The following is a 115,343-nucleotide window of genomic DNA, read 5'->3' as shown; positions in this document are numbered from 1 at the left end:
CGCCAGCAACCTGCTCCTCTTCATGTCGGGCAACAACGGCTCGTTCGCGACGATGGCCCTTGGCAACTGTCATTCCTCTCAGCGGGGTCGGTCCCCTGGAATCTGAAGGCCCCGTGCTAGTCTCACGCTCGCCGTGAGAAGGCACACCGCGCGACGCGATGGGGCGTTCAAGGTGTGGGTGAAGCCATCGGCCCCCGTACGCTTGAACAGCGGCGCGCAAGCTCACTGGAGGGCGTGCGAGTGCACATTGGGATGCGTCGGAAGAACGCCCCGGTCGCTCGCGGTGTTGTGGGAGTACCAGATGCGCGACTACATCGAAGAGGCCCGCCAGGCCGACACCGTGGCCGATCTGATCGAAGCCTTCGAGAAGGCCGTTCAGTGCCTCGACTATCAGCTCTATTCCTTCAGTTGCTGGGATGCCAGGACCAGCGCGACGGCGAATGCTGCCAGGGACCATCGCATCGTTGCGGTGAACTATCCCGCCCAGTGGGTCCACCGCTACCGGGAGCAGGACTACTTCAGCAAGGATCCCGTCATCCGCCATGCGCGCAGCACGATCGCGCCCTACCAATGGAACGATCTGCCTGTGCAGAACGGGCGCGAGCAGCTCGTCCTGCAGGAGGCCAACGAGGCCGGGCTGAACCGCGGCCTTGCCATTCCGATCCATGAACCCTGGGGCCGGGTCTTTCTCGCCACCCTGGCGACCGACGGCAGCGCGTGCGCCACCTCCGCCTCGCATGAACTCGCCCAGGCGCAGGCGCATGCCATGGTGGTGATCTTCCATGCCCGCTACAGCGCACTCAGCGGCGCCGTGCGCAAAGGCCCTTGGGTGGACCTCACGCCACGGGAAAGCGAGTGCCTGGAATGGGTGGCGCAGGGGAAGTCGTCGTGGGACATCGGCCAGTTGATGGCCGTTTCAGAGCACACGGTCAACTTCCATCTCAAGAACGCGATGCGGAAGTTCGACACCGCGAGCCGTGTGACCGCGGCCGTGCGCGCCGTGAGCCTCGGCCTGATCCACCTGCCCTGATCCTGACCTTGATCCCGGGCCCTGGCTCCAGCGCCGCGGACGGGGCCACTCAGGCAGGGGCCATCGCGGACCGCATCGCCAGCGGCATCGCGTGCGCTGGCGAACGTCCTCACGCTTGCACCGCACGAGCGGATGGACGCGGACTTCAGGCGTCACTTGCCCGTCGAGAGAACTTCCGCCCGCCCGCTTGATCCAGCTGCTTGCCTGAGTAGGTGCGGGCTTCGAACCCCTTTTCTAGCATGCCTCGCACCACCTTAGGAGTCCAACCATGATTGACGTTGTCCGCGACTTGCGCGCCGGCTCGAGCCTGGCGCAGGAGCTCTACCGATTCCGGTACCGAGTGTTTGTCGAGCACGCCGGCTGGCAGCTGCCCACGCAGCAACGCCTGGAGTTCGATCAGTTCGACACGCCGCAGGCCGTTCATCTGGTCAACCGCGCGTCTGATGGCGGCATTGCGGGACTGCTGCGCCTGCTCCCGACCACGGCGCCCTACATGATCGAGCGCCTGTGGCCCGACCTGCTGGCCTATGCACCGCAACCGCGATCCCCGCGGATCTGGGAGGTGACGCGCCTGGGCACCGATCCCGATCTCCGACCGCACGAGCGGGGCCAGGCCGTCGCCGAGCTGGTGACCGCCTGCCTGGAGTATGGGATCGACCACGGCATCAGCGACATGCTGGCCGTCATGACCGAGGAGCACGCCCGCAAGGTCGTCGTCGGCCTGGGATGGGGCTTCGAGCGATGCGGCCCGGCGCGTGTCGTCGGTGCCTCGGAGGTCATCGCGCTGCGCCTGCGCGTGAGCCCGTCCGCCCTGGCGAACGTCCGGGAACGTACCCGCCTTCCCCATCGTCTGTGCCGGGAGTCGCGTGCCCCGCAAGACGCCTGTGCCCACACCCTGCCAGCGTGAAAGGACGCCTTCATGAATCTCAATACCCACATGCAGTTGGAGATGCTGCGCCAACGCCTCGACGCCATCGGCCTGCCGCTGGAAGGGCTCTGCCGCGCCATGCGCGATCATGCCGCCGACGTCGACGCCACCGGCAATGTGCCCGAGAGCTTCTGGCAGCAGGTCCATGTGCGTGCACTCAATCTCAACCTCGTGCCCCCGGCCCACGGCGGTGACGAAGGCCTGTGGCCCTTGATGCAGCGCGTGCTGCTCATGGAGCAGCTCGGCCATGCCGATCCGGCGCTGGCCCTCGCCCTGCCGGGCCCCGGACTGTCGACGCCGCCGCTGCTGGCGCTGGCGTCGCAGGACCAGCAGCGCGCCCTGTTCGCCCGATTCCAGAGCGACGTGCCCGTGTGGGGCGGATTCGCGATCACCGAGCCCGACCGAGGGTCCGATGCCACGGCCCTGCGAACGCGGGCGCGGCCCTGTGCAGAAGGCTATGTGCTGAGTGGCAGCAAGTGCTTCATCACGAACGGTGCGCGCGCCGACTTCGTGGTGACCTTTGCCACCCTCGATCCCAGTCGGGGCAGATTCGGCGTGCGGGCCTTTGCGGTGGACCGCCGCACACCCGGCTTCGAGGTCGTGCGGCTCGAGAAGATGCTGGGCCTGCGCGGCAGCCAGCTGGCCGTGCTGTCCTACGGCGACTGCATCGTGCCCCGGGAGGCCCTGCTGCAGCGGGGAGACGAGGGCAGACTGCACGACGCGTTCTCGGGCGCCCAAAGCTCCTGGGACTACTTCCGCCCGGTGCTGGCCTCGGTCATCGTCGGGAGCTGCGCGCGCGTGCTGGACGAGCTCACGGAGTACATCGAGCACCACGCGCCCAAGCCGATGCATTGGCGGCGTGCGCACGTCAAGGAACTCCTCAGCAGCATCAGCGGGCGGATCTCCGCCGCGCGCTTCCTGTGCCACAAGGCGGCCTGGCGCCACGAGCAGGGCCTGCCGGTCTCCAAGGACTCCTCGATGGCCAAGGCCTACGCTTCCCGCATCGCGATGGAGATCGGCGAGAGCGTGCTGCAGGCGGTGGGATTGGAAGGGCTGCACGCACGCCCGGTCTTCGAGCGCTTCTACCGCGATGCCAAGGCCTATGACATCCTCGAGGGCACGGGCGACATGCAGCGGCTGATGATCACCCGCCTGCATCAGCGGGACGGCCGCAGCGACACCCTGCTGGCTTGAGCGTCCGGCCGCTCAGCGCTTGGGCTGGCGGCGGGGCGGCTTCACCGGCCCCAGGGACGCCGGCAGTCCCGCTCCGAGACGCAACTCGGAATCCAGCACCAGCCGGCTGCGCAGGCCGGCCTGCAGCAGATCCAGGTGACGCTGGTTCTCGACGATGTGCGCGTGCATGAGCTTGCGCACCTCATCGGCATCCGCCTTGCGGGCCGCGACAAGAATCTTCTTGTGCGCCCGCCAGGCGGCCTCGCCCAGGCTCTGGTGCTCGTCCATGGTGGCATGCAAGGAGGACTCCACCATGGTTTCCAGCATGCGATTGATCATCCGGCACTGGAAGCGCAGGAAGGGATTGGGGCAGGCCTCGGCGAAGATGTCGTGGAAGCGCAGGTCCTCGATCCGCTGCATCACGGCCGGGTGGACGTTGTCCTCGCTCGGATCGGAGATCTCGATGCTCCGGGCGAGCGCCTCCAGGTCGCCATCCGTGAGATGCGGCACCGCCATGGCTGCCATCTCGGGTTCCAGCATGCGACGCAGGGCGTAGATGTCCCCGATGGTGATGTCCTGGAAGAACAGGTAGTTCTGCAGGAACTGGAACGTGCGGTCCAGCGTCACCCGCTCGATGGTCGCGCCACCGGCAGGGCCCGTGCTCAGGCGAATGAGGCCCTGCACTTCCAGGGCCTTGAGCGCCTCGCGCATCGTCCCACGGCTCACGCCGAACATCTCTTGCAGCTCAGCTTCCTTCGGGAGCTTCTCGCCGGGAGTCAAGTTGCGATCCGTGATCCACCGCTTGATCTCCTCAACGACCAAATCCCCTCTTTTGAGGCCGCGTGGCGCAACCTGTTTCTTTGTCACCGCCGCTCCCGGCTGTCCTGGCTGCGGGCGATGATACCGTAGGGCCCCGCGAGCCCATGAGGACGGATACCCTGCTCATCCGGGTTGCGGCTGCACGCGAGCCAGCGGGCGCCCGCCCTCGGTCAGCGCCAGCACGATCACGATCTCGCGCGGATGCGGCGCATCGGCAATCGAGAAGCTGACGGCGTCGAAGTGGTCAAAGCTCCAGGGATCCAGGACGTTGTGAACCGGCACGTCGAGCGTTGCTCCCGGCGCCGCCCGCTTCACAGTGGACGGCATGATGGAGAGGGCCTGCATCAAGCGCGATCGGACGGCCTTACCGAACAGCGGGTGCAGCAGGGCTGCCGCGTGCTCGAGCTCGCCCGAGGTGCCCACTAGCGCCCCCTTCCCGTAGGCCTCCACCAATGCACTCTCGCCGCCCAGGAGCTGCAGCGCCGAGGCGGTCAGCTGATGCCCGAGGTCCCGTCCCAGTTCGTAGAGCGATGACAGGTCCTCCTGCCAACGGCCCGCGTACTCGTTTTCCAGCACGGCGGCCGTGACCACACGCCGAACCGGCCGCCCGACGGGCCGCCCCTGTTCGGTCTGCACATCCTCCAGCTGACTGAAGTACTTCCTGATCCTCATGAAGCCTCCTCGTGGTGACGCACCAGGGGCGGCGCCGGGAACGCGCCACGTGCGCGCTCGTAGGCGCGGCAGACCCGCAGGACCATGCCGTCGTGATGACGAGGCCCGATCACCTGCAGCCCGATGGGCAGGCCGTCCTCGCTCAATCCGCATGGCACGCTGGCCGCCGGCTGCTGCGTCTGGTTGCACCAGGATGTCAGCGGCGGCGCCGTTCGCATGTCCGGAGGCAAGCCCGGTGCCGCTGGCGGGAAGCGATGGAACGTGGGACACACCAGCACGTCGTACGAGTCGAAGAAGGCGTGCATGGCCCCGGCCAGTTCCATGCGCGCCTTCATCGCATCCATGAGACGGGATGCCGGCAGGCGACGACCACACTCCGCGAGGTCGAGGATCTCGGGATCCATCAGGGACCGCAGGGGTTCCGGCGTCTGGCGGACCAACTGTTCGGATCGGGCCATCCATTGAATGCTGTGCATCTCGCTCTGCAGGTAGCCCTGCAGCGGCTCGACGGCTTCAAGCCAGGTCATGCGCGCGCCCTGCTGCTCCAGGAGAAGCCCGGCGTCGAGCGTGGCCCGGGCGATCTGCGGGTCAACGGCGACGATCCCCAGGTTCACGCTGAAGGCCACCCGCAGGCCTTCGACCCCGCGGTTCAGACCTCGGCAGAAGTCCTCTACCGGCCCCCCGAACGACTGCCAGTCGCGAGGCCAGGGGCGAGCCATCACGTTGAGCATCAGGGCCAGGTCCTGCACCGTGCGCGCCATCGGGCCCACGTTGGACAGCTCGCCCACGTTGTGGGGCTCCATGGTGGGCACGCGCTTGAATGAGGGCTTCAGCCCGCACACGCCGTTCCAGGCTGCGGGAACACGGATGGAGCCTCCGCCGTCCGTCCCCACAGCCAGTGGCCCCATGCGCGCGGCAAGCGCCGCCCCCGCGCCGCTGCTGCTGCCCCCGGATGTCTTCGTCAGGTCCCAGGGATTGCAGGTGACGCCCGTCAGGGGACTGTCGCTGACGATCTTGTTGCCGAACTCGGTCGTGGTCGTCTTGCCGAAGATCACCGCACCGGCGCGTCGCAGCAGTTCGACACTCGGGGCATCCACGTCGACCAGATAGTCGGACGGCACGGTGCGCGAACCGAAGCGCGTGGACATGCCACGCGTTGCGATCATGTCCTTGACGGACACCGGCACCCCGTCAAGCTGGCCACAGGGCATCCCCTGCCGCCATCGCTGTTCCGACGCGCGAGCGTCACGCAGGGCGCCCTCCGCGTCCACCTCCCGGAACGCCTGGATTCGATCATCCAGACGGCCCACCTGGTCGAGGACAGCATGCAGGACGGCAACGGGCGACAGCGCACCCTCACGGTAGGCGAGCATCAAGTCGCTCGCAGACATGTCAAGCACGTCTTCCATCATCCCGCCATGCAGCGAACAGGAACCGTCTGGGTGGTGTCCAGCAACTGGAACGTCCCGTCGGCCCGGGCGCGCGCCACCAAGGCCACGCCATCGAGATGCGAGCCGCCCGGGCCGAGCACCACACGACCGCGAGGTGCGTTGATGACCACGCCCGAGACCGCGGCCTTGACCGACGAGGCATCCGCCCGCCCCGTCTTGGCCACAGCGGCGGCGAACAGCTTCATCCCGGTGTAGGTGCTCTCGCCATGCGGCAGCATCACCACGTGCCCACCGACGCGCAGCGGCGTCGACTCCGAGAACTGCCGCGTGTAGGCGTCCAGGAAGCGCTGGTTCTCGGGGGTTTGCACGGCCATGAAATAGGGTGACACGCCCACGGTCCCTGCCGACGCGCCTTCCGTCGCCATCGCCAGGGACTCGTGCGTGATGTCGGTGATGAGCTGGGGCTTCATGCCGAAGCTGTGGTACTGCTTCACAAAGCTCACCGGATCGTCGCCGATGCTGTGCCAGACCACGTCAGGGGCCAGGCCCTGGATCTGCTGCAGCACCGGGCCATAGTCCCGGGTCCCGAAGGGGAAGTAGCGCGTGCCGATCAGCTTGCCCCCCTCGCGTTCGATGGCGGCCTGGATCTGCGGGACGAGCACGCTCCGGTTGCTGCCGATATCGGAGACCAGCACGAAGTAGGACTTGCCCCCGTTCTTGGCCGCCCAGTCCACCAGCGGGTCGACCCGCTGGTTGGGGGACAGCCCCGTGGTGACCAGCAGGGGATGACAGCGCCCTTCGTCAAAATTGGGAAACACCACCAGACGCTGGACGCGCCCCGCCACCTGCAGGGCCGCCTCGCGCTCGAAGGGCAGCACCATCCCGGTGATCATGGAGACGCCATCGCCGATCAGCAGCTTGCGTGCCTTGTCGAGCGCCACCTTGGCGGACATCTGGGTGTCCTCAGCCACGATCTTCAAGGGCTGACCCAGCAGCCCCCCCGCTGCGTTGACTTCGTCCACTGCCAGCTTCAGGCAGTTGCGGTTCGTCTCAGCCACGCGGGCCAGCGGGCCGCTGAAGGGCGCCAGGACACCAATCTTCATCGGCTCCGCGGCACGGACGATCGCTGGCGCCATGCTGCAGGCCATGCCCGCAACGGCACCTCGCAGCAGGGCACGACGCTGAATCTCTGCATGTTTCATGAAGGAATCCTTTCCTTGCATCAAGGAAGTTGGAGGGACGGGACGGGGAAACAGTCAAGGGCAGGTCATGCGGTCAAACGCCCAGCAGGCCTTCCAGCGCATGAAGCTCATCGGCGCCGGTCTGCCGGCCTTCGTGGACGATGCGCCCGCGCTCCAGGACCAGCCAGCGCTGCGCCGCGTTCATCACGAGGTCCAGGTTCTGTTCGACCAGGACCGCCGAGATCTCGAGTTCCTTGCAGAGGCTCGGGATCAGCTCGCCCAGCATCTGGACAATGTTGGGCTGCACGCCGTCGGACGGTTCGTCCAGCAGCAGCACCTTCGGGCGCGCGCACATCGCGCGGGCAATGGCCAGCATCTGCTGCTCGCCGCCGGACATCGTGCCGCCCATCTGACGCAGCCGGTGCCGGAGCACCGGGAAGTAGGTGAAGATGACGTCTGGCGGGTCCTGCCCCACCGGGCAGGCGGCCTCGAGGTTCTGCTGGACGGACAGCTTGGGAAAGATCCATCGCCCTTGCGGCACCAGGCTGACACCGATGCGCCCGATACGGTACGTCGGAAGGCCCAGCAGCTGCTGCCCGCGGAACTCGATGCTGCCGCGCGTCTCGGGCAGCATGCCCATCACGGCCTTGACCAGCGTGGACTTCCCCGCGCCATTGCGTCCGAGGATGCCCAGCACCTCGCCCTTTGCCAGGTGGAAGTGCACCCGATCCAGGATCTGCGCCCCGCCGTAGCCGGCGCACAGTTCACGCACGTCGAGCATCTCGCCCCCCTTTTCCTCGTCCGAGGTAGATGTGGCGCACCTCCTCGTCCTTTTCGATCGTGACAAAGCTGCCCTGCCGGATCACCTCGCCCTGATGGAGCACCATCGTCCGGCATCGCAGCTGACGCACGAAGTCGATGTCGTGCTCAATGACCACCACCGCCATGTCCCGGGACAGGCGCCGTAGCAGATCTGCCATCCGGCGAACCCCTTCGACGCTCATGCCGGCCGCCGGTTCGTCAAGCAGCAGCAGGCGCGGCCGGCACATCAAGGCCATGCCGATCTCCAGCCATTGACGCTCACCGTGTGGCAGGCATTCGGCGATATCGGAGCTCCGGTGTCGCAAGCCGATCAAGGACAGCATCTCGTCGAGGTCCGGCGCTGGACCTTCGCGGTCGGCAGACACCCCTTGCCCGGCCACGATGAGGTTGTCTCGCACCGAGAGCCACTGAAAGAGGTTGGTCCCCTGGAACTTCCGGATCACGCCGCGCCTGGCGAACTCGTGAGGCGGCTCCCGGGTCAGGTCCCGGCCTTCGAAGAGCAGACGACCACTGCTCGGACGCAGGGTTCCCGACAGCAGGCTCAGCAAGGTGCTCTTGCCCGCACCGTTGGGCCCGATGACGCACAGCAGGTCCTGGAAACCCACGTCCAGATGCACGTCCTTCACGGCCTGGATGCCGCCAAAGGAGACGTTCATCTTCACCGCCTGCAACAGTGACGATGCCGCGCTCATGGCTCACCTCCCGCACCTGCGACGGCGTCCTTGGTGACCGGCGCCTCGCCTTTCGAGGATCGCATCCGGTGGAAGAGTCCGACGATGCCTTGCGGCAGGGTCAGGACACAGACCAGGAACAGCACGCCAAGCATCAGCGGCCAGAGGTCGGTGCTGTAGCTGCTCACCTCCTGCTGGACGCGGGTGAAGAAGATGGCGGCGATCAGCGGGCCGACGAGCGTCCCGCGCCCACCCACAGCGACCCAGAGAATCACCTCCGTGGACATCAGGATCGAGAACAGGTCCGGCGCCACGACGCCCGCGGTGCCCGCATACAGCGCCCCGCTGAAGGCAGCCAGGCCGGCGGAGATGACAAACACCAGCACCAGGTGCCACGAGGTGTCGAACCCGCAGTGCTTGGCGCGAAACTCATTCATGCCGATGGCGGCCAGGACGAGTCCATAGCGTGTGCGAACCAGGCGCCAGGCCAGCACGGTGGACAGCACCAGGGCAGCCAGGGCCAGAAGGTAGGACGAGCGCTCGTCCGACAGGTCCGCATCCCAGCCGAGCAGACTCAGGTGGATGCCCGGAATGCCCAGGATGCCCACGTCTCCCCCGGTCACCGACTGCCAGCTCGTTGCCAGCTGTCGCGTGATGAGCAGGATGGCCATGGTGATCACCGCGAAGAAGTGCAGCCGCACGCCCGCATAGAGCAGGAAGTAGCCGACGGCGCCAGCGATGACCATGGCGGCCCCCATTCCGAGAATGAGCCCCTGCAGCCAACTCCATTGCAGCTGCGTCGTGGCGATCGCCACGCCATAGGCCCCCACACCGAAGAAGACGGCGTGGCCGAGCGTCAGCACCATGCCCCTCCCCCATAGCAGGTCATAGCTCAGGGCGAAGATCCCGAGGATCAGGGCATCCCGCATGGCCGTCGTCGCATAGGAGGACGAGAACCAGGGCACGGCAGCCAGGCACACCACGGCCAGGCCGCCCAAGCAGAGAACGCGCCGCTCACTGCTCGACAGCGCGGGCTGGCGCATGAGCGCTTTCAGTGCAATCAGGCGATGTCGCATGGCTCACCCCTTGCCCAGCAGTTGGTGGGCCGCGCTGAATCCAGGGACCAGCCCCTGAGGTTTCAGCCGGATGAGCACGATGGCCATCAGGAGCACCAGGGCCGAGGCCATGGAGGGATCCACTCGGTAGTTCATGAGGGTCTCGGCACCGCCAATCAAGGCACTGCCCGCGACCGCGCCGAGGATCGAGCCGATGCCACCGACCACGATCACGAAGAAGGCCTTGCTCAGGTAGGTCAGGCCGAGATGACTCTCCACGGAGACCAGGGGAGCGATGAGCACCCCTGCGAATGCCGCGAGCGAGGCCCCGAACGCGAAGGCGACGCGGTTCATGCGACGCGTGTTGATGCCCAGCCCCTCCGCCATCAGGGGGTTCTGGATCACGGCACGCAGGTGGATGCCGAAGCGTGTGCGCGTGAACACCAGGGCTGACACGGCGATGACCACCAGGCTGGTGACGATCACGAACAGGCGATACGCGGGGTACTCCGCCTGGCCGATGGACAACGCCCCTTGCAAGGGGGTCTGGACCAGCTGGGGATGCTTGCCGAAGCCCAGCTCCAGCAGCTTCTGGACGATCAGGCTGACGGCGTAGGTCGCGAGGAGGGTGTCCAGCGTCCGCCGGTACAGCAGCCGGATGACCGTGACTTCGAGAAGCCAGCCGGCTGCGGCGCCCACCAGGGGCGCCACCACCAGTGCCAGCCAGAACGCCTGCGTTCCTCCGGCGTGCTGCATGGCAGCGAGCGTGAAGGCCCCCAGGGTGACGAACTCGCCATGCGCCAGGTTGACGATGTCCATCATGCCGAAAACGATCGCCAGACCCAGCGCGATCAACGCCAGAACGCTGACCTGACTCAGCACATTGAGCAACAGCAGCAGGGCGTCAGTCATCGCACACCTCGCCTGCAGCCCCTGACGCCGCACCGGAGAACGCAGGGCCTTCACCCCACCACACCGGCACCTGGGAACACGTGGCACCAGGATGCGCCACCGTCCACCTCGATCCCCACTCTGCAATTTCTGTCATCTTGGCTCCTTGTTTATTTATGATCATAATAGACCTGCGTCACACAAGTGAAAGATAGGTGCTTACCCTCTATGGGACTGCCATCATCCTCCGTTTGACTCGATGAACAATGGATGTGATCGTCAATGAAGTGGATGAAGACGCTCATTACTTCTTCTTTCCTTGCGCTGAGTGCCTTTGATTTATTAGCATGATTCACACTCAAGGAGCAACGATGTCACGAATACACCAGCTGAGCGCCACCGAGCTTGTCGGTCTCTATGCCACCAAGAGCCTGTCGCCCGTCGAGACCACGCAGGCGCTGCTGGCCCGACATGAGCAACTGGCCCCGGATCTCAACGCCTTCTGCGCCATGAATCCGGAAAGCGCCCTGGAGCAGGCACGCGCCTCGGAGGCCCGCTGGCGCGCCGGCAAGGCCCTGGGCTCGCTGGATGGCATCCCCGTCTCCATCAAGGACAACCTGGGCACTGGCGACATGCCGACACGCTTCGGCTCGCTGGCCATCGGCGATGAGCGCGCCCAGATTCCCGACAGCCCCGCCGTGCAGCGCCTCCGGGAGGCCGGCGCCGTCATCTTCGGCAAGACCACCCTGCCCGACTTCGCCCACAAGATCACGAGCGACAGCCCCCTGACGGGCGTCACCCGCAATCCCTGGAACCTGCTGCACACCCCCGGCGGCTCAAGCAGCGGCGCCGCAGCCGCGGTCGCCGCGGGCCTCGCGCCGCTGGCCCTCGGCACGGACGGCGGCGGCTCGATCCGGATTCCTGCCGCCTTCACGGGCATCTACGGCCTCAAGCCAAGCTTCGGGCGCGTCCCTCATCACCCGCGAGGCGCGTTCGCCCTGCTGAGCCACGTCGGACCCATGGCTCGCACGACCGAGGATGCCGCCGCCCTGATGAACATCATCGCGAGACCCGACCCGCGCGACTGGTACGCACTGCCCTATGACCCCATCGACTATCGATCCACCCTGAGAGCCCCACTTCCACGCCTGCGAATCGCCGTCAGCCCCTCGCTGGGACTGGACCGCCTGCCGGACCCGGAGATCCTGGCAACGCTCAAGCGAAGCGCCACGTTGCTGGAGTCGCTCGGAGCCGTCGTCGAACTGGCCGACCCGCCCGCCATCCTTCAATGCCTGCAAATTCACGGCGTGCTGTGGAGCGCCTTTGCCGCAAGACTCGCCGACTCCCTCGGCGACGCCGCACGCTCGCTGGATCCCTCACTGAAGGCCTTGATCGACGCCGGGCGAGAGCTCCCTCCCCACAGCATCCTGGAGGCCCTGACACGGCGTGGCGACTGCGGGCGGGAAGTGAACGAGTTCTTCACTCAGCATGACCTCATCCTGTGCCCGACCCACCCCACCGTGGCCCCTGCCATCAGCGCCGACCTGCACCGCGATCCCCCCTACCCGCTCTACACCCCCTGGTGCAATCAGCTGGGTCTGCCAGCAGCCACCGTCCACGCCGGCATCGGCAGCGAGGGCCTGCCCATCGGTCTTCAGCTCATCGGCCGTCAGTACGACGATCTCACGGTCCTGCGCGCCAGCCATGCCTTCCAGCAGGCCTTCGGCACGTCACCGGTGATCGACACCCCCGGCTCCGGCCTCACCAGCACCACCGGACGTCACCCGTCGGAACTTCACCCCGCCTGAACCCGCCTCCCAGCCCAGCGCGACCTGTCTCATTCTCGCGGAAACATGGGGTTTTCACCCATCATCTATTCATCATCATAAATATCATTCAAATCCGGCAAGCGATGATGGATCGAATGCCGATCAGTTCAATACACAAAGGAACACACCGTGATGAGATCATCTGCACTCTTGGCCACATCCATGCTATTTATCACCATGAACGCCGCAATGGCGCAGAGCAGCGTCAAGCTGTACGGCCTTGTCAATGCTGGCGTCGGGTCCTACCAGCTGGCAGGCGCCAACCGCATCAAGGCCGTGAACTCAGGGGACATGAGCACCAGCTTCTGGGGTGTCAGCGGCACAGAAGACCTGGGCACCGGCCTCAAGGCGCAATTCGCCCTGGAGAGCTTCATCGGCATGGACACCGGCGCCGCCGGCCGCTTCTCCGGCGATGCCATGTTCGCGAAGAACGCCTACGTCGGCCTCAGTGGCGATTTCGGTCAGGTCCGTGTGGGCCGGAACACCAGTCAGATGTTCGTGTCCCTGCTGCTGTTCAACAGCTTCGGTGACTCGTTCGGCTTCTCCCCCACCCTGCTGCACTACTACCTGGATGGCCGGGACATCCCGATCAGCAAGACGGCCCGTCTGCAGAATGACACCGCCTGGCGGAACTCGGTGAGCTACCTCAGTCCCATGATGTCGGGCATGCGGGTGAACCTGCAGGCCGCCGTCGGCGAAGGCGTGGGCAAGTCGAGCTACGCCGCCACCGTGGTCTACTTCGGCGACCCCTTCAGCGCGACGCTGGCCTACCAGTCTGTCGGCACGGATGCCGCCGCTCCCACCAACGGCCGACGCGAGAAGACCTTCAACGTCGGCGCCGCCTACGACTTCAGGGCCGTCAAGCTCTACGCCCAGGTCGGGCAGATCGACGACGACTCCTACGGGAGCAAGCTGCGCCTCTATGACATCAGCGCTGAAGTGCCCATCAATGGAAACGGCAAGCTGCTGGCAGCGTGGGGGCACTCGAAAGTGCGGACCGGCACGTTCGCCGGCATCATTCCGCTGTTCGGCGGCAGCACGCACAAGACCCTGAGCCTGGGCTATGACCACTCGCTGTCCAAGCGCACCGATCTCTACGCCGTCTACATGAACGACAAGGTGGACGGCCTGCATGACGGCAACACCCTGTCGCTCGGCCTGCGCCACAGCTTCTAAGCGCGACCCGAACGCGCACCAGCCGCCTCCGCCTGGCAGCACCTGCCGAGCCGGAGCGAATGAGAGCACCCGCTGCCCACGAGGCGGGCCGACAGGCACCCGGGCGGATCTCACCCTCCTTGGACCACTGAGGCATCAACGACACCCGGCCTCGTGCCATGACACCCCTCCCCTCGCGGCTCGGACGGCCCTCGCTCGTCGGAGCGAGTCACCTCGGGCCGGCGACCGGCCGGTCGGAAGGCAGAGGCCCTGGCGGCGCGAGCCAGGACCGACCCAGGCTCTCCCGGCCCCGGCCGCCACCGCTGGCGGCGCGCTGCCGTTCGCCAGACCTTGGACACCCGCCAGATGCTGGGGGCCTGCGGACCGGCCCCTGCCCGGACTTCAGGCCTGCGTTCCGAGTGAGCGACAATCCAGGGATGGAATACCCGGGCAATCTTTTCGTCGTGGCCGCCCCGAGCGGCGCAGGCAAATCCAGCTTGGTCAAGGCCCTGCTGGAGCTGGACGCCAAGCTGGCAGTCTCGATTTCGCACACCTCCCGTGCCCCGCGTGGGCAGGAGCAGCATGGCCGCGAGTACTGGTTCATTTCGCCGGAAGAGTTCCGCTCCAAGGTGGAGCGGGGCGAGTTCTTCGAGTGGGCCGAGGTGCACGGCAACCTCTATGGCACCTCCCGTGCGTCGATCGAGGAGCGCATGAAGCAGGGGGAGGACGTCGTGCTGGAGATCGACTTCCAAGGCGCTCTGCAGATCAAGCAACTGTTCCCGTATGCCGTGCTGGTGTTCATCCTGCCCCCCAGCTGGGACGAGCTGCGCCAGCGCCTGACCCGGCGCGGGGATACGGCCGAGGAGGTCATCGAACGCCGCATGGCCAATGCGCGAATCGAGGTGGCCCAGGCCCACCGGTTCGATTTTGTCGTGGTGAACGCCGTTTTCGAGACCGCTCTTTTCGATCTGAAGGCCATCGTGCACGCGCAGCGGTTAAAATACGCCTCTCAGCGTCGCAGCAAGTCCACCGTCTTCAAGGCGCTGGACCTGCCCTGAAGCGCCTTCCACCTCTGGTGGACGGCGTTTCAAGACCCTCCGAACAACATCACTGGAACCCGCCCATGGCCCGCATCACCGTTGAAGATTGCCTGACCAAGATCCCCAACCGCTTCCAGCTGGTGCTCGCGGCCACCTATCGCGCTCGCATGCTCAGCCAGGGCCACAGCGCCAAGATCGAGAGCAAGAACAAGCCGGGCGTGACCGCCCTGCGCGAGATCGCTGCCGGCGAAGTGGGCATCGAGATGCTGCGCAAGGTGCCGGTCTAAGCCACGCACCGCTGCTGAAAAGGCGCCTTCGGGGCGCCTTTTTTCATGCGCTGGCCCCGATCGACGGCGGCATCCGTCGTCAACGCGTCGCAATTTGTCCCGGCCACGGCGACCAGCCCCGCCCTTGTGTTACTTTCTCTCCATGGGTCTTCGCTCCTTCGCCGCTTCGCTGCCCGCCGCCTTGATGCCGGGCCTGCACAAGACCGCCCCAGAGCCGACGCAGGCCGAGGCGGCCTCCTTCGACGCGCTGCTGCACCGGCTGACGTACCTGCCCAAGGGCGACATCAAGCGGATCCGCGAGGCCTACAAGTTCGCTGACGAAGCCCATCTGGGGCAATTCCGGGCCAGCGGCGAGCCCTACATCACCCATCCGATCGCCGTCGCTGGCATCTGCGCCGATTGGCGCCTGGATGCCCAGGCGATCATGGCCGCGCTCATGCACGACGCGATGGAGGACTGCGGGGTCACCAAGACCGAGCTGATCGAGCGCTTCGAGGCCCCGACGGCCGAGCTGGTGGACGGCCTGACCAAGCTGGACAAGCTGCAGTTCTCGACCAAGGAGGAATCCCAGGCCGAGTCCTTCCGGAAGATGCTGCTGGCAATGGCCCGCGATGTGCGGGTCATCCTGATCAAGCTGGCCGACCGCCTGCACAACATGCGGACGATGGGGCACATGGCGTTCGAGAAGCGCCGGCGCATCGCCCGCGAGACGCTCGACATCTACGCCCCCATCGCCCACCGTCTGGGCCTCAACGAGATCTACCGGGAGCTGCAGGAGCTGTCCTTCCAGTACATCCATCCCTGGCGGCACGGCGCGCTCTCGAAGGCCATCGGCAAGGCGCGCGGCAACCGGCGGGACCTCGTGTCCCGCATCGAGCGTGACGTCGTCAAGGCCTTCGCCGATGCCGGTCTGAAGGTCGAGATCCAGGGGCGGGAGAAGACCCTGTTCTCCATCTACAAGAAGATGCGCGAGAAGCACCTGAGCTTTGCCCAGGTCAGCGACATCTTCGGCTTCCGGGTGGTGGTGGACGAGCTGCCTCAGTGCTATCTGGCGCTGGGCGTGCTGCATCAGCTCTACAAGCCCCAGCCCGGCCGCTTCAAGGACTACATCGCCATTCCCAAGCCCAACGGCTACCAGAGCCTGCACACCACGCTGGTCAGCCCGCTGGGCACGCCCGTCGAATTCCAGATGCGCACCGAGACCATGCACATGGTGGCGGAAAAGGGCGTGGCGGCGCACTGGCTCTACAAGGCCAAGGGCAACGCGCAGGCGGTGCAGCAGCTGGGATCGCGCTGGCTGCAATCGCTGATCGACATCCAGGACGAGACCCGCGACGCCAGCGAATTCCTGGAGCACGTCAAGATCGACCTGTTCCCGGACGCGGTCTACGTCTTCACGCCCAAGAGCAAGATCATGGCCCTGCCCCGGGGTGCGACGCCGGTGGACTACGCCTACGCCATCCACTCCGACGTCGGCGATCACTGCGTCGCCGCCAAGGTCAACGGCGAGCCCGTGCCGCTGCGGGCCGAGCTTCGCAGCGGCGACGTGGTCGAGATCATCACCGCCACGGGCGCGCGTCCGAATCCGGCCTGGCTCAGCTTTGTCCGGACCGGCCGCGCCCGCTCCAAGATCCGTCACTTCCTGAAGAATCTGGAGCAGGAGGAATCGCAGGAACTCGGTCAGAAGATGCTGGCGCAGGCCCTGCGCGCCGAGGGTCTGGCGCTCCCGAGTCTCGATGCCGAGGACCCGGAGGCCCACGCCCTCTGGCTGGACCTTGCCCGGTGGGCGGGCAACCGCAACGTGCACGAGCTCCTGGTGGAAGTCGGCCTCGGCCGCAAGATCGCCACCATCGTGGCCAAGAAGATGGCCCGGATGCTCGCAGCGCAGGGCCAGCGCCCGGACGCCGTCACGCTCACGCTCGGCCGTTTCGGCACCGACGACCAGACGACCCAGGGCCAGATCACGCTGGATGGCAGCGAGGGCGCGACCGTGCGTCTGGCCAGCTGCTGCCGCCCCGTGCCGGGCGACGACATCAAGGGCTACCTGGGCCGCGGTGAAGGCCTCATCGTGCACACCGCCGAGTGCCAGGTGGGCCGCCGGCTGTTCCAGCGCGACAGCGAGCACTGGATCGCCGTCGCCTGGGCCGATGAGATGACCCGCAGCTTCGAGGCCGCCATCGGCGTGCTGATGAAGAACGGCAAGGGCGTGCTGGCCCAGATCGCCACGGCCGTCAGCACCGCGGAGGCCGACATCACGCACATCTCGATGAGCGACGAGTCACAGGCCCGGGAAACCGCCGAGATGCAACTGCTGATCTCGGTCCGGGATCGCCTGCACGTCGCCGAAGTGCTGCGCATGCTCAAGCGCTCGCCCGCGGTGCTGCGCGTCTGGCGCATCAAGCCCTGAGCGGCCCGGTCGCGGGCCTGATGCCCTCCTGGGGCAGCTGACCCCGCCCGCGGTCGATCAGCGGCTCTGCGCCCCCGGGGCGGGGTAGCGGACCTCGATCACTTCCAGCTGCTCCAGCCCGCCAGGCGTCATCAGCTGCACCTCGTCACCCTCGCGGGCCTTCAGGAGCGCACGGGCGATCGGGGACACCCAACTCACCTCGCCCTGCAGGCTGTCGGCCTCGTCGATGCCCATGATGGTGATGGTGCGCTCCTCCCCCTTGCTGTTCGCGTAGGTCACGGTCGCACCGAAGAAGATCTGGTCGCTGCCATGGTGAACGGCCGGGTCGGCGACTTCGGCGATGTCCAGGCGCTTCGTCAGGAAGCGCAGGCGCCGGTCGATCTCCCGCAGCCGCTTCTTGCCGTAGAGATAGTCGCCGTTCTCGGAACGATCGCCGTTCTTGGCGGCCCAGGACACGATCTCGACGATCTTGGGGCGCTCGACATCCAGCAGCTCCATGAACTCCGACCTCAGTCGGGCATAGCCCTGCGGGGTGATGTAGTTGCGCGTGCCGGCGGGCAACGGCGGCAGACCGGGGGCGTCATCGTCATCGTCCCCGTCGCTTTCCTTGGTGAAGGCCTTGCTCATCCGTGTATTGTCTCGCCAGACGACTACACCTCGGAAGGAACAGCATGGCGACGGGTCCCTTGGCTGGCGTTCGCATCATCGAGCTGGCGGGCATCGGCCCCTGCCCCTTTGCCGGCATGATGCTGGCCGACATGGGCGCGGACGTGATCGTGGTCGAGCGCCCTGCCGCGCAGCGCAGTCTGGGGGGCGGGGGCGCCATGAACCGGGGCAAGCGGTCACTGGTCCTGGATCTGAAGAAACCCGAGGCCCTCGAGGCCCTGCGGCAGCTGATCCTGACGGCAGACGGCCTGATCGAGGGCTATCGCCCGGGCGTGATGGAACGCCTGGGCCTGGGGCCGACGGCGCTCGAAGCGCAGCACCCGCGTCTGGTGTTCGGGCGCGTGACCGGCTGGGGCCAGACCGGCCCGCTGGCCCAGGCGGCCGGCCACGACCTCAACTACGTCGCGCTGAGCGGCCTGCTGAATCTCAGCCAGCGGCCGGGCCAGGCCCCCACGCTGCCGGCGACCGTCGTCGGCGACATGGCCAGCGGCGGCCTGCTGCTGGCCTTCGGCATGGTCTGTGCCCTGCTGGAGGCCCAGCGCTCGGGGCGCGGGCAGGTCATCGACGCCGCGATGCTGGACGGTGCCAACCTGCTGGGCAGTCTCGTCCGAAGCCTGGCCGGGCAAGGGCATTGGCCCGAATCGCCCGCTCAGAACTTCTTCCTGCACAGCAGCCCCTTCTATGACAGCTTTGAATGCTCGGATGGCCGGTTCCTGAGCCTGGGCGCCATCGAGCCGGCCTTCTATCGCGAGCTGCTGCAGCGACTGGATCTGGCAGACGAGGACCCCGCCCAGCAGATGGACACCCGCCAGTGGCCGCGGCTGCGGGAGCGCGTGGCGGCACGCCTGCGGGAGAAGCCCCGCCACGCCTGGATGGCGCTGCTCGAAGGCACGGACGCCTGCGTGGCGGGCGTCCTGAGCCTGGATGAGGCGCCCTTGCATCCGCACCAGCAGGCGCGGCAGGCCTACACGCAGGTGCAGGGCCAGTGGCAGGCGAATCCCGCGCCCCGCTTCTCGCGCAGTCAGACGCGCGCACCCGGCGCGCCACCGGCCGCGGGGGCGCACGGGGCCGACATCCTCGCCTCCCTGCAGCTGGCGCCGGGAACGGTGGAAGCGCTGCTGCTGGATGCCGTCACCACCGAGGGCCCCCGAACTGGAGCTGCTGCGCTCGAAGCCGTCCAGGGGGGCCAGTGATCCGCGCGTGCCCCGGCCTGCCGCGCCGGCCCTGCCGTCGGTTGGCGCACCCCTGTCCCGCCTGCTCCTTGTCCGCAGCCCCGGCACATGCGCCAGAAGGGAGGCGGCGATGACCACGGACCCGCTGTCCTGGGTGAGCTGCGACGGCGGTCCGCATGTGCTGCTGCCTGCCAAGGCCTGCAGCGCATGGTCTGGCACCCAGGCATCCCGTGACCCACGGCGGGGCAGCACCTCGTTCCGATGGTCGGGAGATCCGTCGGCACCCGCCTCGGACTACGACGCCGCTTGTGATGTCGCGGGACTCGCCGGTCTGGTGCACACCAGCGCCGGTGCGGCGCTCGTGCTGGGCGATGAGGTTCCAATGAGCACCTGGGTGCCCCACGACGGCTTCTGTGGCGGTGTGCTCGTGGTGCCCATGACGTGGCCGGACGCCCGGCATGATGGCCCGACCTTGCGGAGCGCTGTGGCGTCCGTCGCGCCGGACGAGTTCCTGCCGACCGGCCTCGTCCTGCCTAACTCCGGCGGCCGCTTTCTGCTGTGCGCCGCGGCCGATGCGGGCCCGGACTGGTACTACCCGACCCTGACCATCGCCGTGCCACCCGCCGTGTACGAGGTCGTGTCGGCCGAGGTCCATATCCAGGGCTTCTGGCTCCGGCTTCATGCCCTGCGTTCAGCCAGGCAAGCGGAGTAAGTCGGATATGCCGAGTAAGTCAAGTAAGTCGAGTAAGTCGAGTAAGTCGGATCAGAAAGCCAAGCGGCCTGAGGGACCGCTGACGTAGCCTGACGAATCTCGAGGCGTCCCGACCCCTCTCGAGCATCCGGGGCCCAAAACAAAAAAGGCCTGTGATTTCTCACAGACCTTTTCATTTCTTCTTGTTTTGGCGCGGCTGGCAGGATTCGAACCCACGACCCCTTGGTTCGTAGCCAAGTACTCTATCCAACTGAGCTACAGCCGCTTAGTAAGCCTTAGATTATAGCGCGATTTTCGATTGAATCGCAAGCCAAGGCTCACATTTATTTTTTCGGATTGTCTCGATACTTTTCAATATCAAGACGCACACCTCAAATCAACTATCTTGCTGATCCCAGGACAGCAGCTGGATAAAGCAGCTGCCTGAGGACTTGCATTTGAATTTTGGCGCGGCTGGCAGGATTCGAACCCACGACCCCTTGGTTCGTAGCCAAGTACTCTATCCAACTGAGCTACAGCCGCCGAAGCCTTGAACTATAGCATGGGTTTTTCCAGCTGCGCAAGTATGTTCGACATTTTTCTCCTCTGACCCCGGACCGCCATCGGCCGGAGACCATCCGCACCCGGCGCCCTGCCCCCGCCCACCCGGCGCACGGAATCCCGAAGGTAGGACGGGCCGGCATGCAGCCAGCACTCGGTCACGCCGATGCCAGACGCGCGGCGAGGCAGGAGCGCCGGGCGGCGCCCGAGGTCGATCAGGCCAGCGTCGCGGCGGCCTCGAAGCAGCGAGCGCGGCGCTCGGCGTCGCCGTCGTGCTCGGCCAGGTCCGCCAGCTTCAGCCAGCACTTGCGGCGTGCCGCCACACCCAGCTGCCGGTCCTCGGCGGCCTGCTCCAGCATGAGGCGGGCCTTGCCCCACAGCTGACGCTCCGCCAGGGCATGACCGAGGGCGTAGGCCAGCCCGGGATCGCGGGCATGGCGCTGCAGAAGACCTTCCAGGCGCTGCAGCCAGTCCTGGCCCAGGCCCGGGAGGCACTGCACCAGGGACTCTGCCAGCGCTGCACGCTCGTCGGCCGGCAGGTCGGCGTAGTCGTCCCAGGACGGGCGCAGCCAGCCGCGGCCGTCGTCCGGGGCGCCCAGGCCCGCGGCACATTGCGCGGCACGGGCGGCCACGAAGACGTCGCGCCGGTCCGCCGCATCCAGCTGCTGCCAGGCCGTGCGCAGCTGATCGACATCCCGCGCCGCCTCCAGCGCCTCGACAGCCAGCGAGCGCAGCAGCCCCTGGGCCGCCGCCTTGGAGAAGCCCTGATGCTTGGCAAGCATGCGCGCGGTGCGCAGGGCCTCCAGCGGCTGGCGCGCCAGGCGGGCCGCCTGCATCTTGAGCCGCAGCGCCTGCGTGCGCCGCGCGACGCCCGGCGTCAGCTCCGCGAGGATCTGCGCGGCACGTGTCGCGTCACGGTCGTCCAGGGCCCATTCGGCCGCCAGCAGCCGGGCGCCCTCTTCCTGGGCCTTGGCCTGCGACGACTGCTGCGCGAACTGCAGCGCCAGCTGGAGCTGCTCGTCCCGGCGACGTTTGTCCTGCAGGCGATGCGCGCTTTGGGCCGCCAGCAGGTGGCTCAGCGCCATGAAGGCGTGGTCCTGCGCGAGGTCGGGCGTCTGCGACTGAATGCTCAAGGCCCGCTGCACCGCCTTCTGGGCGCGGCCGTAGCGGGCGCCGAAGAACTCGGCCAGCGCCTCGCGCAGCGCGAGCTGGGCGCTGCGCTCCCGCTGAGACATCCGCCACTCGCGGGCCCGCCTCGGCAGGGACACGAGCGAATTGAGCGTCTGGATCAGCGTCACCAACGCGAAACACCCGGCCACCAGCGCGAGCAGGAACAGGTTCAGCGAGACATCCAGCCGCCAGCCATTCCAGTAGAAGCTCGCCAGGCCGTCATTGCTGCCGAGCGTCAGGGCCGCCACCACCGCGGCGGCAAACACCAGCACGAGCCAGATCACGATGCGCATGACCCGCCTCCCTCAGCGCCCAGCCGCGGCCAGGGCCGCCAGGCTGTCGTCAGGACGCGGCACCGCCACCTGGCGCGCCTGGCCCTGGACCTGGCGCAACAGTTCGGCGGCGGACTGCGCCTTGCGTGAACGCATGTCGAAATAGCGGTCCAGCAGGGCCAGCACCTCACGCAAGTCAGCCTGTGCCGTGTCGTACTGGCGGCTCAGCAGCGCCAGACGGGCGTTGAGCAGGCGCAGCTTGAGGTTCTCCCGCAAGAAGTAGCCCTGCTCGGGGGTGATCAGCGCGGCTTCCGGATGACTGATGCGCGTCACGCGGACCAGCGATTTCGTTTCCTGCCAGACCTGGGTGCTGAAGTCCTTCCAGCGGTCCTGCGCCAGGCCCCACCAGGCATCCCAGCCTTCGGCGGCCGAGGCGGGCTTGGCCGGTGCCGGGCTCGTCTTGCGGGCCTTGGCATCGAGGCGCGCGTCAGGGCGCATGTCCGGGCGCATCTCCGGCCGGGGCTCGCCCTCGGCCATCGCGGCGCGCTCCGGCACCGACAGCAGCGGCAGCTCGTCCGCCAGGCGCGCCACCTCGTCCAGCTTGATGCCCAGGCTGGCCACGTCGACCACGCTCACCGCCTTCACGCGGTCGAGGTCACGGATGACGGCACGACGCACGCCCTCCAGGCGGGGCTGCTTGTAGCGCTGCAGGCGTTCGTCCGCCTGCTTGAGCGCCGACACCAGGGGCTCCGCGCTCCCGGTGATGCTGGTCTGCTGCAGGGCCACGCGCAGCGACGCCTCGATGTCACCCAGCACGTTCTCGTCCCGAGAGCGGGACATGGACTGGATCAGCTCCTCGAGCTGCCCGCGCTGCAAGGCGACTTCGGCGAGGCGCGCATCGAGCAGCGTGAGCTTGGCGGCGGTTTCCTGGGCAACGTCCTGGGCGCGGGTGGCCATGACGCGGGCGTCCGTGGCCTGCGTCTGGCTCTGGTCCTGGCGGCGCACCAGCTCCTGCTCCAGCTGCCGGACACGGCTGTGGCCCTGCCACGCCAGCGCGAGCGCGCCGAGCGACAGCACGCCCAGCGACATGAGGACCAGGGTCAGCGAACCCGGCGTGCCGGCACGGGCCGGCACTTTCTCGGGCAGCACGGAGGCGCTCTCGGGCTCGGAAGCCGGGGCGCTGCGGGGGATGTCTTGCTCGCTCACAGTGCCGCGGATTGTAGGGTTCAGTCCCAAGGCCCCTGCAGGGCCGCGGCGACAGCGTCGGCGTCCGGTCGCGTCAAAACCACATGCCCGACGCCCAGCTGCTGCGCGCGCTGCGCAATGCGCTCATGCGTGGCGATGGCGCAGGCCCGGGACCAGTCCACCGGGCGCCCGGCCAGTGCGGGCAGGTGGTCGATGGCCTCGGCGCTGCTGAAGAGCCAGACATGGGACTGGGGCGCGTCCAGGGCCCGGTCGAGCACGCCCCGCTCCGGCGGTGTGAGCTGCGGCGCGGCGCGCCGGTAGACGCTGATCGCGTCCACGATCGCGCCCGCCTCCCGGAGGCGATCGGCCAGCCATTCCCGGCCCCCATCACCGCGCACCATGAGCGCCTGGCGCCCCTGCCAGTCATTCGAGGCCAGGACGGGCCACAAGTGCTCGGAATCCAGGCTGCTCGCGTCGGCCGGCGGCTGTCGCAGGAGGGCGGCCGGCACGCCCTGCTGCAGGAGGGCCTGTGCGCTGCCGGGCCCGACCGTGGCGGCCAGCGTGCCCGCCGGCCAGGGCACGCCGGGAGGGCGTGCCGCAAAAAAGTGCTCGACCGCGTTGGGGCTGACGAACATCAGCAGCGACTGCGCCGGCAGCCGCCGCCAGGCCTCGCGGGCAGGCGCCGGATCCAGCGGGGCGATGTCCAGCAGCGGCAGGACGTCGCAGGGCACGCCCAGGCGGGCCATGCGTTGCACCCACTCCTGGGCCTGCGCGCGCGGCCGGGTCAGGATGAGACGCCGCGGCGGCGGCAGGCCTGCCGGCCCGTCGCCCGCCGGCGTGGCGGGATCAGGCACAGCGGAGGTAGTCCTCGGCGCCCTGGACTCGCAGGGCCTCGGCGGCCTGCAGGCCCAGCGCTCGCGCACGGCCTTCATCGGCCGGCTGGCCCTGCACGCGCGCCTTCAGCAGCGGGCGCTCGGGCTGCTCGGGATGGCCCAGGGCCACATCCAGCACCAGCACACCGTCCTGCCAGCGGGCGTGGGCCGCCAGCGGCATGGAACAGCTGCCGCCGAGGCTGCGCGAGACCGCGCGCTCGGCCTGCGTGGCCAGCCAGGTGGGAGCGTCTGTCAAGGTGGACAGGGCCTGGGTCAGCGCGGTGGCGTCCGCGCGCACCTCCAGGCCCAGCGCGCCCTGGCCGGCGCAGGGAATCATCTCGTCCAGGGCGAAGCACGAGCGGATGCGCTCGCCAAGGCCGAGGCGCTTCAGGCCCGCGGCCGCCAGCACGATGGCGTCGTAGCCGCCCTCGTCCAGCTTGCGCAGGCGCGTGTCGAGGTTCCCGCGCAGGGGCTCGATGCGCAGGTCGGGACGCAGGTTCTTCAGCTGCACCACGCGGCGCAGGCTGGAGGTTCCGACCAGCGCGCCCGGCGGCAGCTCGGCCAGGTTCGCGTACTTGCCGGACACGAAGGCATCGCGGGGGTCTTCGCGCTCGAGGATCGCCACCAGCGCAAAGCCCTCGGGCAGGTCCATGGGCACGTCCTTGAGCGAATGCACCGCGAGCTGCGCACGGTCTTCCTCCAGGGCCGTCTCCAGCTCCTTGACGAACAGGCCCTTGCCACCCACCTTGGACAGCGTGCGGTCCAGGATCTGGTCACCGCGGGTGGTCATGCCCAGGAGTTCCACGGTGGCCCCCAGGCGCTGCTCCAGCAAGGCCTTCACGTGTTCGGCCTGCCAGAGGGCGAGCCTGCTTTCGCGCGTCGCGATCACTATCTTTTCCATCATGGTGGGATGCTAGCGCAGCGCCGTGGTCCGCCCGCCACGATGCGGTCAAAGAAACTGATAAAGTCAAATGAACGTAACTTGGTTACATTGCTGAAATGGGGCTGAACAGCGCCCAGCAAGGCAACCGGGCTACGCTTCCTGACCCCCAAGCCCCGCGTTCCGGCCTCGCTGCCGGGGCGCCAACCCGCGAGCCGCCATGCCTGCCCGACCCGCCCGTCCCGACGCCTCCGCACGAGCCCCCCGTTCCGCCGCCAGCCACAAGACCGGCAAGACGGCGACGCCCCGGACCCCCACCCGTCGCGAGGCCGAGGACAAGAACCAGCCGCTGATGGACGACATCCGCCTGCTGGGCCGCATCCTCGGCGAGGTCATCCGCGAGCAGGAAGGGCGCGAGGCCTATGAACTCGTCGAGCGCGTGCGCCAGCTCTCCGTGGCCTTCCGCCACAAGCGGGATGCCCAGGCCGGCAAGAGTTTCGACAAGCTGCTCAAGAGCCTCTCGGGCGAGCAGACGGTCAGCGTGATCCGCGCCTTCAGCTACTTCTCGCACCTGGCCAACATCGCCGAGGACCGCCACCACGTGCGCCGCCGGGAGATCCACGAGCGCGCCGGCAGCCTGCAGGCCGGCTCGCTGGCCTACTGCATGGAGCGACTGCACGAGGCCGGCGTTCGGCCCAACGAGGTGGCCAAGACGCTGCAGCACGGCTTCATCTCGCCCGTGCTGACCGCCCACCCGACGGAAGTGCAGCGCAAGAGCATCCTGGATGCTGAACGGGCCATCGCCGAGCTCGTCGAGCAGCGCGACCGCCTGCAGACCGAGCGCGAGAAGCGCGACAACGAAGGCCTCATCCGGGCCCGCATCACCCAGCTGTGGCAGACGCGCATGCTGCGCTACTCCAAGCTCACCGTGGCGGACGAGATCGAGAACGCCCTCTCCTATTACCACGCCACCTTCCTGCGCCAGATCCCCAAGCTCTACGGCGAGCTCGAGGAGGCCCTGCCCGGCCACGAGCTGAACAGCTTCCTGCGCATGGGCCACTGGATCGGCGGCGACCGCGACGGCAACCCCAATGTCACGGCCGCCACGCTGCGCCACGCCCTCAAGCGCCAGAGCGAGGTGGCCCTGCGCCACTACCTGACCGAGCTGCACGAGCTGGGCGCGGAGCTGTCCATCTCGGCCCGGCTGGCCCAGGTCAGCCCGGCGATGCAGGCGCTGGCCGAGCGCAGCCCGGACCGCAACGAGCACCGCATGGACGAGCCCTACCGGCGCGCCCTGACCGGCATGTACGCCCGCATGGCGGCCACGCTGCACGCGCTGACGGGCACCGAGGCGCTGCGCCACGCGGTCGCGCCGCAGGACCCCTACCTCACGCCCGAGGAACTGCTGACGGATCTGCGCGTGATCGCGGATTCGCTCAAGACGCACCACGCCGAGGCCCTGATCGCGCCGCGCCTGAAGCCCCTGATCCGCGCCGTGCAGGTCTTCGGCTTCCATCTGGCCACGCTGGACCTGCGCCAGAGTTCGGACCAGCACGAGCTGGTGATCGCCGAGCTGCTGGCCACCGCGCGCGTCTGCCCGGACTACGCCGCGCTCGACGAAGCGGCCCGCCGCCAGCTCCTGCTGGGCCTGCTGAACGACGCCCGGCCGCTGCGCGTGGTCGGTGCCGAGTACAGCGAGCGCTGCCAGGGTGAGCTGGCCATCTTCGAGGCGGCCCGCGAGGCCCTGCAGCGCTTCGGCCGCGAGGCCATCCGCCACTACATCATCAGCCACACCGAGACCGTGAGCGACCTGCTCGAGGTCCAGCTGCTCTTCAAGGAAGTGGGCCTGCTGCGCGGCGTCCTGGACGGCGAGGCGGTGAGCGACCTCATCGTGGTGCCGCTGTTCGAGACCATCGGCGACCTGCGCGAGGCGCCGCAGATCATGGGCGACTTCTATGCCCTGCCCGGCGAAGCCGCGCTCGTGAAGCGTTCCGGCGCCGAGCAGGACGTGATGCTGGGCTACTCCGACTCCAACAAGGACGGCGGCGTCTTCACCAGCAACTGGGAGCTCTACCGCGCCGAGATCGCGCTGGTGGGCCTCTTCGACCAGCTCAAGACGCGCCATGGCATCACGCTGCGCCTGTTCCACGGCCGCGGCGGCACGGTGGGCCGCGGCGGCGGCCCGAGCTACCAGGCCATCCTGGCCCAGCCGCCCGGCACGGTGAACGGGCAGATCCGCCTGACCGAGCAGGGCGAGGTGATCGCCTCCAAGTACGCCAACCCCGACATCGGCCGGCGCAACCTCGAGACGCTGGTCGCCGCCACGCTGGAGGCCACGCTGCTGCACCCGACCAAGAGCGCGCCCAAGTCCTTCCTCGACGCGGCCCAGCAGCTCTCGGACACCAGCTTCGCGGCCTACCGCGGCCTCGTCTACGAGACGAACGGCTTCGCCGACTACTTCTTCTCCTCGACGCCCATCCGCGAGATTGCCGAGCTGAACATCGGCTCGCGACCGGCGTCACGCAAGGCCACCCGCGCCATCGAGGACCTGCGTGCCATCCCCTGGGGCTTCAGCTGGGGCCAGTCCCGCGTGGCCCTGCCCGGCTGGTGCGGCTTCGGCTCCGGCGTGGCGGCCTTCCTGGACGCCGACCCCGCCCAGCGCGACGCGCGCCTGGCCCTGCTCAAGCGCATGCACAAACAGTGGCCCTTCTTCCGCACCCTGCTGTCCAACCTCGACATGGTGCTGGCCAAGACCGATCTGGGCCTCGCGCAGCGCTACGTGGACCTCGTCGAGGACCGCAAGCTGGGCAAGCGCATCTTCGCGGCCATCGAGGCGGAGTTCCGTCGCACGCAGGAGGCCGTCGCGCTCATCACCGGCGAGAAGCACAACCTGGCCAGCAACCCGGCGCTGGCCCGCTCCATCGCGCACCGCTTCCCCTACATCGACCCGCTGCACCATCTGCAAGTGGAGCTGATGCGCCGCTACCGGGCGATCCCGGTCGAGAAGCGGACCGAGGACCCGAGCATGGAGCGCGTGCAGCGCGGCATTCATCTGTCCATCAACGGGATCGCCGCCGGCCTGCGCAACACGGGCTGACGCGCGGCGCCCCGGCCGCGGGAGCCGCTCAGCCGGCGGCCAGGGCCTCGCGCACGGCCGCCACCTGCCGGCGCGAGACCGACAGCCAGTCGTCCACCGGCGCCACGCGCACCGCCCAACCCTCGCTGGCGTCGGCATCGGCATCCGGGGCCAGCGAGGCCGGCGGCCGCCCCAGCTCGCGCAGGGCCCGACGCGCCACCAGGGCATTGCGGTGGATGCGCAGGAAGCGCGGGCCCAGGCGCTGCTCCAGCTCCGAGAGCGAGCCCTCCATCAGGTGGCTCTGCCCGGCCGTGCGCACCGTGAGGTACTTCAGCTCGGCCTTGAAATACAGCACCTCGGCCAGCGGCACGCGGATCAGACGGCCTCGCTCGGTGATGGTCAGGAACTCGCCGTCCGGCAGGGCCTCGGCCTCGGCCTGCGCGCTTTGCCAGGTGGCGGCGGCATGGCGCTCCAGCAGGCGGCCCCGTGCACGCTCCACCGCCGCCTGCAGCCGCTCGCGGCGCACCGGCTTGGTCAGGTAGTCCAGGGCCTCGATCTCGAAGGCCCGCAGCGCGTGCTCGGCATGCGCCGTCACGAAGACCACGATGGGCCGATGCGGCACGGCCTCCAGCGCCTGCGCCAGCTGCAGGCCGTCGGGGCCCGGCATCTGGATGTCGAGGAAGACGAGATCGCAGACATGCTCCTTCAGCCAGGACAGCGCCTGCCCGGCGGAACCCGCCTCGCCCAGCACCCGCACCGGCAGCCCGGGCAGGCCCTCCAGCAGGCCGCGCAGGCGCAGTCGGGCCAGGGGCTCGTCGTCGACGATCAGGGTCCGCAGGGGCGTGTCACCGGTCGAGGTCATCGCAGGGCAGTGTCAGGATTGCAGGGGCAGCAGGATCTTCACCACATAGCGCCCGGGCTCGGCATGGAGCTCGAACTGGGCGGCCACATCATGCATCAGCAGCAGGCGCTCGCGGACGTTGTCCAGGGCCAGCCCGTGCCCGGGACGCGAGGGCCCGGGACCGACGCTGTTGCTCACCCGCAGCTCGACCTGCCCGCCGCGGCGGCGCGTCAGCACCTCGATCTCGCCGCCGTCGTCATTGGGCTCGACGCCATGCCGCACGGCGTTCTCCACGAGCGGTTGCAGCAGCAGCGGCGGCACGCGGGCGCCATCGGCCTCGGGGTCCAGCCGCCAGTGCACGCGCAGGCGCTCGCCGAAGCGGATCTGCTCGATCTCCAGGTAGCGGCGCGCCAGCTCGATCTCCTCGGCCAGGCTCACGGCGGCGCCGTTCTCGCTGAGGGCCACGCGGAACAGCTCGGCGAGGTCCTCCAGCACCTTCTCGGCGCGCTGCGGGTCCAGCTGCACCAGCACGATGGCGGAGTTGAGCGTGTTGAACAGGAAATGCGGCCGGATGCGCGACTGCAGCTCCACCAGCTGCGCCAGCGCCGCGGCGGGACGCTGCCAGCGCTGGCGGCTGTGCAGCCACATCCACAGCGCCGACGCCACGCCCGCGCCGGTGAGGGCCACGGCGCCGAAGCGGAACAGGCTGCCGGATTCGCCCGAGGCCTCGTTGAGCAGGCGCCAGGCGGCGGTGGCGCACAGGGCACCGAGGCCCGCCAGCACCAGCCACTGGCCCGCACTGCCCAGCCGCGCCAGCAGGTGCTTGCCGGCGCACACGAGCACCAGCCAGGCCAGCACGGCCGTCATCGACACGAAGCTCGCACTCGCCAGCTGCAGCAGCCACTGCTCAGCGTCAGGCGCCTGCAGCGCGATGCCCGCCGAGAGCACCAGCTGCACGCCCAGCACGGCGCGCAGGGCCAGGCCCATGTGGCAGACGTCGAAGAGCTGCGCCCGCCGCGCGGCGTCCTCGATCCGCAGGGCCGCGGGGGCCGACGCCGGCAGCACCGGCGGCAGCAGGGTCGTGCCGGGATCGAGCGAGGACGGAGGCGGCTGCTTCATGAGCTTCGAAGGCTGGGCGGATCGCAGTCTTTAGAATCGACGGCCATTCTCCCCCAGCCCAGGGGCCGCTTCGCCCGGAGCCCGCCCGTCGCCTTGCAACAAACCATGTCCGACAACCAACTCGCCAACAAGTCCCAAGCCTGGTCCGCGCTGTTTTCCGAACCGATGAGCGAGCTGGTCAAGCGCTACACCGCCAGCGTCTTCTTCGACAAGCGGCTCTGGAAGGCGGACATCGAGGGCAGCCTGGCCCATGCCGAGATGCTGGCCGCCCAGGGCATCCTCAGCGCCGAGGACCACGCCGCCATCCAGCGCGGCATGGCGCAGATCCGCGAGGAGATCGAGGCCGGCCGCTTCGAATGGAAGCTCGATCTCGAGGACGTGCACCTCAACATCGAGGCCCGCCTGACCGAACTCGTGGGTCTGGCCGGCAAGCGCCTGCACACCGGCCGCAGCCGCAATGACCAGGTCGCCACCGACGTGCGCCTGTGGCTGCGCAGCGAGATCGACGAGATCGCCGTGCTGCTGAACGCCCTGCAGCTGGCCCTGGTCGACGTGGCGGAGAAGAACGCCGAGACCATCCTCCCGGGCTTCACCCACCTGCAGGTCGCCCAGCCCGTGGCCTTCGGTCACCACCTGCTGGCCTATGTGGAGATGTTCGCCCGCGACGCCGAGCGCATGGCCGACGTCCGCCGCCGCGTGAACCGCCTGCCCCTGGGCGCCGCCGCCCTGGCCGGCACCAGCTACCCGCTGGACCGCGAGCGCGTGGCCCGCACGCTGGGCATGGAGGCCGTGTGCCAGAACAGCCTGGACGCCGTCTCCGATCGCGACTTCGCCATCGAGTTCAGTGCCGCCGCGGCGCTGGTGATGGTGCACGTCTCGCGCCTGTCCGAGGAGCTGATCCTGTGGATGAGCCAGAGCTTCGGCTTCATCGACCTCGCCGACCGCTTCTGCACGGGCTCGTCCATCATGCCGCAGAAGAAGAACCCCGACGTGCCCGAGCTGGCCCGCGGCAAGAGCGGCCGCGTGGTGGGCCACCTGATGGGCCTGATCACGCTGATGAAGGGCCAGCCCCTGGCCTACAACAAGGACAACCAGGAAGACAAGGAGCCGCTGTTCGACACCGTCGACACGCTCAAGGACACCCTGCGCATCTTCGCCGAGATGGCCGCCGGCATCACGGTGAAGCCCGAGGCCATGGAGCGCGCCGCCATGCGCGGCTACGCCACGGCCACGGACCTCGCCGACTACCTCGTCAAGAAGGGCCTGCCCTTCCGCGATGCGCACGAAGTCGTGGCCCACGCGGTCAAGACTGCCATCACGCAGGCCCGCGACCTCTCGGCCCTGAGCCTGGAGGAGCTGCAGGCGTTCGATGCGCGCATCGAGGCCGACGTCTTCGAGGTGCTCTCGCTGCGCGGCTCGCTCAATGCCCGCAACATCCTGGGCGGCACGGCACCGGACCAGGTGCGTGCCCAGGTGGTTCGCCACCGGGCACGCCTGGCCTGAGGCCCGTTCAGGCCTGACGGCGGCGGCGCAGCGGCAGCAGCGCCAGCGCCAGGCCGGTCAGCGCCAGGCTGCCAGGCTCCGGCACCTGGGCCACGGTGGGCGCAAAGGTGCTGAACAGGCTGGAGATGTGGGTGTGGTTCATGTCGGCCACGTCCATCAGGCCCGAGAAGTCGTAGGTGGTGGCGTCGGTGTCCAGGAACATGAAGAACGAGGACTTGTCAGCGCCCAGGCCCACCATCGCGCCGAGGTCGTTCAAGTGCTGGAAGTTGAAGTTGAAGGCGGCGCTCTGGGTCCCGGTGAAGCGATGGGCATTGACCGGCGCGACGTCGCCCGAGCCGTCGTTGCGCCAGTTGACGAGGTACACGCTCGTGAAGAGATTGCCCAGGCGGAAGCTGCCGATGTCGTCCGCCGAGCGGGCGTCGCTGAAGACGCGCCAGTAGAAGTCCACCGTGCCGTCGATGGACCGCACCACGCGGGACTGCAGGCTGCCGCTCACCGTGCCGTTCGTGCTGGAGAAGCTGAAGGCATCGGTGCGGTCCTCGATGATGGTGCCGGCCAGCTGCGGCTCGGCTGCGCTGCTGGTGCCCGCGACCAGGGCCACGGTCGCGCCTTCCAGCAGCACATCGGCGTGAGAGAGGCTCGGCACCGCCGCCGCCGCCGCCGCGAGGGCCAGGGCGCCGCCAAGGTGCTTGAACAGGGGCTTGTGAGCCTTCAGAACTTGATCGGTCATGGAAACCTCCTGGGGTTGGGAACTTGTGTGGCTCGAACCTTAGGACCGATCGGCCCGCAGGCGTCCCCCTAGCTTCACAAGCTGCCCCGCAATCAGGGGGCATCGGCGTCGTCGCCGGCCGAGGGGGCGGACGGCGCTCCGGATCCTTGATCGACCGCAAGATTCCCGCGAGCCGGCGGCCTGTGACGCGGCGCGCGATGCGGCGCTGTCAGGTGGCTCAGGTATCGTTCGGGCCATGAGCCTGATCACCTGGACCCCCGAGCTCGCGCTGCAGCACGCCGAGCTGGACGACACCCACGAGGAATTCGTGGGTCTGCTGAACGACTTCTCCACGGCCCTCGCCAGTGGCGGTGACCCCATGCCCGCCTTCGAGGCCCTGCTGGCCCACACCGAGGCGCATTTCGCCATGGAGGAGCGCTGGATGGCGGCCACGGGATTTGCCCCTGAGAACTGCCACAGCAAGCAGCACCAGATGGTGCTGGACACCCTGCGTGAGGTGCGCCGCTACGCTCTGGAGCTCCAGGACCTCGAGCCCATGCGCATCATCGGCCCGGAGCTGGCGCAGTGGTTCCCGGCGCACGCCGAGATGATGGACGCCGCCCTGGTGTTCCACATGCAGCAGGTCGGCTACGACAGCGCCACGGGCGCGCTCACCAAGCCCGAGGCGAGCGAGGCCACGGCCCTCCAGGCGGCGCAGGCCGCCCAGCCCATCACCTCCTGCGGCAGCAGCAGCTGCGGGCATTGAACGAGCACTGAGCGGGTACTGAGCGGGCACTAGAGCCGACACGGACCGGGGCCCGGTTCGCGCGCGGAAGGCCCTCCGCAGCGGACGTCGTGGCATAACGCCCGCTCCTGACACCCGCTGTCAGCGCCGGGCGCGACAATGCGGTGCATGCAGGACTCCGAGCGCCTCACGGACGCCAGCGCGCCCCCTCGGCGCTGGATCGCCCATCTCGACATGGATGCGTTCTACGCGTCCGTGGAGCTGCTGCGCTACCCGGAGCTCAAGGGCCAGCCGGTGGTGATCGGCGGGCGCCGCATGCACGCGCCGCGCACACGGGAGGACGGCAGTCGCGAGTACGCCCGGCTGCGGGACTACACCGGCCGTGGCGTCATCACCACCTCCACCTACGCTGCCCGCGCGCTGGGCGTGCACTCGGGCATGGGGCTGATGAAGGCCGGCCTGCTGGCGCCCGACGCCATCCTGCTGCCGACCGACTTCGACGCCTACCGCCACTACTCGCGCGTCTTCAAGGCCGCCGTGGCCCAGATCGCCCCCGTGATCGAGGACCGCGGCATCGATGAGATCTACATCGACCTGAGCGCCGTGCCGGGCGTGCACGAGGCCGTGGGGCACGACCCGCTCGGCGGCGTGCGCGCCGTCGCCCGCGAGATCAAGAACAGCGTCACGCGGGCCACCGGGCTGAGCTGCTCCATCGGCATCACGCCGAACAAGCTGCTGTCCAAGATCGCGTCCGACCTCGACAAGCCCGACGGCCTGACCGTGCTGACGATGGAAGACCTCCCCGACCGCATCTGGCCGCTGCCGGTGCGGCGCGTCAACGGCATCGGCCCCAAGGCGGCGGCCAAGCTGGAGACGCTGGGCATCGAAACCATCGCGCAGCTCGCGGCGGCGGCCCCCGCGCTGCTGCTGGAGCGATTCGGGCGCAGCTACGGCGCCTGGCTCCACGAGGCCGCGCACGGGCGCGACGAGCGGCCCGTGGTGACGCACAGCGAGCCGGTGTCCATCAGCCGCGAGACCACCTTCGAGCGCGACCTGCACGCCCGCCATGACCGCGAGCAACTGGGCCGCATCTTCACGCAGCTGTGCGAGCAGCTCGCCGCCGACCTCCAGCGCAAGGGCTATCTCGGCCGCACCGTCGGCATCAAGCTGCGCTTCGAGGGCTTCCGCACCGTCACGCGCGACCAGACCCTGCCGCTGCCCATCCAGGACGCCGCCGCCATCCGCCAGGCGGCCGGCCAGTGCCTCAAGCGCGTGGACCTGAGCCAGCGCCTGCGCCTGCTGGGCGTGCGCATGGCCTCGCTGAGCCGGCCCGGCGACGCCCTGCCGCCCCCGGCCAGGAATCCACGCCCGAGTCAAGCGAAGCCGGAGAACCTGTCGCTGTTCTGACCCCCCGGGCTTGCCGGCTGGTCGCGGCCGCGGCGGCTCGCTATCCTGCCGGCTGGACCCCGATCGCCCCGGCTGCCAGCGGCAGGGCGACCCGGAGCAGCAAGGATCGGCATGCAGCAGTCCCCCGCCTCGCCCCTTCCCCCCGCCGCCAGCCGCCCGCTGGTCTGCGACGACGCCCAGGCCGCGGCGCTGATGCACCGCCTCGCCAGCGCTGGCATGCGCCATCCGCGCCTGAGCATCCCCTGCTACGACCACGCCCTCGCCCGCGGCGAGGGCCTGCCCACGCTGCGGCGCCTGCAGCTGCTGCAGGGCCTGTTCTTCGCCCGTGAGCGCCTGGGCAGCGGCGCCCTGCTGCGACCGGCGCTGCAGCAGGCGCTGGCCCAGGCGCAGGCCGAGGGGCTGATCCGCCAGGTGACGCGGCTGAACGAGGCGCTCGGGCGGCTCAGCTACCAGGCGGCCGAGTACCAGCAGGCCAGCGCCTACTGGTCGGAGGCCCTGGACCTCGCCGCGCTGCAGCCGGGCAGCCTGGAGGGCGTCGCCCCTTGCATCGGCCTGGCCCAGCTGCACTTCGCGCTCGGCGACTGGCAGACGGGCCAGCACCTGCTCCTGGATGCGCAGAACCAGCTGCGCAGCGGCGCCTCCCGGCTCGCGGCCCGCTACCTGCAGGCCAAGCTCCTGCTGAATCTCGGCGTGGCGCAGTTCAATCGCGGCGACTACGCAGCGGCTCGCGCCAGCTTCGAGCAGGGCCAGGCGTGGGCCCGGAGCATCGGGCATCGGGATTACGTCGCCGAGAGTCTGTGGCATCTGGCCCGCTGCGCCCAGGCGGCTGGCGAGGACGACGAGGCCCGCGCGCTGTGCGAGCAAGCCCAGCAGGCGGCGCGCCGCTGCGGCTACGTGTGGCTGGAGACCATGGTCAGCGCCACCCTCACCGAGCTGGCCATGGAGGGTGAGGACTGGGAGCACGCCATCCGCAGCGGCGAGCAGGCCCTCGGGCTGGCCCGCAGCCTCGGCGCGAGACGGCAGCAGAGCAGCGCCCACAAGGCCCTGGCCCAGCTCTACCAGCGGGCCGGACGGCTGTCCGACGCGCTGGACCAGCTCTGGCAGCATCAGGCGCTGGAGGCCGAGCTCTACCAGCTGAGCCTGCCCGAGCGCCTCAGTGCGCTGGTGCGCTTCGACCACCTGCGGCAAGGGCCCGAGGAACGGATGCTGAGCCTCTCCAGCCAGCACTTCAACATCGAGACGCCCGAGGACCTGCGGCTGGCCCTGCTGCAGATGCGGGAGCAGGTGCTGGCCATCCTGGGGCTGGACCACTGGACCGTCTGGTGGGACGAGAACGGGCAGCAGCACTTCGCCAGCATCGCGCAGGCGGGCAAGCCGGACGACGCGGGCCTCAGCCCGGCCCAGTGCGGCGCCTACCTGACGCTGCTGGACGAGTCTCACGAGCCGCTGGTCATCCGCGACATGCGCCTGCACCCCCACGCCAGCGCGCTGGCCGCCCTGCCCTCGGCGCAGGCCCAGGGCGGGCGCATCGAGGTGCCGCTGCGCCTGCAGCAGCAGCTGCGCGGCATCCTGTGGCTGCAGCGCGCCGGCACCGAGCGCGCCTGGACGCGCGACGACCTCCTCAGCGCGAGCCATCTGGCCAAGATCTGCGAGCGGCTGATGCTGTCGCTGGACCTGAGCCGTGCCAAGGCCGCGCGCCAGGAGCTCGAGCAGGAGAAGTTCGCCTCGCTCGGCCGCATGGTGGCCAGCATCGCCCATGACGTGAACACCCCCATCGGCGTCGCCATCACCGCGGCGTCCGGCGTCGCCGACCACGCGCGCCGCCTCACCCGCGTCGCGGACGGCACCGAGAAGCTCACCCGGGCCGAGCTGCAGGGGCTGGCCCAGCAGCTGGCCAATGCCGCGGACCTCGTGGACCGCAATCTGCAGCGCGCTGCCACGCTCATGGGCGACTTCAAGCGCATCGCCGTCGACCAGAACGCCGAGGCCCCGCAGCGCCTGGCGCTGAAGGACTACCTGCAGAGCGTGGTCACCGTGCACAGCCCGGCCCTGCGCCGGGCGCGGGTCGAGTGCCGGCTCGAGGTGGAGGACGGCCTGCAGATCGAGACCGTGCCCGGCCTGCTGAGCCAGATCCTCTCCAACCTCATCATGAACAGCCTCACCCACGCCTTCCCCAAGGGCGAGGGCGGCCAGCTGCGGCTGGAAGCCCGCTGCTGCGGCCCGCTGCTGCGCCTGGACTACGCCGACGACGGCGTCGGCCTGAGCGAGGCCGTGCGGGCGCACGTCTTCGAGCCCTTCTTCACCACGCGCCGGGGCCAGGGCGGGTCGGGGCTCGGCATGTACATCGTGGCCCATCTCGCGAAGCGCCTGGGCGGGCAGGCGACGCTACTGCGGCCGGAGCGCGGCTTCGCGCTGCGGATCGAGCTGCCGCTGCAGGGCGCCGCGGCCGCCGCACGCCACGACGCGACGGAGCCCGGCGCCTGAAAGCCCTGGCCCATGCCTCGCGGGTGCCCATGAGGCGCGCCGCCGCGGGAGATGCAGGCCCTTCGTGGCGCGCCGTGCAGCCAAGCCGCGATCGGCGTGCCGCCCGGGATCATCGAGCGCGTGTCGGCACCGGGTGGGGGCTCAGTCCCCAGCGCCAAGGCGCTCGCGGGTCGGCAGGCGCCACATCCACAGGCCCACGGCCAGACAGCAGGCGGCCGGCACCCAGCACCACGCCAGCGGGAGACGCCAGGCGGCCACGGCCGAGCCGAGGCTCATCATCACCCAGGCCAGCTGCTTGGCCCGCCAGGGGACGGCGCGGTGGGTACGCCAGTCGTGGATCATCGGGCCGAAGCGCGGATGCCCCAGCAGCCAGGCCTCGCACCGCCGGCTGCTGCGCGAGAAGCAGAACGCCGCCAGCAGCACGAAGGGCGTGGTGGGCAGCAGGGGCAGGAAAATGCCGAGAATGCCCAGGCCGAGGCTCAACAGCCCCGCCATGCCCCACAGCAGGCGGCGCCACAGCGGCCGCGGCGCCATTGCCTCATCGCCGGCGGCAGCGTTGGCGTCATTGTTGAAAGCCTTGTCCATGAATCGATCTTCGCACGCCCCGTCGCTGGCACCGGACCTGCGCCTGCCGTCCATCGACGGGCTGCGCGCCTTCCAGGCCGTGGCTGCGCTGGGCCTGCTCGAACCGGCGGCCGAGGCGCTGCACATCAGCGCCAGCGCCGTGGGCAAGCGCATCGGCGCCCTGGAGGAGCTGCTGGGCCTGGCCCTGTTCCAGCGCCAGGGCGGGCAATGGAGCCTGACGGCAGCGGGGCGTGAGTACCTCGAGCAGGTGCGCGCGGCGCTCGACCTGCTGGCCGCGGCGCCCCAGCACCGCCGCGAGCAGCAGCGCCGCGAGCGCCTGCGCCTGTGCGCCCCGCCCACATTCGCCCGGCAGATCCTCGTGCCCGCGCTGCCCGCCTTCAGTGCCGCACATCCGCACCTGGAGCTGGAACTCGTGCTGAGCGTGCCCTATCTCAACGAGGGCGCGCCGGACGCCGAGCTGCAGGTCTACCACGCCCCGCAGCCACCGGACGCCGAGCTGCTGCTGCGCGATGTCGTCACGCCGCTGCTCTCGCCCGCGCTGGCCGCCCGGCTGCCCGCCAGTCCCCGCCCGCAGGACCTGCTGAGCCTGCCGCTGCTGCGCACGCCGCTGCAGTCCTGGCTGCCCTGGTTCCATGCGGCCGGCCTGCCGGCGGAGGAACCTGGCGCTGGCCCTCGCTTCATCGACCTCGGCCTGGTGCTGCAGGCGGCCGAATGCGGTCAGGGGGTGGCCCTGGTCGGCCAGGCCCTGGCGCAGCGTCTGCTGGAGCAAGGCCTGCTGCGGCGCCCCTGGACGCTGGAAGTACCGGCGGCCCAGGCGTATGCGTTGCGTCCCTTGCCGGCCCAGGCTTCCCCCGGGCTGCGGGCCCTTGCCGATTGGCTGCGCTCGCAGTGCCGGGCGCTTGGCCCCGCCCTCAAAGCGGGCTGATCCCCGCTCGCGGCCCACCCCCGGTCTTCGTCGGGACGCGCGGCACGGGTCCTGATTCTGGGGGAAAGCCCGGAGAGAACCCCGGCCCTGGCCCAGGGATCTGCCCAGCCCCTGACCCCGTGTCCGAGCCCGCGTCCGAACCCGCTGCTGCCCCCGCCTGTCTGCCCCGAGGCGCCGCCGGGTCGGCACGCTCGGAAAGCACTTCCGCGACGCTCGGCCCCGGATTCCGCCAGCGGCCGCCGAGCTGCCACTAGGATCGCGCCTAGGCACGGCATCCCGTGCCACGAGTTCGGCAATTCTCCGGAGGCCCCATGCCCGTCATCACCTGCATCGAAGACCTGCGACAACTGGCCCAGCGCCGCGTGCCGCGCATGTTCTACGACTACGCAGACTCGGGCAGCTGGACGGAGAGCACCTACCGCGCCAACGAGTCCGACTTCCAGGCGCTCAAGCTGCGCCAGCGCGTGGCCGTGAACATGGAGCACCGCAGCACCGCCACGACGATGGTGGGCCAGCAGGTCGCCATGCCGGTGGCGCTGGCCCCCACCGGCCTGACCGGCATGCAACATGCCGACGGCGAGATCCTCGCCGCCCAGGCCGCCGAAGCCTTTGGCGTGCCCTTCACGCTCTCGACCATGAGCATCTGCTCCATCGAGGACGTGGCGGCCCACACGAGCAGCCCCTTCTGGTTCCAGCTCTATGTGATGAAGGACCGCGGCTTCATCGCCAGCCTGATCGACCGCGCCAAGGCCGCCCGCTGCAGCGCGCTCGTGCTCACGCTGGACCTGCAGATCCTTGGCCAGCGGCACAAGGACCTCAAGAACGGCCTGTCCGCCCCGCCCAAGCCCACGCTGGCCAACCTGATCAACCTGGCCACCAAGCCGCGCTGGTGCCTGGGCATGCTGGGCACACCGCGCCGCCAGTTCGGCAATATCGTGGGCCATGTGAAGGGCGTGGACGACATGGGCTCGCTGTCCGACTGGACAGCCAAGCAGTTCGATCCCGCGCTGTCCTGGGACGACGTGGCCTGGATCAAGGAGCGCTGGGGCGGCAAGCTCATCCTCAAGGGCATCCAGGACGTGGAGGACGCGCGCCTGGCCGTGCAGAGCGGCGCCGATGCACTGATCGTCAGCAACCACGGCGGCCGCCAGCTCGACGGGGCCGAGTCCAGCATCCGCGCCCTGCCCGCCATCGTCGAGGCCGTGGGCTCCGAGATCGAGGTTCACATGGACGGTGGCATCCGCAGCGGCCAGGACGTCCTCAAGGCCTGGGCCCTCGGCGCCCGTGGCTGCTACATCGGCCGCGCCTTCCTCTACGGCCTGGGCGCCATGGGCCGCCCCGGCGTCGCCAAGGTGCTGGAGATCATCCACAAGGAGCTGGACCTCAGCATGGCCTTCTGCGGCCGCACGCGGATCACCGATGTCGACAAGAGCATCCTGCTGAAGTGACCCGCGGCCTGACCGGGCCCAATCAGCACGAAGCCCTCCGAGGAGGGTTTCTTCACTGACCCGGCAACGCGGGCCTTGCTGCGCCCCATGCTCGCCGCCGCGCATGCCTCGAAAGACAAAACGGGACCCCACGCAGCTCCCGTTTTCTCCCCCAGCGGAGCTTGGGGATCCGGCTCCGCCGGGCCCTCAAACGCGGCCCGCGGCCTGACCGGGCCCCAAAAGCACGAAGCCCTCCGAGGAGGGCTTCTTCGCTGACTCGACGGCGCGGGCTTTGCAGGGCCCCATGCTCGCCGCCGCCCCTGCCTCGAAAGACAAAACGGGACCCATCGCAGGTCCCGTTCTGTCCCCCAGCGGAGCTTGGGGATCCGGCTCAACCAGGCCCTCAAACGTGGCCCGCGGCCTGACCGGCCCCAAAAGCACGAAGCCCTCCGAGGAGGGCTTCTTCGCTGACCCGACGGCGCGGGCTTTGCAGGGCCCCCATGCTCGCCGCCGCCCATGCCTCGAAAGACAAAACGGGACCCATCGCAGGTCCCGTTTTGTCCCCCAGCGGAGCTTGGGGATCCGGCTCCGCCGGGCCCTCAAGCTCGCCCCCCTGGGGGGGCCGGCGAAGCCGGTAGGGGGGGGTGGAATTACAGCGCGTTCATTTCCTTGAGGAGACGATCGGCCTTGTCGACGTACTTCATCTGCCACTGCATGTAGCGAGCGTCCAGGCAGATGCTGCGGGTGGTCTTCTCGTTGAAGTCCCAGTCCGAGATCACGGCGTCCAGGGTGCCGTCGAACAGCAGGCCCACGAGCTCGGCGTTCTTGTTCAGCACGGGCGAGCCGGAGTTGCCGCCGGTGGTGTCCAGCGTGGCCAGGAAGTTGACCGGCACCGAGTTCAGAGACTTCATGCCGTACTTGCCGAATTCACCGGCCTTGATGGCGGCCAGCTGCTCGGCGGGGGCGTCGAAGTCGCCCTTGCCCTGGTGCTTGGCAGGGATGCCACGCAGCGTGGTGAAGGCCGTCCAGGTGCTGCCGTCCGCGCCCTCGCGGCCGGCGACCTTGCCGAAGCTCACGCGCAGCGTGCCGTTGGCATCCGGGTAGACGGCCTGGCCCTTGCTGGCCTTGAAGGCGATCAGGGCCTTCATGACGTCGGCATAGGCCTGCTGGATGTGGCCGCCCAGTTCCTTGGCCGCGTTCTCACGCGCCTCGGAGTCGGCATGCAGGGCCACGGCCGCGGCGATGAAGCTGTCACCGCTCTTCTCGAACTCGGCGGCATCGCGCTGGAACCAGGCCAGGCGCTCGGCCTTGTCAGCCAGCTTGCTGCCGGCGTACAGGGCATCCACGCGGGCCTTCAGGGCGTCCGCGGGCATGTTGGCCTGAACGCCCAGGCCCTTCAGGACGGCCGGGTTGAGCAGGTCGGCCGGCAGGGCCAGGTACTGGCTCAGGAAGTGGACCGTCTTGGCCTTGTCGGTCTGTTCGTCGTAACGGCGGTCCAGGGCCTCGAGACCCTGGCGGCGGCGCAGCGAGTCGCGGTCCTGGAAGCCCAGCTTGCGTTCGGCATCCGGCAGCTTGCGCTGCACGGCACCCTCGTACAGGCCGGAGGCCGTGCCCAGCAGCGCAGGCATGCTCAGGCCCAGCAGCGCTTCGCGCTTGGCCACGGTCTGACGCTCGGCCAGCAGGCGGTCGACGCTTTCCAGGCTGGCACCGAACTGCTCGCGGCGCTTGGCATCGGCGTTCACCCAGGCCTTCAGCTCGGCATAGGCGGCGGACTTGCGGGCGAGGATGTCGCTGCCGTCATAGCTGGCCTGCTGGCCCTGCCAGTTCTTGTAGGCATTGCCGAGGCCCGCCACGGTGCCGGCCATCTTGATCTCGCCGTCGCGGCGGCCGTCGGTCTCACGCTTGATGAGGTCGAGGTACTCGCCGAAGGCCTTGATGCTGGTCGGACGTTCCCAGCCGAAGGTGAAGTCCACCTCGCTCGGCAGGCGGTAGCGGTTCGTGCGGCCGGGGTAGCCCGTGACCATCACGAAATCGCCTTCCTTCAGCGGCGTGCTGGCCAGCTTCAGGAAGTGCTTGGGCTGGAAGGGCTTGTTGTCCTTGCTGTAGTCGGCCGGCTTGCCGTCCGGGCCCACGTAGGCGCGGTAGAAGCTGTAGTCGCCGGTGTGGCGGGGCCAGATCCAGTTGTCGGTGTCGCCACCGAAGCGGCCGACCATGTCCGCCGGGGCGTGCACGAGGCGCACGTCGCGGATTTCCATCTGCTTGATCAGCTGGAACACGAGGCTGCCGTAGAAGGCGCTCACGGTGCAGCGGTGGCCCTTGTCCTGTTCGCAGGCGGCGATCAGCGACTTCTGCTTGGACTCGATGGCGTCGGTGCGGGCCTTGCCCTTGAGCGCCTGGACCTTGGCGTCGAGCACCTCGGCGCTCACGTCCTTGACGTCCACGGTCACGAAGACGCGGCTGCCCGGCGCGGCCGGCAGCTCTTCCTCGAAGGAGCTGGCCAGGAAGCCCTTCTTGATGAGGTCACGCTGGGGCGTGGAGTTGTACTGGATGCTGCCGTAGGCGCAGTGGTGGTTGGTGACCACCAGGCCCTGCGGCGACACGAAGGAGGCGGTGCAGCCGCCCAGGCTGATCACGGCGCCCATGGGGAATTCGGTCAGCTTGTTCAGCTTGGCCGGGTCCATGGCCAGGCCGGTGGCCTTCAGGTCCTTGGCGATCTGCGGCAGCTGCTGGGGCATCCACATGCCTTCGTTGGCGTGGGCCAGGCCGGCGGCCAGTGCGAGGGGGGCCAGCGTGAAGCGGGCCAGGGTGACTGCGTTCATGGAGTAGGGCATGAATTGAAAGCGAAGCCGCGACCATACACGCAATCGTTCCCCTCGAGATGTGTCATCCGGCATTGGGTCATTCCCCGGGGGGAGGCGTGCGCCTCGCCGCATTCCCGCCACCTTCCCCGCCCGATATCGGGGACATCGCCGTGCCGAGGCCGCCGCGCGGCTGGAAAAGCACGCCGGCATCGCCGATAAATGAGCTGACACGAAACTGACGGAGTGCGCCATGACCCTGTGCCAGCTGGCCAGCATCAAGCGCTGGCTGATCCTGCATCCGGCCGCGCATGGCGTCGAGCTCTTCGCCTGGAACCTGGTCCTCACCTGCTGGCTGATGGGCTGGGTGGGCATTCCGGGCACGCTGCTGTGCGGGCAGCTCGCCGCCCTGCCCCTGTGCTTCGCGGCCTCGGTGAGCCCCCGCTGCTATGTGCTGGCGCGGCGGCGGCTGCATCGCAGCGGGCGGCTGCGCTGCGACTGGCTGACCGCCCTGTGACCGCGGCGCCGGAAACGACGAAGCCCTCGCGCAGAGGGCTTCGTTGGACGGACAGAGGGGAGGCTCAGTGCATGAGCCCGATCCACTCGCCGCGGGCCTGGTAGGCGTCGAAGATGTGCAGCGCCATGCGCTGCAGGGCGTCGTTGCCGCTGCCGTGGGCCAGCGACAGGCAGTCGAAGGCATACAGGCGGTCGTAGATCATGCGGGTGGGCTGCAGGGGCAGGCCCTGCGCTTCCATCAGGCGGCTGAAGGCCTGCAGCTCGGCCATGTCGATGCCGGTGCTCAGGGTCAGGCCGAGGCCCAGCTCCGGCAGGTCGTCCAGGCCGCCCTGCACGAACAGTTCAGGGGCGGACGCGGTGCTCGTCTTGGGAACCAGGTGCAGGGGAAAGCTCATGGGGGACCTCGGGGGTGTGGTACTGCCTGGGCCCATGATGCCGGCCAACGCCGAAACTTGAGCGCGAAAAAGCCGGGTCTTGCCCGGCTATTTCGGCTCAAGGTCCGCCACGCGCGGCCGAGGGAGACGCCGCTCAGGCCTTGGGCAGCGTGACGCCCACCTGGCCCTGGTACTTGCCACCGCGGTCGCGGTAGGAGGTCTCGCAGACCTCGTCGCTCTCGAAGAACAGCACCTGCGCGCAGCCCTCGCCCGCATAGATCTTGGCGGGCAGCGGCGTGGTGTTGGAGAACTCGAGCGTCACGTAGCCTTCCCACTCGGGCTCGAAGGGCGTGACGTTGACGATGATGCCGCAGCGCGCATAGGTGCTCTTGCCCAGGCAGATCGTCAGGACGTTGCGCGGGATGCGGAAGTACTCGACCGTGCGGGCCAGCGCGAAGCTGTTGGGCGGGATGATGCAGACGTCGCCCTGGAAGTCCACGAAGCTCTTCTCGTCGAAGTTCTTGGGGTCGACCACGGTGCTGTGCACATTGGTGAAGATCTTGAACTCGGGCGCGCAGCGGATGTCGTAGCCATAGCTGGAGGTGCCGTAGCTGACGATCTTGCGGCCCTCTGCCTCACGGACCTGGCCCGGCTCGTAGGGCTCGATCATGCCGTGCTGCTCGGCCATGCGGCGGATCCACTTGTCGCTCTTGATGCTCATTCGCTCATCCCCTGGGCCTCGTCGCCCCAAATCGGCGCCCGCTGATGGGCGTCCCGTGTTGCGCGGATTCTAGGGGCAGGCGAGGCGCCGGCCTTGCGACAGCGCAGTCTCCCTAGAATCGCCGGCAGTCGCACAGGAAGTTGGGGCGGGAGTTGGCATGAGCCTGGCTGAGATGTTGAGAAAGTCCGTCTGGGGCCGCGCCCTGGGCGCTGCCGAGCTGGAGGCCGTCGTCGCGCAATGCCACGAGCGGCCCGTGGGCGCGGGGCAGGCGATCGTGCAGGCCGGCGAGCCTGCCCTTCACTGGATCGGCCTGGTCAGCGGCGTGGCCTGCATGAGCGTCAGCATGCCGGATGGCAAGGAGACCAGTCTGACCAGCCTGGCGGCAGGCGGCTGGTTCGGCGAGGGCACGCTGATCAAGCGCGGGCACTGGCAATACGACGGCCGCGCGCTGACCGACTGCCAGGTCGCGCTGATGCCCATCGACTGCTTCGAGCACCTGCGCCAGACCAGCCTGCCCTTCAACCACTACCTCCAGCTGCTGATGGGCGCGCGCATGGGCGGCTTCATCGCCAAGCTCTGCGTGGACCGCCTGCTCGACTCCACGGCGCGCATCGCCCAGGCCCTGGCGGGGCTCTACCAGCCGGAGGTCTACCCGGACCCCGGCCCCCTGCTCCACCTGAGCCAGGCCGAGCTGGGGCAGCTGGCCGGCGTCTCCCGCCAGCGAACGAACATCGGGCTGCAGGTGCTCGAGCGCGCCGGGCTGATCGAAGTCAGCCGCCGCGGCATCCGCGTGCGGGACCTGGCCGGGCTGCGCGCGTATCGCAGCCCGCCCGCCGCTCAGTAGTCCATCGCCGGTGTGGCGATCTCGCCGGGCACGCCGCGGCGAGCCAGCATCAGGTACATCGTGGGCACCACGAAGATGGTCAGCAGCGTGCCCAGGCTCATGCCGCCCACGATCACCCAGCCGATCTGCTGGCGGCTCTCGGCGCCCGCGCCGGTGGCCAGGGCCAGCGGCAAGGCGCCCAGCACCATGGCACCGGTCGTCATCAGGATCGGGCGCAGGCGCAGGGCCGAGGCCTCGACCACCGCCGAGAGCGTGTCCCGTCCCTGCTGGCGCAGCTGGTTGCTGAACTCCACGATCAGGATGCCGTGCTTGGTGATCAGCCCCACCAGCGTGATGAGCCCGATCTGCGAATAGACGTTCAGCGTGCCGCCGCTCCACTGCAGCGCCGCCAGCGCGCCCACCATGGACAGCGGCACCGACAGCATGATGATGAAGGGGTCGACAAAGCTCTCGAACTGCGCCGACAGCACCAGGAAGATGAACAGCAGCGCCAGCACGAACACGAGGCCCAGCGCGCCGCTGGAGGCCTTGTACTCGCGCGACACGCCGTTGAGCTCGGTCGCGTAGCCCAGGGGCAGCACGCGCTCGGCGATGCGGTCCATGTCCTGCAGCGCCTCGCCCAGCGCGTAGCCAGGCGCCAGGCCGGCGGTGATGGTCACGGCACGGCGCTGGTTGAAGTGGTTCAGCTCCTTGGGGCTCACGGCCTCGCGCACCTTGACCACCGCTGACAGCGGCACCAGCGCGTCCGTGCGGCTGCGCACGTAGAGCCGCTCGATCTGCTGGGGCGTGCTGCGCGCCTGGGCCTCGGTCTGCACGAGCACGTCGTACTGCTCGGCATCGCGCTTGTAGCGGGTCACCACGCGGCTGCCCAGCATGGTCTCGACCGTGCGGGCGACCTGCTCCACCTGCACGCCGAGGTCGGCCGCGCGCTCACGGTCCACCTCCATGAAGATCTCGGGCTTGTTCAGGCGCAGGTCGTTGTCCACCTGCACGAAGCCGGGGTTCTTCGCCATCTCGGCCTGGAACTGCTGCACGACCTTGTTGAGGTTCTCGTAGCTGTCGCCGCTGACGACCACATAGCTGATCGGCCGCGAGTTGAAGCCCTGCCCCAGGCTCGGCGGCGTGATGGGGAAGGCGTTGACGCCGGGCAGCTGGCTCACCTGCGGGATGAGCGCGCGGGCCAGGTCCTGCGTGCTGCGCTTGCGCTCGTCCCAGTCGACCGTGCGAAGGATGGACATGCCCTGGGAGACGGTCGAGCCGCCTGCGAAGAAGAAGCGGCGTTCGAACTCGGGGTACTGCGAGGCGATGCGCTCGACGGCATCGAGGTAGCGGGCGGTGAACTCCAGGGTGGCGCCGTCGGGAGCCGTGATGGGCATCACCACGACGCCGCGGTCCTCCATGGGCGCCAGCTCGCTCTTGGCGTGGGCGAAGAGCCACCAGCTCCCGCCGGCCGCCGCGGCCATGACCAGCAGCACCAGCCAGCGCTGGCCGAGGGCGAAGCGCAGCGTGGCGGCATAGCGGTCGCTGACCCACACCAGCACGCGCTCCATGCCGGCATCGAAGCGTGTGGGCTTCTCGACGTGGCGCAGCAGCTTGGAGCACATCATGGGCGTGAGCGTGAGCGCCACGAAGCCCGAGACCAGCACCGCGCCGGCCAGCGTCAGCGCGAACTCCACGAACAGCCGGCCCGTGCGGCCCGGCGTGAAGGCCAGCGGCGCGAAGACGGCGGCCAGCGTGAGCGTCATGGCCACCACCGCGAAGCCGATCTCGCGCGCGCCGCGCAGCGCGGCCTGGAACGGGGGCAGGCCGTCCTCGATGTGGCGGAAGATGTTCTCCAGCACGACGATGGCATCGTCCACGACGAGGCCGATGGCCAGCACCAGCGCCAGCAGCGTCATGGTGTTGACGGTGAAGCCGGCGGCGGCCATCAGCGCGAAGGAGCCGATCAGGCTCACCGGGATCGTCACCAGCGGAATGATGGAGGCCCGCACCGTGCGCAGGAAGAGGAACACGACCAGGGCCACCAGCACCACGGCCTCGGCGATGGTGTGGTAGACCGACTTGATGGAGCGGTCGATGAAGATGGCGTTGTCGCTGGCCGGCCGCACGGTGATGCCGGGGGGCAGGTCTTGCTGCAGGCGCGGCATCATCGCCGTCACGGCTTCCGAGACCTCCAGCGGGTTCGCGGTGGCCTGCTTGATCACGCCCAGCGAGACCGAGGGGATGCCGTTCAGCCGCACGCGCGAGCGCTCGCTCGCGGCGGCCTCCTCCACGCGGGCCACGTCGGACAGCTTCACCGTGTAGCCATTGAACTGGCGCAGCGCGATGTCGCGGAACTGGGCGACGGTGTTGAGGTCGGTGCGCGCGGTGACGTTGAACTCGCGCTGCTGGCTTTCCACGCGGCCCGCGGGCACCTCGAGGTTCTGCTTGCGCAGCGCGTCCTCGACGTCCTGCACGCTCAGGCGGAAGGCGGCCAGGCGGTCGGCGTCCAGCCAGATGCGCATGGCATAGCGGCGGTCGCCGCCGATCTCGACATCAGCCACGCCCGGGATGGTCTGCAGGCGCGGCTTGACGACGCGGTTGACGAGGTCCGTGACCTCCAGCGGGTCCATGGTCTCGCTGGTGAAGGCCATGCGCAGCGTGGGCTGGGCGTCGGCCTCGACCTTGGCGATCACCGGCTCGTCCACCGCCGTGGGCAGGCGGCCGCGCACGCGGGCCACGCGGTCGCGCACATCCGCGGCGGCGTTGTCGGGGTTCTTCTCGAGCTTGAAGCGCACCGTGATCTGGCTCTGCTCGGAGCGCGAGATCGAGGTGACCGTGTCCACGCCCTCGATGCCGGCGATGGAGTCCTCCAGCGGCTTGGTCACCTGGCTCTCGATCACCTCGGACGAGGCGCCGGTGAGCCGGGTGTTGACCGTCACCACCGGCTCGTCGATGCGCGGGTACTCGCGCAGCGAGAGCTTGGAGAAGGACACCAGCCCCAGCAGCAGGAGCAGCAGGGACATGACGGTCGCGAAGACCGGGCGGCGGATGGAAATCTCGGACAGACGCATGGGAACTCCTCGGTCTGCCGGCTCAGCGGCTGGCGGCGCGTGCGGGGGCCGAGGCGCCGGCCGCGGGCTTCGCGCCCTGCTGATCGACGTCCACGCGCTTGACGAGCTGGCCGTCCCCTCGCATCAGCTTGGCCTGGCCGGCCGTCACGACCCAGTCGCCCGCCTTGAGGCCCTCGGTGATCTCCACCAGGCCGGGCACGCGCAGGCCCAGGCTGGCTTCCAGGCGCTGGGCGACCTGACCCTGGCCATCGGGCCCGGGCACGAGCTTGATGAGGTACTGCTTGCCGCCCTGCGGCACGAGCGCCTCCTCGGGAACGACCACGGCCTGCGCGCGTTCGCCGAGGCTCAGGCGCACACGGGCGAAGAGGCCCGAGCGCAGCTCCGGCCCCGGCTGGAGCACCTGGGCGCGCACGAGCAGCGAGCGGCCGGCGGCGTCAAGCTGGGCATCCAGCGCCTGCACGCGGGCGTCGAACTGGCGGCCCGGCAGCGCGTCGAGGCTCAGGTGCAGCATCTGGCCCGGGCGCACCCGGGGGGCGTCGCGCTCGGGCAGGCGGAAATCGACCCAGACCTTGGAGCTGTCCTCCAGCGAGACGAGCTCGGCGCCGTCCTTCACGTAGTCGCCGAGGCTCACCGAGCGGATGCCCGCCACGCCGTCGAAAGGCGCGACCACGCGCATGCGCTGCAGCTGGGCCTTGGCCAGGGCGACCTGCGCCTCGGCCACATCCAGCGTGGCCTGGGCCTGGTCCAGCGCGCTGGCGGTGACGAAGCCCTGGGCCAGCAGCTCCTTGTTGCGCTGCAGCTGGGTACGGGCGATGTGGGACTGGGCCTCGGCCTGCTGCAGCTGGGCCGCCTGCAGGCTGTCGTCCAGCTGGATCAAGACCTGACCCCGGCGCACGCGCTGGCCGTCCTGGAAGCCCAGCTTGACGATGCGGCCGGCGGACTCCGGCTTGAGCACCACGGACTGGTGCGCGCGCACGCTGCCGACGGCCTGGGCGTCGTCGCTGAGGGTGCGCAGCTGCACCTGGCGGGCCTCGACGGGCACCGGGCCGGCCGGCCGGGCGTCCTTGGCCTCCTTGCCGGGGGCGCCGCCCTTGCCGGCGGCGGGCTTCTCAGCCGTGGCGCCGGTCCCGAGCGCGGCGCCTGGCCGCTGCCAGACGTAGGCCACGCCCACCGCGGCCAGCAGGCCCACCACCACCAAACCCTTGTGCAAGCTCTTCTTCATGCGCGACATCCTGGAGAGAACGCGCAATGTAGCGGCGGCTGGCCCACGCAGTGCTGACATGTCCCTTGAAATGCGCCAGGGCACGCAGGGGGCGGCATGAACGGCGGTCGGCCGTGCTGCCGGACCCGCGGCGGACGCGCCTCAGCGGCGTCCGGCCTCCGCGACGCCCTTGTTGGCGAGCGCATCCGCGCGCTCGTTGCCCGGGTCGCCGGCATGGCCCTTCACCCAGCGCCAGTCCACCTCGTGCAGCTTGCGCAGGGCGTCGAGGCGCTGCCACAGCTCCACGTTCTTGACCGGCTTGCCGTCGGCCGTCTTCCAGCCGCGGCGCTGCCAGCCCTGGATCCACTCCGTCATGCCCTTGCGAACGTACTCGCTGTCGGTGTAGAGCACGATCTTGCAACTGCGCTTGAGCGAGGCCAGCGCCTCGATCACGGCGGTGAGCTCCATGCGGTTGTTGGTCGTGCCCAGCTCGCCGCCGAACAGCTCCTTCTCGTGCCCGCCGGAGCGCAGCCAGGCGCCCCAGCCGCCCGGGCCGGGATTGCCCTTGCAGGCGCCATCGGTGTAGATCAGCACCTCGGGCTTGGCGATGGCAGGGGCAGGCTTCTTGTCGGTGTCGCTCATGGATCAGGGGATTGGATATCGCGGGGATGGGGATGCATGGCCACGGCCGGCGCGGCCTTGGCGGCGAGTTTCTTGTGGCGGGCCAGGCCCACCAGGCGCATGCCGTGCACGCGCTTGACGGCCACCATGAAGTAGACGGCGCCGAACACCGTCCACCAGCGCATGCCGGCCTCCTCCATCCACTGCCAGCGCTTGAGCCAGGGCTCGGTGCGCAGGGGGGGACGGTAGCAGCCGAACTGGGCGCGCTCGACTTCGAAGTTGAGCAGGCGCAGCCAGTCCCGCAGACGCCAGTAGCCGATGAACTCGCCGGCACGCGGCAGGAACAGGCCGTCCGGACTGCCGGGCCAGACATGGCGCCGCAGACGGCCCAGATTCTGCCTCAGACCCCAGAGGCTGGCGGGATTGAGGCCGAGGATCACCAGCCGCCCCTCCGGCCGCAGCACGCGCTCGACCTCGCGCAGCGTCTGGTGCGGATCGTCCGCCAGTTCCAGGGCGTGGGGCAGCACGATGAGGTCCAGGCTGTTGGACTCGAAAGGCAAGGCATCAAAGGCGCAGCGCAGCGTGGGGCCGGCCTCCACGAGCAGGCTGCTGCTGTCGAACTGGCTGAAGCGGCCCTGCGGTGCCGGGTCATGCCCGGGCGGCGATTCGTCGTCGGGGGCCGGCGCCGGCAGGACGAACTGCTCGACGCTGTCCAGGGCGAGCCAGCGATGGCGCATGCGGTTCGCCCGCAGCCCCTGCAGCTCGGGCAGGCCCAGCTGGAGCGCGTTGAAGCCGAAGAGGTCGACGACGGCCTCGTCCACCTGCCGCTGCTCCCAGTCCAGGAGGTAGCGTCCCGGCGGTGTCTGCAGCCAGCGGGCCAACTCTACAATCTGCGCTTCCCGACTGCTCACACCCGCACCCCCCCATGCCCGCAGCCCTCGAGCTGGTCGCCCTGCCGGCCTTCACGGACAACTACATCTGGATGCTGCACGATGGTGTTCAAGCCCTGGTGGTGGATCCGGGCGAGGCCGCGCCGGTGCTGGATGCGCTGCAGGCCCGGGGACTGCGGCTCGCCGCCATTCTAGTGACGCACCATCACGGCGATCACATCGGCGGCGTGGACGCCCTGCGCGCCGTGCTCGAGGGCCCGGTCTTCGCGCCGCCCCACCCGCTCAACCCCCAGCCCTGCACCCGCGTGCACGAGGGCCAGGTCTTGCCGCTGCTCGGGCAGGCCGTCGAGGTGATCGAGACGCCGGGCCACACGGCTGACCACGTGAGTTACCTGCTGAAACAGCCCGGCGAGGCGCCGCTGCTGTTCTGCGGTGATACGCTCTTTTCCGCCGGATGCGGGCGGGTCTTCGATGGAAGCCTGGCCCAGCTCCACGCCTCGCTCGAGCGCCTGGCAGCCCTGCCGGATCAGACGCGGATCTGCTGCGCCCACGAGTACACCTTGTCGAATCTGCGATTTGCGAGGACCATTGAGCCCGCCAACGAGGCCGTGGTCCGCCACGAGGCCTGGTGCCAGGCCCGGCGCGAGGCGCAAGACCCGACCCTGCCGGCCCGGTTGGCAACCGAGCTGTCGATCAATCCATTCCTGCGTTGCCGGGAGCCCGCCGTGAAGTCTGCGGTCCGCGCCCGGCTTGCCCCCGAGCCCTGCGACCTCGACGAGCCGCTGGCCGTCTTCAGTGCCCTGCGCCTGTGGAAGAACGAATTCAGATGAAGAAACTGCCCGCCCTGCCCCGCTCCCTGCCCTCGCGCGGCCTGATCGGCGTCTGCACCCTGCTGCTGCTCGGCGCCTGCGCCCATGCCCCCCGGACGACGGACGGCGCGCTCGACGGCCAGCCCCCGGCGGCCGGCAGCGCACAGGGCGGCGCCGCGCTGGAGATGCCCCCGCTGGTGCAGCATGCGCCCGCGGCCCTGGACTACGGCCTGCTCGAGGACACCCTGAACCCGGGCGAGAAGATCGACCTGGCGGATGCCAATGCCCGCGCCGACCTCTGGGCCCGCGTGCGCAAGGGCTTCGCGATGCCCGAGCTGAGCAACGAAGGCGTGCGCAAGGCCGAGGCCTGGTACGCCGCGCGGCCGGACTACGTTCAGCGCATGACCGAGCGTGGCAGCCGCTACCTCTACCACGTGGTCGAAGAGGTCGAGAAGCGCGGCATGCCCACCGAGCTGGCGCTGCTGCCCTTTGTCGAGAGCGCCTTCCGCACCGATGCCCAGTCCACCGCCAAGGCCGTGGGCATGTGGCAGTTCATGCCCGCCACGGGCCGGGACTTCGCCCTCAAGCAGAACATCTTCCGCGACGACCGTCGTGACGTGCTGGCTTCCACGCGCGCCGCCCTGGACTACCTCGGCCGCCTCAACAAGATGTTCGACGGCGACTGGCAGCTCGCCCTGGCTGCCTACAACTGGGGCCCGGGCAATGTGCAGAAGGCCGTCAAGCGCAACCTCGCCGCCGGCCTGCCCATCGACTACGACAGCCTGCGCATCCCCGACGAGACCCGCTACTACCTGCCCAAGCTGCAGGCCGTGAAGAACATCGTGCTGCGCCCCGAGGCCTTCGGCCTCGCCCTGCCCGACGTCGCGAACCACCCCTACTTCCTGACGGTCCGCATCGACCGCGACATGGACGTCGAGGTGGCTGCGCGCCTGGCCGGCATGGACGTCGACGCCTTCAAGGCCTTCAACCCGCAGATGAACAAGCCGGTGATCCTGGCGGCCAGCACGCCGCAGATCCTGCTGCCCTACGACAACGCCGGCGCCTTCGTGGCCAGCCTGGCGGCTCATGAAGGCCCGCTGGCCACCTGGACGGCCTGGGTCGTGCCCAAGACCATGAGCCCGGCCGATGCCGCCAGGCAGGTCGGCATGAATGAGGGCCAGCTGCGCGAGGTCAACACCATCCCGCCGCGCATGCTCGTGAAGCAGGGCTCGACGCTGCTGGTGCCGCGCACGGCGCATCGGGACCAGGACGTCTCCGAGCATCTCGCCGAGAACGCGAGCATGGCCTTGACGCCGGACACCCCGCCCCTGCGCCGCATGCAGTTCAAGGCCGCCCGCGGGGACACCGTGGCCAGCCTCGCCACGCGCTACCGCGTGAGCGTGGACCAGTTCGCGCAGTGGAACAAGCTCGGCAGCAAGTCCCAGCTCAAGGCGGGCCAGACGCTGGTCGTCTACAGCCCGAACGCCGCGCCGGTGCGCGTGGCCGCCAATGGCGCGAACGCCGGCAAGAAGTCCGGCAAGGGCAGCACGGCCTCGCGCACGACCAAGGTCAGCGCCAAGGCCGGCGGCACGCGCGTGGCCCTCGGCGCCCGCAACAACCCGACGCTGGCGCAGCGCTGATCCGCGGAAGGACGCACCGCGCCGGCGCACCTCGATCCGGTCGCGGCGCCTGAAGGGCCTCAGCGCAGGAAGAAGAGCCCGATCGAGCAGGCCAGCCCGGCCGCCCACACGATCGAGCGCAGCGTGGCCAGGTCAGCCAGGTAGACCGCGATGTAGACGAGGCGGATGCCGATGAACGAAGCCGCCAGCAGATCGATGCGGTCCTGCGGCGCCTGCATCTGCTGGGCCGCCAGCACACCGGCGATGAACAGCGGCAAGGCCTCGAAGCTGTTGGCCTGCGCGGCATTGGCCCGCGCCTGCCAGCCCTGCAGCGTGGACAGCCAGCCGCGAGGGTTGTGGTTGTCGTAGCCGCCGTCACGGCGGCGTTTGCCGAAGCCCTTGGACTTGGCGAGTCCCGCACAGACGATGGGCAGCAGGGCCGCCACGATGAGGCAGGTGTTGGCGAGGGTCATGTCTTGCCTTTCTGGAAAGCGCGGGGAAGTGGGGCTGTGCAGACGGCGCTGGCACCGGCGTGGGTGGCGCCGGCACGTCGTCAGCGGCGATCCACCAGCGCGTGGGCGATGGTACCGAGATCCACGTATTCCAGCTCGCTGCCCACCGGCACGCCGCGTGCCAGCCGCGTGGACTTGACGCCGCGGGAACGCAGGGCCTGGGCCAGCACGTGGGCCGTGGCCTCGCCTTCCGCCGTGAAGCTGGTGGCCAGGATCACTTCCTCGAGCGGGCCGTCCTGCACCCGCTCCAGCAACTGGCGCACGCCGATCTCACGCCCGCCGATGCCATCGAGCGGGCTCACCCGCCCCTGCAGCACGAAGTAGTAGCCGCGGTAGGAGCCGGTGCGCTCGAGCGCTGCCTGATCCGCGGGTGTCTCCACCACGGCCAGCAGGCGCGCATCACGACCGTCGTCCCGGCAGATCTCGCACAGCCCGGCCTCGCTGAAGGTGTAGCAGCGCTCGCAGTGCCCCACCCGCTCGCCCGCCGCCCGCAGCGCCTCCGACAGACGCACCGCGCCGGCCCGATCGTGCTGCAACAGGTGATAGGCCATCCGCTGCGCCGACTTCTGCCCCACACCCGGCAGGCAGCGCAGCGCGTCGATCAATTGCTCAAGTGCGTTCAATGACGTGACTTCCGTGGTACTGGCCGCATGGGCATCCCAAGATGGGGCCGCGGCTCCAACTCAATCAACAGCGTCCCATCTTCGCACCAAGCCCCGACCGAGCGATATCCAGAGATCCGGCGCTGTCGGCCATGAAGCGGTGCCATCGCCAGGGACCCGGCAGCCCACGGCGCGCCTCGTGTCTTGTTGAGCGACGGCCGAGGATCCGGCTCTGCCGATCCCAGAGTGGCGCCTGCTCCAGGGACCCGGCCGCCTGCAGGGCGCTCCATGCCTTGTCGAGCGACATCCGAGGATCCGGCTGTGCCGGTCTCAGAACGGCGCCCGCTCCAGGGATCCAGCAGCCCGCAGGGCGCTCTTTGCCTTGTCGAGCGACATCCGAGGATCCGGCTGTGCCGGTCTCAGAACGGCGCCCGCTCCAGGGACACAGCAGCCCGCAAGCCCCCGGTGCTCGACCGAGTGACACCGAGGATCCGGCTCCACGAGTCCCAAAACGGCGCCTGCGCCACGGACAAAGCAGCCCGCAGGGCGCCCCGTGCCTGATCGAGAGACATCCGAGGATCCGGCTGTGCCGGTCCTACGGATGTGCCCCTTTGAGGGGGCGGGCGAAGCCCGTAGGGGGTGGTCCATCAGAACGGAAATTTCATGCCCGGCGGCAGCGGCATGCCGGCCGTCAGCTTGCCCATCTTCTCGGTGCTGACCTGTTCGGCACGGCGCACGGCGTCATTGAAGGCGGCGGCCACGAGGTCCTCGAGCATGTCCTTGTCATCGGCCAGCAGGCTGGGGTCGATGGTGACGCGCTTGACGTCGTGCTTGCAGGTCATCAGGACCTTGACCAGACCGGCGCCGGACTGGCCCTCGACCTCGACCAGCGCCAGTTCGTCCTGGGCCTTCTTGAGGTTGTCCTGCATGGCCTGGGCCTGCTTCATCAGGCCGGCAAGTTGACCCTTCATCATGATTCACACTCCTGGTTTCGTTGTCAGTGTCTAAGGCTGAAAGCGTTCGGGCCGCGCGGGCGCGGGCACCGGCTTTCAGTGAGGCTTGATGGACCCGGGCACGATGCGTGCCGTCTTGAACTGCGCCAGCAGCTCCTTGACGAGCGGGTCTTCAAGAATGATCTGCTCGGCGCGGCGCTGCCGGGCCTGCGCCTCGGTGGCCTCGCGCAGGGCGGGCGAATCGGTGGCGACGCCCGCCTCGAGCTCGATGCGAACGTCGGCCTGCAGATGCGCGGCCAGCGCGGCCTGCAGCTTGTCCTTCAGCGCGGGCTGGCGCAGGGAATCCCGCTCGACGCGGAAGCGCCACTGCTGCGGCTGCACGCTCTCGTCGATGGCGAGGCACTCGGCCTGCATGCCCAGCTCGCGCGGCAGGGCGGTCAGACCCAGCTGCTTCATGACGGCCGCCCAGCGCTCGCCCAGGGCCGTGCCCTGCAAGGCGATGGCGGTGCCGGCGGTCGACGCGTAGCCGCCCTCGCCGCGGGGCGAGGGGTCCGGCAGGTCCAGGCCCGCATCGGCGGACATGACGGCACCGTCTTCATCGGCCGGCGGCGCGTCCAGCCAGGGCGGAGGTTCGTCGCCCGATTCCTCGGGCGCGTCCGCATGCACGACCGGGCGGGGGCGCAGGCGGGCACTGGGAGAGACAGCATCATCCGGCCGCGTGCGGGCCAGCAGCGAGGGCGCCGGCTGGGCCGGGGGCTGGGCGGGCGCAGGCGCGGGCGCCTCCTCCACGGCGGGCGGGGCCATGTCCACGGGAGGCACCGGCGCCTCCTCAGCGGCCGCCGGCTCGTCATCGAGCCCTTCGGGCGGCTCATCCGCAGGCGCCAGCGCCACGTGCGAAGTATCGGCGGGCGGCGTGGGGGTCAGGTCTTGCGCGGGCCCGTCCGACACCGTTGGCGCCGCCGCCGGCGGCGTCAGCACCGCAGACGGCTGAGCCGGCGCAGCCACAGGAGGCGCAACGCTGGTGGCCGCGGGTGCCGGGATGGGAGCGGCAGGGGCGGCAGCCGGCATGCGTGCCGGCACAGCCATCGCCGCGGCGGTGGCGGGGCGCAGCAAGGGAGCGGCAGCGGGCGTCGCGGCGGGCGCAGCGCCGATGCCGGCCGACGCGGCACCACCGGCATTCAGCGCCGCCCCGCCCCGGGGGCGAAAGGCGAGCATGCGCAGCAGCACCATCACCAGGCCGGCGTATTCGTCCGGCGCCAGCGGCAGTTCCTGGCGGCCATGCAGCGCCATGCTGTACATCAGCTGGATCTCATCCGCCGGCAGGGCCGCGGCCAGGCGCTGGGCCTCGGCGCAGTCCGGATCCTGCGGGTCGAGCGCACCGGGCGCCGCCTGGGCGATGGCCATCTGCTGCAGCGCGGTGGCCAGGTCCTCCAGCGTGCCGCCGGCCGACAGCCCGAGGTCCCGCAGACGGTCCGCCGCGGCCACCACGGCCGGGCCGTCCGCCGCGATCAGGGCGTCGAGGATGGCGATGACATGGCTGCGATCGACGGTGCCCAGCATCTGGCGCACGCCGTCCTCGCTCAGCGAGCCCGAGCCGAAGGCGATCGCCTGATCCGTCAGCGAGAGCGCATCGCGCATGGAACCGCGCGCCGCACGCGCCAGCAGGCGCAGCGAGCCGGTGTCCACCGGCACCTGCTCGGCCTCCAGCACGCGGCCCAGGTGCATCTGCACATTCTGTGGCGCCATCGGGCGCAGATTGAACTGCAGGCAGCGGGACAGCACCGTCACCGGCACCTTCTGCGGATCGGTCGTGGCGAGCACGAACTTGAGGTACTCGGGCGGTTCCTCCAGCGTCTTCAGCATCGCGTTGAAGGCGGTGTTCGAGAGCATGTGCACTTCGTCGATCATGTAGACCTTGAAGCGCCCCACCACCGGCTTGTAGACCGCCTGGTCCAGCAGCTGCGAGATCTCCTCGACCCCGCGGTTGGAAGCGGCATCGAGCTCCACATAGTCCACGAAGCGGCCGGCGTCGATGTCCCGGCAGGCCGGGCAGACACCGCAGGGCTGGGCCGTGATGCCGCCCTGCCCGTCCGCGCCGGTGCAGTTCAGGCTCTTGGCCAGGATGCGCGAGACGGTGGTCTTGCCCACGCCGCGCGTCCCCGTGAACAGGTAGGCGTGGTGCAGCCGCTGCTGCGTCAGCGCGTTGGCCAGCGCCTGCACGACGTGCTCTTGGCCCACCAGTTCCTCGAAACGGTGGGGGCGGTACTTGCGGGCGAGAACCTGGTAGCTCATGGCGGCGGATTCTACGGGCGGGCGGGCGCCTCGCCCGGCGCTTCGGGGAAGTCCCGGCCATGACCGATAATCGCGCCCCATGAGCACGCACGCCCCCTCCTCTCCCGACACGCTGAGCTACGAACAGGCCGGCGTCAACTACGACCTCATCGACCCCCTGAAGATCAGCGCCCAGCGCGCCGCCGCGGCCACGGCGGCCCACCTGGGCGGCCATGGCTTCACCGAGGTCAAGGCCTCGCGCGGCGAGTCGGCCTATGTGGTGGACGTGGGCCCCTTCTACCTGGCGTCCATCGTCGAATGCCTGGGCACCAAGACCCTGGTGGCCGATGAGATGTCCACGCTGACCGGCAAGAGTTTCTATGCCGGCATCGCCCAGGACACCATCGCCATGGCCATCAACGACCTGATCACCGTCGGCGCCACGCCCCTGGTGGTGCAGGCCTACTGGGCCGCCGGTGGCTCCGACTGGTTCGGCGACAAGCTGCGCGCCCAGGCCCTGGTCGAAGGCTGGAAGAAGGCCTGCGACACCTGCCAGGTCGCCTGGGGCGGCGGCGAGACGCCCGCGCTGGCCGGCATCGTCGAGGAAGGCCGCATCGACCTGGCCGCCTCCTGCACCGGCCTGATCAACCCCAAGGAGCGGCTGTCCGTGGGCGACAAGCTCGGCGCCGGCGACGCCATCGTGCTGCTGGCCTCCAGCGGCATCCATGCCAACGGCCTGTCCCTGGCCCGCAAGCTGGTCGAGCGTCTGCCCCAGGGCTACCTCACCGAGATCAGCCCCGGCCTGAGCTACGGCGAGGCCCTGCTGGCCCCCACGGTCCTGTACTCGCCCGTGACCGAGGCCCTGTACAAGGCCGGCATCATCCCGCACTACTGCGCCAACATCACCGGCCACGGCTGGCGCAAGCTGCTGCGCCATCCGGGGCAGTTCACCTACCGCATCCACACGGTGCCGCCGGTCACGCCGGTGCTGAAGTTCATGCAGGAGCACGCCAAGCAGGACGACCGCGAGGCCTACTCCACGCTGAACATGGGCGCGGGCTTCGCCATCTTCGTGCCGGCCGACCAGGCCGCCCAGGTGGTCGAGATCTCCAAGGCCTGCGGCATCGACGCCTGGGTGGCGGGCCAGCTCGAGGCGGGCGAGAAGCAGCTGCTGATCGAGCCCCTGAACATCCGCTTCAGCGACGACGACCTCCAGCTGCGCTGACCGGCCCGCGCTGCGGCGCCCTCTGTTCCGCACAAAGCCTGCCCGGGCCTGGCCTCGGCAGGCTTTTTCACGCCTGGATCCTGAGGAGCCCGGGTTGACAGCCACGCGCCGGCCGGCACAAGCTCCACGCCACGGGAGCACAGAGGAGACCGCGCAAGATGGACTGGTTCTACAGCCAGCTGGTGTTCATCCACAGCCTGCTGGCCTGGTGCAGCGTGGGGCTGTTCATCGTGCGCGGGCTGGCCTTCCAGTTCGGCGCGGAATGGTCGATGGACGTGCGCCTGCGCTCCATGGTCTTCGGCGTGGACACCATGCTCACGGTCTGCGGCCTGAGCCTCTGGGGCTCCATCGGCTACTCGCTCACCCGCGACACCTGGCTCACGGCCAAGCTGCTGGCGCTGGTGGGCTACACGGTCTGCGCCCACTGGGCCATGGGCCGCGGCGAGTTCCGCGTGCTGGGCTATTTGCTGTCGCTGCTGCTGCTGGCCTACATGATGGGCGCCGCGATCACCCGCTCGCCCACCCTCGGCCTGGCCTGAGCGCTCAGGCGGCCAGTCGCCAGCCCTGCGCCCACAGCGCCTGCACCGCCGCACGGCGCAGGGACTGCAGCAGTTCAGCCGGGCGTTCGCCGGCGCGGGCGCTCAGGACGGGGCTGATCCACAGCGGACCGGTATCACGCCCGAGACGCGGCTGGCCGTGGCGGTCGGCGCGGAACAGCGCGAGGCGCCACGCCGGCTGGCGCGCCGCGCCCTGCCCTTCCTCGGCGAGCGCGCCGCACCAATCGCCCGGCTGGAGACGGTGGGCGGCCACGAGGATCTCCGCGAGGCTGGGCGCGCCGGACCACTCGGCCACGACCTGGCCTTGCGGGTCACGCAGCAGGCGGGTCGCCGGTGTCGGGGAAGTCGGGGAGGAGGCGCGGGCCAGGGTGCGCTCGCTGCGCAGCCAGTGGCGCGAGGCGGCAGCGTGGCCGCTGAGGAGGCGATCGAAATCGGCGAGACCGTGCATGAAAAAACTCCGAGTGCCCTCATCACCGGCGTTTGCCGGCCCGGGGCATCATCGGAGCCGCAACGCTTTAGCCGTACTTGTTGACCGCCCGCAAGTAGTTGGTAAATCGGCGGTGTGCGCGACAGACGCCGCAGCACGAAGCAGATTCTACGGGTCTTCCCGCCCGTTTGGGAAGCCCCCGCCGGATCGCCCAGGCTCAGCGCGTCGCGCGCCATCGTGCATTCCTGCGCACCCGGCACGTCGTTCCGGCTGACGCCTGGACACCCGGCTTTCCCGGAAGGCCTCCCGCAATGGCATACAATGGGCGCTGACGGGCCTCCTCGCATGGAAGCGCGGCCAACCGGGTCAGGTGGGGAACCAAGCAGCCCTAACCGTTGTGACCAGTGCCGGGGGTAAGGCTCGTCAACCCCAACACCCGTGAGCGCTGCTGCGGCAGCTGCCACGCAAAGCAACCCGGCTCCGGCCGGGTTTTTTTGTGCCTGCGGCACGCCGGCAGGGCGCGTGACCCCGTGCCGGCAGCCGCCCTGCGCCGGCCTCAGCCCGCCTGCTTGAAGGCCATCACGGCCTGGTTGCGCAAGGTGCGCAGCAGCGAGAGCTCCTTCTCGTCGACGTTCAGCGTGCCCCGGCCCGCCCGGTCGGCGTAGATCATGGCGAAGCAGCTGCCCTTCATCACCAGCGGCAGGATGAGAAAGCTGTCGCCGTGCATCGTGCCCTTGAACCAGCCCGGCAGGCGCTCGGCGATGCGGGGTTGGGCGGCGTCGGCGATGAGGGTGTCGGATCCCTTCAGGCAGATCGCCGTGAACAGGTCGCTCACCTGGCCGGGCTCCAGCTGCAGCGGCACGCGGAACAGCGGCACGACGCGCTCCACGTCGTCGCCGAGACCGAAGCGCCCGGTCAGCGCGTTGCTGCGTGGATCCCGCAGGCAGAACACCACGCTGCGGAAGCCGAGCCCGCGGTAGATGGTCTCCAGAATCATCCGCAGCACTTCGTTGAGCTTGAAGTTCTCCACCATCACGTTGGTGACGTCGTGGATGCCGGCCGCGAGCACCTCGGCGGCCGGCTGGCGCGCCGCGGACTCGTGGGCCATCACCTGCGTCGGCTCGTAGATGGCGGTGGCCTGCAGCTCGAGCGGCGAGAGGCTGTCGTCATCGGCAGAAGGCGCGAGCGGCGCCAGCAGGCGCTGGGCCTGCGAGCTCTTGGGCAGGCGGATCTCCATGGCCTCGGCGAGCTGGGAGAGCCGCTGCCGGGCCTGGTCGGCCGCCTGGTCCATGCGCTCGGGGCTGAGCCCCAGCGCCCGGGCGTAGCGCTGGCCCATGTGCCGAACCTTGGCATGGGCCTCGGCGGGCTCGCTGTGCAGGATCACATCCGTCACGTCGTTCGCGGCGCGTGCCAGCCAGCGCAGCCGCTCGGTGCCGCCGTCCAGCAGACGGGTCGGCGCGTCGCCTTCGGGCCGGCTCATGCCGCGCTGCAGCGCGTCGGGCAGGCCCCACTGGCGTGCGACGCCCTGCCCTAGCTGCTCGAAGCTCAGCCCCAGCACCTGCTGGGAGGCCGCCGCCTCGCTGACCGGCGCCGTCGCCGCGGCACCCTGCCCGCGCTCGGGCCTCACGAAGCGCTGGATCTGCTGCGCTTCCTCGGGGAAGTAGAACTCGGTCAGCAGCCGCCCCAGGTTCTGCAGCATGCCCACGAGGAAGGCCTCCTCGCTCTCACGCTCGGCGGGGCACAGCTCGCGGGCCAGGGACGCCGCCATCAGCGAGCGCAGGAATTCCTCGCGCAGCGCCCGCGCATGGGCCTTGTTCTCCATGCGCTCCAGCAGGATCAGCGAGAGCGCCAGGTTGCGGATCCCCGCGAAACCGATGAGCGCCGCCGCGCGGGACACCGTGCTGATGCTGCCGCCGCCGGCGTGCGTGTACTGGACCGTGTTGACCAGGCGCAGCAGCTTGTGGGTCAGCGCCACGTCCTTGAGGATCTCGTTGGAGAGGCTGTTGAGGCTCTCGTTCTCCGAGGAGGTGATGCGCTGGATGCGGGTCATGGACTCCGACATCGCCGGGAAGTCCGAGCGGTGGCGCATGCGCCGCAGCAGGAAGTCCAGCGTGCCGTTGTCGGCAAGGCCGCCCTGGCTGATCACGGGCGGATGCAGCCACTCGGCCAGGGCGTCGTGCAGGGCCCGGGCGGTGGGCCAGCGCAGGGCCGGGTCGCGGGCCAGGCCGCGCTGCACGATGGCGCGCAGGGCGTCGTCGACGTCCCGGTCGAGGCCGTCGGGCATCTGCAGGTCCTCGTCGACCACGCGGCGCACGGCCCGCCAGGGATCCGGGTCGTAATTGAGCCGGCGCCCGCTGAGCATCTCGCAGAGCATCACGGCCACGGCAAAGACGTCCATGGCCGGTGCCGGCGCAAAGCCCTGCGCCGCCTCGGGCGAGAGGTAACCGGGGGTGCCCACCACCCGGCGGCGGTGGTTGGGATCGCTCATCCAGTCGGCGATGCCGAAGTCCAGCAGCCGGCCGCGGCCCTTGGCGTCGACGAGGATGTTGCTCGGCTTGAGGTCACGGTGGACGACGCCGGTCTCGTGCGCCGCCATCAGGCCGTCGAGCACGCCGAGCATCAGCTCCACGGCCTCGCGGGCCTTCATCACCGGATTGCGCTGCAGCTTCTCGGTGAGCGTGAGGCCCGGCACGTACTCGAAGACCATGTAGGCCTGGCCGTCCTGCTGATCGGCCTCGAAGACGGGCACGATGTGCGGGTGCATCAGCCGGGCGACGGCGCGGGCCTCGTGCAGGCCGGCGTCCACCAGCGCCGGGTCGGCTGCCGGCGCGAGCACCTTCAGCGCGACGTCGCGGTCCAGGCGCGGGTCGTGGGCCAGCCAGACCGTCGCCTGGGCGCCCCGCCCGAGCTCGCGCAGGACCTGGAAACGCCCGATCCGGGGCGGTGGGCTGGGCGGCTGGGATGCGGCCATGTCAGCGCCGCTCCGGCAGCTTGCCGGACACGTAGAAGGAGCCGCCCGCCGAGCCGGCCGGGTCCGCCGCGCCGCCGGCCAGGCGCTGGCGCAGCGCCGACGCCTGCGGCGCCCCGGCCGAGCCGACGGGATTCGACGGCACGATGGGCGGGATGTCCAGGTGCGCCGTCAGGGTCAGGTTGGACGAGCCGATCTCCCGCGCAGCCTCGGGGCTGTGGCTGGCCGCCGCCTCCTTGCGCGCCGTCTCGGGCTTGAGTGCATCCATCACATCCCTCAGGCCGAGGCCCAGCACGCGGGCGTAGCGGCGCGTGGCCATCTCGAGCGCATGCTTGCGGCGCCCCTCGGGCTGCACCATGGCATCGACCAGCTCGTTGGCGAAACTGCAGGTGAGGCGGATGACGTCGGTGTCATGGCCCGCATGCCGCACGGGCGCATCGGGCGAGGCCCGGTGCATCATGTGCTGCACGTCCTCGTCCAGGCCCCAGTAGCGGGCCACGGCACTGCCCAGGGCGTCCAGGTCGCAGCCCAGCACGGCGTAGGCCGCCGCCTGCTCGCCCATGCCGACGGGATTCGGCGTCTCTTCCGTGGGCTCGGGCGGCAGCATCAGCTGGCGGACCTGCTGGGCGTCGTCCGGGAAGTGGTACTGCAGCAGCAGCCGGCCGAGGTTCTGCAGCAGGCAGACGAGGTAGACCACCTCGGGGTCGAAGCCTGCCGGCCGCAGGTTCTGCGCGATGAGGCCGGCCCGGTGCACCCGCCTCATCAGGCTGCGCATGACGGTGGCCTGCAGCTCGGACAGCGGCCCCGGCCAGGGCTTGAGCGATCGCACCGCCGCCTGCAGCCCGTTCAGGCCGATCATGGCGATGGCGCGCTGCATGTTGAGCATCGTGCCGCTGTTGGCCGCGCCGCTCTGCTTGAGCGCGTTGTTGACGCGGCGCAGCAGTTCCAGCGCGAGGGCCATGTCGTCCAGCACCAGTCCGGACAGCGCGGCGGCATGCTGGCCTTCCAGCCCCGCGGCGCCCAGGATGCGCGACAGCCGCGCCGAGCTCGCCGGCAGGTGGCCGTAGCGCTGGAGCTTGTCCATCAGCAGCGCGATGGGCCCGCCCGCGTCATGCGCGGCCGCGGTGCGCCAGCCCTCCAGCGCGCGCAGCAAGGTGCGGGCCTGGTGATAGCGCTGGCGCGCCTGGCGGTCGGTCGAACGATTGGCGATGGCGCGCAGCGGGTCGGGGATCGGATGCGGCGTCTCCCAGCCAAGGCGCACGAGCTCGCGGCCCTGTGGCTGCATCAGGGCCATGGCCTGGTGCAGGTCCGTCTGGTCGAGCACCGGCTTGCCCGTGAGCAGCCGATGCAGCATCAGCCCCACGGCCAGCACATCCTGCGCGGCCGCCTCGCGGGTGGCGCTGCGCGTGAGCGTGTTGAAGTCCTGGGACGAGGACTCGGGCTCCTGCGCCACCTCCAGGCCCAGCAGCCGGACCTGGTCCGTCGCGTTGATCAGCACATGCGCCAGCTGGAGGTCCCGGTGCACATGGCCGGCCTCGTGGGCATAGGCCAGGCCTTCGAGCAGCTGGCAGACCCAGGCCGCCACGTCCAGCGGCAGCGGCGCCGGCTGGCGGCGCAGGCGTTCCTCCAGGGTCTCGCCCAGGGCGCGGTCATAGGCGAGGTAGGGCCACAGCTCCACCTCGCCCTGCTCGACCACATGGGCCAGCTGCGGGTGGTTGATGCGGGCGCCGCCGTCCGCCAGGCGCTTCCACTGGGCCAGCGCCTCGGGGCTGGCCGGCTTCTCGCGCGGCATGGCCAGCAGCAGCTCCTGGCCATTGCGGGGATCGAAGACGAGCCACAGCAGGCTGCGGGGCGTCTTGCTGAGCAGGCCGCGCAGCTCGAAGCGGCCGAAGCGGCGCAACGGCGCGGCCGGCGCTGCGGCGGCAGCGGTGGCGGAGGAAGCGGGCGTAGAGGACACGGACAGGGGCGGACCTTGGAAACCTGGGGACCTTGGCATTGTGACGGGCAGCCGGCACCCGAGCGGCCCGACCCCCAACGTGCGCTATTTGAGCGCGAAGCGCCAGCCCGGCATAGCCTGAACTGGTGCCCGCATCACAGGTTTTTCAGCTTCTGGGCCCCGGCGTGGCGAATTCACGCCGCCCCGGGGAGTCAGGGACGCGTGCCCTCAGTGGCTCAGCTGCGTCCAGACCTTTTCCAGGCGCTTGACGCTGACCGGCTGCGGCGTGCGCAGCTCCTGGGCGAAGAGGCTCACGCGCAGTTCCTCCAGCTGCCAGCGGAAGTCGTCCATGCGGGCGTCCGACGTGCCCTTGAGCTCGGCCAGCCGTCGCTGCCAGCGCTGCTCCAGCGGCCGGTACTCGGACATCCACTTCGCATCACGGGCGGCGTCGGCCCGGAGCTTGTCGAGCCGCAGGGTGATGCCCTTGAGATAGCGCGGATAGTGCTGCAGCTGCGCCCAGGGCGTCTGCAGCACGAAGCGCTTGCCGCACAGCCGCTGCAGCTGCGCCTGGATGTCGTCCGCCACCTCCTTCGGCGCGCGGCTGTCCTTGAGCTTGCGCAGTGCGGCCTGGTACTCCACCAGCACCGTGCCGCTGAGCCGCGCGACCTCCTGCGCGATGAGGTTCAGCCGCGTGCGGCCCTCCTCGATGCGGGCCTTGAAGCTGAACTCGTCCGTCGGCAGCGGGTCGGCCAGGAAGGCGCGATCCAGGGCGACGTCGATGATCTGGTCGCGCAGCTCCTCGGCCGTGCCCAGGCTCATGAAGGCCACCGCCATCTTGGTGAGGTCGGGGACGTTCTTCTCGAGGTACTTCAGCGGCTCGCGGATCTGCAGGGCGACGAGGCGGCGCAGGCCGGACCGGTGGCGGGCGGCGGCGACCTCGGGCTCGTCGAAGACCTCGATCTCGACGTGCGCGCCCTTGTCGATCAAGGCGGGGAAGCCGATGAGCGTCTGCCCGCCCTTCTGGATCTCCATCAGCTCCGGCAGCTCGCCGAAGGTCCAGGCGGTGTAGGCCTGGGCCGCCGTCTGCGGCTTGGGCGCGGGCATGCGCACCTCGGCGCGCAAGGCCTTGCCGCCGCCCGGCGTGGGGATGGGTGCGGGCGCCGGGGGCGCCTCAGCGCCGGTCTGGCTCTGCAGCTTCAGCGCGGCCAACGCCTGGAAGGCCGATCGCGCCTGCGCGCCGAGCTCCGCCTTGAGCGCAGCCAGGTTGCGGCCCTGCCCCAGCTGGCGGCCATGCTCGTCCACCACGCGGAAGTTCATGAACAGATGCGGTGGCACCTGCTCCAGCTTGAAGTCGTTGCGCTGCACGGCGATCTGGCTGCGCTCGCGCACGGCCTTCACCAGCACGTCCAGCAGGCTCCCCTGGGCGAAGGGATTCAGCTCGACGAACTCCGCCACGAAGTCCGGCAGCGGCGTGAGGCGTGCACGGGGCTTCTGGTAGAGGCTCTTGAGCAGCGCCAGCAGCTTGGCCTCCAGCATGCCGGGGACGAGCCACTCGCACTGGTCCTCGTTGACCTGGTTGAGCGCGAAGATGGGCACGGTGACCGTGACGCCGTCGCGCGCATCGCCCGGCTGGTGCAGGTACTCGGTCTTGCAGTCCACGCCGCCCAGGCGAAGCATCTTCGGGAAGGCGTTGCTGGTGATGCCGGCAGCCTCGTGGCGCATCAGCTCGTCGCGGCTCAGGTGCAGCAGGCGCGGGTTGCCGCGGCTCGCCTCGCGGTACCACTTCTCGAAGGTCGCGCCCGAGCAGACCTCGGCGGGCAGCTGCTGGTCGTAGTAGGCGTAGATCAGCCCCTCGTCCACCAGCACGTCCTGGCGGCGGGACTTGTGCTCCAGCTCCTCCACCTTGGCGATCTGCTTCTGGTTGTGGGCCAGGAAGGGCAGCTTCGTGTCCCACTCGCCGTTGACCAGGGCCTCGCGGATGAAGATGTCGCGTGCGGCCACCGGGTCCACGCGACCGAAGTTCACGCGGCGGTTGTTGTAGATGACGATGCCGTAGAGCGTCGCCCGCTCCAGCGCCACCACCTCGGCCGCCTTCTTCTCCCAATGCGGCTCCAGCAGCTGGGTCTTGAGCAGATGGCCGGCCAGCGGGGCGATCCAGTTGATGTCGATGTTGGCGAGGCCGCGGCCGAACAGCCGCGTGGTGTCCACCAGCTCGGCCGCCACGATCCAGCGGCCCGGCTTCTTGGACAGGTGCGCGCCGGGATGGCGCCAGAACTTGATGCCGCGCGCGCCGAGGTACCACTCGTCGTCGTCGCTCTTGCAGCCGATATTGCCCAGGAAGCCCGCCAGCATCGAGAGGTGCACCTGGTCGTAGGTGGCCGGGCTGCCGTTGAGGCGCCAGCCATGCTCGGCCACCACGGTGTGCAGCTGCGAGTGGATGTCCCGCCACTCGCGCACGCGGCGCGGGCTCACGAAGTTGTCCCGCAGCAGCTGCTCGTAGCGGCGGTTGGAGAGCTTGTGCTCGCCCTGCCCGCCCCGGCCTTCCTCGATCCACTTCCAGAGCTTGAGATAGCCCATGAACTCCGACTTCTCGTCGTCGAACTTCTTGTGCTTCTCATCGGCCTGCTGCTGCTGCTCCATCGGCCGGTCGCGCACGTCCTGGCCGCTCAGCGCACTGGCGATGATGAGCACCTCGGTCAGCGCGTCTCGGCGCTTGGCCTCGAGGATCATGCGGCCCACGCGCGGATCCAGCGGCAGCCTGGAGAGCTCCTTGCCGATGTCGGTCAGCTCGTTGCGGTCGTCTACGGCGCCCAGCTCGGCCAGCAGCTGGTAGCCGTCGGCGATGGCCTTGCGCGGCGGGGGCTCGATGAAGGGGAAGTCCTCCACCGTGCCCAGGTGCAGCGCCTTCATGCGCAGGATCACGCCGGCCAGGGACGAGCGCAGGATCTCCGGGTCGGTGAAGCGTGGGCGGCCGAGGAAGTCCTTCTCGTCGTAGAGCCGGATGCAGATGCCGTTGGCCACGCGGCCGCAACGGCCGGCGCGCTGGTTGGCGGCGGCCTGGCTCACGGGCTCGATCTGCAGCTGCTCGACCTTGTTGCGGTAGCTGTAGCGCTTGACGCGGGCCGTGCCGGCATCGATCACGTAGCGGATGCCCGGCACGGTCAGCGAGGTCTCGGCGACGTTGGTGGCCAGCACGATGCGCGGCGCACCGCCGGTCTCGAAGACGCGGTCCTGCTCCTGCTGCGACAGCCGCGCGAACAGCGGCAGCACTTCCACGCCGGGCGGATGATGCTTGCGCAGGGCCTCGGCGGCCTCGCGGATCTCGCGCTCGCCGGGCAGGAACACCAGCACATCGCCGGAGCCCTCGCGCCACAGCTCGTCGACGCCGTCGCAGATGGCGCTGTTGAGGTCGTACTCGCGGCTCTCCTCGAAGGGCCGGTAGCGCTGCTCCACGGGGAAGGTGCGGCCGGAGACCATCACCACCGGCGCCGGCCCCTTGGCCGAGGCGAAATGCGCGGCGAAGCGCTCGGCGTCGATCGTGGCCGAGGTGACGACCACCTTGAGCTCGGGCCGGCGGGCGAGGATCTCGCGCAGATAGCCGAGCAGGAAGTCGATGTTGAGGCTGCGCTCGTGCGCCTCGTCGATGATCAGCGTGTCATAGGCCCGCAGCAGCGGGTCGGTCTGTGTCTCGGCCAGCAGGATGCCGTCCGTCATCAGCTTGACGCTGGCGCCGGGCTGCAGGCGGTCCTGGAAGCGGACCTTGTAGCCGACGATCTCGCCCAGCGGCGTCTTGAGCTCGTCGGCGATGCGCTTGGCCACGCTGGAGGCGGCGATCCGGCGCGGCTGCGTATGGCCGATCAGCCCGCCGCCATTGGCCCGCCCGCGCCCCAGGGCCAGGGCGATCTTGGGCAGCTGCGTGGTCTTGCCCGAGCCCGTCTCGCCACAGACGATGATCACCTGGTGCTCGCTCATCAGCTGAGCGATCTCCTCCCGCCGCGCCGAGACCGGCAGGTTCTCGGGGAAGGTGATGGGCGGGAGTGGATTGGCAGGCAGGTCCCGCTGGGGCCGGCGCTCGCGCGGCGCCCGAGACGCCTGCGGCGGCTGGGACGGCGGGGGCGCCGTCGGCGTGCGAGGCGCTCCGGCCGGCCGTGGCGGGCGCGGCGGGCGTTCGGTGTCCTGGGCCCTTCCCCCCGCCGGCCGCGTCTGCCGATCCGGACGCTCGGGCGCCTCGGGCCATGGGCCAGACGGCCGCTCGGCACGGGGCCGCGGCGACGGCGCCGGCGTGTCGGTGGCAGGGCGGGCGGCGGCCTCGGCAAAGGCCGCGGCGAGCGCGGAGGGTGGGTTCTTCTTGGAATTCACGGCGCGCGGATTATCCGTGCCCCGCGCGCACCCTGCCGGAAGAAGACCCGGACACCCCCGGCGCCGCCTGGGGCGGCTCAGCCGCGCGGAACGTAGGTGATGACGTTGATCGCCGCCCCCTGCGGATCCTGGAGGCAGGCCATCCGGCCCACCGTCGGCACGTCCATGGCCGGCATCAGCACCTGGCCGCCCAGGGCGACACAGCGGCGCACGGTCTCGTCCACGTCCGCCACGGTCACGTAGCTGCCCCAGGCCGGAGGCACGGCGGGACCGCCTTCCGGGCAGGCCATCAGGCCGCCGACGGCGACATCGCCCACCTTGGCCACGTAGTAGCGGCCGACGGGCATGTCCATGGGCTCGATCGTCCAGCCGAACAGTCCCCCATAGAACTCGGCGGCCTTTGCGGGGTCGCTGGTCATGAGTTCCGACCAGCTGAAGGCGCCAGGGACAGTGAAGACATCCATGCTCGATCTCCTCTGAAAATGGGAGGGTTGGTGACATCGCCGAACCGACATCGTCCGGCGCGATCGCCGGCTTCGCAAGTGCCGACGGCCCGGGCCACGCCCGCACCGGCAGGATCGGGGAAAGCCCGCAGCCTGCGGCACAATCGCGTGCCATGAGCCTGGTCTTTCCCCATACTTTCGTGCCCTGGTTTCGCGCCGTGGCGCCCTATATCCACGCCTACCGGGGCGAAACCTTCGTGGTCGGGATGACCGGGGAGCTGGTCGCCGCGGGCAAGCTCAATGCCTTCGTGCAGGACCTCTCCATCATGCACGCCATGGGCATCAACATCGTGCTCGTCCATGGTTTCCGCCCCCAGGTCAACGAGCAGCTCGCCGCCAAGGGCCAGACCTCGCGCTACAGCCATGGCATGCGCGTCACCGACGCCATCGCGCTGGACTGCGCGCAGGAGGCCGCGGGGCAATTGCGTTTCGAGATCGAGGCCGCCTTTTCCCAGGGTTTGCCCAATACCCCCATGGCCAACGCCGCCGTGCGCGTGGTGTCGGGCAATTTCCTGACGGCGCGGCCGGTGGGTATCGTCGATGGCGTGGATTTCCAGCACAGCGGCCTGGTCCGCAAGGTGGATGCCACCGCCATCCAGCGCGCCCTGGATACCGGCGCCGTGGTGCTGCTCTCGCCTTTTGGTTTCTCCCCGACGGGCGAGGCCTTCAATCTCAGCATGGAAGACGTCGCCACCAGCACGGCGATTGCCCTGCAGGCCGACAAACTCCTTTTCGTCTGCGAGGTGGCAGGGGTTCCTGAAAACCCGGGCGACCCGGACAGCGCCATCGACACGGAACTGGCCCTGGCCGACGCCGAGCGCATGCTCGCCGGCAAACCCACCCCGACCGACCCGCTGGACGTCAATTTCTATCTCCAGCATTGCGTGAAAGCCTGCCAGGCGGGCGTGGAGCGCTCGCACATACTGCCGCTGGCCGTGGATGGCGCGCTGCTGCAGGAGGTTTACACCCACGACGGCATCGGCACCATGGTGGTGGACGAGAAACTCGAAAGCCTGCGCGAGGCCAATGCCGACGACATCGGCGGCATCATTGCGCTGATCGAGCCCTTCGAGCGCGACGGCACCCTGGTCAAGCGCGACCGCACGGAAATCGAGCGCGACATCGAGCTGTACTCCGTGATCGAGCACGATGGCGTGATCTTCGGCTGCGCCGCGCTGTATCCGTACGTGGAAGCCAAGACCGCCGAAATGGCGGCCCTGACCGTCTCGCCCGCCGTGCAGGGCCAGGGCGACGGCGACCGCATCCTCAAGCGCGTGGAGCAACGCGCCAAGGCCATGGGCCTGAACAGCATCTTCGTGCTCACCACGCGCACCATGCACTGGTTCATCAAGCGCGGTTTCGCGCAAGTCGATCCGGACTGGCTGCCCGAAGAGCGCAAGCGCAAGTACAACTGGGACCGCCGCTCGCAGGTGCTGGTGAAGAAGCTCTGAGCCCAGCAGCCCCAGTTTCCCTATGTTTTTCGCCGCACGCTACAGTGCGGCGCTGCATTCAACAAACCCGAAATCGACGAGGAATACCATGGCCCGCACCGTGCAATGCACCTATCTGAACAAGGAAGGCGAAGGCCTGGACTTTGCTCCCTACCCGGGAGAACTGGGCAAGCGCATCTACGACAACGTCAGCAAGGAAGCTTGGCAGCTGTGGATGAAGCACCAGACCATGCTGGTGAACGAAAACCGCCTGAATCTGGCCGACCAGCGCGCCCGCCAGTATCTGGCACGGCAGATGGAGCAGTTTTTCTTCGGTGGCGGCGCCGAGCAGCCGGCCGGTTACGTGCCGCCGTCCGCCTGAACAGGGAAAACCCGGCCTGCGCGGTCCGCAGCCCGCACGTCGCGCCCGCATGCAGCCAGGCCCGGTTAATCCGGGCCTTTTTCATGCCTGCCGGCACTCCGGAATGACGGGAGTTTGTAGGAGCAATTTCCCGGCGGGAAACCCCTGTCAGACGTTGCAAAAAGCTCAAAGCTGCAAGCCCAATATTCAAGGCTGCACGGATTCTGGAATATCTAACTACAATTCCAGCCAGAGACAATTGGTTCTCAGTACCGCGCGAGGGTTGAAAAATGGCTTCATCACTGAAGGAATTGCTGGCTCAACGAGCCGCGCTGGATCAGCAGATCGCTGAAACCAAGGACAAGGAGCGGAGCGAGGCCATCGCCAAGGTTCGTTCCCTGATGGCCGACTACGGCCTCACCGCGGCTGACCTCGGCTCGCGTCCGGCCAAGCCCGCCAAGCCCGCCAGCAAGGTTGCGGCCAAGTACCGCAACCAGGCCACCGGCGAAAGCTGGAGCGGCCGCGGCCTGCAGCCGAAGTGGCTCAAGGCGGCCATCGCCGCAGGCGCCAAGCTGGAAGACTTCCACGTCTGACCCGGTCGGGCCTGCATCCCGCAAGCGGCTTCGGCCGCTTTTTTCTTGCCTGCAGGGCTCCCGAAGGCGCCCTCTCCGGGGGGAGCCGCCCCTCACCGCCCCTCACCGCACCTCACCGCCGCGACCGGCGCGACGCGGCCATTCGGGCATTCCCGCCCCCACGGCTGAGGGGCCCGGCGCAGGCGGGCGCACGCGGGCGCCGCTGCTAGCATGGCCCGTTCGCCTGGAGCGCCTGCCACACGGGCGCGCCTTGTCCGCCGTCCCTCTTCCCGAATCCGCCTCGCTTGACTGTCCGCCTCGCCAGGCCGGTGCGCCACGCCAGCACCTCCATCGCCCGAAGCCTCGCCACTGCGGCAGGCGTCACGGTGCTGCTGTACCTGCTGCTGCGCTTGACTCAGCGCCTGCAGCTGCCCGTCGACCACGCCTGGACGCAGGCCGGCCTGCTGAGCCTGTTCCTGATCGGCCTGTTGCGTGGGCACTGGCTGACTCTGCCGCTCCTGGGGCTCAGCAGCTTCGTGATCCTGCGCCTGGGTGGGGTCGGCACCACGGCGGCGCTCGCGCAGGTCCTGAACGCCGGGCTGGCCGCGGCAGCCGCCCACGCCTTCCTGTGCCGGCAGGAGTTCAAACAGTCGATCGATGAGCGGCGCGACCAGGGCCTGAGCCTCGTGGCCAGCCTGGGGATTGCGGCCCCCCTGGTCAGCCTGCTGCCCCTCATGCCCGGCCTTGAAGGTGTCGAGCAGCGCTGGGTCAGCTGGAACGAGGCGCCGGCGGAGGGTGGCCTCGGGCTGCTGTTCCGCTGGGCCGCAGCCAGCACGGCGCTGACGCTGAGCCTGCCCCTGGCGCTGAGCCTGACGCCTCGTCCGGGCACCCCCCGCGAGCCCGCCTCCACCGGCGCCGTGGCTGCCTCACTTGCGCTCACCCTGTGTCTGGCCTCCAGCTGGCTGCTGCACTGGCCCCCGCTGCCGGCGCTGTGGCTGGTCCTGCTGACGCTGCTGGCGTGGCAGTCGCCGCCGTGGATCAGCAGCCTCGCAGCCCTGGCCGTGGCGACCAGCCTCGGCCTGCACCACGGCATCCACGGCCTGCAGGAGACGATGGAGCACGGCGAGGAGCCTTCCTTCGAGATGGCCTGCGAGCTGCTGGCCGCCGCCCTGCTCCCGATGATCGTGCAGCTGATGCGCGCCGGGCAGCGGCAGCAGCTGCAGCAGTGGCAGACGCTCTTCGATGCCAGCGGGCTCGGGCTGATGCACTGGCGGGCGAGCGAGCAGCTGCCGCGCTTCAGTCTGCGCTGGCAGGCCCTCAGCGGCAGTCGCGGCGGCAAGGATCTGCAGCAGTGGCTGGAACATGCACATCCCCTGGACCGGCCGCGCGTGGCCCAGGCCCAGGAGCGGCTGCTGGAGAGCGAGGCGGACGATGCCCAGTCCGAGAGCGTCGAGCTGCGCGTGCGGCCGGCGGGCGAATGGCGCTGGCTGCAGTGGCAGGCCCGGGTCATGGCGCGCGACACCTATGGCCACCCGTCCCTGCTGGTGGCCAGCCTGCGCGACATCACCGGCCTGAAGGTGGCCAGAGAACGCGAGCAGCTCAGCGCCCATCTGTTCCAGAACGTGCACGAGGGCATCCTGGTGACCGACCCGCTCCAGCGCGTGGTCGACATGAACCCGGGGGCCTGCACCATTCTCGGCCGGGAACGCGAGACCCTCATCGGCAGCGCCTGCGTGCTGGTGGACCCCGAGGTCCTGCGCTTCAGCGGCCATCCGCCGGATGCGGTGGCCGAGGCGCTCGAGCAGCACGGCCAGTGGGAGGGCCCGCTGCGCCTGCGCAATGCCCAGGGGCTCACCCGCATGCTGCAGGTGCGCGCCAGCCTGCTGCATGATGAGGACGGCCTGCTGCGCTACCACGTCTTCACGCTGCAGGACCGCACGCAGGAGGAATGGCAGCAGAGCCAGCTCGTGCGGCAGAACCAGTTCGACGACCTGACCAGCCTGCCCAATCAGACGAGCTTCGTCTCCCAGCTGGGCCAGAGCCTGGAGCTGGCGCGGCGAGAGGGCTTCATGCTGTGCGTGTGCAACCTGGACCTGGACCACTTCGCCACGCTCAACGAACGCCACGGGCGCGCCGCCGGGGACCAGACGCTGATCGAGATGGCCCGCCGCCTGCGCAGCAGCCTGCGCCGCACCGAGACCTGGACGGACCAGATGGCACGTATCGGCGGTGACGGCTTCGGACTGATCCTGCGCTGCCGCAGCGAGGACGAGGCCCGCCTTGCACTCACCCGGCTGCTGGACGTGGTGCGGGCCCCGCTCTATGACATCGCCCCGGGCAGCCCGCTGCACCTGAGCGCCAGCCTCGGCGCCACGCTGTTCCCGCAGGACGCCTCGGACACCGAGACGCTCATGCGCCATGCCGCCCACGCGCTGTACCGAGTCAAGCGCTCGGGGCGCGACGGCTTCGAACTCTTCGACACCGACAAGCGCCAGCGCAGCGAGGCCAAGGTGCTGGCCCTCGGGCGCATGCAGGAAGCGCTGGACCTGGGCGAGCTGCGCCTGCACTACCAGCCCAAGGTGGACCTGCGCCGGGGCAAGGTGCTGGGCATGGAGGCGCTGCTGCGCTGGCACGATCCCGAGCGGGGCCTGCTGCTGCCGGGGCATTTCCTGCCGCTGCTGGAGCACACCGGGCTGGGCGTGCGCATCGGCGACTGGGTCATCGAGCAGGCGCTCAAGCAGGCCGAGCAATGGGCCTCGGACGGGCGCCCCCTGCGCGTGGCCGTCAACGTGACGGCGCGCCACCTCCAGTCCCCCGACTTCGCCCAGCGCCTGGACGAGCTGCTGGCGCGCCACCGTCCCGGTCTCGCGCGGCTGCTGATGCTCGAGGTGCTGGAGTCCGCCGCCCTGGCCGACGTGCCGGCCACGCAGCGCCTGCTCGAGCACTGCCGCAGCCTCGGCGTGCAGTTCGCGCTGGATGACTTCGGCACCGGCTACTCCAACCTCAGCTACCTCAAGCAGCTCCCCGTCGACCTGCTGAAGATCGATCGTTCCTTCGTGCAGCAGATGCTCAGCGATGCCCATGACCGCGCGCTCGTCGAGGGCGTGATCGGCCTGGCGCGCACCTTCGGCTGCGACGTGATCGCCGAGGGCGTGGAGTCCGGCGCCCACGCCCAGGCGCTGCTGGCGCTGGGTTGCGAGCAGGGCCAGGGCCACGGCATCGCCAGCGCCATGCCGGCCGAGCTGGTGCCGCTGTGGGTCCAGGCCTTCGAGCGCGCGCCGGACTTCGATGGCCGCATCGGCGTGCCGATGCCGATCGCCGAGCCCCAGACCGCCCGGCCGCGTTGAGCCGGGATCCCGCTCGGCGGGTTCAGGCTTTCCGATAGACTGCCGCCGTGATTCCACCCGGCTTTATTCAGGATCTGCTTGCCCGCGTCGACATCGTCGACGTCGTGGGCCGCCACGTCGAGCTCAAGAAGGCAGGCATCAACCACAAGGGCCTGTGCCCCTTCCACGGGGAGAAGTCCCCCAGCTTCATCGTCAGCCCCAGCCGCCAGACCTACCACTGCTTCGGCTGCGGCGTGCACGGCAACGCCATCGGTTTCCTGATGGAGCACACCGGCGCTGGCTTCATCGAGGCCGTCGAGGACCTGGCGCAGCAGGTCGGGATGCAGGTGCCGCAGGAGGAGCGCAGCCCCGCCGAGATCCAGCGCGCCCAGGCCCAGAAAAAGCATCAGCTGAGCCTGACCGATGTGCTGGCCAAGGCGGCGGACCACTACCGCAAGCAGCTCAAGGGCAATGGCCGGGCGGTGGACTACCTCAAGCGTCGCGGCCTCACCGGCACCATCGCGGCCCAGTTCGGCCTGGGCTATGCGCCGGACGGCTGGCGTGCGCTGGCCAGCGCCTTCGCCACGTACGACGACCCGCTGCTGGTCGAGGCCGGCCTCGTGATCCTGCAGGACGACCCCGGCAAGAGCGCCGAGGAGCAGCGCCGCTACGACCGTTTCCGCGACCGGATCATGTTCCCCATCCGCAATGTGCAGGGTGAGGTCATCGGCTTCGGCGGGCGGGTGCTGGACAAGGGCGAGCCGAAATACCTCAACTCGCCGGAGACGCCCGTCTTCAGCAAGGGCCGCGAGCTCTACGGCCTCTACGAAGGCCGCACCGGCCTGCGTCAGCGCGGCTATGCACTGGTCGTCGAGGGCTACATGGACGTCGTGGCCCTGGCTCAGCATGGCTTCAACAACGCCGTGGCCACGCTGGGCACGGCCTGCACGGCCGACCACGTGCACAAGCTGTTCCGCTTCACGGAGTCGGTGATCTTCAGCTTCGACGGCGACGCCGCCGGGCGCCGGGCCGCCGGACGTGCGCTGGAGGCCGCCCTGCCCCATGCCACGGACACGCGCAGCATCAAGTTCCTCTTCCTGCCCAGCGAGCACGACCCCGACTCCTACGTGCGCGAACTCGGCAGCGAGGCCTTCGAGCGCTGCGTGGAGCGCGCCATCCCGCTGTCGCGCCAGCTGATCGACCATTGCGGCGACGGCCTGGATCTGGGCACCGCCGAGGGCCGCGCCCGCCTGCTGGCCCAGGCCCGGCCGCTGTGGCAGCAGCTGCCGCAAGGCCTGCTCAAGCGCCAGCTGCTGGGCGAACTGGCCCGCATGACGCAGCTGCCCGATCAGGAACTGATGGACCTCTGGCAGACCGCCGAGCCTCGCCGCGGTGGCAGTGGCGGTGGCGGGGGAAGTGGTGGCGGAGGCAGCCGCGCCGAACGCCCGGCACGCACCGGCGCCGACGATGCCCCCTGGGACGGCCCGCCCCCGGACCTCGACGAGCTGGCCTATCTGCAATCCGGCCACCACGACGTGGGCGAGCCGCCGGACGCCGGCGGGCCGCCCGCCGGCCAGGCGCCCCAGCGCAAGCCCGGGGGCGGCGAGAAGAAGCCCTGGCGCAACGACCGCAAGGACTGGAAGGAATGGAAGAAGCGAGAGCAGGACGAGACCTACGGCCTGCCCCGCCACCAGCCGGCCCATCCGCGCGACCATGCGCTGCGCATGCTGCTGCTGCACTGCGCCTGGTGGGAGCTGCTGAGCGACCAGGACCACCAGCTGCTGCACGACATGCCCGGCGAGCACGGCCAGGTGGTGGCCTGGCTGGAGCGCTATCTCGTCAACCACGGGCCGGGCCCCTGGTCCGTCCTGCAGGCGGCCCTGGAGGAGGAAGGCCTGCTCGAACTCGCGCAGCGGGCCTGCGGCGGGCGCCTGTACGCCAGCGATGATGAACTGCAGCTCGAGGATTTCCAGCAGCTGCTGCGCAAGCTCTGGGTGAGCCAGCTCAAGGAAGAGTCGAGCCAGCTGAGCGCCGGCCCCGTGACACCGGCCGTGCTGGAGCAGATCAAGGCCCTGCACCAGCGCATCCAGGAGCTGCTCGCCGGCTGACGCTTGCGCGGTATGCGAACAATTCACCTCGCAGGCGCGCGGCTTGCCCGGTTCGGCGGCAGTTTTTGAATTCCTGCTGTTCTTGATGGATAATTAAGGGTTTTCGCGCGTCAAGAGTGACGGCAGCGCCTCCCGGACCCGGCCACCCACTGACCCTGGGCACCCCTTGAAGGTATCAAGGCCACCTTTATCCGCTTGAGGGCTGCACTTCCCAACGTACACGCTAGCCTTGTACGCGCAAAGCCTTGGCAATCGCCTGGAATGTCGGCCCGCGCCGGCCTCCGGGAAGAGCCAGGGCCCTTGTTTGTGCCGCCTGGGCGGCGCCTGACACCAGGCGCCCGCAGGTGGCCGCTTGCATTGCGCACCCACTCCACTCGAGGAACTGCATGACCGCCAAGAAGACCGCGTCCAAGGCAACCGCCCCCAAGGCTGAGGAACTGGCTGAAGAAACCAAGAAGCCGGCGCGCAAGAGCGCAAAGGCGGCTGCTGCGCCTGCCGCTGCCAGCACCGACGAAGCCAAGCCCAAGCGGGGTCGCAAGCCCAAGGCAGCCACCGAGTCCAAGAAGACCGCCAAGGCCAAGCCCGAGGCCGAGGAAGAGGACTTCTCCGACATCGAGTCGGAGCTGGAAGGCGAGCCGGAAGGCGAGGTGGCGGCCGAGGTCGAAGTGGAGGACAGCGCCGAGGACAAGCCCAAGGCCAAGCCGCTGCGCATGAAGGTCAGCCGCGCCAAGGAGCGCGCGCTGATGCGCGAGTTCGGGCTGGACGAGACGGCGCTGACCGAAGAGGAAGTCGCCAAGCGCCGCCACGAGCTGAAGACCCTGATCAAGATGGGCAAGACGCGTGGCTTCCTGACCCATCAGGAAATCAACGATCACCTGCCCGAGAAGCTGATCAACGAGGAAATCCTCGAGGCCATCGTGTCCATGCTGAACGACATGGGCATCGCGGTCTACGAGCAGGCGCCCGACGCCGCCACGCTGCTGATCCAGGGCAGCACCTCGCCGACCGCCACCGAGGAAGAGGCCGAGGAAGCCGCCGAGGCGGCGCTGTCGACCGTGGACTCCGAGTTCGGCCGCACGACCGACCCGGTGCGCATGTACATGCGCGAGATGGGTACCGTCGAGCTGCTGACGCGTGAAGGCGAAATCGAGATCGCCAAGCGCATCGAAGGCGGCCTGCAGGCCATGATGCTGGCCATCTCGGCCTCGCCGACGACCATCGCCGAGATTCTCTCCATGGCCGCCAAGATCCGCGCCGGCGAGCAGCAGATCTCCGAGGTGGTCGACGGCTTCGTGGCCGAGGACGAGGCCGATGACTACGTGGCCGAGGAAGACTTCGACGAGTTCGACGAGGACGACGACGACGACGGCAACGGTGGCTCCAAGGCCCTGACCAAGAAGCTGGAAGAGCTGAAGAATGCCGCCCTGGTGAAGTTCGATGCCCTGGACAGCAACTTCGAGAAGATGCGCAAGGCCTTCGAGAAGGACGGCTACCGCTCCGCGGCCTACGACAAGGCCCAGCACGCCATCAGCGCCGAGCTGATGACCATCCGCTTCACCGTCAAGACCATCGAGCGCCTGTGCGACATCCTGCGCTCGCAGGTGGACGACGTGCGCCGTTACGAGCGCGAGCTGCGCAAGATCGTGGTGGACAAGTGCGGCATGTCGCAGGAGCACTTCATCAAGACCTTCCCGCCCAATGCCCTGAACCTGCAGTGGGCCGAGAAGGAAGTCGCCGCCGCCAAGCCCTACTCCGCCGTGCTCGGCCGCAACCTGCCGGCCGTGCAGGAGCTGCAGCAGAAGCTGATCGACATCCAGGCCAAGGCCGTGGTGCCGCTGGACGATCTCAAGGAGATCAACAAGCGCATGAACGAGGGCGAGAAGGCCTCGCGTGACGCCAAGAAGGAGATGATCGAGGCCAACCTGCGCCTGGTGATCTCGATCGCGAAGAAGTACACCAACCGCGGCCTGCAGTTCCTCGACCTGATCCAGGAAGGCAACATCGGCCTGATGAAGGCGGTGGACAAGTTCGAGTACCGTCGCGGCTACAAGTTCTCGACCTACGCGACGTGGTGGATCCGCCAGGCCATCACCCGCTCGATCGCCGACCAGGCCCGGACCATCCGGATTCCGGTCCACATGATCGAGACGATCAACAAGATGAACCGCATCTCGCGCCAGCATCTGCAGGAGTTCGGCTATGAGCCGGACGCCCCGACGCTGGCCGAGAAGATGGAGATCCCCGAGGACAAGATCCGCAAGATCATGAAGATCGCCAAGGAGCCGATCTCCATGGAAACGCCGATCGGGGACGACGACGACAGCCACCTGGGCGACTTCATCGAGGACACCAACAACACCGCGCCGATCGAGGCCGCCATGCAGGCCGGCCTGCGTGACGTGGTGAAGGACATCCTCGACAGCCTGACCCCGCGCGAGGCCAAGGTGCTGCGCATGCGTTTCGGCATCGAGATGAGCACGGACCACACGCTGGAGGAAGTCGGCAAGCAGTTCGACGTCACCCGCGAGCGCATCCGCCAGATCGAGGCCAAGGCCATCCGCAAGCTGAAGCACCCGAGCCGCAGTGACAAGCTGCGCACCTACCTGGACAACCTGTAAAGGGTGACCAGGGACGTGTCTTGCGGCGCCTCGGCGCTGCAAGATGCCGCGCAGCGGCCACGCAGCGCGCACCCCATCCCCAAAGCCGATGCCTCACCCGCATCGGCTTTGTCTTTTTTGAAACAACCCGTCACCTCCCCCGCAGCTTTCGTGCGAGCCGCGGGAGAAGGGCCGCTCAAGCTGGCGTTATCGCCATGTCGAACGCGCATGCCGGGCCGCTACACTGCGACTTCTGTCACGCAGTACCGACATCCCATTCATGACCCAGATCAGCGAGCGCATCGTCCTGTTTGCCGACTTACGCGGCAGCACGGCCTTGTTCGAGACTCTGGGCAATGCGGAAGCCACGTCGGTGGTCACCCACGCCGTCAATCTCGTCGGCCGCGCGGTCGGCGATTGCAGCGGCAAGCTCATCAAGACCCTCGGGGACGGCCTGATGGCCGTGTTCAGCGACGCCAGCGACGGCATCAAGGCCGCCATGCAGATGCACGACGCCCTGCAGCGGATCGTCTCCCGCGGGCAGCAGCACGGCGCCTCGGCGGGCCTGCGCGGTCTGAAGCTGCAGGTGGCGCTGGCCCGTGGCGAAGTGGTGGAGATGAACGGCGACTGCTTCGGCGACGCGGTCAACGTCGCGGCCCGACTGCTGGACCACGCGGGAGACAACGAGACCCTGATCACCAAGGAAGTGCTGCAGGGTCTGCCGGTGACGCAGCGTCTGCGCTTCCGAAGCCTGGACCTCATCGCCATCCGTGGCCGTGCCGAGCCCGTGCATGTGTACGTGCTCGACAACTACGCCCACAGCAGTGAGCCCGCCGCCGCCACGCAGTTCGGCGACCCCATGCCCACGGTCGACCCGGACGGCATCCGCCTCGTCTGGCTGGACCTGGACCGCATCTTCGACATCGGCAGCATGCCGGTGATCCTCGGCCGCAGCACGCAGGCCACGTACTGCATCACCGACGTGCGCGTCTCGCGCTCCCATGCCCGCATCGACTGGCACGGCGGCAGCTTCTCGCTCACGGACCTCAGCTACAACGGCACCTTCGTGCGCTTCGGGCGTGGCAGTGAGGTCGTCTCCCTGCGCCGCGGCTCCTGCACGCTGCACGGCAGCGGCGTGATCGGCCTGGGCGGCGCGCCCACCGATCTTTCCGCCCCGACAGTGCGCTTCGAGGTGCTCCACTTCGCCGACACGGAACCCCGCACCGCCGGTCACTCGCAGCACGGCCGCTAGGGCCCCGGACAATGCCGGGCGCACGGCCGGCCGGCCTGCGCGAGAATCGCCCCCCATGAGTCTCAAGAAAGAACCGGGCCACTCGCATGGCAGCGCCCCGCGCACGGGCGTGCTGCTGTGCAATCTGGGCACGCCGGATGCCCCCACCGCTCCCGCCCTGCGCCGCTACCTGGCGGAATTCCTCAGCGATCCCCGCGTGGTGGAGATCCCGCGCCTCGTCTGGATGGCCATCCTGCACGGCATCATCCTGCGCGTGCGGCCGGCCAAGTCGGCCGCCAAGTACGCCACCGTCTGGATGAAGGAAGGCTCGCCGCTGAAGGTCTGGACGGAACGCCAGGCCAAGCTGCTGCTGGGCCTGCTGGGCGAGCGCGGTCACCAGGTGAAGGTGCGATACGCCATGCGCTACGGTCAGCCGTCGATTGCCAGCCAGCTCGACGCCCTCAAGGCCGAGGGCGTGACGCGCGTGCTCGTCCTGCCGGCCTATCCGCAGTACTCGGGCGCCACGACGGCCAGCGTGATCGACGCCGTGTCCCGCTGGGCCCTGCGGACACGCCATGTGCCCGAGCTGCGCTTCATCAACCGCTACCACGACGACCCGGCGCACATCCGCGCGCTGGCGGACAGCGTGCGCCGCCACTGGGCCGCCCATGGCCAGAGCGAGAAGCTCGTCATGAGCTTCCACGGCATGCCGGAGCGGACGCTGCACCTGGGCGACCCCTACCACTGCGAGTGCCACAAGACCGGCCGGCTGCTGGCCGAGGCCCTGGGCCTGCGCCAGGATCAGTACCTCGTGAGCTTCCAGAGCCGCTTCGGCAAGGCCAAGTGGCTGGAGCCCTACACCGAGCCCACGCTGCGCCAGCTGGCCGAGGGCGGCCTGAAGTCGGTCGACCTGATCTGCCCGGGCTTCAGCGCCGACTGCCTGGAGACGCTGGAGGAGATCGCCCAGGAGGCCAAGGAGGCCTTCGAGACCTCCGGGGGTCAGCACTTCCACTACATCCCCTGCCTGAACGACGACCCACAGGGCATGCGCGCCCTCGCCGACCTGGCCGAGCGTCACCTGCAGGGCTGGCCGACGAAGGACGCCCCGGAGGCCGCCGCGCTGCAGGCCCAGGCCGAGCGCGCCCGCAGGATGGGGGCCGCCGCGTGAAGCCCCTGCCGCTGGCCGCGGACGTCCGCCTGGACAAGTGGCTCTGGGCCGCGCGCTTCTACAAGACCCGGGCCCTGGCCGTCGAGGAGATCGGCAAGGGCCGCGTGAGTGTCAACGGCCAGCCCGCCAAGCCCTCGCGCGAGCTCAAGCCGGGCGACGTGCTCCAGCTGCGCCAGGGCGTGGTCGAACGGGAGGTGGTGGTGCGCGCGCTGTCCAGCGTGCGCGGCCCGGCCCCGCAGGCCCAGACGCTGTACGAGGAGACCGCCGAGAGCCTCCTCAAGCGCGAGCAGGCCGCCGAGAGCCGCCGCCTGGCGCCGGAGCCGGCCTCGACCATCGTCCAGGGCCGCCCGACCAAGCAGGACCGCCGCCGGCTGGCCGACTGGAACCGCTGGAGCGCCGAAGCCGAGCCGGACTGAGCCCCGAGGGCCCCACCCCACCGGCATCAAGGGTTTACCCTTGAAAATTCTGATCCAATCCCCCTCTTGAAGATCGGGGCATCGTCCCCAGCTAGCCCGCGTCGCCCCGTTTCATGGCTGGACCATGAGCCGCCGGGGCCCTCAAACGCCCACCATCCATGAGCAACGAGAACCACACCCCCGACACCGCCGAAGCCGCCACGCCCGCGACCGAGCTGAGCCCCGAACAGAAGCTGGCCGACCTGGAAGCCCGCCTGGCCGAGATGTCCGACGCCTATCTGCGGGCCAAGGCCGAGGTCGAGAACATCCGTCGCCGCTCGGACGAGGAGATGTCCAAGGCCCGCAAGTTCGCCGTCGAAGGCTTTGCCGAGGCCATGCTGCCCGTCATGGACAGCATGGAGGCCGCCATCGCCCGCCCGGACGCCCGCGTCGAGCAGGTGCTGGAAGGCGTGCACGCCACCCGCCGCCAGCTCGCCGCCGCGCTCGAGCGCAACAAGGTCCTGGAGATCAACCCGGCCGCCGGCACGAAGTTCGATCCGCACCAGCACCAGGCCATTTCCATGGTCCCCGCGGACCAGGAGGCCAACACCGTCGTCGCCGTCCTGCAGAAGGGCTACTCCATCGCCGAGCGCGTGCTGCGTCCGGCCCTGGTGACGGTCGCCGCCCCCAAGTAATTCACGGTCGGCGGCTCTTGAAAGGCCGCCACCCAACCGCATTTCGTAGTCAACGAAGCCAGATTCAGGACTCAGGAGCAAAAAATCATGGGAAAGATCATCGGTATTGACCTCGGCACCACGAACTCGTGCGTGGCCGTCATGGAAGGCAACACGACGCGCGTGATCGAGAACGCCGAAGGCGCCCGCACCACCCCGTCGATCATTGCCTATCAGGAAGACGGCGAGATCCTGGTCGGGGCCTCGGCCAAGCGCCAGTCGGTCACCAACCCCAAGAACACGCTGTACGCGGTGAAGCGCCTGATCGGCCGCAAGTTCACCGAGAAGGAAGTGCAGAAGGACATCGACCTGATGCCCTACACCATCGCCGCCGCCGACAACGGCGACGCCTGGGTGGAAGTGCGCGGCAAGAAGTTCGCGCCCCCGCAGGTGTCGGCCGAAGTGCTGCGCAAGATGAAGAAGACGGCCGAGGACTACCTGGGCGAGGAAGTGACGGAAGCCGTGATCACGGTGCCGGCCTACTTCAACGACGCCCAGCGCCAGGCCACCAAGGATGCCGGCCGCATCGCCGGCCTGGACGTCAAGCGCATCATCAACGAACCCACCGCTGCGGCCCTGGCCTTCGGCCTGGACAAGCATGGCAAGGGTGACCGCAAGATCGCCGTGTATGACCTCGGCGGCGGCACGTTCGACATCTCGATCATCGAGATCGCCGACGTCGACGGCGAGATGCAGTTCGAAGTGCTGTCGACCAACGGCGACACCTTCCTGGGCGGCGAAGACTTCGACCAGCGCATCATTGACTACATCATCGGCGAGTTCAAGAAGGAACAGGGCGTCGACCTGACCAAGGACGTGCTGGCCCTGCAGCGCCTGAAGGAAGCCGCCGAGAAGGCCAAGATCGAGCTGTCGAACTCCTCGCAGACCGACGTCAACCTGCCCTACATCACCGCTGACGCCACCGGCCCGAAGCACCTGAACATCAAGCTGACCCGCGCCAAGCTGGAGTCGCTGGTGGAAGAGCTGATCGAGCGCACCATCGCGCCCTGCCGCACCGCCATCAAGGATGCCGGCGTGGCCGTGAGCGAGATCGATGACGTCATCCTGGTCGGCGGCATGACCCGCATGCCCAAGGTGCAGGACAAGGTCAAGGAGTTCTTCGGCAAGGACCCGCGCAAGGACGTCAACCCCGACGAGGCCGTGGCCGTCGGTGCCGCCATCCAGGGCCAGGTCCTGGGCGGCGAGCGCAAGGACGTGCTGCTGCTGGACGTCACCCCGCTCTCCCTGGGCATCGAGACCCTGGGCGGCGTGATGACGAAGATGATCAAGAAGAACACGACCATCCCGACCAAGTTCAGCCAGACCTTCTCGACCGCTGAGGACAACCAGCCGGCCGTGACCATCAAGGTCTACCAGGGCGAGCGCGAGATGGCGCAGGCCAACAAGAGCCTGGGCGAGTTCAACCTGGAAGGCATCCCGCCCGCCATGCGCGGCACGCCTCAGATCGAGGTGACCTTCGACATCGACGCCAACGGCATCCTGCACGTCAGCGCCAAGGACAAGGGCACGGGCAAGGAAAACAAGATCACCATCAAGGCGAACTCGGGCCTGTCCGAGGCCGAGATCGAGAAGATGGTGAAGGACGCCGAGGCCAATGCCGCCGAGGACAAGAAGAAGGTCGAGCTGGTGCAGGCCAAGAACCAGGGCGACGGCCTGGTGCACTCGGTGCGCAAGTCCCTGAGCGAGCACGGCGACAAGCTGGACGCTGGCGAGAAAGACAAGATCGAGGCCGCCATCAAGGACCTGGAAGAGGCCCTGAAGGGTGACGACAAGGACGCCATCGACGCCAAGTCGGAAGCCCTGATGACCGCCAGCCAGAAGCTGGGCGAGAAGATGTACGCCGACGCCCAGGCCCAGCAGGCTGCCGGCGCTGCCGACGCCGGGGCGCAGGCCCAGGCGCAGCAGCAGGCTTCCGCCAAGCCGGCGGACGACAACGTCGTCGACGCCGAGTTCAAGGAAGTCAAGGACAGCAAGTAATCGACGGCCCGGCCCCGTGCGCGCGAGCGTGCGGGGTGCGCTGACCCGCCGCGCCAAAGCCTGGGTGTCCCCCTTGGCCCACGGCGCGGCGCAATTGTTTGAGAAGCCAGGATCCGCCCATGGCAAAGCGTGACTATTACGAAGTCCTCGGCGTCGCCAAGAACGCCAGCGAAGAGGACATCAAGAAGGCCTACCGCAAGCTGGCCATGAAGTACCACCCGGACCGCAACCAGGGTGACGGCGCGGCTGCGGCCGAGGAGAAGTTCAAGGAGGCCAAGGAAGCCTACGAGATGCTCTCCGACGCCCAGAAGCGCGGGGCCTATGACCAGTACGGCCATGCCGGCGTCGACCCCAATATGGGCGGTCGAGGCGGCCCGGGCGCGGAAGGATTCGGCGGCTTCGCCGAGGCCTTCGGCGACATCTTCGGCGACATCTTCGGCGGCGCCGGCGGCCGTCGCGGCGGCGGCCAGCAGGTCTACCGCGGCAGCGACCTCTCCTACGCGATGGAGATCACGCTGGAAGAGGCCGCCCGCGGCAAGGAGACCCAGATCCGCATTCCGGCCTGGGAATCCTGCGAGACCTGCAGCGGCACCGGCGCCAAGCCCGGCACCTCGGCCAAGACCTGCGGCTCCTGCGGCGGCTCGGGCACGGTGCACATGCGCCAGGGCTTCTTCAGCGTGCAGCAGACCTGCCCGCACTGCCACGGCAGCGGCAAGATCATCCCCGACCCCTGCACCACCTGCAGCGGCCAGGGCAAGATCAAGAAGACCAAGACGCTGGAGGTCAAGATCCCGGCCGGCATCAACGAGGGCATGCGCATTCGCTCGGCGGGCAATGGCGAGCCCGGCGTGAACGGCGGCCCGGCGGGCGACCTCTACATCGAGATCCGCATCAAGCAGCACGACATCTTCGAGCGTGACGGCGACGACCTGCACTGCACCATGCCCGTGGGCATGACCACCGCGGCGCTGGGCGGCACCATCGAGGTCCCGACGCTCGGCGGCAAGGCCGAGATCGACCTGCCCGAGGGCACGCAGCACGGCAAGACCTTCCGTCTGCGCGGCAAGGGCATCAAGGGCGTGCGCTCGAGCTACCCGGGCGACCTCTACTGCCACATCGCCGTGGAGACGCCGGTCAAGCTCACCGAGTACCAGCGCAAGCTGCTCAAGGACCTCGACAAGAGCTTCAAGGACGGCGGCGAGCGCCACTCGCCGAACGCCAAGAGCTGGACGGACCGGGTCAAGGACCTGTTCAAGTAAGCCCCGGCCCCACCCTGGCCGTATGGAATGAGCCCCTCGCGGGCTCATTTTCATTGCGAAGTGGTAATTAGGCCGCAGCTTTGTGCCTATTGCGGGTCAAGTCGCGCATGATCTGGCCGAAGATCGTCCCGTGAGAGTTCAGGACTGAATCCCCCCTTGGCGGGACGCCGCCAGTGCCCCATGCAAATGCTCGACAAGGACATCCAGGACGCCTGCGCCCTGGTCATCGACAGCAACGCCACCTCGCGCAGCCTGATGGCGGCGCAGCTGCGCGAGCTGGGCGTGGGCACGGTGCGCCAGTCCACGCGCGTCAAGGACGCCCGCATCATCCTGGAGCACAAGGCCTATGACATCGTCCTGTGCGACTACCACTTCGACGGCACCGACATGTCCGGCCAGGACCTGCTCGATGAGCTGCGCCGCGAGAACCTGCTGCCCTACTCCACCGTCTTCGTGATGGTCACCGGCGAGGCCACCTACGCCAAGGTCGCCGAAGCCGCCGAGGCTGCGCTCGACGCCTATCTGATCAAGCCCTACACCAGCGCCTCGCTGGCGGACCGCCTGAGCAACGCCCGCCATCGCAAGCGCGTGCTCAAGGACATCTTCGAGGCCATCGAGCAGCAGAACTTCGAGCTGGCGGCCCAGTTCTGCCTCAAGCGCTTCGAGGAACGCGCCCAGTTCTGGCTCTATGCCGCCCGCATCGGCGCGGAACTGCTGCTGCGCCTGAACCGGGTGGAGGACGCCCGCGCGCTCTACGACGCCATCATCGAGGCCAAGACGGTGCCCTGGGCCCGGCTGGGCGTCGCCCGCACCGAGCTGGCGACAGGCAACCTCGTCGCGGCCAAGCGCACGCTGGAGGCGCTGATCGGCGACATGCCGGACCACGCCGACTCCTACGACGTCATGGGTCGCGTGCAGATGGAGCAGGGCGAGATCACGGACGCCCTGCGCACCTACCGGACCGCCGCCAACCTCACGCCCGGCTGCCTGCTGCGCCAGCAGCGCGCCGGCACACTGGCCTTCTATGCCGGTGAGCGTGACGAGGCCTTGAAGCAGCTGGAGCGGGCCATGATCCAGGGCCTGCGCTCCAAGCTCTTCGACATGTTCACCCTGGTGCTGATCGCGCTGATGCGCTTCGACATGCGGGACGGCAAGGGGCTCAAGCTCGTGCACGAGGCCATGCTGCGCGAGATCGAGCGTGCGCCCAAGGCCACCCGGCTGCTGCGCTTCGGCACGCTGATCCAGGGCCTGCGCCTGCTGTACGAGCGCCGCGTGGCCGACGCGCTGGCGCTGGCGCGCAGCATGAGCGAGGAGCTCGACGCCGAGGCCTTCGACCTCGAGGCCGCAACGCTGCTGCTGGCCTTCTGGATCCGCTTCTCGGGCCAGGAGATCCAGCTCGACGAAATCAAGGACCTCATCACCCGCATCGGCCTGCGCTACTGCACCTCCAAGGCCAGCACCGAGGTGCTGATCGCCATGTGCGAGAAGCAGGACATGGCCATGACCGAGCTGCGCGAGTGCCACGCCCGCATCTTCGGCATCGCCGAAACGGCCATGCGCCACACCATGCGCGGCAGCGCCCGCGTGGGCGTGGAGCTGCTGATCCAGCAGGGCGAGGAGACGCGCAATGCCAAGCTGATCGACATGGCCCAGGCCGTGCTGAAGCGGCATGCCGAGAAGATCGAGGACGCCGACGGCCTCAACGAGCGCATCGAGGCCCTGCAGAAGCGCTTCGTGCTGCCGCTGGGCGTGACCATCTCGCGGCGCAATGTGCGCCAGGCGGGGGGCCTCGCGCTGCGGTCCTGAACGGGGCCTGCCTCCCCCTGTCGCCACCCGCGGGTGCCCGCCGCCATGACGAGCGTGCCGGGGCCGCCGGGTGCGCCACAATGCCGGGCGTCGTCCGCCCTGCCCCTCCTCCTGCATGAAGTCTTCCGATTTCGAGGCGCCCGCCAAGCGCTGGTCCCCGCTTTCCCTGGTCTGGCTCGCCGCCCTGTGGATGGGCCTGCTCGCCAACTGGCCGCTGTGGCAGCGCATGCTGGCCCTGCCCGAGCTGCAGGGCACCAAGGGCGTGGGCTTCGTCCTGCTCTTCGCGGCCATGGTCGTGGCGCTGCACGGCGCGCTGGCCAGCCTGCTGGCGTGGCCACGCCTCGTCAAGCCGGTGCTGGTGCTGTGCCTGATGAGCGCCGCCGCCGCCGCGCACTTCATGGGCGCCTACGGCACGGTGATGGACCCGACGATGATCGTCAACGTCCTGCAGACCGACGTGAAGGAAGCGCGGGACCTCCTCAGCCTGCGCCTCCTGGCCAGCCTGCTGCTGCTGGGCGTCCTGCCGGCCGTGTGGCTGTGGCGCCGCCCGCTGGCGCCGCTGGCCTGGCCGAAGCGCCTGGGATGGAACCTCGCCGCGTTCGCCGGCGGCCTGGCGCTGATGGTGGGGCTGGCGATGAGCAGCTATGCCGACCTGGCCTCGACCATGCGCACCTACCCCTCGCTGCGCTACATGATGAACCCGCTCGCCCCGTTCTGGTCGCTGGGCGTGGTGGCGGTCGAGTCCCACAAGGCGCCGGACGGCCCGCCCGCCGTCGTCGCCGCCGACGCCCGCTGGCAGCCGACGGACCCGCACGGCCGGCCGCGCCTGCTGGTGCTCTTCGTGGGGGAGACGGCCCGGGCTGCCAACTTCTCGCTCAACGGCTACGGCCGCCCGACCAACCCGCGCCTGGCCGGCCTCGACGTCCTGAGCTTCCGGCAGGCCAGCTCCTGCGGCACGAGCACCGCCGCCTCGCTGCCCTGCATGTTCTCGCACCTGGGCCGCAGCGGTTTCCTGGACCGCGCCGGTGACCAGGAAAACCTGCTCGATGCCCTGCAACGCGCCGGCCTGGCCGTGCTGTGGCTGGACAACCAGAGCGGCTGCAAGGGCCTGTGCGATCGCGTCCCGCATGCCCATGCCACCGAGGCGGCCGGCCGGACGCCCCTCCCCGCCGGCCTGTGCGAAGGCGGCGAGTGCCTGGACATGGCCCTGCTGCACGACCTCGACACCCGCCTGCAGTCCCTCGACGCCGAACGGCGCCAGCGGGGCGTGGTGCTGGTGCTGCATCCGATGGGCAGCCACGGCCCGGCCTACTTCCGGCGCTCGCCGCCCGAGCTCAAGCCCTTCACCCCCGAATGCCGCAGCAACGCCCTGCAGCAGTGCCCGCGCGAGCAGGTCGTGAACGCTTACGACAACAGCATCGCCTACGCCGACACCGTGCTGGCCGAGACCATCCAGTGGCTGAAGCGGCAGGGGGCATACGACACGAGCCTGCTGTATGTGTCCGACCACGGCGAGTCCCTGGGCGAGAACAATCTCTATCTGCACGGCGTGCCCTATGCCGTGGCCCCCCGCGAGCAGACGCACGTGCCCTGGATCCTCTGGCTGCCGGACGACAGCGCCCGCCGCTTCGGCGTCGACCGGCGCTGCCTGCAGTCGCAGCTCGACCTGCCGCTCTCGCACGACTGGCTTAGCCACACCGTGCTCGGCCTGGCGGAGGTGCACAGTGCCATCTACCGGCCCGACTGGGACCTCCTGCGTCGCTGTCGGGCGACGCCGTGACGTCATGATCGCCCCGGCCGTGCACTAGACCGCACTCGGCCGCAATCGATCGCAACTCTGGCGCGCCGGAGAGACGCGCGCGCCGGGACCCTCGCCGTAGACTCGCAGGCGGACTTCCGTTCCGCAACCTTCGACGGCTAGGGTCAGGACGATCGATGAGGCGTTCCGCAGACATCCCGCAGGCGCTCGCGCAGGGCTGGCGCACGCGCCGCTGGCTGTTGCCCCTGCTCGTGGGCCTGCTCGGCCTGGCGACGACGGCCTGGACCACCCGCTTTGCCCAGCGCAGCCAGGATGCGGCCTCCGACGCCCGCTTCGACGAGGCCTCGGAGCATGTGGTCAACGACATCAAGCGCCGGCTCTCCCTGGCCCAGTACGGCTTCCAGGGCGTGCGGGGCGTCTTCGCCGCCAACCCGGAGGCGGGCTACCGGGAGTTCCAGCGCTATGTGCAGTCCCTGGACCTGGCGCATGAGTTCCCCGGGGTGACGGGCTTCGGCCTGATCAGCCGCGTCGCCCCGGACGGCCTCCCGGCACTGGAGCGCCAGCTGCAGGCGGAGGGCGCAAGCGCATTCCAGGTGAAGACGAGCGGATCCGGCCAGGACCTGCTGTACATCGCCCGCTACATCGAACCGCTCAAGGACAACGCCTCGAGCTGGGGCAGCGACATCGGTGCGGAACCCCGGCGCCGACACGCCATCGACAGCGCCATCCGCAGCGGCCGGCCGACCTTCACCCAACCGATCACCCTGGTGCGGGACGGCAAGGCCGCGCCGGGCTTTCTGCTGATCCAGGCGCTGTACCGCCCGGGTGCCTCGCTCGAGACCATCCAGGAGCGCGGGCAGGCGCTGCTCGGGCTGGTCTACGCGCCCATCGTCGTGGAACAGGCCCTGCAGGGCGTGAGCCGGTCCGCCGGCGGGCAGCTGAGCGTGCGCGTCCTCGCCGCCGAGCCCGGCGCTGGCGGGTCGCCCCTGTTCGCCGAGGATGGCAGTGACACCCCGGCCCGCCTGCCGCGCGTCGTCGCGCTGGCGGACACCCTCCCGCTGCGGCTGGGCGACCAGACGCTGCAGGTCCGGCTGACGCCCACCCAGCTCTTCGAGGCCTTCGAGACCGACAGCCCGCTGGCCCTGCCGATCGCGGGCACCCTCAGCTCGCTGCTGCTGGCCGTCCTCGCCTGGGTGCAGATCACGGCCCGCGACCGCGCCGAGGTCCGCGCCGGCCAGCTGACCGCCGACGTGCGCCGTCTGGCGGCCGTCGCGGAGCGGACCGCCAACGCGGTCATCTGCTTCGACCCCGACATGCACGTCACCTGGGTCAATGACGGCTTCGTCCGCTCGAGCGGCTACACGCTGGACGAGGTGCGGGGCCGGCCACCGTGGGAGTTCCTCTCGCATCCGGGTTCCGATCCCGCCGCACAGCAGGCGCTGGCCGAGGCCCGGCTGCTCGGGCAGGCAACGCGGCTGGAAATCTGCAACCGCCACAAGGACGGCCATCTCTACTGGATCGACATCCTCCTGCAGCCCATCCATGACGAGCGCGGCAGGCTGGAAGGCTTCATCGAGGTCGGCATCGACATCACGGAGCGCAAGCACCGCGAGGCGCTGCACGCCCAGGCCCGCGGCGACAGCGATGCGCTGCTGGCGGCCGTCGCCCGGCACGCCATCGTGTCGGTCGCAGACCCGGCCGGCCGCATCACGAGCATCAACCCGCTGATGGCCGAGGTGAGCGGCTATGCGGAGGCCGAGCTGCTGGGCATGGACCATCGCCTGCTCAAGTCCGGCATCCACCCGGCCGGCTTCTGGCAGGCGATGTGGACCGAGCTGAAGGCCGGCCGTTCCTGGCGGGGGCAGGTCTGCAACCGCCGCAAGGACGGCACGCTGTTCTGGGTGGACTGCATCATCTCGCCAAGCCTCAACAGCGAGGGCGGCATTGATCGCTACGTGTCCATCGGCATGGACGTCACCGAGGCGCGCAAGGCCAGCGACGCGCTGCAGATGCAGCACACGCGCCTGACCAACATCATCGAGGGGACGGCCGCGGGCACCTGGGACCTGCAGGCCGAGGAGCAGCGCATCGACTACAACAGCCGCTGCATGAGCATGCTGGGCCATCACGGCGAGGAGCCGGGGTCGCTGACGCTCGCGAGCTGGCTGTCCCGCATCCACCCGCAGGACCGGGACGCCGTCCGGCGGCGTCTGGAGGACCATCTCAAGGGCCTGGTGCCGACCTTCGACGCGGAGCTGCGGCTGCGGCACCGCGCGGGGCACTGGGTCTGGGTGCAGTCCACCGGCCGGATCGCCGTGCGCAATGCCCGGGGCGAGCCGCTGTGGGTCACGGGCCTGCAGATCGACATCACCGCGCGCAAGCTGGCCGAGCTCCAGCTCCGGCAGCAGCGCCAGCTGCTGGACCGCGCCGAGCGCCTGGCCGGCATCGGCGCCTGGGAGCAGGACCTCGCCACCCAGCGCCTCGACCTCTCGGACCAGACCCGCCGTCTGCTGCAGCTGGAAAGTCCGGACCCACTCGGCCTCGAGCATCTGCTCAACGCCTTGAGCGAGTCCGATGCCGCGCAGCTGCGCCGCGGGATGCAGGCGGCCCTGGCAGGATCGGTGGGCTGGGACTTCGAGTTCGAGCTCACCCGCCCGGACGGCACGACGCTTTGGTTGCGCAGCGTCGGCGAGGCCGAGTTCGACGACAGCGGCCCGGTGCGCCTCGTGGGCGCCTTTGCCGACATCAGCCAGCGGCGCTCGCTCGAGGCCGAAACCCAGCGCAGCCACCGCCTGCTGATGTCGGTGCTGGAGAACCTGCCCTGCGCGCTGAGCGTCTTCGACAGCGACCTGAGGCTGGTCGCCCACAACACGCAGTTCCGCGAACTGCTGGGCTTCCCGGATGCCCTGTTCGACCGGGAGACGGTGACCTTCGACAGCATCATCCGCTTCAACGCCCTGCGCGGCGAGTACGGCGAGTACGCCGATGCCGACGAGGCGGAGGCCCTCGTGCAGGTCATCGTGAAGCGGGCCCGCGAGCCGACCTTCCACCAGTTCGAGCGCACCCGACCGGACGGCCGGACCCTCGAGGTGCGCGGCGCCCCCATGCCCGGCGGGGGTTTCGTCACCACCTACGTCGACGTGACCGAACGCCGCCGCCTGGAGCAGATCCGGGAGCGCCTGACCGAGCAGATGAGCGCCATGCTGGAGGCCCTGCCCTGCGGCCTGACGGTCTACGACAAGGACCTTGTCGTCACCTTGCACAACGAACGTTTCACCCAGCTCTACGGGCTCGATCCCGCGCTGTGGGACCAGGCGCGCACGACCCTCGCCGACATCGTCACGGACCTCCACCAGCGGGGCGACTACGGCGAGCTCAGCCATGCCGAAGCGCAGGCCGTGGCGCTCGCGAACGCGCGGGCCTCGCTGGCCGGCCCGTGCACCCGCGAGCGCTACCGCCCCGACGCCGACCTGCACCTGGAGGTGCGCAGCCACCCGCTGCCCAGCGGCGGCTATGTGTCCACCTACATGGACGTCACGGCGCAGCGGCGCACGCTGCAGCACCTGCACCGGGCCGAGAGCCTGCTGCGCAGTGCGATCGACACCATCAACGAGGCCTTCGTGCTGTACGACCCGCAGGACCGGCTCGTGCTGTGCAACGACAAGTACCGCGAGCTGTATGCCGCCATCGCCGACCTGCTGCAGCCGGGCATCGACTTCGAGACCCTCGTGCGCACCGGGGTCCAGCGCGGCCAGTACCCCGAAGCCCTCGGGCGGGAGGAGGAATGGCTGGCGGAGCGCCTCGCGACCCACCGCCGCGGCGGCACCTCGCATGTGCAGGCGCTCAACGACGGTCGCTGGATCCGCGTGATCGAGCAGCGCATGGCGGACGGCCACACCGTGGGCTTCCGCGTGGACATCACCGACCTGATCGTCGCCCGCAAGGCGGCGGAGAACGCCGCCGTCGCCAAGGGCCAGTTCCTGGCGAACATGAGCCATGAGATCCGCACGCCGATGAATGCCATCCTCGGCCTGCTGCAGCTGCTGGACAAGACCCGCCTGGACGCCCGCCAGAAGGGCTACACGGACAAGCTGGCCGGCGCCGCGCGCTCGCTGCTGGGGCTGCTGAACGACATCCTCGACTTCTCCAAGATCGAGACCGGCAAGATGACGATGGAGACGCGGCCCTTCGCCCTGGACCCGCTCCTGCGCGACGTCGGCACCATCGTCGGCGCCACCGTGCAGGGCAAGCCGGTGCGGCTGTACTTCGACCTCGATCCCGCGCTGCCGCCGGTGCTGGAGGGCGACGCCCTGCGGCTGCAGCAGGTGCTCGTCAACCTGGCCGGCAACGCCGTGAAGTTCACGCCCGAGGGCTCGGTGGTGATCAGCCTGCGGCCCCAGCCGGATGAGCACGGTGGACCGCGCCTGCGTGTCGCCGTGCGGGACTCGGGCATCGGCATCGCCTCCGAACACCAGGAGCGGATCTTCAGCGGCTTCTCGCAGGCCGAGGCCTCGACGACCCGCCGCTTCGGCGGCACCGGGCTGGGCCTGGCGATCAGCGCGCGGCTGGTGGAGCTGATGGGCAGTCGCATCGCCGTCGAAAGCGCGCCCGGCCAGGGCAGCTGCTTCTCCTTCGACCTGCCGCTGACAGGCACCGGGGTGCTCGACGCCCAGCAAGCCCACGAGGCCGAGCCGCCTCACGCCCGGCCGGCCCTGCTGGTGGCCGAGGACGGCCAGGACCTGGCACGCCTGGCATCGCTGCTCCGCCAGGCCGGCCTGCAGCCGCTGCGACGTGTGGAGGCCGACGCGCTGGAGGAGGCCCTGGACCCGGCGCTCGCCACCTCGCCGGGCACCCCGCCCGCGACGGACGGCGAAGCGCCCGTGCTGGTGCTGGACACGCTCAACCCGCAGGCCGACCTCGGCGACTGGGCGCAGCGGCTGCTGGCGCGGCATCCGGCGCTGCGCGTGCTGGTCCTCACCACCGCGGAGGGGCAGCACAGCCTGGCCGCACGCGAACCCACCCTGGCGACCCACGGGCTGCGGGTGATGGTCATGCCGGTCACGCCAGGCCAGCTGGGCGAGGCCCTGTCTCAGGACGCCACCGCGACAGCGTCCGCGCCCGACGCCCCCGCCCCTCAGCGCCTGCAGGGCGCGCGGCTGCTGCTGGTCGAGGACAACGCCACCAACCAGCAGGTCGCCCTGGAGCTGCTCGGCGACGAGGGGGCGCAGATCGTGCTCGCCGAGAATGGTGCCCTGGCCGTCGAGCGCCTGCGCCACCAGCCGGGGGACTTCGACGCCGTGCTGATGGACGTGCAGATGCCGGTGATGGACGGCCTCACCGCCTCGCGCCTCATCCGGGGCGAGCTCGGCCTGGCGACGCTCCCCATCATCGCCATGACCGCGAATGCCATGGCCCAGGACCAGGCCGATTGCCAGGCGGCCGGCATGACGGCCTTCGTCGGCAAGCCGCTGGACCTGAACCTGCTGGTGCAGACCCTGCACCGCTGCTGCCCGTCGCTGGCCGGCCCTCCCCCGACCGCCGTGACGCCGACGCCCGCCGCGGCGGACGCACCGGCCGCGGCGCCGTCGCCCGACGAGCCCGCGCCGCCGGCCGAGTCGGACACCCCCGCCATGCGGCGCCTGCGCGAGCGGCTGCGGCAGATCCGCCTGGACCCCGCCCTGCTGGCCGAGGCCTCGGCGCAGGGCTTCGCGCTGCAGGAGGCCATGGAGCGGGTGATGGGCAAGGCCCCGCTGCTGGTGCGGATGTGCGAGGGCTTGCAGCAGCAGGTCCAGGCCCTGCCGGCGGTGCTGGAGCAGGCCCGCGAGGCCAACGACCTGCGCGGTGCCCAGCAGACGCTGCATTCGATCAAGGGGCTGGCGGCCTCGCTGGGCGCCGAGGCGCTGGCCGCGGACTTCCGCCTGGCCGAGCAGGCCTGCGCCGCGGGACGCTGGCCGGACGCCGACGCACTCGCGGCGCTGCTCCGTCAGGGCGCGCTCGGCGCGGAGGCGCTGCTGGGATTCGCGCGCCGGCTCGGTCCGCCGGACGCCTGAACGCCGGCCCGCGTCCTCAGAAGAACTCGACCCCGGCCGCGCCGCTGCCCTGCCCGGCGCGCTGGGGCTCCTGCTGCTGCGCCAGCTCCTGCTCCACACGGGCGAGCGCCTCGCGTGACTCCTGCAACAGCGCCGCCGCGGCCTCGTCGCCGCCGATGCGGAAGGCGCTCAGCGCCTCGGCCAGCGCGGAGGCATTGCGCTGCAGCTGCACGGCCAGCTGACCGGAGCGATCCGCAACCTCCACGTTCTGGCGCGTCACCTCGTCGAGCTCGCGCACGGAGTCGGCCACGACGTGGATGCCCTGCGCGTGCTCCGAGGTGTCGGAGGTCAGCGTCTGGAACACGCCCCCCACGCGCTGCACGGCGCCCACCAGGTCACGCATGGCACCGCTGGCCTGGTCGGCGAGCTGGCAGCCGGCATCGATGGTCGCGGACGAATCCTGGATCAGGGACTTGATCTCGCGGGCGGCCTCCGAGGAGCGCTTCGCCAGGATGCGCACCTCGCCCGCCACGACGGCGAAGCCGCGCCCCTGGTCCCCGGCGCGGGCCGCCTCGACGGCGGCGTTGAGCGCCAGCATATTCGTCTGGAAGGCAATGCCGTCGATCACGCTGATGATGTCGGTGATCTTGTTCGAGGCCCCCTGGATCCGCCGCATGGACTCCACCAGCTTCGTCACGGTCTGGCCGCCGTTGCTGGCCATGGTGGAGGCCTCGACCGCCATGCCGCGCGCCTGCTGCGCCGCATTGGAGTTCTCCGTGACGATCACGTTGATCTGCTCCAGGCTCATGGCGGCGTCACGCAGGCCGCTGTCCGTATGCTCCGTGCGTTCGCGCAGCTCGGAGCTCATGGTGGTCATCTCGCTGGCCGCCTGCTGCACGCCCACGACCATGTCGCGGACCTGGCGCAGCGTGCTGGCCATGCTCTGCTGGCTCTCCTTGAGACGCTGGCCGACGTGCGAGACGGTCTTGATGGCCTCCATGTTCAGGCGGATCGCGCCGTGGCGTCCCATGGCGTTGACGAGGAATTCCAGCTCGAAGCGCTCGGCCGAGCGCCGTGCCTGGCGGCGTGCGAGGTAGACGAGCACGCCCGTCAGGAACAGCAGCATCAGCGCCTCGGGCCAATGCTCGCGCGATGTCGCGCCGCTCGCGGCCTGGGCGCCCAGGCTCAGGGAGCCTGCCAGCGCGAGGCCGCCCGCGGTGAGCTGGAGCCGCCAGTCCTCGAAGCCCAGCAGCAGGCACAGGGCGAGGAAGAGATTGCCCAGCGGCCAGGCCGCGCCGGGGGCCGCGGCGGCCTGCAGGCCGATGGCGCCGAGCATCGCGGCGACGGCCAGGTAGCGGGACATCTGGTTGCCCCGGCGCCGCCAGGCCCCGGCGGCCGCCAGGACCACCGCGACCAGCGGGCCGATCCATAAACTGCCGGTGGAAAGCACCGCCGCCAGCAGGGCATTGGCGCCGGCCGCGACGAACAACACCCCGTCCAGCTGACGTAAGCTCTTGTTGAGGGCGGGATGCATGGCCATGACCTTGTCTCTCTTTCACACGGGCCCGGGATGCCGATTCCGAACGCTTTGAAGGCACTTTAGGGCAGTCCGCCGGCCTTCCCAAATGGCATCATCGCCCCAGGTGATTTCCATCACGTCACCCCCCATTTGATCGTTGCCCATGAAGCAAATCCTCATCGTCGAAGACCAGGCCGAGATCCGCGAACTCGTGCGCATTTCTCTGGAGTTCGAGGACTACGACATCCACGAAGCCGAGAACGGCGTCGTCGGCTGGGATCTGCTGCGCACCTTGCAGCCGGACCTCATCCTGATGGACCTGATGATGCCCGGCGGCATCGACGGCCTGGAGCTGTGCCGCCGTGTCCGTGCCGACGCCCGGCTGCGGCGCACGAAGATCATCATGCTGACGGCGCTCGGAACCGGCGCCGACCGCAGCGCGGGCCTGGCGGCCGGCGCCAATGCCTACCTTGCCAAGCCCTTCAGCCCGCTGGAGCTGATGAAGACCATCGGCAGCATCCTGAGCTGATTCAGCCACCCTCGGGCGCCGGCAGGCCCTGGATCGCCGCGCCCAGGCCGTCCAGACTTACCACCTGATCCACCGCGCCCAGCTCCACGGCGGCGCGCGGCATGCCGTAGACCACGCAGCTGGCCTCGTCCTGAGCCAGCGTGCGTCCGCCGGCCCGGCGCATGCTCAGCAGGCCGCGTGCGCCATCGTCCCCCATGCCGGTCAGGATGACCCCGGTCGCATTCGCCCCGGCCGCCTGTGCGACCGAACGAAACAGCACATCCACGGACGGCCGGTGGTGGTTGACCAGCGGGCCGTCGCGCACCTCCACCACGTACTGGGCGCCGCTGCGCCGCAGCTGCATGTGGCGCCCGCCCGGCGCGATCAGCACGCGCCCGTCGATGAGCCGGTCGCCGTCACGGGCTTCCAGCACCTCGAAGTCGAGCAGGCTGTTCAGCCGCCGCGCAAAGGCCGACGTGAAGCTCGACGGCATGTGCTGCACCAGCAGGATGCCCGGGCACTGGCGCGGCAGCTGGCGCAGCAGCGCCTCCACCGTCTGCACCCCGCCGGTCGAGCTGCCGATGGCGATGACGCGGTCCGTCGTGACACTCAGCGCCTTGTCCGCGACGCTGGTCTGGCGCGGCAGGCCCGCCCCGACGGGCTCGATGAGCGGCCTGCCAGGCGCGGCGGGGGCGGCGGCCGGCGTGCGCGGCAAGGCCCGGAGATTGGCCCGGGCCGCCGCCCGCACCGCGGCGACGAGGCCGTTGCTGTCGTCCTCCAGGAAGTCCCGCAGACCGAGCTTGGGCTTGGTCACGAAGCCGATGGCACCGGCGGCCAGCGCCTGCAGGGTGGTATCGCAGCCGGCCTCGGTCAGCGTGGAGCACATCACCACCGGCGTCGGCCGCTGCTGCATGATCTGCGTGAGGAAGGAAATGCCGTCCTGGCGGGGCATCTCGACGTCCAGCACGATGACGTCCGGCCAGTTCGCCTGCAGCTTGGGCCAGGCGAACAGGGGGTCGCTGGCCGTCACCACGACCTCCATGCCTGCCCCCTCGAGCAGGCTGGTGAGGTGCTTGCGCACGATGGCCGAGTCATCGACCAGGGCGACCTTGATGCCGCTCATGCGCCACCTCCGACGGTGGCGCCCGCGGGCATGCCGCGGCGGGCGGTGACCAGGCCGGTCTGGAGGTCGAGGACCACGTGACGCGGCACGTTGTCGCCCACATCCACACCATCCAGCTGGAAGCGGAAATGCTCGATGAGCTTCCAGCCCTGCTCGATGTTGCGCTCGCCGACATTGAGCTTCACGGCAGCGCCGTCCGGCATGGTGTCGGCACCGCCGTAGAGATGGGCGATGAACTCGTCGGGCTTCACGCCCGCACGCTCGATGCACATGGCCATCGTCAGCACGGCCTCGTCGCCGAAGCGGCCGTCCAGGGGCATGCCCGGCTGGCGCGCGCGCGTGGGCAGCAGGTAGTGGCACATGCCGCCGATGCGGCGCTCGGGGTGCCACAGCGTCAGGGCCACGCAGGAGCCCAGGAGTGTCTTCAGGGTCACGTTCTGGCCGAAATGGAGCTGCCCGGGGAGCAGCATGATGGACGGACCGGGGCCGGGATGCCAGCCCACGGTCTTGCTGGGCAAGGGCAGGCTAATCATGGCGGTAGATGGCCGGCGCGATCGACTGCAGGGGCAGGTCCAGGCCGGAGAGGGACTCCGCATGGCCCGTGTAGAGCAGCCCGTCCGGCTTGAGGCGGGTGATGACGCGCCGCACGATGTCGGCCTTGGCCGGCGGCTCGAAATAGATCAGCACGTTGCGCAGGAAGATCACGTCGAACATCGGCAGCCGCTGGGGCAGGTCCTGCGTGAGATTGGCCCCGAGGAACTCGACGCGCTGGCGCAGGCTGCGGTCGATCAGCATCTGGCCCTCGTACGGCCCTTCGCCGCGCAGACAGTAGCGTTTGAGGTAGTTCTCCGGCATGTTCTCGATGCGATCGACGGGATACAGCCCCGTCCGCGCCGCGGCCACCACCGTGGTCGACAGGTCGGTGCCCCAGATCCGCCACGGCGCCTTGCCGAGCGTGTCGGCCAGCAGCATGGCACAGCTGTAGGCCTCCTCGCCCGTGGAGCTGGCAGCGCTCCATACGCTGAATTCCTCGCCGGCGCGGTGGCCCTGGGCCCGCTGGCGCAGGTCGGCGAAATGCGCGGGCTCGCGGAAGAAGTAGGTCTCGTTGGTCGTCAGCCGGTCCACCACCGCCACCGCGACGTCCTCGCCGAGCTGCCCGCGGGTCAGGCGGGCGATGAACTCGTTGAGGTCCGGGAAGCCGCAGTCCTGGGACAGGCGGTGAAGCCGGCTCAGGACCAGGGCACGCTTGCCTTCGGTCAGCCGGATGCCGGAGATGCGAAAGAAATAGTCGCAGACGCCCTTGAATGCGGCATCGGAGATCTTGCTCATGGGGCCGGATGCTCCTCGCCGATCAGGGACGTCAATTCCTCCGGAGACAGCGTTTGGGCCAGGTTCAGCAGGTTCGAGTAGCGGTCCCGCACGTTCACCATCCCGGCCACGAACTTCGGCGGCACGGCCATGCCCAGCGCGGGCACGGGCTCGATGGCGCGGGCGTCGACGTCCAGGACTTCGTACACCGCGTCGACGAGCAGGCCCATGGCCAGCGGCGGGCGCCCGGCTTCGTCCGGCACTTCCACGACGACGATGGCGCTGCGACGCCCCACCTCGATGGGGCCGTGGCCGAAGCGGGCGGAGAGGTCGATGACGGGGATCACCGAGCCCCGCAGATTCATCACGCCGCGCACGAAGCCCGGCGTCTGCGGCAGCGGCGTGAGCCGCCCCACCTCGAGAATCTCGCGGACGGCATCAATGGGCACGAGCAGCGACTCCTGGATGCAGGCCAGACGCAGCATCTGGCGCGCACCCCCGGTCGATTCGTGCTGGAGCACGGCACTCATGGTCACTCAAAGCGCTTGAAGTAGGCCTCGTCGATGGCCTGGCTGCCCGGCGATCCGGCGTCGGGACGGGCCGACGTCTGCCCGATGCGGTTGCGCGGGCGCTCCTGCGGCGCGGCCGTGCGACCGCGCGGCGACGCCGGCGGCAGCAGGGACTCCGCGCTCTCGGTGCGGCGACGGACGGCAGCACCTCGCGCGCCCTGACCGCCCGCGGATCCCCGGGCATCGCCCCGCCCGCCCGCGCCCGCCGAGTCCTCGAGGCAGAAGTAGGCCATCAGTTCCTGCAGCTGCGTCGCCTGCGCCGAGAGCTCCTCGGCGGTGGCGGAAAGCTCCTCCGAGGCCGAGGCCGTCTGCTGGGTCGAGCCCGAGAGATGGTTCATCGCCCCGGTGATCTGCTGCACGCCGTCGCTCTGCTCGCCCGACGCCGCCGAGATCTCCTGCACCAGCTCGGAGGTCTTCTGGATCGACGGCACCATCGAGCTCAGCAGATGCCCGGCCTTCTCGGCCAGGGACACGCTGGAGCCCGCCAGATTGCCGATCTCCTGCGCCGCCACCTGGCTGCGCTCGGCCAGCTTGCGCACCTCGGCCGCCACCACCGCGAAGCCCTTGCCATGCTCGCCCGCCCGCGCCGCCTCGATCGCGGCGTTCAGCGCCAGCAGGTTCGTCTGGTAGGCGATGTCGTCGATGATCGAGATCTTGGTCGCGATCTGCTTCATCGCGTCCACCGTCATCGACACCGCCTGCCCGCCTTCCATCGCCTCGGTGGCCGCCTGTGTCGCCATGCGGTCCGTCACGTTGGCGTTGTCCGCGTTCTGCCGCACGCTCGCGGCGATCTCCTGCAGCGAGGCCGTCGTCTCCTCCACGCTGGCCGCCTGCTGCGAAGCCGACAGCGACAGCGACTGCGAGGTCTGCGAGACCTGCTCCGCCGCGGAGTTGAGCTGCTCGGCCGCCACCGTCACCTCACGGATGGTGCCGCTCACCGTATCCACCAGCGAGTTGAACTTCTCGCCCAGCATGCGGAAGAAGGGCTCCTTGCCGTCGATGTCGATGCGGCGGCTGAAGTCGCCCTGCACCGTCCCCTCGACCATCTCGCTGATCTCGCGTTCGGCCGCGATCTCGGCCGTGCGGTCCTTCCACTCGACCACCGTCCCCAGCCGCTCGCCCTTGGCATCGACGATGGGGTTGGCCACCAGCTGGAAGATCAGGCTGCTGACGTTGATCTCGACGCGGTACTCCGCCTTGAGGTTCGCCAGCAGATTGCGCTGGTGCGAGGGCTGCCGGTGGAAGACGTCGAAGTTGCTGCCGACGATGCGGCGCGCGTCGAACTGCGGCAGCGCCTGGCGCAGCACGGGCTCGTTGCGCAGCATCATCTGGGCCACGGACTGGTTCATGTAGACGATCTGGCCGCTGCTGTCGGCGATCATCACATTGGTCGAGCAGGTGTCGAGCGCCTGCTTGACCCGTGCGTTCTCGGCCGCCAGCGCCTGCTCGCGCTCCTGGGCGGCCAGCTCGGCCGTGATGTCGCGCCACTCGACCACCATCCCCAGGCGCTTGCCCTGGCTGCTCACCGGATTGACGATGAGGTCGAAGCGTCGTCCGCCGATGTGCAGGCGCGTCTTGTGGGTGCCGGTCAGGCGGTCCAGCATGCCGCGCTGGTGCGCCGGGTTCTTGTGGAACTGGTCGATGTTCGAGCCGACCACCGCGGCGGCGCTGAACTGCGGCAGGTCCTTGCGCAGGTCGGCCTCCGCCGTGGCGAGCATCTCCTGCAGGGACGCATTGGTGTAGATGATGTTGTAGCCCGCGTCGGCCACCATCATGTTCGTCGCCGCGACGTCCAGGGCCTGGCGGATGCGCTCGGCATCGTCGGCCCGGCGGCGGGTGTCCGCGAACTCGAAGCCCAGGCGCGTCTGCACCCGCTTCATCGCGAGCATCATCTGCCCCATCTCGTCGTCGGACTCGGCGACGACGATGCCGTCGAAGTTGCCCTGCCCGAACTGCTCGAACTGGGCGCCCGCCTTCACCAGCTGGCGCGCCAGGCTGCTGCCGGTCCGCATCAGCCCGCCCAGGGCGACGAGTGCCACGGCGGCCGGGGCCAGCCCCAGCCAGTTCGCGCCCAGCGCCAACCAGGCGGCCGCGGCCGTCCCGGCCACGGCCAGCAGGCCGAGCAGCCCCAGCTTGGCCGTCACGCCCAGCGCCTTCCAGCGTCGGGCGACATCATTCAGCACCGAGCGCCGCACGCCATGCCCTTCGCGGATCTCCCAGCCCTGGGCCTTGCCATCCTTGAACAGCCGGTACAGCCGCTCCGCCCCCTCGACCTGCTCGCGGGTCGGCCGCGTGCGGACCGACATGTAGCCCGTCACCTGCCCGCCCTCGCGGATCGGCGTGGCGTTGGCGACCACCCAGTAGTGATCGCCGTTCTTGCGTCGGTTCTTGACCAGCCCCGTCCAGGGGCGGCCTGCCTTCAGCGTGTTCCAGAGGTCGGCGAAGGCTTCCTCGGGCATGTCGGGATGGCGGACGAGGTTGTGCGGCTGCCCGATGAGCTCGTCGGTCGTGAAGCCGCTCGCCTCGATGAAGTCGTCGTTGATGTACGTGATGCGCCCCTTGAGATCGGTGCGCGACACGATCGTCATGCCCTCCTTGAGCGTGTACTCCTGCTGCGTGACTGGAAGATTGGTACGCATGTTCGTCCTCGCCTGAATCTGAATCTGGATCGGGATCTGATCGGAGTGAAGCCTGCGTCAGCGACGCAAGCCACGTCCGTTGGGCCCGGCCCCCGAGGGGGCGTGCCTTGCTTCGAGCTGGAACTGGGCGACGAGTTCCTCGAGCTGCGCCGCTTGGGCCGAGAGTTGCTCGGCGGTGGCGGACAGCTCCTCCGAGGCCGAGGCCGTCTGCTGGGTGGAGCCCGAGAGATGGTTCATCGCCCCGGTGATCTGCTGCACGCCGTCGCTCTGCTCGCCCGACGCCGCCGAGATCTCCTGCACCAGCTCGGAGGTCTTCTGGATCGACGGCACCATCGAGCTCAGCAGATGCCCGGCCTTCTCGGCCAGTGACACGCTGGAGCCCGCCAGATTGCCGATCTCCTGCGCCGCCACCTGGCTGCGCTCGGCCAGCTTGCGCACCTCGGCCGCCACCACCGCGAAGCCCTTGCCATGCTCGCCCGCCCGCGCCGCCTCGATCGCGGCGTTCAGCGCCAGCAGGTTCGTCTGGTAGGCGATGTCGTCGATGATCGAGATCTTGGTCGCGATCTGCTTCATCGCGTCCACCGTCATCGACACCGCCTGCCCGCCCTCCATCGCCTCGGTGGCCGCCTGCGTCGCCATGCGGTCCGTCACGTTGGCGTTGTCCGCGTTCTGCCGCACGCTCGCGGCGATCTCCTGCAGCGAGGCCGTCGTCTCCTCCACGCTGGCCGCCTGCTGCGAAGCCGACAGCGACAGCGACTGCGAGGTCTGCGAGACCTGGTTGGCGGCGGATGTCAGCTGCGCCGCCGAGGAACGCACCTCGCGGATCGTGTCGACCATGATCTCCAGCAGGGCGTTGAACTTCTCGCCGCTCTGCCGGAAGAAGCCCTGCTTGCCCGCCAGTTCGATGCGCTCGCTCATGTCGCCCTGGGCCGCGGCCGTGGCGATCGAGTCGAACTCCCGCTCCGCGGCGATCTGATCGGTGCGGTCGGCCCATTGCCCCACGGTGCCGAGGACCTGCCCCTGTGCGTCACGGATCGGCGACGTGGTCACGTCGTAGGTGCGCCCGCCCAGCACCATCGTGGACTGCACGGTTTCGCGCAAGGCGGACAGGCGCTCGATGGCCGCCCGTGGGTCCCGGTAGAACATGCCGATCGAGCCGCCCACCACCCGGCTGGCGTCAAAGCCCGGCAGCTCCGCGCGGAACGCGGCCTCGTCCCGGCGCAGGACGCTCATCAACGCCTCGTTGGCGTACACGATGGTCCCGGCGTTGTCGGCGATGCGCACGGGCATCGCCGCGACATCCAGCGCCTGGCGGATGCGCAGGTTCTCGGCGGCCTCGCGCTCGGACGTCTCGCGGGCCGCGAGCTCGGCGGTGATGTCCTTCCACTCGACCACGGTCCCGAGCCGCTCGCCGTCCGGGCCGAGGATGGGATTGGCGATCAGCGAGAAGCTGAGGCCGGCCACCTGGATGCGGACCCGGTGCTCGCCCTTGATCCGCCCGAGGACGTCGCGCTGGTGCGAGGGCCGCTGGTGGAAGCGGTCGAAGCTGCCGCCGATGACCTCGCTGACCCGGAAGTTCGGCAGGCCCTCGCGCAGCTTGCTCTCGTTCTCGCTGAGCATCTGGGCCAGCGACCGGTTCATGAAGAGGATGATGCCGTCGGCATCGGCGAACATGACGTTGGTCGAGCAGGCCTCGAGGGCCTGGCGCACCCGCGAGTTCTCGGCCGCGGTGAGCGCGTCGCGGTCCAGGCGTTCACGCAGCTGGCGCTGCATGTCGCCCATGGCCGCGAGCAGCTGCCCGGATTCGTCACGCGCGCTGTCCGTGGTGTCAAACTGCAGATCGCCGTCTGCCACGGCCCGCGCCGCGGCCACCGCACGGCGCATCGGTACCGTGACCGAGCGGATGATGATGACGCCCATCGCGACACCGGCCACCAGCAGTACCGCGAGGCTCGCGATCAGCACCTGGCGGTGGGACTTGAGCACACGGATCCGCTCCATCACGAGCTCGTCGAGCGCGTGGGTCGCGGCCTGCTGCAGCGTGAACTGGGTCTCCACGGCCTGGGTGCCAAGCGCGAAGAGGTCGCCTGCGCTGAGGGGCGGCCGGGTGGCCGCCGCCAGCTGACGCAACCGGTCCTCGAAAGCCGCCGTCGCGGCCTGTGCAGCGCGGAATGGCGAGTCCACATCCTTCTTGATGTCCTCGCGCAGGGCGATGGCCTTCTCGAACTGCCGCCGGGACCGGTCGAGCCAGAAGTCCGCCTGGTGCGCCAGGGACTGCAGCTCGGCGCGGTCAAGGGCCGGTGCGTCCTTGCCCTGCGCCCACGCGTTGAGCAGCGTCGCTCCGCGCCCGCGGGCGGCCGCCAGCGCCTCGGAGGCCTGCGGGATCGCGTCCACCGCGGTGATCACGAGGAAGTAGGTCTCGGCCACGGGATCCATGGCGAGGCCCGAGTTGTCGCCCACGCGCTCCAGCACGCCAAGGGCCTGCTGGATCAGGGCCGAATGCGCCGCGAAGCTGGCCGAGGGGTCCAGCTGGCGGCCCGCCACGCGGTCAACCAGCGCCTTGAAGTCCCGGCGCAAGGCCTGCGTCTGCGCCAGGCTCGGCTGGTAGGCCGGGCGGCTGGCCAGGGCCTTCTGGAGGGCATCGAGCGCCGCCAGGGCCGAGGCCGCCGACGCCTGGCGCCGGGTGGCGGCCTCCGCGTCACCGCCCAGGGCCAGGCTGGAGAGGCCCCGGTGGACCTGCAGGGACTTCATCACCGGCATCGACAGCATCAGCATGTCGATGCCATCGTCCTCGGCTTCGGCCACGGCGATCTGGTCTCCCTGCTCGTGCACCAGCAGGGCCAGCGGCACGGCCGCCGCCGCGAGGGAGATCAGGCCCAGCACCAGGAAGCGCTGCCACAGGAGCAGTTTGCGGAAGAAGCTCATCATGCTCGGTTTCTCGCCAGGGTGGAGGGGGAGGACCGGCTCAGCGCCTGCGCGTGAACCAGCAGGCCGGCGATGTCCATCACGAGGGCCACGTCACCGGAGCCGAGGATGGTGGAGCCGGCCAGGGCCTTGAGATGGCTGAAGATGCCGGACAGCGGCTTGATCACGGTCTGGTGCTCGCCCATCAGGCGGTCCACGACAAGGCCGACACGCTGGTCGACATGCCGGACCACGACCACGCTGCGGCGCGCCCCGGCGGCCAGCGGTGTGGGCTCGACGCCGTAGAAGCGGGCCAGGTCCAGCCAGGGGAGGATCTCGCCGCGCAGGTTGAAGGTGCCACTGATGCGCTCCGGCGACGCGCCATGCTCGGGCGGCACGTCGATGCACTCGCCCACCGCAGACATCGGCAGCACGTAATGCACGCCGCCGACCATGGTCAGGAAGCCATCGATCATCGCCAGCGTGAGCGGCAGGCGGATGCGGGTCGTGGTGCCGTGGCCGGTCTGGCTGAAGAGCTGGATGCTGCCGCGCAGGGCCTCGATGTTGCGCTTGACGACGTCCATGCCGACGCCGCGGCCCGAGATGTCGGTCACGGCCTCGGCCGTCGAGAAGCCAGGCAGGAAGATGAGCTGCCAGACCTCGCTGTCGGCGAGGTCGGCGTCGTGCGGGATCAGCCCGCGCTCGATGGCCTTGGCCAGGATGCGCTCACGGGCCAGGCCGCGACCATCGTCGCTGACCTCGATGACGATGGCGCCCGCCTCCTGGTAGGCATTGAGGCGCAGCTGTCCGGTGGCCGACTTGCCCACCGCCAGGCGGTCGGCGGTCGGCTCGATGCCGTGGTCCAGGCTGTTGCGCACCAGGTGCATCAGCGGGTCGGCGATCTGGTCCACCACGGACTTGTCGAGCTCCGTGTCACCGCCGGTGACCACGAGCTCGATCTCCTTGCCCAGCTGCTTGGAGAGGTCGCGCACCACGCGCTGGAAGCGGCCGAAGGTCTCGCCGATCGGCACCATGCGCAGGGCCAGTGCACCGTCGCGGGTTTCCTGCACCAGGGTCATCACCCGTTCGGTGGCCTCCTGCAGCGGCGCCGACCGTTCCAGGTGCGCCACCATCTGCGCCCCCGAGCCGGCGATCACCAGCTCGCCGATGAGGTCGATCAGGTGGTCGAGCTTGTCGGCCCGCACCCGCACGAAGCGGGTCTCGTCGCCGGCACGCCGGTCGCGGCCCTGCTGGCGGCGGTCGCCCTCGCCGCTGCGGCGGTCGCTGCGGGCGGCGATCTCGGCGGAGCGCCGCTCGATGTGGCGCACCACCACGGGTTCGGCGTCCGGCTCCGCGGGCGGCGCCACCGACTCGCGCAGCGCGAACTGCAGGCCGAGCTGCTCCCAGATCGACAGCAGCGTCGCACGGGCCGCCGCATCATCGCCGCAGCGGTGCTCGACGAGCGACTCGAAGGCCGCCGGTGCACTGCCCGGGGGGAGGATGCGCACGTCGCTGTCCTCCGCGGCGAACTCGAAGACGCCCTCGATGTCCGCCAGGCTCGCCGTCTCGGACTGCAGGCGCAGCTCGAAGCCCAGGTGGCAGGCCTCGGCGTCGATCTCGTCCAGCGGCGGCACGGCCTCCACCAGCGTGCGGATGGCGATGACCTCGCCCAGCTTGTTCAAGTAGCGCAGGAAGGCCAGCGGATCAAGCCCGGCCCGCAGCGCATCGGGCAGGAAGCGCAGCGACAGGTGCCAGACCGGCCGCACCGCCTCGGCGCTCTCCGGGGCGAAGGCGGCCTCGGCAGCGGCGGCAGGCTCCGGTTCGGACAGCGCCTCGGCACCGCGCAAGACCCGCAGGCGGCCGACGAGCTCGCGCCCCAGGGCCTCGGTCTCGGGCGAGCCGTCGGGATCGCCCAGCTCGGCGAGCAGGCGCCCGATCTGGTCGCGGCTCTCCAGCAGGGCCGTCATGACCGGCTCGTCGAGCGGGCGTTCGCCGGAGCGCAGCGCCTCCAGCAGCGCCTCGGCCTCGTGCGTGAAATGCACGACGCGGTCGAAGCCGAACAGGCCGGCCGTTCCCTTGATGGTGTGAGCGGCCCGGAAGGCCGCGTTGAGGCTCTCGCCGTCGTCGGGCGCGGACTCGAGCACGAGCATGGCGTCCTCGAACTGCTGGAGCATCTCGTGGGCTTCGTCGATGAAGCCGGCGCGCGCCTGCGCCAGGATTTCGGCGTCGTCGTCCTGCGTGATCATGAAGCGGCCCCGGTGGTTCCTGCCGTCGGCATCAGGGTGTCGTCCAGCCCGAAGACGCCGAGAGCGTCGCGCACGGCGGGACCGGGGGATGCCAGCACCAGCTGCCCCCCCTGCCGCTCCAGCTGCAGCTTGAGCGCGAGCAGCAGCTGCAGCCCGGCGCTGTCAAAGGATTCGACGCCCGAGAGATCGAGCTGCGCCTCGCAGGGCTGGCCAGCCTCGACGCCGGCCAGCAGCTGCAGCCAGTCCGACTGGATCTGCGCCGCCTGCGCAATGCACAGCTCCGGGCCCGCGGTGAGCGACAGAGCGACCGTCATGGCTCGCCGCTCAGACGCAGAGCTTGTTGACCGCGTCGACCAGCTGCGAGGGCTGGAAGGGCTTGGTGATCCAGGCCTTCGCCCCGGCCGCGCGCCCTTCGGCCTTCTTCGATTCCTGCGACTCCGTGGTCAGCATGATCACGGGGGTGAACTTGTAGGCCGCCATCGTCTTGACCTGCTTGAGGAAGGTCAAGCCGTCCATGATGGGCATGTTGACGTCGCAGACGATGAGATGCACCTTGGCAGCGCCATTCAGCACCGCCAGTGCGGCCTGGCCGTCCGCGGCCTCCAGCACCGTGTAGCCCGCCTTCTGAAGCGCCAGCTTGACCACGGTCCGGAAGGAGCCCGAATCGTCCACCACCAGAATCGTCTTCCCGCTCATTGAGTGTTCTCCGCTACTGAGTCAGTCGAAAAAATCCACGCCCTTGCCTCGCACCACCTGGGGCCCCTGCCCTTCGTGGCGGACCCGCTGCTCGTCGGTCGTGTAGGTGTCGTGCAAATCCTGAAGCCAGCGCTCGGCGTCCGCCGGCGCCGCCTGGTCGAGCTCGGGGGCCGCCACGGCCAGCTTGTCGATGTCCCGCTTGAGCACCAGCAGCATCTGGGAGAGCCGGTCCGCGAACTGCAGGCCCTGCAGCGCCTTCTCGGCCTGCTGCCAGACCGTCTCGGCCAGCTCGGGCTCCTCGGGCATGCGCTGGTGGTGCTCGACGATCTGGGTGAAGCTCTCGAGCAGCTCCTCGGTGCCCGACTGCAGCGCGCGGTCGGCGGCCTCGACCTGGCGTGACCAGACCGGCAGCAGCCGCCCCAGCAGCAGCGCAAGGCCGTGGCCGGCCTCCGGCGTGGGCTCAGGACGCGGCGCCGGGGCCTGCCCGCGATGGATGAGCAGCAGCAGCGGAAGCCCCAGGAGGGCCAGGGGGTCGCCGCGCCAGGCCACGAGCAGCAGCAGCACGCCCAGCGCCATCAGCATCCACAGCGTTAGCACAGGCTGACTGCCTTGGGCAGTCGCGTGTTGATTCGACACCATGGGCCCCCTGCTTCGTCTCGTTGCACCGTGCACGCCGGAAGGCGTCGCGCGAAAAGTGAAATGGCCGGCCTGCCTCGACAGGGGATCCCCCTGACCGCTGCCCCCGGAGCGGCCCCGAGGGGCCCTCGCCTTCAGGTGACAGGCTTTGCTGATGAGCGTAACGAGCTTGGCAGGCGCTGTCGAGAATCGGCGATGGCGCCACTGGGCGATCACCCGTCATTCCACCTTCCAAAGGCCTTGTCTGTCCCATGAATGACGTCCAAATTCCCCTCCATTCGCCAGCAAGAGGGGACAAGCCAGACCGTTGCGCAAGCATCCGTGTGACGGAATGCCCGTTCCCCACGGCTTTGGCAGCCCTGTTCGGGCCATGCCCTCGCCGCCGTCGCGTGCAAGCATCAGCCCAGTCGTGATGCCCTTCGCGGGCGGGGGTCAGGCGTTGCGTATCTGCGCCGGGGCGGGCTTGTGGCGATCACGGCAGACGATTAGTCTCAGTTCGGCAAAGAGGCGGCCCCTGTGACGGAAAGAGGAAGTCTGCACAGCGAATCAGGCCGCCCAAGTCAACGGAGTGGACGATGGACCGACGCAAGTCTTTGCTGCTGGTGGACGACGAGGATTCGACGCTGGAGATGCTCGCCGCCAACCTCAGCGCACAGTTCGACATACGCCTCGCGCTGACGGGCGAGAGCGCCCTGGCAGCCTGTGAAGAAGCCCTGCCTGACCTGCTGATCCTGGACGTCGACATGCCCGGTCTGTCCGGCTACGACGCCTGCCGTGCGCTGAAGGCGCTCTACCCGGATCTCCCGATCGTCTTCCATTCCGCGAAGACCTCCATCGAGGAGCGCCTGCTGGGCTACGCTGCCGGCGGCGACGACTACCTGCCCAAGCCCTTCGATCCCAGCGAGCTCAGCACCAAGATCGGGCTGCAGCTCAGCCGCGTCGACCGGGCCCGCGAGATGAGCGGGCAGCTGGACGAGGCGATGAACGCGGTGATGAGCACCGCGGACATGGTGGGCGAAGCCGGCGTGGCGCTGAGCTTCCAGCGGGCGCTGAACAACTGCCACTCCTACGATGCCGTGGCGGAGGCGCTGTTCGAATCCCTGCAGGCCTATGGCTACGACGGTTGCCTGCAGCTGCGGGGGCGGCGGGACACGGTGTCCCGCAATTCAAAGACCCAGTGCTCGGCGCTGGAGCTGTCGCTGCTGGAGCACGTCGAGCAGGCGACGGGGAGCGAGCGCATCCGCTCGCTGGGACCGCACACCGGCTTTGCCTACGGCTCCGTGACGCTGTTCGTGCGGGACCTGCCGATGGACCGCTCCGCGCTGGATGCCGCCGCCGCTGACAAGGCCGGCCGCGCGCTGGACAACATCGCCCTGCTGGTCGAGGCCATGACGAGCCGCCTGATCGCGCTCGACAACGAGATGACCAGCCAGGAGCTGGCCGAGATCCGGCAATTGATCCAGATCACGCGGCGCGCCCTGACCGACATCGCCGACAGCAACCACCGGCTCCAGACCGCGGTGCGCTCGCAGTTCGAGGAGTTGCAGCACCAGTTCGAGGAGAGCTTCATCCACCTGGGGCTGACCAGCCCGCAGGAGGACCACATCAACCTCCTCATCACCGAGAACCGCGACCGGCTGCTCGGGGTGCTGAAGGAAGGCCAGGCCAACGAGGACTTCCTGGGCCGGGTCATCCGGAAGCTCGGGACCTTCATCTAGCCCCCTGCCCACCTCCGCCGCCACGGACGCGACCATGGACTCCAACCCTGCCCCGCCGCCCGTGGATGCGGCCTTCACGCCGGACTTCAACTACGTCGATCAGTTCCGGCGCCACATCGACGTCGCGCTGCACAGCGTCGGCAACCGCCTGCTGCTGGTCACCGGCTGCGCGGCCGTGCTGCAGATGGGCACCCTGGCGCTGGAGTTCGCCATTCCCTGGCCGCAGCGCGTCGCGCGCATGGGCACGTCGGCGTCGGTGCTGCTGCTGTGCATCGTGTGCGGCCTGCTGGCGAAGCGCTGGGGCCTGCGGGCCGCCATGTGCGTCTTCTGCCTGCTTGCCAACTGCATGCTGCTGGGCGCGGCCTACGTCTACGGCATCGGCGTGCACTCCTCCGGCATTCCCGGTGTGCTGCTGATCACCCTGACCGCCGCCTTCCTCGCGGGGCGCCGCCTGATGTGGGCGGTTACGCTGATCGCCGCCTCGGGCATCGCCCTGCTGGGCATGGCGCAGGATGTGGGCTGGATCACGGGCCCCACGCCCGCCAACACGCCGCCGGTGGGCAGCTTCGTGGTGGTCTACCTGACGGTGCTGATGCTGTGCGCCTGGCTCGTCACGCGCTTCTCGGCGATCTTCTGGCATGCCACGTCCTCGCTGCAGTCGTCGCACGAGCTGCTTCTGCAGTCGATGCGCAGCCAGCAGGACAGCAGCGACGAGCTGCGCCGCAGCGAGCAGCGCCTGCGCCGCCTGCTGGACGGTGCGCTGTTCGGCATCCAGATCATCGAGGCGGACACCGCCGCCGTCCGGTATGCCAACGACCAGGCGATGGCGCTGTTCGGCTGCACGCAGCTGCCCGAGCTGGACACCTCGCTGCTGGGGCTGGACCGGCCGGGCGACCGGGAGGAGTTCCTCGGCCGGGTACGAGGGGCCGCCCAGGGCCGCGTGCAGGTCTTTTCCTGGCAGGCACGGCGGCGGGACGGCACCGCGCTGTGGCTGGACCTGAAGCTGGACCGCGTGGAGTTCTATGGCGAGATGCAGGTCGTGATGTTCATCCACGACGTCACCGCCCGCGCCATGGCCGAGGCCGAGCTGCGCCAGCATCGGGAGCTGCTGCAGGAGGAGGTCGCCGCCCGCACGGCGGAGCAGAAGTCCGAACGCCAGAAGATGCAGGAGATCATCGAGGCCCTGCCCATCACGCTGTCGGTGCGCAGCCCGGCCGGGCGCTTCATGATGGTGAACCGCTACTTCGAGGAGGCGATCGGACGCCCCCGCGACGCCGTGCTGGGGCGCGCCATGAAGGACCTGTTCGACGCGGCCTACGCCGCCGAGGCCAAGGAGCGCGACGAGACCGTCCTGGCAACCGGGCAATCGGTGACCGTCGAGGAGCAGGTCCGGCACCCGGGCGGCGACCAGCGGGACTACCTGACCACGACCGTGCCCTTGACGGACCAGCGCGGCAAGCCCTATGCCACGCTGCATCTCGGTACGGACGTCACCGTGCTCAAGACGCTGCAGCGCGAACTGAGCGCGGCGCGCGACGAGGCCCAGGCCTCGGCCCAGGCCAAGGGCTACTTCCTGGCCAACATGAGCCACGAGATCCGCACGCCGCTGAACGCAATGCTGGGGCTGGCCCAGCTCGGCCGCCGCAACGGGGCGCAGCACCCGACGGCGGTCCAGGCCTTCGAGCGCATCCTGCGGGCCGGGCGCCATCTGCAGGGCGTCATCAACGACGTGCTGGACTACACGCGGATCGAATCCGGCAAGCTCCCCGTCGAGCGGCTGCCGGTCCGCCTGGCCGCCGTGGTGAAGGACGCCATGGATCTCGTCAGCGACCGGGCCGTCGAGAAAGGGCTGGCGCTGAAGTGGTCCAGCGAAGGCGTGCCGACGCATGTGGTGCTCGACCCGCTGCGGGTGAGCCAGGTGCTGGTGAATCTGCTGGCCAACGCCATCAAGTTCACCGAACACGGCTCGGTCACGCTCTACCTCCGCCGTCACGGCGAGCAGCTGAGCATTGCCGTCAGCGACACCGGGCCGGGCATTCCGGCCGAGGACCACGAGCGCATCTTCCATGCCTTCGAGCAGGCCGACTCCTCCACGACGCGCAAGTACGGCGGCTCCGGCCTCGGGCTGGCGATCAGCCGCCGCCAGGTCGAGGCGATGGGCGGCACGCTGAGCGTCAGCAGCACGCCGGGCCAGGGCGCCACCTTCACGGTCCTGCTGCCGCTGGAGGAGGTCGACGCCCCCGCCAGCCTGCCGGGCGGCGGCGTCGAGGCCCGCGACCTCAGCGGCCTGCGCGTCCTGGTGGTCGACGACGTGGACATCAACCGGGAGATCCTGCAGGACATCCTGGCCCATTTCGGCGTGGAATCCCTGCAGGCCGCCAGCGGCGAGGAGGCCATCCGACTGGTGGAGACCCACGGGGCGCAGGCTTTCGACCTCGTGCTCATGGATGTCCAGATGCCGCGCATGGACGGCTACCAGACCGCGGCGGCGCTGCGACAGCTGGACCCGGAGCTGCCCATGGTGGCCGTCACCGCCCACGCGATGGCGTCTCACCGCCAGCACAGCATCGACGCCGGCATGAAGGACCACCTGAACAAGCCCGTCGACGCGGATGCGTTGATGGCCTGCATCGCGCGCGTCGTGCCCCAGGCCCGGCCCCGGCGCCCGGCGGGCCCGGTGGGGTCTGGCGAGGGGGACGGGGCACCATCGGCGCCTCCTCACGCCGCTGTGCCCACCGCTGTGACCGCGCCGTCCACACCGCCGGTACCGCCGGTGCCGCCCGACCCCACCGGCCCGGTCCCGGACGAGTCATGGCCCGATATGCCCGACACGGATTTCGTCGCCGCCCTGCGCCGCTGTGCCGGCCAACGGCCCCTGTTGCTCAAGCTGCTGCGCCAGTTCACTCGCCACTACGCGACGCACCGGGATCTGTTCGGGGCGGCCGAGGCCGAGGGCCTGACGGTTCTGCAAAGTGCCGCGCATCGGCTGAAGGGGGCCGCCGCGAACCTTGGCATGGCGGGCCTGGCGGCCGAGGCCCACGCCCTGGAGCGCGCCTGCGCCGGACCCGAGGCCGACCCGACGGTGCCCACCGCCCTGGCCCGCCTGACATCGGCCCTGGATGAGCATTTGCAAGCCCTCGAACACTGGCTGCCGGCCGATGCCACCGACGCCGCCGCCACCCGCACGTGAGGTCGCCCCTTGCAGCGGGCGCGCTGGATGAGCGCGTGGCATGAGCGCGTGTGCAGAGCGCGCCGGGTGAGCGCATGCGGAGTGCGCGTGGCGTGAGCCCGTGGCGTGAGCGCG

Annotated in this window: 85 protein-coding genes, 2 tRNA genes, 1 other RNA gene and 2 pseudogenes (1 of these 90 only partly in view); 43 read left to right on the top strand and 47 right to left on the bottom strand. The window is 69.5% G+C overall.

Going from position 1 to position 115,343, the window contains the following annotated elements; translation table 11 throughout:
* The 4 genes from QRD43_RS10570 to QRD43_RS10555 all read left to right on the top strand — a co-directional run.
* Positions 1 to 106, top strand: partial view of a 3-oxoacyl-[acyl-carrier-protein] synthase III C-terminal domain-containing protein gene (locus QRD43_RS10570; RefSeq protein ID WP_285982422.1) — the 3' end only. It extends 878 nt beyond the left edge of the window; only the last 106 of its 984 coding nucleotides appear in the window; the start codon falls outside the window, past its left edge; the stop codon is at positions 104 to 106.
* A 195-nt stretch (positions 107 to 301) separates the two neighbouring features.
* Positions 302 to 1,030 (top strand): helix-turn-helix transcriptional regulator, encoded by a 729-nt coding sequence (locus tag QRD43_RS10565; RefSeq protein WP_285982421.1) that lies wholly within the window; start codon positions 302 to 304, stop codon positions 1,028 to 1,030.
* A gap of 268 nt (positions 1,031 to 1,298) precedes the next feature.
* Complete coding sequence (locus tag QRD43_RS10560; RefSeq protein ID WP_285982420.1) at positions 1,299 to 1,937, top strand: acyl-homoserine-lactone synthase; 639 nt, start codon at positions 1,299 to 1,301, stop codon at positions 1,935 to 1,937.
* Between the two features lie 12 nt (positions 1,938 to 1,949).
* Positions 1,950 to 3,152, top strand: coding sequence for an acyl-CoA dehydrogenase family protein (locus tag QRD43_RS10555; RefSeq protein WP_285982419.1), 1,203 nt, complete (start codon positions 1,950 to 1,952; stop codon positions 3,150 to 3,152).
* Between the two features lie 12 nt (positions 3,153 to 3,164).
* Here the strand turns inward: QRD43_RS10555 and QRD43_RS10550 are convergent, their stop codons facing one another.
* From QRD43_RS10550 to urtB, 8 genes are all read right to left on the bottom strand, one after another.
* Positions 3,165 to 3,998 carry a FadR/GntR family transcriptional regulator gene (locus QRD43_RS10550; RefSeq protein ID WP_285982418.1) on the bottom strand — a complete coding sequence of 278 codons (834 nt, stop codon included), beginning with the start codon at positions 3,996 to 3,998 and terminating at the stop codon, positions 3,165 to 3,167.
* Between the two features lie 75 nt (positions 3,999 to 4,073).
* On the bottom strand, positions 4,074 to 4,622 hold the full coding sequence (locus QRD43_RS10545) for an amino acid synthesis family protein (RefSeq protein ID WP_285982417.1): 549 nt from the start codon (positions 4,620 to 4,622) through the stop codon (positions 4,074 to 4,076).
* Entirely contained in the window at positions 4,619 to 6,034 is a 1,416-nt protein-coding gene (locus QRD43_RS10540) for an amidase family protein (protein ID WP_285982416.1), read from the bottom strand. The genes QRD43_RS10545 and QRD43_RS10540 overlap by 4 nt, the downstream gene beginning before the upstream one ends.
* The gene (locus tag QRD43_RS10535) at positions 6,031 to 7,215 is read right to left on the bottom strand and encodes an ABC transporter substrate-binding protein (RefSeq protein ID WP_285982415.1); all 1,185 of its coding nucleotides are present in this window, start codon (positions 7,213 to 7,215) and stop codon (positions 6,031 to 6,033) included. Before QRD43_RS10535 ends, QRD43_RS10540 begins: the two co-directional genes overlap by 4 nt.
* A gap of 73 nt (positions 7,216 to 7,288) precedes the next feature.
* Entirely contained in the window at positions 7,289 to 7,975 is a 687-nt protein-coding gene (locus tag QRD43_RS10530; RefSeq protein WP_285982414.1) for an ABC transporter ATP-binding protein, read from the bottom strand.
* Positions 7,959 to 8,708 (bottom strand): ATP-binding cassette domain-containing protein, encoded by a 750-nt coding sequence (locus QRD43_RS10525; RefSeq protein WP_285982413.1) that lies wholly within the window; start codon positions 8,706 to 8,708, stop codon positions 7,959 to 7,961. The genes QRD43_RS10530 and QRD43_RS10525 overlap by 17 nt, the downstream gene beginning before the upstream one ends.
* Complete coding sequence (locus tag QRD43_RS10520; RefSeq protein ID WP_285982412.1) at positions 8,705 to 9,730, bottom strand: branched-chain amino acid ABC transporter permease; 1,026 nt, start codon at positions 9,728 to 9,730, stop codon at positions 8,705 to 8,707. The genes QRD43_RS10525 and QRD43_RS10520 overlap by 4 nt, the downstream gene beginning before the upstream one ends.
* Before the next feature lie 36 nt (positions 9,731 to 9,766).
* Entirely contained in the window at positions 9,767 to 10,642 is an 876-nt protein-coding gene (urtB, locus tag QRD43_RS10515) for an urea ABC transporter permease subunit UrtB (RefSeq protein WP_285982522.1), read from the bottom strand.
* A 362-nt stretch (positions 10,643 to 11,004) separates the two neighbouring features.
* On the opposite strand from urtB, the gene QRD43_RS10510 reads away from it, so the two are divergent.
* From QRD43_RS10510 to QRD43_RS10490, 5 genes are all read left to right on the top strand, one after another.
* Entirely contained in the window at positions 11,005 to 12,441 is a 1,437-nt protein-coding gene (locus QRD43_RS10510; RefSeq protein WP_285982411.1) for an amidase family protein, read from the top strand.
* A 183-nt stretch (positions 12,442 to 12,624) separates the two neighbouring features.
* Positions 12,625 to 13,638, top strand: a complete 1,014-nt coding sequence (locus QRD43_RS10505; RefSeq protein WP_285982410.1) for a porin — start codon at positions 12,625 to 12,627, stop codon at positions 13,636 to 13,638.
* Positions 13,639 to 14,054: 416 nt separating this feature from the next.
* Positions 14,055 to 14,675 (top strand): guanylate kinase, encoded by a 621-nt coding sequence (gmk, locus tag QRD43_RS10500; RefSeq protein ID WP_285982409.1) that lies wholly within the window; start codon positions 14,055 to 14,057, stop codon positions 14,673 to 14,675.
* A gap of 65 nt (positions 14,676 to 14,740) precedes the next feature.
* A complete protein-coding gene (gene rpoZ, locus QRD43_RS10495; protein WP_183102758.1) occupies positions 14,741 to 14,944 on the top strand; it encodes a DNA-directed RNA polymerase subunit omega in 204 nt (67 codons plus the stop codon).
* Positions 14,945 to 15,086: 142 nt separating this feature from the next.
* A complete protein-coding gene (locus QRD43_RS10490; RefSeq protein WP_434063852.1) occupies positions 15,087 to 17,351 on the top strand; it encodes a RelA/SpoT family protein in 2,265 nt (754 codons plus the stop codon).
* Between the two features lie 57 nt (positions 17,352 to 17,408).
* Here the strand turns inward: QRD43_RS10490 and greB are convergent, their stop codons facing one another.
* Entirely contained in the window at positions 17,409 to 17,978 is a 570-nt protein-coding gene (gene greB, locus QRD43_RS10485) for a transcription elongation factor GreB (RefSeq protein ID WP_285982408.1), read from the bottom strand.
* 44 nt (positions 17,979 to 18,022) lie between these two features.
* Here greB and QRD43_RS10480 point away from each other — a divergent pair, with 44 nt between their 5' ends.
* Both QRD43_RS10480 and QRD43_RS10475 read left to right on the top strand, forming a co-directional pair.
* Positions 18,023 to 19,210, top strand: coding sequence for a CaiB/BaiF CoA transferase family protein (locus tag QRD43_RS10480; protein ID WP_285982407.1), 1,188 nt, complete (start codon positions 18,023 to 18,025; stop codon positions 19,208 to 19,210).
* Between the two features lie 109 nt (positions 19,211 to 19,319).
* Entirely contained in the window at positions 19,320 to 19,901 is a 582-nt protein-coding gene (locus tag QRD43_RS10475; RefSeq protein WP_285982406.1) for an Imm21 family immunity protein, read from the top strand.
* Between the two features lie 188 nt (positions 19,902 to 20,089).
* On the opposite strand, the gene QRD43_RS10470 is transcribed toward QRD43_RS10475, so the two are convergent.
* The 6 genes from QRD43_RS10470 to hemC form a co-directional block, all read right to left on the bottom strand.
* Positions 20,090 to 20,166: transfer RNA gene (locus QRD43_RS10470), tRNA-Arg, on the bottom strand.
* A 180-nt stretch (positions 20,167 to 20,346) separates the two neighbouring features.
* A tRNA-Arg gene (locus tag QRD43_RS10465) sits at positions 20,347 to 20,423 on the bottom strand.
* Between the two features lie 233 nt (positions 20,424 to 20,656).
* The gene (locus tag QRD43_RS10460; protein WP_285982405.1) at positions 20,657 to 21,904 is read right to left on the bottom strand and encodes a heme biosynthesis HemY N-terminal domain-containing protein; all 1,248 of its coding nucleotides are present in this window, start codon (positions 21,902 to 21,904) and stop codon (positions 20,657 to 20,659) included.
* 12 nt (positions 21,905 to 21,916) lie between these two features.
* On the bottom strand, positions 21,917 to 23,089 hold the full coding sequence (locus QRD43_RS10455) for a uroporphyrinogen-III C-methyltransferase (RefSeq protein WP_285982404.1): 1,173 nt from the start codon (positions 23,087 to 23,089) through the stop codon (positions 21,917 to 21,919).
* A 20-nt stretch (positions 23,090 to 23,109) separates the two neighbouring features.
* Entirely contained in the window at positions 23,110 to 23,922 is an 813-nt protein-coding gene (locus QRD43_RS10450; protein WP_285982403.1) for a uroporphyrinogen-III synthase, read from the bottom strand.
* Positions 23,915 to 24,841 (bottom strand): hydroxymethylbilane synthase, encoded by a 927-nt coding sequence (hemC, locus tag QRD43_RS10445; RefSeq protein ID WP_285982520.1) that lies wholly within the window; start codon positions 24,839 to 24,841, stop codon positions 23,915 to 23,917. The genes QRD43_RS10450 and hemC overlap by 8 nt, the downstream gene beginning before the upstream one ends.
* A 199-nt stretch (positions 24,842 to 25,040) precedes the next feature.
* On the opposite strand from hemC, the gene ppc reads away from it, so the two are divergent.
* The gene (gene ppc / locus QRD43_RS10440) at positions 25,041 to 27,917 is read left to right on the top strand and encodes a phosphoenolpyruvate carboxylase (RefSeq protein WP_434063851.1); all 2,877 of its coding nucleotides are present in this window, start codon (positions 25,041 to 25,043) and stop codon (positions 27,915 to 27,917) included.
* A gap of 28 nt (positions 27,918 to 27,945) precedes the next feature.
* On the opposite strand, the gene QRD43_RS10435 is transcribed toward ppc, so the two are convergent.
* Both QRD43_RS10435 and QRD43_RS10430 read right to left on the bottom strand, forming a co-directional pair.
* Entirely contained in the window at positions 27,946 to 28,758 is an 813-nt protein-coding gene (locus QRD43_RS10435; protein WP_285982402.1) for a LytR/AlgR family response regulator transcription factor, read from the bottom strand.
* Positions 28,759 to 28,770: 12 nt separating this feature from the next.
* Complete coding sequence (locus tag QRD43_RS10430) at positions 28,771 to 29,856, bottom strand: sensor histidine kinase (protein WP_285982401.1); 1,086 nt, start codon at positions 29,854 to 29,856, stop codon at positions 28,771 to 28,773.
* Between the two features lie 105 nt (positions 29,857 to 29,961).
* Between QRD43_RS10430 and argH the strand changes: the two genes are divergently transcribed.
* The gene (argH, locus tag QRD43_RS10425; protein WP_285982400.1) at positions 29,962 to 31,359 is read left to right on the top strand and encodes an argininosuccinate lyase; all 1,398 of its coding nucleotides are present in this window, start codon (positions 29,962 to 29,964) and stop codon (positions 31,357 to 31,359) included.
* Between the two features lie 7 nt (positions 31,360 to 31,366).
* Here argH and QRD43_RS10420 read toward each other — a convergent pair whose 3' ends face one another.
* Entirely contained in the window at positions 31,367 to 32,089 is a 723-nt protein-coding gene (locus tag QRD43_RS10420) for a PEP-CTERM sorting domain-containing protein (RefSeq protein WP_285982399.1), read from the bottom strand.
* A gap of 235 nt (positions 32,090 to 32,324) precedes the next feature.
* Here QRD43_RS10420 and QRD43_RS10415 point away from each other — a divergent pair, with 235 nt between their 5' ends.
* The 3 genes from QRD43_RS10415 (at position 32,325) to QRD43_RS10405 (ending at position 36,704) form a co-directional block, all read left to right on the top strand.
* The gene (locus QRD43_RS10415; protein WP_285982398.1) at positions 32,325 to 32,834 is read left to right on the top strand and encodes a hemerythrin domain-containing protein; all 510 of its coding nucleotides are present in this window, start codon (positions 32,325 to 32,327) and stop codon (positions 32,832 to 32,834) included.
* 147 nt (positions 32,835 to 32,981) lie between these two features.
* Positions 32,982 to 34,220: a DNA polymerase IV gene (gene dinB / locus QRD43_RS10410; protein WP_285982397.1), complete on the top strand. Its 1,239-nt coding sequence runs from the start codon at positions 32,982 to 32,984 to the stop codon at positions 34,218 to 34,220.
* A 111-nt stretch (positions 34,221 to 34,331) separates the two neighbouring features.
* A complete protein-coding gene (locus tag QRD43_RS10405; RefSeq protein WP_285982396.1) occupies positions 34,332 to 36,704 on the top strand; it encodes an ATP-binding protein in 2,373 nt (790 codons plus the stop codon).
* A gap of 141 nt (positions 36,705 to 36,845) precedes the next feature.
* On the opposite strand, the gene QRD43_RS10400 is transcribed toward QRD43_RS10405, so the two are convergent.
* Entirely contained in the window at positions 36,846 to 37,289 is a 444-nt protein-coding gene (locus QRD43_RS10400) for a YbaN family protein (RefSeq protein ID WP_434063850.1), read from the bottom strand.
* On the opposite strand from QRD43_RS10400, the gene QRD43_RS10395 reads away from it, so the two are divergent.
* Complete coding sequence (locus QRD43_RS10395; RefSeq protein WP_285982395.1) at positions 37,288 to 38,214, top strand: LysR family transcriptional regulator; 927 nt, start codon at positions 37,288 to 37,290, stop codon at positions 38,212 to 38,214. The two genes, QRD43_RS10400 and QRD43_RS10395, sit on opposite strands and share 2 nt — an antisense overlap.
* Positions 38,215 to 38,525: 311 nt before the next feature.
* Positions 38,526 to 39,662, top strand: coding sequence for an alpha-hydroxy acid oxidase (locus QRD43_RS10390; protein ID WP_285982394.1), 1,137 nt, complete (start codon positions 38,526 to 38,528; stop codon positions 39,660 to 39,662).
* A gap of 629 nt (positions 39,663 to 40,291) precedes the next feature.
* Here the strand turns inward: QRD43_RS10390 and QRD43_RS10385 are convergent.
* Complete coding sequence (locus QRD43_RS10385; RefSeq protein WP_285982393.1) at positions 40,292 to 42,460, bottom strand: S46 family peptidase; 2,169 nt, start codon at positions 42,458 to 42,460, stop codon at positions 40,292 to 40,294.
* Between the two features lie 232 nt (positions 42,461 to 42,692).
* On the opposite strand from QRD43_RS10385, the gene QRD43_RS10380 reads away from it, so the two are divergent.
* The gene (locus QRD43_RS10380) at positions 42,693 to 42,956 is read left to right on the top strand and encodes a hypothetical protein (RefSeq protein WP_285982392.1); all 264 of its coding nucleotides are present in this window, start codon (positions 42,693 to 42,695) and stop codon (positions 42,954 to 42,956) included.
* Between the two features lie 64 nt (positions 42,957 to 43,020).
* Here the strand turns inward: QRD43_RS10380 and QRD43_RS10375 are convergent, their stop codons facing one another.
* Both QRD43_RS10375 and dcd read right to left on the bottom strand, forming a co-directional pair.
* Positions 43,021 to 43,350 carry a hypothetical protein gene (locus QRD43_RS10375; RefSeq protein ID WP_285982391.1) on the bottom strand — a complete coding sequence of 110 codons (330 nt, stop codon included), beginning with the start codon at positions 43,348 to 43,350 and terminating at the stop codon, positions 43,021 to 43,023.
* 133 nt (positions 43,351 to 43,483) lie between these two features.
* Positions 43,484 to 44,050, bottom strand: coding sequence for a dCTP deaminase (dcd, locus tag QRD43_RS10370; RefSeq protein WP_285982390.1), 567 nt, complete (start codon positions 44,048 to 44,050; stop codon positions 43,484 to 43,486).
* A 172-nt stretch (positions 44,051 to 44,222) separates the two neighbouring features.
* On the opposite strand from dcd, the gene QRD43_RS10365 reads away from it, so the two are divergent.
* Positions 44,223 to 44,894: a Crp/Fnr family transcriptional regulator gene (locus QRD43_RS10365; RefSeq protein WP_285982389.1), complete on the top strand. Its 672-nt coding sequence runs from the start codon at positions 44,223 to 44,225 to the stop codon at positions 44,892 to 44,894.
* Here QRD43_RS10365 and QRD43_RS10360 read toward each other — a convergent pair.
* The 4 genes from QRD43_RS10360 to QRD43_RS10345 all read right to left on the bottom strand — a co-directional run bounded on the left by QRD43_RS10360 (position 44,888) and on the right by QRD43_RS10345 (position 50,650).
* The gene (locus QRD43_RS10360) at positions 44,888 to 47,947 is read right to left on the bottom strand and encodes an efflux RND transporter permease subunit (protein WP_285982388.1); all 3,060 of its coding nucleotides are present in this window, start codon (positions 47,945 to 47,947) and stop codon (positions 44,888 to 44,890) included. The genes QRD43_RS10365 and QRD43_RS10360 overlap by 7 nt on opposite strands.
* Before the next feature lie 22 nt (positions 47,948 to 47,969).
* Positions 47,970 to 49,169 (bottom strand): efflux RND transporter periplasmic adaptor subunit, encoded by a 1,200-nt coding sequence (locus QRD43_RS10355; protein WP_285982387.1) that lies wholly within the window; start codon positions 49,167 to 49,169, stop codon positions 47,970 to 47,972.
* A 141-nt stretch (positions 49,170 to 49,310) separates the two neighbouring features.
* Positions 49,311 to 49,790: a ribonuclease HI gene (rnhA, locus tag QRD43_RS10350; protein WP_285982386.1), complete on the bottom strand. Its 480-nt coding sequence runs from the start codon at positions 49,788 to 49,790 to the stop codon at positions 49,311 to 49,313.
* Positions 49,787 to 50,650 carry a class I SAM-dependent methyltransferase gene (locus tag QRD43_RS10345; protein ID WP_285982385.1) on the bottom strand — a complete coding sequence of 288 codons (864 nt, stop codon included), beginning with the start codon at positions 50,648 to 50,650 and terminating at the stop codon, positions 49,787 to 49,789. The genes rnhA and QRD43_RS10345 overlap by 4 nt, the downstream gene beginning before the upstream one ends.
* Before the next feature lie 44 nt (positions 50,651 to 50,694).
* Between QRD43_RS10345 and gloB the strand changes: the two genes are divergently transcribed.
* Positions 50,695 to 51,489, top strand: a complete 795-nt coding sequence (gene gloB / locus QRD43_RS10340) for a hydroxyacylglutathione hydrolase (RefSeq protein WP_285982384.1) — start codon at positions 50,695 to 50,697, stop codon at positions 51,487 to 51,489.
* Positions 51,486 to 53,108 (top strand): transglycosylase SLT domain-containing protein, encoded by a 1,623-nt coding sequence (locus QRD43_RS10335; RefSeq protein ID WP_285982383.1) that lies wholly within the window; start codon positions 51,486 to 51,488, stop codon positions 53,106 to 53,108. The genes gloB and QRD43_RS10335 overlap by 4 nt, the downstream gene beginning before the upstream one ends.
* Positions 53,109 to 53,167: 59 nt before the next feature.
* Here QRD43_RS10335 and QRD43_RS10330 read toward each other — a convergent pair whose 3' ends face one another.
* From QRD43_RS10330 to dnaX, 4 genes are all read right to left on the bottom strand, one after another.
* Positions 53,168 to 53,560 carry an MAPEG family protein gene (locus QRD43_RS10330; RefSeq protein ID WP_285982382.1) on the bottom strand — a complete coding sequence of 131 codons (393 nt, stop codon included), beginning with the start codon at positions 53,558 to 53,560 and terminating at the stop codon, positions 53,168 to 53,170.
* Positions 53,561 to 53,640: 80 nt separating this feature from the next.
* A complete protein-coding gene (recR, locus tag QRD43_RS10325; protein ID WP_285982381.1) occupies positions 53,641 to 54,222 on the bottom strand; it encodes a recombination mediator RecR in 582 nt (193 codons plus the stop codon).
* Between the two features lie 626 nt (positions 54,223 to 54,848).
* On the bottom strand, positions 54,849 to 55,178 hold the full coding sequence (locus QRD43_RS10320; RefSeq protein WP_269630515.1) for a YbaB/EbfC family nucleoid-associated protein: 330 nt from the start codon (positions 55,176 to 55,178) through the stop codon (positions 54,849 to 54,851).
* Positions 55,179 to 55,250: 72 nt separating this feature from the next.
* Entirely contained in the window at positions 55,251 to 57,446 is a 2,196-nt protein-coding gene (gene dnaX / locus QRD43_RS10315) for a DNA polymerase III subunit gamma/tau (RefSeq protein ID WP_285982380.1), read from the bottom strand.
* Positions 57,447 to 57,525: 79 nt separating this feature from the next.
* Between dnaX and QRD43_RS10310 the strand changes: the two genes are divergently transcribed.
* Both QRD43_RS10310 and QRD43_RS10305 read left to right on the top strand, forming a co-directional pair.
* Positions 57,526 to 58,650 (top strand): AIR synthase-related protein, encoded by a 1,125-nt coding sequence (locus tag QRD43_RS10310; RefSeq protein ID WP_285982379.1) that lies wholly within the window; start codon positions 57,526 to 57,528, stop codon positions 58,648 to 58,650.
* Positions 58,651 to 58,808: 158 nt separating this feature from the next.
* Entirely contained in the window at positions 58,809 to 59,189 is a 381-nt protein-coding gene (locus QRD43_RS10305) for a SirB2 family protein (protein WP_285982378.1), read from the top strand.
* A gap of 4 nt (positions 59,190 to 59,193) precedes the next feature.
* Here QRD43_RS10305 and QRD43_RS10300 read toward each other — a convergent pair whose 3' ends face one another.
* Positions 59,194 to 59,655, bottom strand: coding sequence for a hypothetical protein (locus QRD43_RS10300; RefSeq protein ID WP_285982377.1), 462 nt, complete (start codon positions 59,653 to 59,655; stop codon positions 59,194 to 59,196).
* Between the two features lie 309 nt (positions 59,656 to 59,964).
* On the opposite strand from QRD43_RS10300, the gene ffs reads away from it, so the two are divergent.
* Positions 59,965 to 60,062, top strand: an RNA gene (gene ffs, locus QRD43_RS10295) — signal recognition particle sRNA small type.
* 128 nt (positions 60,063 to 60,190) lie between these two features.
* On the opposite strand, the gene QRD43_RS10290 is transcribed toward ffs, so the two are convergent.
* The 4 genes from QRD43_RS10290 to QRD43_RS10275 form a co-directional block, all read right to left on the bottom strand.
* Entirely contained in the window at positions 60,191 to 62,605 is a 2,415-nt protein-coding gene (locus tag QRD43_RS10290) for a serine/threonine protein kinase (RefSeq protein ID WP_285982376.1), read from the bottom strand.
* 1 nt (position 62,606) lies between these two features.
* A complete protein-coding gene (locus QRD43_RS10285) occupies positions 62,607 to 64,559 on the bottom strand; it encodes a serine/threonine protein kinase (protein WP_285982375.1) in 1,953 nt (650 codons plus the stop codon).
* Between the two features lie 207 nt (positions 64,560 to 64,766).
* Entirely contained in the window at positions 64,767 to 68,591 is a 3,825-nt protein-coding gene (hrpA, locus tag QRD43_RS10280; protein ID WP_285982517.1) for an ATP-dependent RNA helicase HrpA, read from the bottom strand.
* Positions 68,592 to 68,974: 383 nt separating this feature from the next.
* On the bottom strand, positions 68,975 to 69,361 hold the full coding sequence (locus tag QRD43_RS10275; RefSeq protein ID WP_285982374.1) for a VOC family protein: 387 nt from the start codon (positions 69,359 to 69,361) through the stop codon (positions 68,975 to 68,977).
* Positions 69,362 to 69,513: 152 nt separating this feature from the next.
* Here QRD43_RS10275 and argA point away from each other — a divergent pair, with 152 nt between their 5' ends.
* The 15 genes from argA to QRD43_RS10200 all read left to right on the top strand — a co-directional run bounded on the left by argA (position 69,514) and on the right by QRD43_RS10200 (position 96,194).
* A complete protein-coding gene (argA, locus tag QRD43_RS10270) occupies positions 69,514 to 70,851 on the top strand; it encodes an amino-acid N-acetyltransferase (RefSeq protein WP_285982373.1) in 1,338 nt (445 codons plus the stop codon).
* 88 nt (positions 70,852 to 70,939) lie between these two features.
* Positions 70,940 to 71,212 carry an oxidative damage protection protein gene (locus tag QRD43_RS10265; protein WP_285982372.1) on the top strand — a complete coding sequence of 91 codons (273 nt, stop codon included), beginning with the start codon at positions 70,940 to 70,942 and terminating at the stop codon, positions 71,210 to 71,212.
* A gap of 269 nt (positions 71,213 to 71,481) precedes the next feature.
* Positions 71,482 to 71,784 carry an H-NS histone family protein gene (locus QRD43_RS10260; protein WP_285982371.1) on the top strand — a complete coding sequence of 101 codons (303 nt, stop codon included), beginning with the start codon at positions 71,482 to 71,484 and terminating at the stop codon, positions 71,782 to 71,784.
* A gap of 284 nt (positions 71,785 to 72,068) precedes the next feature.
* On the top strand, positions 72,069 to 75,110 hold the full coding sequence (locus tag QRD43_RS10255; protein ID WP_285982370.1) for a putative bifunctional diguanylate cyclase/phosphodiesterase: 3,042 nt from the start codon (positions 72,069 to 72,071) through the stop codon (positions 75,108 to 75,110).
* A gap of 47 nt (positions 75,111 to 75,157) precedes the next feature.
* Entirely contained in the window at positions 75,158 to 77,197 is a 2,040-nt protein-coding gene (gene dnaG / locus QRD43_RS10250; RefSeq protein ID WP_285982369.1) for a DNA primase, read from the top strand.
* 386 nt (positions 77,198 to 77,583) lie between these two features.
* On the top strand, positions 77,584 to 79,815 hold the full coding sequence (rpoD, locus tag QRD43_RS10245) for an RNA polymerase sigma factor RpoD (RefSeq protein WP_285982368.1): 2,232 nt from the start codon (positions 77,584 to 77,586) through the stop codon (positions 79,813 to 79,815).
* Between the two features lie 259 nt (positions 79,816 to 80,074).
* The gene (locus tag QRD43_RS10240; protein ID WP_285982367.1) at positions 80,075 to 81,046 is read left to right on the top strand and encodes an adenylate/guanylate cyclase domain-containing protein; all 972 of its coding nucleotides are present in this window, start codon (positions 80,075 to 80,077) and stop codon (positions 81,044 to 81,046) included.
* Between the two features lie 55 nt (positions 81,047 to 81,101).
* Complete coding sequence (gene hemH, locus QRD43_RS10235; RefSeq protein ID WP_285982366.1) at positions 81,102 to 82,193, top strand: ferrochelatase; 1,092 nt, start codon at positions 81,102 to 81,104, stop codon at positions 82,191 to 82,193.
* Positions 82,194 to 82,198: 5 nt separating this feature from the next.
* The gene (locus QRD43_RS10230; RefSeq protein ID WP_285982516.1) at positions 82,199 to 82,609 is read left to right on the top strand and encodes an RNA-binding S4 domain-containing protein; all 411 of its coding nucleotides are present in this window, start codon (positions 82,199 to 82,201) and stop codon (positions 82,607 to 82,609) included.
* 158 nt (positions 82,610 to 82,767) lie between these two features.
* Positions 82,768 to 83,283 carry a nucleotide exchange factor GrpE gene (gene grpE / locus QRD43_RS10225; RefSeq protein ID WP_285982365.1) on the top strand — a complete coding sequence of 172 codons (516 nt, stop codon included), beginning with the start codon at positions 82,768 to 82,770 and terminating at the stop codon, positions 83,281 to 83,283.
* Between the two features lie 87 nt (positions 83,284 to 83,370).
* Positions 83,371 to 85,320 (top strand): molecular chaperone DnaK, encoded by a 1,950-nt coding sequence (dnaK, locus tag QRD43_RS10220; RefSeq protein ID WP_285982364.1) that lies wholly within the window; start codon positions 83,371 to 83,373, stop codon positions 85,318 to 85,320.
* Between the two features lie 119 nt (positions 85,321 to 85,439).
* Positions 85,440 to 86,579 (top strand): molecular chaperone DnaJ, encoded by a 1,140-nt coding sequence (gene dnaJ, locus QRD43_RS10215; protein WP_285982363.1) that lies wholly within the window; start codon positions 85,440 to 85,442, stop codon positions 86,577 to 86,579.
* Positions 86,580 to 86,759: 180 nt separating this feature from the next.
* Complete coding sequence (locus QRD43_RS10210) at positions 86,760 to 88,385, top strand: response regulator (protein ID WP_285982362.1); 1,626 nt, start codon at positions 86,760 to 86,762, stop codon at positions 88,383 to 88,385.
* A gap of 115 nt (positions 88,386 to 88,500) precedes the next feature.
* Positions 88,501 to 90,165, top strand: coding sequence for a phosphoethanolamine transferase (locus QRD43_RS10205; protein ID WP_285982361.1), 1,665 nt, complete (start codon positions 88,501 to 88,503; stop codon positions 90,163 to 90,165).
* Between the two features lie 155 nt (positions 90,166 to 90,320).
* The gene (locus tag QRD43_RS10200) at positions 90,321 to 96,194 is read left to right on the top strand and encodes a PAS-domain containing protein (protein ID WP_285982360.1); all 5,874 of its coding nucleotides are present in this window, start codon (positions 90,321 to 90,323) and stop codon (positions 96,192 to 96,194) included.
* Between the two features lie 16 nt (positions 96,195 to 96,210).
* On the opposite strand, the gene QRD43_RS10195 is transcribed toward QRD43_RS10200, so the two are convergent.
* Positions 96,211 to 97,707, bottom strand: coding sequence for a methyl-accepting chemotaxis protein (locus QRD43_RS10195; RefSeq protein ID WP_285982359.1), 1,497 nt, complete (start codon positions 97,705 to 97,707; stop codon positions 96,211 to 96,213).
* A gap of 148 nt (positions 97,708 to 97,855) precedes the next feature.
* Between QRD43_RS10195 and QRD43_RS10190 the strand changes: the two genes are divergently transcribed.
* Positions 97,856 to 98,221 carry a response regulator transcription factor gene (locus tag QRD43_RS10190; protein WP_285982358.1) on the top strand — a complete coding sequence of 122 codons (366 nt, stop codon included), beginning with the start codon at positions 97,856 to 97,858 and terminating at the stop codon, positions 98,219 to 98,221.
* Position 98,222: 1 nt separating this feature from the next.
* On the opposite strand, the gene QRD43_RS10185 is transcribed toward QRD43_RS10190, so the two are convergent.
* The 11 genes and pseudogenes from QRD43_RS10185 to QRD43_RS10135 form a co-directional block, all read right to left on the bottom strand.
* The gene (locus QRD43_RS10185) at positions 98,223 to 99,323 is read right to left on the bottom strand and encodes a protein-glutamate methylesterase/protein-glutamine glutaminase (RefSeq protein WP_285982357.1); all 1,101 of its coding nucleotides are present in this window, start codon (positions 99,321 to 99,323) and stop codon (positions 98,223 to 98,225) included.
* A complete protein-coding gene (locus QRD43_RS10180; protein ID WP_285982356.1) occupies positions 99,320 to 99,856 on the bottom strand; it encodes a chemotaxis protein CheD in 537 nt (178 codons plus the stop codon). The genes QRD43_RS10185 and QRD43_RS10180 overlap by 4 nt, the downstream gene beginning before the upstream one ends.
* Positions 99,849 to 100,652, bottom strand: coding sequence for a CheR family methyltransferase (locus QRD43_RS10175; protein ID WP_285982355.1), 804 nt, complete (start codon positions 100,650 to 100,652; stop codon positions 99,849 to 99,851). The genes QRD43_RS10180 and QRD43_RS10175 overlap by 8 nt, the downstream gene beginning before the upstream one ends.
* The gene (locus QRD43_RS10170) at positions 100,649 to 101,161 is read right to left on the bottom strand and encodes a chemotaxis protein CheW (RefSeq protein WP_285982354.1); all 513 of its coding nucleotides are present in this window, start codon (positions 101,159 to 101,161) and stop codon (positions 100,649 to 100,651) included. Before QRD43_RS10170 ends, QRD43_RS10175 begins: the two co-directional genes overlap by 4 nt.
* Before the next feature lie 259 nt (positions 101,162 to 101,420).
* Positions 101,421 to 102,249, bottom strand: a pseudogene (locus QRD43_RS10165) (methyl-accepting chemotaxis protein); the annotation flags it as partial.
* Positions 102,250 to 102,525: 276 nt separating this feature from the next.
* A pseudogene (locus QRD43_RS22695) lies at positions 102,526 to 103,788 on the bottom strand (PAS domain-containing protein); the annotation flags it as partial.
* A gap of 108 nt (positions 103,789 to 103,896) precedes the next feature.
* Positions 103,897 to 106,767, bottom strand: a complete 2,871-nt coding sequence (locus QRD43_RS10155) for a methyl-accepting chemotaxis protein (protein ID WP_285982353.1) — start codon at positions 106,765 to 106,767, stop codon at positions 103,897 to 103,899.
* Positions 106,764 to 108,989 carry a chemotaxis protein CheA gene (locus tag QRD43_RS10150; RefSeq protein WP_285982352.1) on the bottom strand — a complete coding sequence of 742 codons (2,226 nt, stop codon included), beginning with the start codon at positions 108,987 to 108,989 and terminating at the stop codon, positions 106,764 to 106,766. The genes QRD43_RS10155 and QRD43_RS10150 overlap by 4 nt, the downstream gene beginning before the upstream one ends.
* Complete coding sequence (locus tag QRD43_RS10145) at positions 108,986 to 109,303, bottom strand: STAS domain-containing protein (RefSeq protein ID WP_285982351.1); 318 nt, start codon at positions 109,301 to 109,303, stop codon at positions 108,986 to 108,988. Before QRD43_RS10145 ends, QRD43_RS10150 begins: the two co-directional genes overlap by 4 nt.
* Positions 109,304 to 109,313: 10 nt before the next feature.
* On the bottom strand, positions 109,314 to 109,685 hold the full coding sequence (locus QRD43_RS10140; protein ID WP_285982350.1) for a response regulator: 372 nt from the start codon (positions 109,683 to 109,685) through the stop codon (positions 109,314 to 109,316).
* A 21-nt stretch (positions 109,686 to 109,706) separates the two neighbouring features.
* The gene (locus QRD43_RS10135; RefSeq protein WP_285982349.1) at positions 109,707 to 110,324 is read right to left on the bottom strand and encodes a hypothetical protein; all 618 of its coding nucleotides are present in this window, start codon (positions 110,322 to 110,324) and stop codon (positions 109,707 to 109,709) included.
* A gap of 572 nt (positions 110,325 to 110,896) precedes the next feature.
* Here QRD43_RS10135 and QRD43_RS10130 point away from each other — a divergent pair.
* Both QRD43_RS10130 and QRD43_RS10125 read left to right on the top strand, forming a co-directional pair.
* Entirely contained in the window at positions 110,897 to 112,039 is a 1,143-nt protein-coding gene (locus QRD43_RS10130) for a response regulator transcription factor (protein ID WP_285982348.1), read from the top strand.
* Between the two features lie 34 nt (positions 112,040 to 112,073).
* A complete protein-coding gene (locus QRD43_RS10125; RefSeq protein WP_285982347.1) occupies positions 112,074 to 115,229 on the top strand; it encodes an ATP-binding protein in 3,156 nt (1,051 codons plus the stop codon).
* Positions 115,230 to 115,343 lie beyond the last annotated feature (114 nt).

This window comes from Roseateles subflavus, assembly GCF_030285365.1.
GTDB lineage: Bacteria > Pseudomonadota > Gammaproteobacteria > Burkholderiales > Burkholderiaceae_C > Roseateles_B > Roseateles_B subflavus.
Note: the sequence above shows the minus strand (reverse complement) of the source record. Positions and strands in the feature narration are given on the sequence as shown.

What these genes read in the sequence shown, in the direction of transcription:
- QRD43_RS10565 (WP_285982421.1), top strand. Translation starts at nt 302, where the DNA reads ATGCGCGACTACATCGAAGAGGCCCGCCAGGCCGACACCGTGGCCGAT.
- QRD43_RS10560 (WP_285982420.1), top strand. Translation starts at nt 1,299, where the DNA reads ATGATTGACGTTGTCCGCGACTTGCGCGCCGGCTCGAGCCTGGCGCAG.
- QRD43_RS10555 (WP_285982419.1), top strand. Translation starts at nt 1,950, where the DNA reads ATGAATCTCAATACCCACATGCAGTTGGAGATGCTGCGCCAACGCCTC.
- QRD43_RS10545 (WP_285982417.1), bottom strand. Translation starts at nt 4,622, where the DNA reads ATGAGGATCAGGAAGTACTTCAGTCAGCTGGAGGATGTGCAGACCGAA.
- QRD43_RS10540 (WP_285982416.1), bottom strand. Translation starts at nt 6,034, where the DNA reads ATGATGGAAGACGTGCTTGACATGTCTGCGAGCGACTTGATGCTCGCC.
- QRD43_RS10535 (WP_285982415.1), bottom strand. Translation starts at nt 7,215, where the DNA reads ATGAAACATGCAGAGATTCAGCGTCGTGCCCTGCTGCGAGGTGCCGTT.
- QRD43_RS10530 (WP_285982414.1), bottom strand. Translation starts at nt 7,975, where the DNA reads ATGCTCGACGTGCGTGAACTGTGCGCCGGCTACGGCGGGGCGCAGATC.
- QRD43_RS10525 (WP_285982413.1), bottom strand. Translation starts at nt 8,708, where the DNA reads ATGAGCGCGGCATCGTCACTGTTGCAGGCGGTGAAGATGAACGTCTCC.
- QRD43_RS10520 (WP_285982412.1), bottom strand. Translation starts at nt 9,730, where the DNA reads ATGCGCCAGCCCGCGCTGTCGAGCAGTGAGCGGCGCGTTCTCTGCTTG.
- QRD43_RS10510 (WP_285982411.1), top strand. Translation starts at nt 11,005, where the DNA reads ATGTCACGAATACACCAGCTGAGCGCCACCGAGCTTGTCGGTCTCTAT.
- QRD43_RS10505 (WP_285982410.1), top strand. Translation starts at nt 12,625, where the DNA reads ATGCTATTTATCACCATGAACGCCGCAATGGCGCAGAGCAGCGTCAAG.
- gmk (WP_285982409.1), top strand. Translation starts at nt 14,055, where the DNA reads ATGGAATACCCGGGCAATCTTTTCGTCGTGGCCGCCCCGAGCGGCGCA.
- rpoZ (WP_183102758.1), top strand. Translation starts at nt 14,741, where the DNA reads ATGGCCCGCATCACCGTTGAAGATTGCCTGACCAAGATCCCCAACCGC.
- QRD43_RS10490 (WP_434063852.1), top strand. Translation starts at nt 15,087, where the DNA reads ATGGGTCTTCGCTCCTTCGCCGCTTCGCTGCCCGCCGCCTTGATGCCG.
- greB (WP_285982408.1), bottom strand. Translation starts at nt 17,978, where the DNA reads ATGAGCAAGGCCTTCACCAAGGAAAGCGACGGGGACGATGACGATGAC.
- QRD43_RS10480 (WP_285982407.1), top strand. Translation starts at nt 18,023, where the DNA reads ATGGCGACGGGTCCCTTGGCTGGCGTTCGCATCATCGAGCTGGCGGGC.
- QRD43_RS10475 (WP_285982406.1), top strand. Translation starts at nt 19,320, where the DNA reads ATGACCACGGACCCGCTGTCCTGGGTGAGCTGCGACGGCGGTCCGCAT.
- QRD43_RS10460 (WP_285982405.1), bottom strand. Translation starts at nt 21,904, where the DNA reads ATGCGCATCGTGATCTGGCTCGTGCTGGTGTTTGCCGCCGCGGTGGTG.
- hemC (WP_285982520.1), bottom strand. Translation starts at nt 24,841, where the DNA reads ATGGAAAAGATAGTGATCGCGACGCGCGAAAGCAGGCTCGCCCTCTGG.
- ppc (WP_434063851.1), top strand. Translation starts at nt 25,041, where the DNA reads ATGCCTGCCCGACCCGCCCGTCCCGACGCCTCCGCACGAGCCCCCCGT.
- QRD43_RS10435 (WP_285982402.1), bottom strand. Translation starts at nt 28,758, where the DNA reads ATGACCTCGACCGGTGACACGCCCCTGCGGACCCTGATCGTCGACGAC.
- QRD43_RS10430 (WP_285982401.1), bottom strand. Translation starts at nt 29,856, where the DNA reads ATGAAGCAGCCGCCTCCGTCCTCGCTCGATCCCGGCACGACCCTGCTG.
- argH (WP_285982400.1), top strand. Translation starts at nt 29,962, where the DNA reads ATGTCCGACAACCAACTCGCCAACAAGTCCCAAGCCTGGTCCGCGCTG.
- QRD43_RS10420 (WP_285982399.1), bottom strand. Translation starts at nt 32,089, where the DNA reads ATGACCGATCAAGTTCTGAAGGCTCACAAGCCCCTGTTCAAGCACCTT.
- QRD43_RS10415 (WP_285982398.1), top strand. Translation starts at nt 32,325, where the DNA reads ATGAGCCTGATCACCTGGACCCCCGAGCTCGCGCTGCAGCACGCCGAG.
- dinB (WP_285982397.1), top strand. Translation starts at nt 32,982, where the DNA reads ATGCAGGACTCCGAGCGCCTCACGGACGCCAGCGCGCCCCCTCGGCGC.
- QRD43_RS10405 (WP_285982396.1), top strand. Translation starts at nt 34,332, where the DNA reads ATGCAGCAGTCCCCCGCCTCGCCCCTTCCCCCCGCCGCCAGCCGCCCG.
- QRD43_RS10395 (WP_285982395.1), top strand. Translation starts at nt 37,288, where the DNA reads ATGAATCGATCTTCGCACGCCCCGTCGCTGGCACCGGACCTGCGCCTG.
- QRD43_RS10400 (WP_434063850.1), bottom strand. Translation starts at nt 37,289, where the DNA reads ATGGACAAGGCTTTCAACAATGACGCCAACGCTGCCGCCGGCGATGAG.
- QRD43_RS10390 (WP_285982394.1), top strand. Translation starts at nt 38,526, where the DNA reads ATGCCCGTCATCACCTGCATCGAAGACCTGCGACAACTGGCCCAGCGC.
- QRD43_RS10385 (WP_285982393.1), bottom strand. Translation starts at nt 42,460, where the DNA reads ATGAACGCAGTCACCCTGGCCCGCTTCACGCTGGCCCCCCTCGCACTG.
- QRD43_RS10380 (WP_285982392.1), top strand. Translation starts at nt 42,693, where the DNA reads ATGACCCTGTGCCAGCTGGCCAGCATCAAGCGCTGGCTGATCCTGCAT.
- QRD43_RS10375 (WP_285982391.1), bottom strand. Translation starts at nt 43,350, where the DNA reads ATGAGCTTTCCCCTGCACCTGGTTCCCAAGACGAGCACCGCGTCCGCC.
- dcd (WP_285982390.1), bottom strand. Translation starts at nt 44,050, where the DNA reads ATGAGCATCAAGAGCGACAAGTGGATCCGCCGCATGGCCGAGCAGCAC.
- QRD43_RS10365 (WP_285982389.1), top strand. Translation starts at nt 44,223, where the DNA reads ATGTTGAGAAAGTCCGTCTGGGGCCGCGCCCTGGGCGCTGCCGAGCTG.
- QRD43_RS10360 (WP_285982388.1), bottom strand. Translation starts at nt 47,947, where the DNA reads ATGCGTCTGTCCGAGATTTCCATCCGCCGCCCGGTCTTCGCGACCGTC.
- QRD43_RS10355 (WP_285982387.1), bottom strand. Translation starts at nt 49,169, where the DNA reads ATGAAGAAGAGCTTGCACAAGGGTTTGGTGGTGGTGGGCCTGCTGGCC.
- rnhA (WP_285982386.1), bottom strand. Translation starts at nt 49,790, where the DNA reads ATGAGCGACACCGACAAGAAGCCTGCCCCTGCCATCGCCAAGCCCGAG.
- gloB (WP_285982384.1), top strand. Translation starts at nt 50,695, where the DNA reads ATGCCCGCAGCCCTCGAGCTGGTCGCCCTGCCGGCCTTCACGGACAAC.
- QRD43_RS10335 (WP_285982383.1), top strand. Translation starts at nt 51,486, where the DNA reads ATGAAGAAACTGCCCGCCCTGCCCCGCTCCCTGCCCTCGCGCGGCCTG.
- QRD43_RS10330 (WP_285982382.1), bottom strand. Translation starts at nt 53,560, where the DNA reads ATGACCCTCGCCAACACCTGCCTCATCGTGGCGGCCCTGCTGCCCATC.
- dnaX (WP_285982380.1), bottom strand. Translation starts at nt 57,446, where the DNA reads ATGAGCTACCAGGTTCTCGCCCGCAAGTACCGCCCCCACCGTTTCGAG.
- QRD43_RS10310 (WP_285982379.1), top strand. Translation starts at nt 57,526, where the DNA reads ATGAGCACGCACGCCCCCTCCTCTCCCGACACGCTGAGCTACGAACAG.
- QRD43_RS10305 (WP_285982378.1), top strand. Translation starts at nt 58,809, where the DNA reads ATGGACTGGTTCTACAGCCAGCTGGTGTTCATCCACAGCCTGCTGGCC.
- QRD43_RS10300 (WP_285982377.1), bottom strand. Translation starts at nt 59,655, where the DNA reads ATGCACGGTCTCGCCGATTTCGATCGCCTCCTCAGCGGCCACGCTGCC.
- QRD43_RS10290 (WP_285982376.1), bottom strand. Translation starts at nt 62,605, where the DNA reads ATGGCCGCATCCCAGCCGCCCAGCCCACCGCCCCGGATCGGGCGTTTC.
- QRD43_RS10275 (WP_285982374.1), bottom strand. Translation starts at nt 69,361, where the DNA reads ATGGATGTCTTCACTGTCCCTGGCGCCTTCAGCTGGTCGGAACTCATG.
- argA (WP_285982373.1), top strand. Translation starts at nt 69,514, where the DNA reads ATGAGCCTGGTCTTTCCCCATACTTTCGTGCCCTGGTTTCGCGCCGTG.
- QRD43_RS10265 (WP_285982372.1), top strand. Translation starts at nt 70,940, where the DNA reads ATGGCCCGCACCGTGCAATGCACCTATCTGAACAAGGAAGGCGAAGGC.
- QRD43_RS10260 (WP_285982371.1), top strand. Translation starts at nt 71,482, where the DNA reads ATGGCTTCATCACTGAAGGAATTGCTGGCTCAACGAGCCGCGCTGGAT.
- rpoD (WP_285982368.1), top strand. Translation starts at nt 77,584, where the DNA reads ATGACCGCCAAGAAGACCGCGTCCAAGGCAACCGCCCCCAAGGCTGAG.
- QRD43_RS10240 (WP_285982367.1), top strand. Translation starts at nt 80,075, where the DNA reads ATGACCCAGATCAGCGAGCGCATCGTCCTGTTTGCCGACTTACGCGGC.
- hemH (WP_285982366.1), top strand. Translation starts at nt 81,102, where the DNA reads ATGAGTCTCAAGAAAGAACCGGGCCACTCGCATGGCAGCGCCCCGCGC.
- grpE (WP_285982365.1), top strand. Translation starts at nt 82,768, where the DNA reads ATGAGCAACGAGAACCACACCCCCGACACCGCCGAAGCCGCCACGCCC.
- dnaK (WP_285982364.1), top strand. Translation starts at nt 83,371, where the DNA reads ATGGGAAAGATCATCGGTATTGACCTCGGCACCACGAACTCGTGCGTG.
- dnaJ (WP_285982363.1), top strand. Translation starts at nt 85,440, where the DNA reads ATGGCAAAGCGTGACTATTACGAAGTCCTCGGCGTCGCCAAGAACGCC.
- QRD43_RS10210 (WP_285982362.1), top strand. Translation starts at nt 86,760, where the DNA reads ATGCAAATGCTCGACAAGGACATCCAGGACGCCTGCGCCCTGGTCATC.
- QRD43_RS10205 (WP_285982361.1), top strand. Translation starts at nt 88,501, where the DNA reads ATGAAGTCTTCCGATTTCGAGGCGCCCGCCAAGCGCTGGTCCCCGCTT.
- QRD43_RS10200 (WP_285982360.1), top strand. Translation starts at nt 90,321, where the DNA reads ATGAGGCGTTCCGCAGACATCCCGCAGGCGCTCGCGCAGGGCTGGCGC.
- QRD43_RS10195 (WP_285982359.1), bottom strand. Translation starts at nt 97,707, where the DNA reads ATGCATCCCGCCCTCAACAAGAGCTTACGTCAGCTGGACGGGGTGTTG.
- QRD43_RS10190 (WP_285982358.1), top strand. Translation starts at nt 97,856, where the DNA reads ATGAAGCAAATCCTCATCGTCGAAGACCAGGCCGAGATCCGCGAACTC.
- QRD43_RS10185 (WP_285982357.1), bottom strand. Translation starts at nt 99,323, where the DNA reads ATGAGCGGCATCAAGGTCGCCCTGGTCGATGACTCGGCCATCGTGCGC.
- QRD43_RS10180 (WP_285982356.1), bottom strand. Translation starts at nt 99,856, where the DNA reads ATGATTAGCCTGCCCTTGCCCAGCAAGACCGTGGGCTGGCATCCCGGC.
- QRD43_RS10175 (WP_285982355.1), bottom strand. Translation starts at nt 100,652, where the DNA reads ATGAGCAAGATCTCCGATGCCGCATTCAAGGGCGTCTGCGACTATTTC.
- QRD43_RS10170 (WP_285982354.1), bottom strand. Translation starts at nt 101,161, where the DNA reads ATGAGTGCCGTGCTCCAGCACGAATCGACCGGGGGTGCGCGCCAGATG.
- QRD43_RS10155 (WP_285982353.1), bottom strand. Translation starts at nt 106,767, where the DNA reads ATGATGAGCTTCTTCCGCAAACTGCTCCTGTGGCAGCGCTTCCTGGTG.
- QRD43_RS10150 (WP_285982352.1), bottom strand. Translation starts at nt 108,989, where the DNA reads ATGATCACGCAGGACGACGACGCCGAAATCCTGGCGCAGGCGCGCGCC.
- QRD43_RS10145 (WP_285982351.1), bottom strand. Translation starts at nt 109,303, where the DNA reads ATGACGGTCGCTCTGTCGCTCACCGCGGGCCCGGAGCTGTGCATTGCG.
- QRD43_RS10140 (WP_285982350.1), bottom strand. Translation starts at nt 109,685, where the DNA reads ATGAGCGGGAAGACGATTCTGGTGGTGGACGATTCGGGCTCCTTCCGG.
- QRD43_RS10135 (WP_285982349.1), bottom strand. Translation starts at nt 110,324, where the DNA reads ATGGTGTCGAATCAACACGCGACTGCCCAAGGCAGTCAGCCTGTGCTA.
- QRD43_RS10130 (WP_285982348.1), top strand. Translation starts at nt 110,897, where the DNA reads ATGGACCGACGCAAGTCTTTGCTGCTGGTGGACGACGAGGATTCGACG.
- QRD43_RS10125 (WP_285982347.1), top strand. Translation starts at nt 112,074, where the DNA reads ATGGACTCCAACCCTGCCCCGCCGCCCGTGGATGCGGCCTTCACGCCG.